Here is a 115343-nt window from a genome sequence, read left to right on the forward strand (position 1 = left end):
AGAGCTTGTTGGCAGGGTTAATTTGTTTGGTGTTGTGCGAGGGTTATTAAATAAAGCTGAGCTTGGTTATCGCATTGCCGAAGAGCATAACGGAAAAGGCTATGGAACAAAAGCAGTAGAATTAGCAATCCATGAAGCCTTTAATACCTTTAAATTTCATCGCTTGGATGCATCCACTTCACCGGAAAATATCGGCTCACAAATTGTCCTCATCAAAAATAAATTTCAATTTACAGGAAGAACACCTCAATATATAAATGTGAACGGCACGTGGAGTGACAGCATTCATTTTTCGATTATTAATCAAACGTTTAATTAAAGGTTTGTTTATAATAATAGAATGAACGGGAAAATGAACATTACGATGTTGAAAGGGGCTGAGATGTTGGGGAAAGCTGTTAATGACCGCAAATCACAGATAGAATATGTTAAGAATCGTATCAACCTCCTGAAAAATGTCGTCGATACTATGGATGCTGAACATGCAGATGTTGAGGATATGGACCGGTTGTTAAAAATGATGAATGATTTGCAAATTAAACTGAATCGTTTTCGCAAAGATTGGGCGAATGAAGAATAAGCCAGGAAGCTAAATTTCCTGGCTTGCTTAATGATAATCAACATTATATAGCTGTTTATACGCGTTAGCTGCATCGATTTCTGTTGCGAATAACGCATCATCATCTTCAATGGTGTGAAACGTTTCGTGAAGAAATAATGCGGTCTTATTTGCATCATGGGGGTGAGGCACAATCTCTGCTTGCTTAATATTAGCTACAGTGGCGGTATGTGGATTGTGATAAATGACAAACACTTCATCGCCTGCTTTCACTTCTTTTGGGTCAATTGTGTTCATAATGACTAACTCCTTTGCTTCTTTTTTTGAGGGGAGATGGCTGTGCTCGTTTTTATAGTATCCCCGAGAAAGAAGAAAGGATAAGAGTTAAATTATTTTCCCATCGTCATTAAGATTTGCTGATAAGCTTTGGCTTCTTCGCTTTCACCAATTGATTGATAAAGGTTTGTTAGTGATTTTACTGGGGTCGGGTCTGTTGGCTTCAGCTCCATTTCCCACTTGTAGCACTCAATTGCTTTATTAAATTGCTGGAATTCACAATACAGCTCTCCTAACATACTCTGCTGTTCAGGGTCCTCATGGATTTTCACCATATTGGCTATTTTTTGTTGCAGTGATAAGTGAATTTCTGCTTCTTGAAATGGAAGGAGCCATTGCTCGATTTCATGAATGGTCTTTGTTTTGAATAAATACTCTACACAAGCTCGAACCATTTCTTCTAAAGCATCGGGATTATCTTTAAACAATTGAATAATTAAATGATTACATCGTTCGATTTCAATTGTTGATATGTCTATTTCATTCTTTAAAAACAATTTACGTAATCTTTTTTCCTGAGAAGGAGTAATGGATATTTGAGATTGGATAAGCAAGTTAATGGCCGCTTCATTTTTATTTAGGAAGAGATAATGGTCGAACAGACTCTTTTGTAATTCTGGAATGTGTGACTGTTGGTCATATATTGCCTGTAAAATTTCAGTTTGTTCGTCCGTATTTGTATGCTCATGAAGCAGTCTCATAACGGTTGAGAAGGTTTCTGAGGTAGCACTGTTCATCAGTCTATCGATATGAAGAGCTAACAAGTCGATTAATCGATTTTCATTTTTGTAAAGTGAGATTAGACTTTCAAAGGGTTTTGGTTGTTCGCGATGACGAAAAGCATCAATCTCCGCAAATAAAGGGTCCTTCTTAAACAACGTATTTATTCCGTGGCTATAGGTTTCGGCATACTTCTTATATTGCAGGTTCGTGCCAACTTCTGTTCCCCATTTGCTTTTTGGAAAAGCCCATCGATATAGGTTAAGCACTTGATATGCGCGCAATAATTGGCCATCCCGTCTATGGTGGTAAAAGTTTGTTTGAATAAGCTTAGCAATTTTTGCTTTCTTAATATAAGTATCAAAAAACGTAAAGATAAATGCAATTTCTTGTGGGGAATAGTCCTTCTTCAACCTGCTGTGGAGTTGGTTGAATGTACTAAATTTAAACATACGGTGCTGTGAGAGTAGTCGGTCTATAAAGGGATGAGGGGTAGAGAAAACAATCCCAGTTTTAAAAGCCTTTGAGACCGTGGAGCGAATTTTTATAGCATCTGTTTTCTTGCCGGTTAGAAATGTATCTTTATAGAAAAATAAATAATAACTTTCATTTTTATCATTTGTAGCCTCTATTATTTTACATTGGTTGTAAATTGCCAGTCGCGTAGCGGTAAGGTGGACTAGATGTTTCTCATCGTTCACTTGAAAATTAATGGTTTTCATCATCTTCATACCTCCCTTATATCTCCACTATACCATAGGTGCATGCTTCATTTCTTTCGTTGTTCAGATCGAAATTTATAACTTCATCGAAATGTTAAAAAATAGCCCTTCTTCAATTCGCATTCTAAGATTATAATAAAAATATAATTGATAAAAGTTATCATTATCTATCAGCAAATGTTTCGGGGGAATGAAGATGCGTTTATCAGATTTAAAACATGGGGAAAAAGCAAAAATTACCGATTTATCAACAGTAAGTGAATTGGTAAAAAGAAGATTAATGGATTTAGGGATTATGGAAGGTTCAGAGATTTGTCTAAAATGCCGCATGCCTTTTCGCGGTCCATATATGCTTGATAATTGTGGCCAATGTCTGGGGATTCGCCACCAAGAAGCAACGAGTATTTCTGTTGAGCGCGTATGAAGAATATTGCGCTGCTTGGTAACCCGAATACTGGAAAAACTTCGCTCTTTAACAATCTGACAGGCTCATATGAATATGTCGGAAACTGGAGTGGGGTAACGGTTGAGAAGAAGGTCGGGTTATTAAAACATCAACAAGGGCATCTAATTGATCTCCCAGGTATTTATACGTTAAGCCCTTTGTCAAAAGATGAGAGTGTAGTCTCCAACTATTTTATCAATGAAGCATTTGATGGAGTAATTAATATTGTCGATGCTTCCCAACTGGAACGGAACTTGATGCTCACATTGCAGCTGCTAGAGTTTGGAAAGCCGGTGATTATTGGGCTTAATATGGTTGATGTAGCAAATGGCCGGGGTGTGCAGGTTAATGAAACGCAGCTATCAGAAGCATTAGGTGTGCCCGTTATTCCGATTGTCGCACGGACAGGAAAAGGCTGTGATCTGTTAAGTGTGCAAATATCAGCTTTTCATACTCCAAATCAAAGTGAACGTAACGTGTATTACGGCATTGCAATTGAAAAAGGCATTGAAAAGCTTTCAGCACTACTAGCAATGCATGAACAGAAAGGCTTGTCACATCGCTGGCTTGCTTTGCAATATTTTGAAGGAAACAAAACGGTCAAGGAATACTTAGAAAGCCTCATCCCTACTGAAAAATTAGAGCAAACTTATGAGGAAGCAGTAGCAGATAATGAAGAAAACGACTTAGCACAGTCGATTTATCGGACGAGACGTGAATATATTCAAAAGATTCTTCAGCAATCGGTAAAGAAAAGTGAACAAGCCGCGCTCACAACGACAGAACAAATCGATGCAGTTGTTACAAATCGAATATTTGGCATACCGATTTTTCTGTTGTTTATGTTTATTGTTTTTAAATTGACGTTTGACTGGCTTGGCACGCCGCTTTCTGATGGGTTGGATGCTTTCTTTTCAGGTCCGCTTACAAATTGGTTATCTACAGGCTTAAATCAAATCGGTGCATCAGCATTTATTCAAGCATTAATCCTTGAAGGAATTGTTGCAGGTGTTGGGGGAGTGCTTGTTTTTGTACCACAAATTTTTATCTTGTTTTTCTTCATTTCATTTCTTGAAGATTCCGGGTATATGGCTCGAGTCGCCCTTGTGATGGATAAAGTGATGGAGATGGTCGGATTAAATGGTAAGGCATTTATTCCGATGATTATTGGTTTTGGCTGTAATGTGCCAGGCGTGATGGCAGCTCGGACGATTGAACAACCGAAGGAGCGGCTGCTTACTATTCTTCTGACACCATTAATGTCCTGCTCTGCACGTCTTCCGGTCTATGCCTTGTTTGTTGGAGCATTCTTTGCTAGCTACCAATCACTCGTTGTGTTCTCCTTATATGTATTAGGGATTGTCTTAGCATTCGCATTAGCAAAGCTCTTTTCCATGACGTTATTGAAAGGGGAAGCTTCTTTATTTGTTATTGAGCTTCCACCATATCGGATGCCGCAAACAAAAGCGCTATTTCGCAGTACATGGGATAAAGGAAAAGGGTTTATTCGCAAAGCAGGGACGTTTATCTTTGGAGGGTCTGTTGTCATTTGGCTTCTTTCATATGCAGGACCTAGTGGAATAAATGTTGAGATGTCTGATAGCTTTCTCGCTGCAATTGGAGGGCTCTTTACTCCTTTACTGGCCCCGTTAGGCTTTGGTACTTGGCAGGCAGGCGCGGCATTATTAACTGGTTTTCTGGCAAAGGAAGTAGTTGTTTCGACGATGAATATTATTTATCATGTGCCTGACGCTGATACCTTGCAAAGCTTAATGGCAGCCCACTATACACCACTTTCTGCGATTAGCTTTATGGTGTTTATCCTTTTGTACGTTCCATGTGTAGCGACAGTGGCAACGATTCGAAAAGAGACAGGCTCTGCTAAATGGACGTATTTTTCAATTATTTATGCATTAATTCTCGCATATAGCTTAACATTCCTCATTTATCAAATTGGGACATTGCTCGGATTCTAATGGAAAGGAAGAGGTCTTATGCTCGTAAATATTGGAATTGGTACGGTGATTTTCGGTTATGCAGGTTGGTCGCTGTTTCGATATGTGAAGAAGAGTAAGGAAGGAAAATGTGGAGCCTGCGCTCAGAAGAAGACGTGTAAGACAGACTGTGATATTTAAATGAGTATCCCCCACATTACCTTTTTTGGTGATGTGCGGGATTTTTTGTTAGTTATTAGTTTCTTCTTTTTTCTCAGTATTTAAAGGTTCGAAGATTAAGTTTATCGGCATATTACTGCCTGCAGCGGCCATGAACTTAATTTGGACTCGCTCTTTTGCATCTCCTGTTCGGTAAAGGACACCTGCTTCAGCTGGACCTTTTAGCAAGCCGTTTGTCGTTGCATTGACAATCTTTCCATTTACATAGAATGAACCAGCGTAGCTTCCGCCGCGAGGATTAATTGTAATTAACGTATTTGGCTCCACATTCATCAAGTCAACAGTATAGAGCATTCCGTGATTACCAGCATTAAATTCTGTACGGTTTGAGAACGGGTCGTAGCCGCGTTGGAATGTATCAACCTTTCCATCGCCAATAATCATTCGCTGTCTTTCAGTACCGACATTTTCATTTACTGTCACTTGCTTTTCACTGCGGAAAAAGTGACCGCGGTTATGAAGCTCATCACGTTCAGCGATTGGAAGTCTTGAAATCTTTGAATCCGGTGTCTTGCTGTAGGCCGTTGCGACTTCATATTTCACAGGTATATTTGATTCGATATCCGCATAAATCGTTACTGTATCTTTTGGCATTAGTGTCTGCGACGTGTTAACGAGAAGTGATTTCGTTTCGCCTGGTTTTAAGACGATCTTTTTATTCAACGGTCGATCAATATTTTCAAGGTAGCGTTGGACTGCTAATTTGCCAACTTGATAAATGTATTGATATGGTCCCCCTGCACCGTATCTCGAAATCGTAACAGTTGTTGTTCGATTCGACGGATTGTGCACGGTGAAATGCAATTGAATCGGTTTCTTTAAGCCGTTTTGCTTATGAATCGCAAAGCGCTGCTTTCCTGACAGTGTGTATTGATAATGAAGGTATTCTCCTGTAATTTGCTCAGGGCTGTTTACGCGAACGACATTATGGCCGGTTTCTTCTATTTCTCCGCCAATCGTTGGAAGGTCCAGAACAGCACTGCTGTTAATTGGAAACGCATCACCTAAGTATGTAAAGCGTTTATTGAATTCTTCTTCTGTATAAAGTACATCATCAACGACCGTAATGTTTTGATAGTAGGAATCTGTTAAACCTTCAGCATCCCATACTGTTAATTTCACTGTATGTTTGCCTGGTTTGAAGTAAGCACGTTGTTTGTTGTACCACTCTGAATTTGTAATCCCTTTGTCATCACTGCTTAGCTGCTTGTAAGTGATTGGTTCACCGATTTTATAGGTTGTTTTATCTGTTTCAAAGTATGCATGTGGTGCTTCATTCTTCGGTTTTGGCGCTGGCTTGGATGACGGCTTGTCTGTTGGTGATGAATAGTAACTGATTACGACCGCATTTTTGTTTCCATCATATCCGCTATAATCTGCAAAAGCATTTGTAAGAACATCAAGCTGGATGAGTAAGGAGCCTTTAATCCGGATTGTAGATGGCACATCTGTTGCATAGTAGTTTCCGTTTAATAGATAACCGCTTTTTTCTGGTGTTAACCTTAAGGTTGTCTCTCCTCTAGTAACAATAAATTGTTTCTTCACACTGTCATAAGCTAGTGTGGCTCCTAATACGCCAGTCAACGAACGAAGCGAACCATATGATTTTCCGTATTTGACGAGGTGCTTCTCTTGTGAAATCGAATACGAGCTATCATGATAGATTTGCTTTGTGCCTAGTGGGAGTGTAAGTCGGTGTATTTCTTGAGCATAGCCTGTTTGTGTTGGGGCAAGAAACACTGCAGCTCCGATTAGTGCTAAGAATATGCGTTTCATAAAAATATCTCCTTTTCCTAGTTCATGCTGAATAGATGCTGTTATTTTCAAAAATATGTTAAATTAGCTCTGTATAATAGTATACGAGTCTTTAAGTACTTTGCCTATTAAAAAGCAATCTGAAAAATAGTATGAAGGTAATTTTAGGTAATGACAAGTGATTAGGGAAAAAAGAAAACGAATTGAAATAAAAGACACATCTGTGAAAAAGTAAGTCACAGATGTGCTGAGAAGGGAGTTAACGTTGCAGTAATTGCTGAATATCTTTTTCAATTTTGTCAGGCTTTGTAGAGGGAGCGTAACGTTCATATACGCTTCCATCTTTATCAATAAGAAACTTCGTGAAGTTCCATTTGATTTCTGATGTTAAGAAGCCGTTTTGTGCTTCGGTTAGGTGTTTAAAAAGGGGATGTACATCTTTCCCTTTTACCTTAGTTTTTGCGAACATTGGGAAGCTGACTCCATAATTAATTTGACAGAATTCTTGGATTTTATCTTCTTCTGCAAACTCTTGATTCATAAATTGGTCGCTCGGAAATCCGAGAATGACAAATCCTTCATCGTTATACTTCTCATAGAGCTTCTGTAGACCGTCAAATTGAGGCGTGAACCCACACTTACTCGCTGTATTCACAATTAAGACGACATTTCCTTTATATTCATTAAGTGACTTTGTTTCGCCCATAATCGTTTTTGCTTCAAAATCAAATGCTGTGGTCAAGCGAACACCTCCTGAAAGAGTTTCTTCTATTGTAAATAAGAACTGTCCGAAATTCTAATAATAATGCTTTATGTTTAATCAAAATGTATACGAGGTAGCGTATAAATAGATGCGATAGATTATAAAAAAGGAGGCTTTAACTTGAAACCTTATTCTGTAGATAAATTTGCACAGCAGGTATTACACGGTGAAAAGGTTTTTGTTCTAGATGTACGGAAAGAGGAAGATGTAGAGGATTGGAAGATTGAAGGTTCAAGCGTTGAATTCGTAAATATTCCTTTCGAAGAAGTTGAAAATGACGTGAAAGGTGTAAAGGAGAAGCTACCGACTGATAAGAAAATCATTACGGTTTGTTACCGTGGTGTTTCTTCCCAAGAGGCCGCGAAATTACTTCAAGAGGAAGGTCTTCAGGATATTACGTATTTAGAGAATGGTATGGCAGGCTGGAGCGAACATTTAGAGCCTGTGAAAGTAGGGGATCTTTCAGATGGCGGAGAAATCTACCAATTTATTCGACTCGGAAAAGGCTGTCTTTCCTATATGATTGTGTCGGATGGAGAAGCAGCTGTGGTAGATGCGAATCGAATGATTGGAGCATACAAAAAGTTCGCTGAGGAAAAGAATCTTAACATCAAGCATGTGATTGATTCCCACTTACATGCTGACCATATTTCTGGCGGACGTCTGCTTGCAGATGATAATGCTGCCACTTATTGGTTCCCGCCAAAAGATGATGAAGGCATGAAGCTCCCATTTGAGGTATTAATTGAAGATGTAGAGATTGAATTTGGCAATCAAAAGGTGAAGGTTCTTCCGCTTTATTCACCTGGACATACGAAAGGTAGCACGTCATTTATCGTCGATGACGCCTATCTCTTAACTGGAGATATTCTATTTGTAGAGTCAATCGGTCGACCAGACTTGGCAGGAAAAGCTGATGAATGGGTAAACGACTTGTATACAACCCTGCATGAACGTTATACGAGCTTAACAGATCAGTTATATGTATTACCAGGTCACTTCGGAAAAATGAATGAAATAAACAAAGAAAAGCACGTTGGTGCCAAAATGAAGGATATTTATAAACAGAACGAGCAATTAAAAGTAACTGATAAAGATGAATTTCATCATATGGTAACAGACAACCTGCCGCCTCAGCCAAACTCACATCAAGAAATTCGTAAGACAAACCTTGGTAAGCAAAAAGTAGACGAAGAAGAAAAACGAGAAATGGAATTAGGCCCAAATCGTTGTGCAGTAAGCTAATAAAAAATCCCACTACTGATTTAGGTAGTGGGATTTTTTGTGCTTATTTCGAAGCCTTTTGAAGTTTTTGAATCATTTTCAATGAACGACCTGTTCCAATTGCCACAGATTCAAGAGGGCTTGGAGCGATATGTACAGGTACGACAATTTCGTTACTTAACCATTCTTGGACACCATTTAACAATGCTCCACCGCCTGACAAAATAACACCGCGGTCAACGATATCACCGCTTAATTCTGGAGGGCAGTCTTCCAATGTTGTGCGAATGGTTTCTAGAATTGAGAGAAGGGATTCTTTTATCGCTTCTTGAATTTCAAAAGAGCCCAATGTAATTGTTTTAGGAAGACCATCAACTAGGTTTCGTCCCCGAATTTCCATTTCGACTTCCTCATGCTCAATCAGTGCATAACCAATTTCCATTTTGATAAGCTCGGCTGTTCGTTCACCAATCAGCACGTTATATTTCTTACGTACATATTGGGAGATGTTTTCATCTAATTTGTCACCGCCGACGCGAACTGAATGAGCGGATACGACGCCGCCAAAGGAGATAATGGCCACTTCAGTTGTTCCGCCGCCAATATCAACTACAACATTTGCGACAGGTTCATCAACCGGTAAGTCTGCCCCAATCGCTGCTGCGACCGGCTCTTCAATCAAATGAATATTTTTTGCGCCAAAGCTTTTGACAGCATCGTGAATGGCACGGCGTTCGACTGATGTAGAACCGCACGGCGTACAAACTACGACATTTGGTTTACGAATAGATAGACCAAGCCGTTTTCCTGCCTTCTTCATAACTTGTTTCAACATATCTGTGGTGACATCAAAATCTGCAATCACACCGTCTTTCAATGGGCGTACAGCTACAATGTTACTTGGTGTTTTACCAACCATGCTTTTGGCTTCTGTACCAACAGCTAGTACTTGGTTTGTCTTAATATCAATGGCTGCGACAGACGGCTCGTTAAATACAATTCCTTTATTTTTACTATAAACGAGAATGTTTGCGGTACCTAAGTCAATACCGATCTCAGTTGTAGAAAACATATGCGTTCACCCAATCCTTGTAGAGAAGTATAGCTATCTCCTATATTACTTCTATTATTTATAGTTAGTTTATGGGGGTAAAAGGACGACAACAAGGCATTTTGCTAACTAGTAATTATATCCTTTTCAAGTACTGGCAGTTGTTTCAAGATAAGAATGCTAGGGTATTAAATCTATAAAGACAAACCTGTGAAAAGGAGAGTCAAACATGAACAAATATACTTATTATGTATCATTAGGATTAATGAAGGTGCACCCTGAACCGATTGATAGTGGTACAAATTACTTTGAAATTGAAGCGACGAAAGAACAGGCGAGTTTACTTCAGCATTTACTAGATGACTTATATGCAAAAGACCACAGACCAGGTCCTCTAGCAAAAAATCCAATCAAAGAGTCATATGCTGAAGAAGGAAGAAGAGTACAAGAAGAAGGGATGAAAGAGTTCTACACCCGTGTCTATCAATATGGCACGCCGAAGACGAAGGAAGAAATTGAGAGCATGGGTATTGGTGAGGATATGTACTTAAATAAATAATAAAAGCAGGCCTTGAGCCTGCTCAGCTTGTAGAGAAACCCTGTGTTTTTCTACAAGCTTTTTTCATGACTTTTTAAAATAGGATGATTTTTACTCTATAGAAGTGAGGATTTGAAAGAAAAATACTCCCCTTCACCTATCCATTCTGTCTGGATAGGTGAAGGGCAATCTTTTTCATGTTCTGGCAGGCAGCTGTAAGTAATGCCTGCTCTTTTACATTTTCCAATCCCCTCAACCTGCAATAGCGAAGCCCATGCAGTTCTTTTGAATCTGCGAAGCTTCGCTCAACGGTTTCTCTTCTTTTTTGTGTAATCACTTTTCCTTCTTTGGATAAGCGATTTCGTCGGATTTGTTCTTTTCGGTCCTCCCACATGTGTCGGGTGAGAACCTTTTGATGATTTTTAGACCGTGTACAGCTTTCAAGTAATGAACACTCTTCACACTTTTTGGATCGGATTTGTATTCGCGGTACCCTTCTCTTGTAGTGGTGCGATAGGTTAACGTTTCTCCCTGTGGACATACATAAACATTTCGTTCTTCATCAAATTTAAATTTCCACTTTGGCATAAGTCCTTTCGTCGAACTGTACCGACGATGAGCAATGACTCCAAAAATGTTACGGTCAGTTAACCCCTTACAAATCGGCATTGTTAAGTAACCAGCGTCCAGTCCCACACCTTCTAAATCAAAGCCAAACTTTTCAACCTGTAGGTCTAACCGATTCAAATAAGGAACAGAATCGTGAAGGTTGCCTGGAGTGACATGAACATCGGTAATCACATTATATTTCAGGTCAGTCGTTCTATGATCTAAATAAAAGAACCCTTCTGGCTTATTCTCACGGTATAGGTAACCACTCTCAGGATCCGTCTTACTAACGCGGATCGTTTTTGTTTCTTTCACCTCCTCTTTCGGTTTAAGGGGCTTTTTTCCATTCTGGATCCGATCCTCTTCCACAGCTTTGTTAAGTTCATCAATATAATCCCGTGTTTCTTCTTCTACTTCTTCCCGTGTAAATTGGTGTCGGTTGGCATTTGCCTTCAAATGAGTCGAATCCGTAAACAGCACTCGACCACCGACCATACGATGACTCATCGCTTGATGAACGATTTCATCAAAAATGTCTTGAAAAACCGTTGTGCCTTTGAATCGTGTACGCCGATTCCAACTAATCGTTGAATGGTGAGGAACCTTATCATTTAGATGAAGCCCTAAAAACCATCGGTAAGCGACATTTGTCTGAATTTCACGTTCAAGCTGACGTTCGGAACGAATACCATAAAAATAGCCGATAAACATCATTTTGAAAAGAACGAGAGGATCGAGAGAGGGACGCCCATTATCTTCGCAATAATAAGGACGAACTTTTTCAAGGATAAAGGAGAAATCAATATATTTATCAATTTTTCGTAAGAGATGGTCTTCTGGGACTAGCTCTTCAATATGTACAAACTCCATTTCGTATTGTCGGTCTTTATTTGTATGAAACAACCTTATCACCGCCTGTATCTTCATTTACATCTATTATAACAAATTAACGCGGTAATAAGGTAAAAAAACAGGCTGTCGAGACTTTCTCGACAGCCTGAGCAGGCCTTGAGCCTGCTTTTATTATTTTAGGTTAATTAATTTTTCCATGCTGCTGAGTATTTACAATCTGTGTTTCATCACCATGAATAGATAGTTTTAAAGTTGGAGCTAGCGTACCGCCGAAATGATCATATTGGAATTGCTCAGATTGGCTGCCAACATCCTTCAAGCTTACTCCATTTAAGTCAAAGTAATTAATAAAGCTAATCACTTTACCGTTTGGAAGTACAATCCATGAATAAGCTTGGAATGGGTTGTTTTTAGGGTTTGCAATTACAAGGCCACTCTCATTAAGAGGTTTGTAATCACCATCTAAGCGGTCAGATGTGAAACCGTACAGACCATCGACACCTTTTAAACCTGGTGCGAAAGTGAATTTATGGCTGTCAACAAATAAATAGTATTGACCACCTTTATTCACAATGTGTGGACGTTCAAGCTGCTGGTTAACACAATCTGCTTCTAGAAGAGGGGGAAGCATTTCCCAATTGTTCATACTATCATCTTCTGCAACTGCAATCCCAACGTTCCCATTGTATTGTGCAGAACCATCAGGAGCAGTATGGTTTTGGCGATAATCCTCGTCACCTATGTTGTGTGGCTGACATGTTTGTTCACTTGCTTTACCAGGAGAATTCCCTTCAAATAAGATATATTCTTTACCTGTCTTCGGATCTTTGTAGAACCATGGGTCACGGAAAGCGTAGATAATGCCACCTTCAGATTGTTCCATTGTTTGATAATATTTACCTTTTGGCTTAAGGATGATTTTATGTTCACCCCAGTTTTCTAAGTGAACACCACTTTTGTTAACGTTAATTTCACCAGACGCTTTAGCAAGGCGTTGTTCGTATGTTAATTTGTCATCATCTTTACGTCCTGTTGCGGTGTAGAAGAGATGAATCTTCCCGTTATCATCTAGCATTGCTGAACCAGCCCATTGACGAGAACCGAAAGCATCTTCCTTATCAAAAGCAGGTCCACCAAGCTTCCAATCCTTCCCGTTCTTTGAATAATAATAACGGATTTGAGCGATATCATGACGCTTACCAGGTAAGACATCATCAGGTGCTGTCAAAGCAAAAAGAACATAGTTTCCTTTCACTTTGGCTACGGAGCCATCTTCATTGCGTAGAGGCCATGAATCCCATACCCAATGATCAGGATCGATTTGTTCAAAGTCAGGCTTAATGTATGGTGCTGTTGTATCTTTCGTTCGTTCTAACTTCTCAGCTTGCTGACGTGTCCAGGCAGGTGTTTTCTCTTCTGCATTTACGTTTAATGGAAGAGCAAATGAAGAAGCAACAACAACGGCAGCTGCTGTACTTATAATCGTTTTCTTAAGTACACGTAATGATTCCATTCGATTTGTTCACTCCTTTGTTTTATATTCCCCCTCTCGGAAAGAGGGGGATGGTTGGTAGGTTACTTAATACGTGGAGAATTGTATTCTTTTACGATTCTTGTTTTGTCTCCATTAAGTGATAGTTTGAGTGTTGGTGCTAGTGTGCCACCGAATTTCTGCTCGCCAGTTTCATTATCAACATACTTGTTAACGAAGCTTTCAACGTCACCGTTTGGAAGTACTAACCAAGAATATGCTTGTAATGGATCGCTAGCTGGGTTTGCTACGACAAGTCCTGATTCATTCAATGGTTCATAGTCACCGTGAAGAGATTTCGCATTGAAGCCGTATAGGCCGTCTGGTCCGTTAAGTCCAGGGGCGAATGTGAACTTATGGCTGATTGTAAATAAGTAATATTGGTTTCCTTTCACAACAATATGCGGACGCTCAAGCTGTTGGTTCACACAGTCTGCTTCAAGCATTGGATCTTTTAATTTCCAATCAGATAGGCTTCCGTCTTTCTCAGCAATCCCTACATTACCGTTGTATAGAGCTGAACCTTCTGGGACGTCATGATTTTGTCTGAACTGCTTGCTTCCAATGTTTTCTGGCTGACACGTCTGCTCATCAGCTTTTCCTGGAGAGTTCCCTTCAAATAAAATGTATTCTTTACCTGTTTTCGGGTCTTTGAAGAACCAAGGATCACGGAATGAATAGATAATTCCTTTGCCTTGTGATTGTTCGATTGTCTGGTACTTCTCACCATCAGCTGTTAAAATAATCTCATGTGGGCCGTGGTTCGAAATTTCGACGCCATCTTTTGTTGCGTTCATGTCAAAGCTTGTCAGAGCTAGACGTTGTTCCATTGTGACTTCTTCTTCACCTTTCCGGCCAGAAGCGGTGTAGAAGAGATGTACGCGTCCATTTTCATCCATCATTGCAGACCCGGCCCACTGTCTTGAACCAAATGCTTTGTCTGGGTCATAAGCTAAGCCACCAAGCTTCCAATTCTTCCCGTCTTTTGAATAGAAATAACGGATTTTTGCAATGTTATGGCGTTCTGTTGGTGTTACGCCATCTTTTGTTGCTGTAAGAGAGAAAATAACTTTGTAGCCGTTAATGCGGGCAACCTTCCCATCTCTGTCGCGTAGCGGCCATGTGTCCCATACATAAAGGTTAGGCGCGATGTCTTTGATTTCATCTTTCGTAATTTCCGGAGCTGTGTTTGTTTTATCTCGCTGAATCTTCGATGCATCTTCACGAGACCATACAGAAGTTTCCGGATTCACTTCTGCAGTTGCTTGAGGTGCTGCGTATGCAGCAGTACCTAGTAGCATGGATGCGATTGCTACGGATTTAAGTAGCATGCTTCCTCTTTTTGGCATATGCTATTCCTCCTTCTAATTTTTAAGTTACACATTGAGGATTCCCCTTCACTTGCTTGGTAAACTGAAACATTAGGCCCTTTCTCATAGAGAGTAAGACGTCATAAATACTTACTATTATTTCTCACACTATTCCATATAAATCTAATGAACAGGTAACTTTCGAACTATTAGTTTCATAACAGAAATAGTTCCTCCTAGAAAATACAAAAAAAGCAGGCACTTCCTATTTGGAAGTGCCTGCTTGTATAAACAGCTTACTTGCTGTTAGTTTCTAATAGATTTGCTAGAACGTGCTTTTTGTAGCTTTCAATTTTACGAGGGCCGTAAGTGCGAACCCCTTTTTCTTTAAGCTTTTCTACGTACCAGCCTTTGCTTCCTGTATGCATGAACAACACCCTTTCTGAAAAAATTTTATGCTTTGGAAGAGTCGAGCTGTATAAATTCTTTGGATTGCTATCATTCTTACGGTTACACATTCTAACATCTAATAAACGTGTTTGAAAAGGGGTTATAAGAAATTCATTTTATTAATGATAAGAAGGGGCACCGATGCTCATTGATGATTGACAATTTTGAAAATCACCGCTATGATCAAGTCAAATATAGGAAGTCCACTAGGGGCGCCTTCAAGGCTGAGATAAGGAATATTCCTTTGTCCCTTAAAACCTGATCTGGTTAGTACCAGCGTAGGGAAGTGGAGACGGTATATAAGAGCATCTTGTAAGATGTTCTGCCTACAAACCGCTCCAGTTTCGGAGCGGTTTTTCTATTCTCCGAAACTTCTATTCTCCTTCTGCCTCTAGCTGGCTTCCTTCATCATTTCAAGGAGGCTTCATCCATGTTAATTGCTGAACAGATTCATCAACAAACGATTCAAATGGTACACATTGAAGATAGCGGGGTGGTAATCGATGAGTAATGTATCTTGTGCACTTACAATTGCTGGTACAGATCCTAGTGGAGGAGCAGGAATCCAAGCAGACTTGAAAACCTTTCAAGAGCTCGGTGTCTATGGCATGTCCGTTATTACATCAGTTGTAGCTCAAAATACGATGGGGGTTAAAGACGTCATTCATATGCCTGTTTCATTTATTGAAAAGCAGTTAGATGCTGTTCTTGAAGATATTAGGCCTCATGCGATTAAGTCAGGTATGATCGCATCTGTTGATATGATCGAGCTTGTTGCAAAGAAAGTCGCTGATGCAGGTATTCCATATGTTATTGATCCAGTCATGATAGCGAAAAGTGGTGATGCATTAATTGGTGAACAAGCGAGTGATGCACTACGTGAGAAGCTGATTCCGCTTGCTAGCCTTATTACGCCAAACCTCCCTGAAGCAGAAGTAATAACAGGGATGAAGATTTCCACAATAGCTGAAATGGAAGAAGCTGCAAAGATAATTGTGCATGAATATGGAGCGCGGGCAGTTGTTATGAAAGGTGGACATTTAGAAGGCGAAGCAATAGACCTTTTATACGATGGTGAGGACTTTTCAAGCTTCACTTCAAGAAGGTTTCAAACAAAGCATACTCATGGTACAGGTTGTACGTTTTCTGCGGCAATTACTGCAGAACTTGCTAAAGGAGCAGTCATGAAAGATGCTGTTGCAACAGGAAAGACATTTATCACGGCTGCAATTGAACATACATTAGGGATTGGAAAAGGAAATGGACCAACTAATCATTGGGCTTATCATTCAACAAAGGTGGGGAAATAATGAACTCTCAAGCAGTGTTAGAAGCGGTAGAAAATGTTCGCACCAATAATCCATTAATTCATAGCCTTACGAATGTGGTGGTAACGAATTTTACAGCAAATGGCTTACTTGCTTTAGGCGCTTCACCAGTGATGTCGACAGCAAAGGAAGAAGCTGCAGACATGGCTTCAATTGCAAACGGTGTATTAATTAATATGGGAACATTAACGCCAAGCGAAGTCGAAGCAATGGTGCTAGCAGGGCAGGCTGCAAACAAAAAAGGTATTCCGGTTGTATTAGATCCAGTAGGCGTTGGTGCTACACCTTTCCGTTCCGAAACGGTTGAAAAGTTATTAGAGCATATTAACTTCACAGTTGTCCGTGGGAATGCCGGCGAAATTGCAAATGTTATTGGGACTAAGTGGGAAGTAAGAGGTGTTGATTCAACAGGGGATGGAGATGTACACAGCCTAGCTGAAGAAGCTGCAAAGAAGCTTAATACAACCGTTATTATTACAGGCAAGGTGGATGTCATTAGTGATGGGGTAACGACATATGAAGTTCATAACGGTCATGAGTGGCTAACGAAAGTAACAGGTGGAGGTTGCTTGCTTGGTGCAGTCATAAGTGCTTTTCTAGCAACGAATGAAGATACATTTAAAGCATCTGTTGGAGCATTGGTTTATTACGGAGCAGCTGCACAACATGCAGCGGAAATCTCTTCAGGTCCTGGGACATTCCAAACAGCTTTTCTTGATGCGTTATGCAACCTTTCAAATGATAGGCTAGTGGAGCTCGCAGACTTTTCATGCACATCAAGTAAGGAAGCAAACGTATGAAACGAGAGGATTTAAAGCTGTATTTCATCATGGGAAGCAATAATTGCTTTCAAGACCCTGTGCATGTATTAGAAGAAGCAATTCGTGGCGGAATTACATGCTTTCAATTCCGTGAAAAAGGAAAGGGTGCTTATACAGGTACAGAAAAAGAAGAGTTTGCGAAAGTGCTTCAGAAGATTTGCCGTCAAAGCGGAATCCCATTTATCGTAAATGATGATGTAGACTTAGCAGAAAGAATCAATGCTGATGGTGTGCATGTTGGTCAAGATGACAAGCATATCACATATGTGCGGAAACAATTTCAAGGTAAAATTGTTGGGCTGTCTGTACACAATGAGGAAGAAGCACAAGAAGCAGTGGCGCAATCTGTTGATTATATCGGTTTAGGTCCTATCTATACGACATCCTCAAAGGAAGATGCAAAAGCTGCTGTTGGACCAGGGACAGTCCAAAGCTTTCGTAATAAAGCGATCAACATTCCACTAGTTGCAATCGGTGGTATTAATGAAGCAAACGTCATAGAAGTAATGGAAGCTGGAGCAGATGGAGTGTCTGTCATCTCTGCAATCAGCAAGGCTTCATCTCCATTTGAAGCTGCTAATCAATTAAAAATGAAATTAGAACGAGTAAAGCAGTTGCCGCGTTAGGCAACTGCTTTACTCGTCTAATTTTCTATTGTACAGCTGTCATACTTTCAGTTGTTTCCTTGATCGATTGTTTCATAATGCTGATCATCTCTTTTAATTCTTCTTTTGTGCTTGCAAGCGGCGGCATGAAGACGACGATATCGCCCAGTGGTCGTGTCAGCATACCAAGCTCCCGCATTTTTAGTGTTGAACGGTAAGCAGCTCGTTCTTGGAAAGGGAACGGCTCTTTCGTTTCTTTGTCTTTCACAATCTCAATTCCACACATTAAGCCTAATTGACGAACATCACCGACATGGTTCAGTTGTTTCAGTTGTTGCAGCTCATCGGCGATAAATGCGGCTTTCTCTTGTGCTTGCTCAACTAAATTTTCCTTCTCATAAATTTCGAGGTTAGCTAATGCAGCAGCACAGCCAAGCTGGTTACCTGTATAAGAATGGCCGTGGAAAAATGTTTTCATCTCCTCATATTCGCCATAAAATGCTTCATAGACATCTTCAGTTGTCATCGTTGCTGCGATAGGCAGGTATCCACCTGTAATCCCTTTGGCGATTGTCATTAAGTCAGGCTGAACGTCTTCATGTTCAACAGCAAACATTTTTCCGGTACGACCAAAGCCTGTGGCAACTTCGTCAACAATAAGAAGAATATCAAATTCACGACAAAGCTTCTCGACACCTTTTAGATAACCTTTTGGCATAACCTGCATACCGCCGGCACCTTGGATAACCGACTCGACAGTAATACCAGCGATTTCTTCATGGCGTTCTTCGAAAATCTTTCGCAGTTCAGCTAGAGCATCATCACGAATTTGCTCTACATTATTTGATGGGTTGCGATATACAAGCGGGAATGGTGCTTTAATAGATTCGAACATAAGTGAGCCATATACACGGTGATAAAGGTCAACCGCCCCAACACTTATCGCCCCGACTGTATCACCATGATAGCCATTTGAAAGGGCAACAAATTTTGTTTTTTTCTTGAACCCTTTGTTTTGCCAATATTGATAAGCCATCTTAATTGCAATTTCAACAGATTCAGCACCACTGTCAGAATAGAAGGTACGTTGCAGGTTAGTAGGCGTGATTTCAACTAGCTTCTTTGCGAGCTCAATCGCCGGTACATTGGCTGCCCCTAATAGGGTAGAGTGAGCAATTGAATCAAGCTGTTTCTTAATAGCTTCGTCGATTTCTTTTTTTCGGTGGCCGTGAACATTTAACCAAAGTGATGAGTAGCCATCTAAATATTCGTTCCCGTGAATGTCTTTTAATTTAATTCCTTCACCGCTTTCAATAATAAGCGGGTCACGCTCATAGTCAGTCATTTGTGTAAATGGGAGCCAAAGATATTTTTTACTATCATCGAGAAGTGTTTGTGGATTCATACAGTTGTTTCCCCCTTTAAACGATCTAAGTTCATTTCTTTAAAAATACCCTTAAGTGAATGTTCATTTTTGAATGTGTCATCTAGATTATTTAAATGTGGCACCGTTCCGAGCACAGGAACATTTGTAAGACGCTCAATCATCACGGCATTATCGTTTTCAATTGTCGGGTCTTCTTCATGTAGACGATTGAGAAGGATGCCTGCAATTGAGATGTTTGCTTGTTTTAATGCCATCACAGATAGAACGGTGTGATTAATCGTTCCAAGACCAGCTCTTGCAACAAGAATGACAGGTAACTTCAATTCCTTCATGAAATCAAGCATGCAATAGCCTTCTTTGAGCGGGACGATCAGTCCGCCAGCACCTTCCACTAAAACAAGGTCATGTTCAGTTTGTAGCTGTGAAGCATTATGGTGGACCATGCTGATATCAAACCGAATATTTTCTTCTTGTGCAGCAAGGTGTGGTGAACTTGGCTTTTTGAGTAAGTATGTACAAGCTTTTGTTGGTTCTAATGATGGTAAGACGCGTTGGTACATTTGAACGTCAGGTGCTTGCAATTCACCATTTTCGCTGATGGCTCCGCTTTGGATCGGCTTGTATGGAAATACATTAACCCCAGCTCTTTGAAAATAGGCTGTCAGCAAGCTTGTAACGACAGTTTTCCCAACATCTGTATCAGTACCTGTAATGAAATAACCAGCCATTGTTAACCTCTCTCCTTCTATGTAAACCACATTTACAAATAAGTTAACATATGAGAGAATGTGAAGCAATAAATGTTAATGTTTTTAGTAAAATAGTTGACAATGCAGGGGGGAGAATAATGAAAACGAGGAATATGGTGTTGTGTGCGCTGTTTGCTGCTCTGATGGCAGTAGGGGCAAATGTTTCGCCATTTCTAACAATTGGCGGTGTACCAATTACACTACAGCTTATGTTCGCTATTTTAGCCGGAGGTATTCTGGGAAGTAGACTTGGGGCTTTGTCAATGTCAGCTTATATGTTTATGGGTCTAGTCGGTGCCCCAGTATTTGCTCAATTTAAAGGGGGACCTGCACATGTATTAAGTCCCACCTTTGGATTTATTGTTTCTTTTATTGTAATTGCTTATTTTACTGGTAAATTGGTAGGGGACAAATCAAATGCATCAAAGCTGTCATACATAGGAGTTGGTTTTCTAAGCCTTTTCTTTAACTATATCATTGGCACAAACTTCATGTACTTCGCGTTGAAATTTTGGGCAGAAGCACCTGATGGCTTTCATTATGGAATGGCATGGATATGGATGGCTGCTTATTTACCCTTAGACATTGTTGTGACGACTGTGTCACTCACACTTCTTCCCAAGTTGAAAGCAGCGTTACGCACCTCCTATTCACCACAGCAGACTGTTAATTAAACGTTTGATTAAAAAATGAGAAGCCAGCAGTATTTCTGCCAGCTTCTCATTTTGTATCTAAGCCTGTGAAGGAAACTTATGCTTGAACATTCACGACTGTACGTCCTCTTACTTTGGATTTTAGAATGTTTGCTAATACTTCTGGAAGCTTTTCAAGTGTCACTTCTTGCGCGATTTGCTCATTAAGAAGGTCGCGGTTTAAATTATTGGCTGCTTGCTCCCAGATTTGCTTGCGAAGCTCTATTGGGCAATAAACAGAGTCAACACCAAGAACGTTCACTCCACGAAGAATGAAAGGGAAGACCGATGCAGGTACTTTTCCTCCGCCAGTTAAACCGCTGACAGCAACTGAACCACCATATTTCGTTTGGCTGAGAAGTGCTGCAAGGGTGTCACCGCCAACAGGGTCGACTGCACCAGCCCAGCGTTGCTTCCCAAGTGGTGGAATTTTCTCAGGTGTAACATCTTCGCGTGAAAGAATTTCTTTAGCGCCGAGTTGTTTTAAATAATCATGCTCACTTTCTTTTCCTGTGCTTGCCCATACCTCATATCCTTTATTCGCAAGCATCATAACTGCCATGCTGCCAACGCCGCCTGTTGCTCCAGCGACAAGAACAGGACCGTCTTCAGGCTTTAGTCCTTTTTGTTCGAGGTGATGGACAGAAAGAGCTGCTGTAAAACCAGCCGTTCCAATGGCCATTGCTTCTTTCAAGCTTAAGCTGTTCGGAAGAGGTACCACCCAATCACCAGGTACACGTGCGTATTCACTGTAGCCCCCATAATGAGCAACACCGAGCTCATAGCTTGTAACGATAACTTCATCGCCTTCTTTATACCGGTCATCATTTGAAGCAGTAACAGTACCAGCAAGGTCGATGCCTGGGACGAAAGGATAGGAGTTTACAATTTTCCCATTCGGAATGCTTGCAAGACCATCTTTATAATTAACACTAGAATAAGCGACTTTTATTGTCACATCACCTTCAGGTAAGTCATCTAACGTTAAATTTTCAATGTTTACTGTAAAGTCTTCCTCTGTTTTGTTTACGACGAGTGCGCGAAATGAATCTGTCATGTAATCGTCCTCCTTATGTATTATCAGAATATTTCTATTACTAATCATAACGAAATTATACTGACCGGTCAAAATAAAAATATTTTTTGTTATAATAATGGAAGATGAGGTGAGATAAAATGAAACGAAATCCCGAAGAACGGAAGAGGCAAATTTTAAAGGCTGCTTTCCGAGCAGTTGCAGATAAAGGCTTTGGAAATGTAACGCTCCAAATGATTGCAGATTACGCTGGAGTAAGCAAAGGAGTACCGAATTATTATTTTGAGAATAAAGAGGATGTGCTCGCTCATTTGCTAGAATGGATGACAGAAAAAATCTATGAAAAAGAAAGCGCCAATATTGGAAAAGTAGCTACGGCTGAAGCAAAATTGACTGCTTATTTAGATACGGTGTTTGCAAGTCCAGAGGAGAACCGGCAGTTTTATCGGGTCTATCTTGATTTTTTAGCCCATGCCAAAACAAATGAACGCTACCGCCAAATTAATGAACAGTTCTACCGCAATTGCTGGAGGCTAGGTGAGGGCATTATCCAGCAAGGTATAAAAGAAAACATCTTCGAGGTAGAGGATATAAGTGATGCAGCGGCTGCCATTCGTGCAATGATTGATGGCTGCCTCATTCAATGGCTGATGCTTAATAAAGATGAGCTTCACTTGACGTATAAACACATCTGCTACAGTAATTTAATTACGTATTTGCAAGGAACGCGCTCTTGTGAAAAAACCAGCTAGGCGCAATGCCTAACTGGTTCTGTACTGTTATTTTCTTTTTAATAGCTCTTTACCTGCAATCCCTGGATCAGTCATTTCATAAGGATGAAGGATAGTATCGAGTTCCTCTGTAGTTAGGACATCTTTTTCTACACAAAGTTCTCGTACAGATTTCCCTGTGGCTATTGCTTCCTTCGCGATAGCGGCAGCTGTTTCATAGCCAACATGAGGGTTGATTGCTGTAATAATACCAACACTATTATCTACATAATGCTTCATTCTTTCTTCATTTGCGGTAATGCCATCTAGGCAATGTTTGCGGAATACATTAAATGTGTTTGTCATGATTTTTATCGATTGCAGTAAGTTGAACACAAGTACTGGCTCCATGACATTTAATTCAAATTGACCAGCTTCTGATGCAAGGCAGATCGTATGGTCGTTTCCGATCACTTGGAAGGCACATTGATTTAATACTTCTGCCATGACAGGGTTTACTTTACCAGGCATGATTGACGAACCAGGCTGGCGGGCAGGCAGTGAAATTTCACCTAAGCCACAGCGAGGGCCGGATGCCATCATTCGCAGATCATTTGCCACTTTAGACATGTTCATCATACATACTTTTAAGGCTGCAGATACATCAAGATAGCAGTCAGTATTTTGTGTTGCATCAACGAGATGATCGGCTTTTACAATTGGGTACCCGCTATTTTCACTTAAGTGTTGCACAACTTTGTCAATATATTCAGGGTCTGCATTTAGGCCTGTACCAACAGCTGTTGCTCCCATATTCACTTCATAGACATGCTGACGGGAGTTGCTTACCCGTTCAATATCACGACGCAACACACGCGCATATGCTTCAAATTCTTGACCTAATCGAATTGGTACAGCATCTTGCAGGTGAGTACGCCCCATTTTTAGCAGGTGGTCAAATTCTTCTGCTTTGCGATGGAATGAACGATGTAAATCTTCCATTTCATGTAGAAGTCCATCCAACATAATGAGTACCGCAATATGGATACCTGTTGGAAAGGCGTCGTTTGTTGATTGGGCCATATTTACATGTGAGTTCGGACTAATCACTTTATAGCTTCCTTTAGGTTCCCCGAGCAGCTCAAGAGCCCGATTCGCGATAACTTCATTGGTATTCATATTAATTGAGGTACCTGCCCCGCCTTGAATTGGATCAACGATAAACTGGTCACTCCATTTTCCATCGATCACTTCATCTGCAGCATCTATAATAGCTTGTCCAATCCGTTTATCTAATTGGCCTATTTCCATATTAGCCAGTGCAGCTGATTTCTTAACGATTGCCATCCCGCGAATCAAGCTTCTTTCAATCCGGTAACCTGTAATAGGGAAGTTTTCGACTGCACGTAATGTTTGGACACCATAATAAGCTTCACTCGGAACTTGCTTTTCTCCTAAAAAATCTTTTTCAATACGGATTGATTTCTTTTCTGTCATAGACATTCATCTCCTAACAATCAATTAAAATAAAAAGCTAACAAGTAATAGGCCGATTGAAACAGCTCCAATTGTTGAAACAAGTCCTGGAATCATGAAGCTGTGGTTCAATACATACTTTCCAATTCGGGTCGTGCCTGTGCGGTCAAAGTTAATGGCAGCAACAACTGTCCCGTAGTTTGGAATAAAGAAATAACCGTTTACCGCAGGGAACATTGCGATTAGCATGGCTGGTGAAATACCTAGTGCAACACCTAACGGCATAAGTGCTCGAACGGTCGCTGCCTGACTATATAAAAGAATAGATAGAATAAATAATGCAAAGGCAAATAACCAAGGGGCTGCTGTGACCATATCTTTTATGGAGCCTTGAATATATTCCATATTTCCGCTGAAGAATGTATCCCCCATCCAAGCGATCCCGAAGATTGCGACAACTGCCGTCGCCCCAGCTTTAAATACACTTCCGCTGACCACTTCTTCGGCATTTGGTTTGCATAAAATAAGGATAAGGGCAGAAATAGTGAGCATGACAATTTCAATTGTATGCGGCATGCTTAGCGTAATAATTTCCCCTTCAACAGTCCATGAAGGGCGTAGTGATTGGATAGAGCCTAACAGTACAACTAGGAATGCCCCGAATAAAAAGAGAATAACAGAAAGCTTTGATGCTTTCGTTGCGATATATTCCTTTTTTTCCTTTTTGATAGGTTCAAGCCCTTCTTCAAGACGTTGTAAATAAATAGGATCATTTTCAAGCTCTTTCCCCATTTTACTAGAGATGAAAGCTCCGATCATGCATGCGATAAAGGTAGAAGGGATACAGATCATTAGAATGTCCAGTAAACCTATATCGAAGTCAGCTAATAATGCGACCATTGCAACAGTAGCGGCAGAGATTGGGCTAGCTGTAATGGCTTGTTGTGAGGCAATGACGGCGATTGACATTGGGCGTTCGGGTCTTACCTTTGACTCCCGGGCTACCTCAGCAATAACAGGTAAAACAGAGTAAGCAACATGCCCTGTACCTGCGCAGAAGGTAAATAAATATGTAATCATGGGTGCAACAAAGGTAATTCGTTTTGGATTTTTACGTAGTCCTTTTTCAGCTAAATGAACTAAATAATCCATTCCGCCCGCTGCTTGAAGAGAGCCGGCTGCTGTAATTACAGCTACAATCATAAGCATAACATCAATTGGTGGAGCTGTTGGTTGTAGTTGGAAAATAAAGACGAGGATCGCCATTCCGACCCCGCCCATAACCCCAAGGCCAACTCCTCCTAATCTTGCACCTATAAAAATACAAGCTAGTAAAATCAAGAATTGAACCCAAAACATGTAAAACACCTCCAGCTGAATGTGAAAATAACTTACTCTACCTCTTACCTAAATAGTTCCAAATAAAACCACGAAAATGTATTATAGTAAATTTTTTCTGAAAATAAATTATACTACTAATATTTTTATTTAAGAGAGAAAGAATGAATTACTGTAGAAATATATATAATTAATTTGGTTTTCAACTGATAAATTAATATATTGAAAAATATAACGGTAAAAGCAAATGATTTTTTGTTTGAGGATTTTTTGAAGACGGGTAATAAAATAAGGGGTACAAATTTCGACATTTTTACCTAGGCAAAACTATTGACCAACTTGTTTATACAAGTTAAAATAAATTCATAGCTTGTATATACAAGAAAATACATTCTGAGATGTAACCGTTTTAACAAAGGCAAAATAGAGGATCTAGCTTTTATTTCAAAAATTTTTTAGCTCTTATGAAAACGAATACATCTAAGCAGGAGGGAAAGTCATGAGTGTGAATAAGGAGTCTGTCCAACAAATTCTTGACGCCATTGGCGGAAAAGAAAATATCTCAGCAGCTACTCACTGTGTCACTCGTCTACGCTTTGCGCTTAAGGATGAAAGTAAGGTTGATAAAGAAAAGCTTGATAACATTGAAATGGTGAAAGGCGCTTTCTCCAGTAATGGTCAATTTCAAGTTATTATTGGTCAAGGCTTGGTAGACAAGGTATATAAAGAACTCGTCACGATGGCGGGAATTGAAGAAGCAACGAAGGAAGATGTGAAGGACCAAACTTCTCAGAAGATGAATCCTTTACAGCGTGCTGTGAAAACGTTAGCAGACATTTTTATCCCAATTCTGCCTGCCATTGTTACAGCCGGTTTGCTTATGGGTCTTAATAATATCTTGACTGGTACAGGTATTTTTTACGATGAGAAAGCACTAATTGATGTTTATACGCAATGGGCAGACCTAGCAAACATGATTAACCTAATTGCAAATACAGCATTCGTGTTCTTGCCTGGTTTGATTGGTTGGTCAGCGGTTAAGAGATTTGGTGGAAACCCATTATTAGGGATTGTTCTCGGCTTAATGCTTGTCCACCCAGATTTAACGAATGCGTGGAACTATGGGAATGCAAGTGCAAGTGGTGACTTGAAAGTATGGAACTTATTTGGATTAGAAGTTGAAAAGATTGGTTATCAAGGTCAAGTTCTTCCGGTATTAGTAGCATCTTATATTTTAGCTAAAATGGAAATTTATTTGAAAAAACTTATACCAGATGCATTTCAGCTACTGATAGTGGCACCTATCGCATTACTTGTCACAGGCTTCTTATCTTTCATTGCGATTGGTCCAGTGACATTTGCAATCGGTAATTTACTTACAGACGGCTTGATTAGTGTATTTGATACATTTGCAGCATTAGGTGGACTTATCTATGGTGGCTTCTATGCGCTGTTAGTTGTAACAGGTATGCACCATACATTCCTAGCTGTCGACTTACAATTAGTATCAAGCGCAGGTGGAACATTCTTATGGCCAATGCTTGCGCTATCTAATATCGCGCAAGGTTCTGCAGCTCTAGCAATGATGTTCCTGACAAAAGACGAGAAGCTTAAAGGTCTTTCATTAACATCTGCTATCTCTGCTTATCTCGGTATTACAGAACCTGCGATGTTTGGTGTGAATATTCGCTTTAAATATCCATTTATTGCAGCGATGATTTCTTCTGCAATTGCAGGGGTAATTGTATCAGTTAACGGTGTGAAAGCAGCATCAGTAGGTGTTGGTGGGGTACCGGGGATCTTCTCTATCTTCCCGCAATTCTGGGGAATCTTCTTGTTAGCGATGGCGATTGTTCTCGTATTACCATTCGCTTTAACATATGGCTATGCAAAATTGAAAAAGTAATAGAAGCATACAGCAACTAGCAACCAGTCATGGGGTTAGTTGCTGTCTTCGCTTCATTGTATAATTCTTAATTTTATCTAGGTGGTGACAGCATGACACAGCCATGGTGGAAAAAGTCAGTCGTGTATCAAATTTATCCAAAAAGTTTCAATGATACACAAGGAAATGGAACAGGTGATATTCAAGGGATTATTGAAAAATTAGATTATCTAAAGGAACTTGGTGTTGATGTTATTTGGCTAACACCGATTTATAAATCACCACAGCGTGATAATGGATATGATATTAGCGACTATTTTGACATCCATGAAGAGTACGGCACGATGGAAGATGTCGATAGGCTGTTAGATGAGGCTCATAAGCGTGGTATTAAGCTTATTATGGATATCGTTGTCAATCACACGTCAACTGAGCATGAATGGTTTAAAGAATCAAGAAAGTCGAAGGATAATCCTTATCGGGAGTTTTATATTTGGAAAGACCCAGTAGATGGGGATGTGCCAAATAATTGGCAGTCAAAGTTCGGAGGTTCAGCTTGGAAGTACGATGAGAACACAGGTCAATATTATTTACACTTGTTTGATGTCACGCAAGCTGATTTGAATTGGGAAAATGAAGAGGTCCGTCGAAAAGTCTATGACATGATGGACTTCTGGTTTAAGAAAGGGGTAGACGGTTTTCGTTTGGATGTGATTAACCTCATTTCGAAAGACCAAAGCTTCCCAAATGATGATGGAACTGTTGCTCCTGGTGACGGTAGAAAGTTCTATACAGATGGTCCGCGTGCCCACGAATTTATGCATGAAATGAACGAAGAAGTATTTTCAAAGTATAATTCGATGACAGTAGGAGAAATGTCTTCCACAACGGTTGAAGACTGTATAAAATACACGCATCCTGACCGTAAAGAGCTAGATATGACATTTAACTTTCATCATTTGAAAGTCGACTATCCGAATGGAGAAAAATGGACAGTTGCTGACTTTGACTTCCTTTCCTTGAAGCAGATTTTGTCAAAATGGCAAGTGGAAATGCATAAGGGCGGCGGCTGGAACGCATTATTCTGGTGTAACCATGACCAGCCTCGTGTTGTGACTCGTTACGGCGATGATACAATTTATCATAGAGAGTCTGCAAAGATGTTAGCAACGACTATCCACTTTATGCAAGGAACACCGTATATTTACCAAGGTGAAGAAATCGGCATGACAAATCCGAAGTTTGAAACAATTGATGATTACCGTGATGTTGAATCCTTAAACATTTATAATATCTTGCAAGAAGAAGGAAAGTCCAAAGAGGAGATTATTGAAATCTTAAAGCAGAAATCCCGAGATAATTCCCGTACTCCTGTACAGTGGGATGACAGTGCGAACGCTGGTTTTACACCTGGAACACCTTGGATTCCAGTTGCTTCGAATTATAAAGAGATTAACGTTCAGCAAGCGTTACAGGATACTGACTCTGTATTCTATCATTACAAAAAGCTTATTGATTTGCGTAAACATTTAGATATTATGACAGATGGCGATTACCAGCTGCTGCTTGAGGAGCATCCGCGGATCTTTGCTTATACACGTAATACAGAGAAGGAAACATTGCTTGTTATTAACAATTTTTATGGTGAGGAAACAACGTTTGAGTTACCTGAAAATGTAGATATGTCAAAGTATGACAGTCGATTGATTATAAGTAATTATGAAGATTCGTCAGAGGAATATCATCGAATTCTATTGCGCCCATATGAGTCGCTCGTATATCATCTAAAGAAGAAATAATAGAAACGGTGATCCTAATGAAAAATAAATATCTTGGCATTTATCAAGACCTTGCTGAAAAGATTGAACAAGGCACATATAAGCCAAATGAAAAATTACCTTCTGAGAATGAGCTTGTTGAAGAATATAATGTATCACGGGAAACGATTCGCAAGGCTCTTAACATTCTTGCTCAAAATGGTTATATTCAAAAAATTCGCGGTAAAGGCTCAGTTGTATTAGAAATAGGGAAGTTTGATTTTCCGATTACTGGTCTTGTCAGCTTTAAAGAAATTGCCAATAAAATTGGTAAGGAATCAAGTACCACGGTTCATGAACTTTCTATCGTGGAACCTGACCAATACCTTATGAATCAGCTTCAAGTGAAAGAGAGTGCAGAGATTTGGAAGGTTGTGCGCGTTCGAAAAATTGATAAAGAGCGTATTATTCTAGATAAAGACTATTTCAATAAGAAGTATGTCCCGACTCTAACGAAGCAAGTGTGTGAAGATTCGATTTATGAATACTTAGAAGGTACACTAGGTATTCAAATAAGTTTTGCAAAAAAAGAATTTTTTGTTGAAAAAGCAACAGAGGAAGATCGAGAGCTATTGGATTTAAAGGAATTCGATTCAGTTGTAGTAGTGAAAAATTATGTTTATCTAAATGATGCGAGTTTAATGGAATATACGGAATCAAGGCATCGTCCAGATAAGTTTCGGTTCGTCGATTTTGCAAGACGCCAACATGGGCTACAATAATGACCATAAAGAAGACTCCAGTGAACAATCTGGAGTCTTTTTGTATGAGAAAAAAGAAAAAGACAAAATATTTAATAATTATTTCAAATATTTCGCTTTTTTTCGAGAGGATATGAAAAAAATATATTGTATAATATAGGAAAACAGAAGGAGTTTTAGGGATGTTTTATGAGCATATACAACCTCAAAAGTTAAAAACATTTTTAATGAACCCAACTCATGAAACGTTGGAAAGTCTACTCCTATTTAACACTGGGGGAAACGGATTTTCTTGATTTCAAGATGAAATGGATTGATTTAACGAAGCTTGCAAAGCATACATTAGCAATAGCAAATTCTGGCGGAGGCTGTATCTTAATGGGGGGTAGGCCAGAAAGAAGATGGCACAGTTCTTCTCGATGGCATGAGTGATGAGGATTTCCTGGATAAAGCCGATGTCGATAATAAGCTCGAAAATTATTTGCCAAAGTATTTGAAATACCGTACTGAGGACTTTATTTTCAATGAATACGCAGCTGAACCTATCCGCAATAAAAAGTTCCAAGTATTAATTATTGAATATGATCCAAAGTATGTACCTTATACCTCGATTATTAGCAGAGGAGAGCTTCGTTATGGGGCTATTTATGTTCGTCAAGGCACAAAGACACTTGAAGCGACACATGAAAAGCTTGTTGAGATGATTTTAAGGAAGGTTCAATCTGGTGGTTCTTTCTCCACAGAATTAAGTCTTCAAGAACATTTGATGCAATTGAGGCATCTATACTACGAGAAAAATAGGCAATTTGATGAGGAATATGAGCAATTTATTGAGCAGGTGATTATCAAAAAACAAAAGCGTATCGAAGAGGTTTTAGACCTCCATTCCGCAGCGAGCGAAAGCGAATGAATGTTTTATTATTGTTAAGATATGTCTGGACAACTATTTTGAAGAAATTGGATTCGATATAATTATGGAAGTTAAATTGAAGTGAGCTTTGGCTTGGGGGAGCCTGCTTAACAAATAAAAAGATGGGGGTATGTCATTTTGTTATTTAGAAAGCTTCATTCTAAACCAACTTCATTAGTACCAATTCAGGAAAGTGATATACAAGCTACTGAAAGGTTAAATCAAAAGCTAAAATATTTGCAACTGACGAAAAAGGATTTACAAAATTTAAGAAAACTAGAGCCAATAATGGAACAATATGCCGAAGAGATTACAAATAGGCACTACGAAATGATTTTGCAGCTTCCAGAATTAAAGAAAATGGTTGATGATCATAGTACAGTTGATCGGTTATCAAAAACATTTGTCAACTACATGAAGTCAATCCCTAAAGTAGAAATCAATATCGAGTATATCCAAGAACGACGAAAAATCGGGCAAGTTCATTGCCGGATTAAAATGCCTCAAGAGTGGTTTATTGGCTCATTTATTCGTGTATACGAATATGTTCTTCCAGCGGTTGCTAGCCGTTTCGCTCGAAATCCCGCTGAACTTTCAGACGTCCTTCTAGCCCTCCATAAAATCTTGACACTTGATGCCCAAATTGCTTTAGCTGCTTATCAAGAAGCACATGATTTTCAAGTTGTTGAAAATGCAAGTAACATCATGGAAGTTATTATCGGAACAGAAAAAGTAAATGCCCTATTGGGGACAGTCGAAGCTGTTAGCTCAACGATTAGTGAGGTTGAAAGTGTTAGTGCTTCTACTGAGGAGTTAAATGCTTCTGTTGAGGAAATCGCCGGAAGCGCAGAAGGAATGCACCAGCGAACAGCTCATGTTATTGATGAAATTAGCTACGGAAAGTCAACAATTCAACAATCATTGGATGGCTTTCAGAAGGTCGCTGGTGAATTTACTCAGACGAAAAGTTATATCAATCATCTTATTGCAGAAGTTGATAACATTTCAACTGTTGTTGGGTTTATTAGAGAGATTGCTGAACAAACGAATTTGCTAGCTCTGAATGCTTCCATTGAAGCCGCGCGTGCGGGTGAGCAAGGAAAAGGGTTTGCTGTAGTAGCGGCTGAAGTAAGAAAATTAGCTGAGCAGACGACGAAATCAGTGAATCAAATTACATCGACGATTAAGCAGATGCAAAACGAGGCTGAGCAAGTTGAGACGATGACGGATGATACAATTCAACAATTGAACGCTCAAGTGGAGAAATCTCAAGAAGCAAGCAGAGCACTTGACCAAATTATTCACAAAGTTGATGAAATCGGATCTTCGACTGGAAATATTGCAGCGATTACAAAACAACAAGCAGCAGCCACAGATGGTATTACGGAAAGTATGAGTACACTGTTTGAGGATACAAAAGCAATTGGAAGGCGTTCTGTCGAAACAGGAGAAGCAGTATTTGAGATTAGCTTAGAATTTAACCAATTGCGTCAGGAAGCCGTTCAGTCAATTACCTTCCTTCGTAACAAAGAGTTAATTCGAATTGTACAAACTGAACATTTATTATGGAAATGGTGGCTATATAATAATATTCTTGGCTATCACACAATGGATGAAAAGGATTTAGTTGATGAGAATAATTGTCGTTTTGGTAAGTGGTATTCAGAGATGAAGAAGAACCCTCAGTTTGCACAGCTACCGTCTTTTAAAGCATTAGATGAACCACATCGCAAGGTCCATCGTTTGGCTGAACAAATTTTCGGTTTAACGAAACAAAATAAAAAAAGGGAAGCGAAAGAGCTCCTTGCTGAGTTAGAAGCCCTTTCCCAAGAAATGGTTGTTTGCCTTCAAACGCTAGCGAAAGATATCAGTAATACAGACTTGGAACTAATGGGGATGGAATTACGCTAGTCGTTAGTATTTTATTTTAAAAGACGAGTAGATTTTTAGTTCATATAATTCAGTGACATCCAGGGAGTCTACTTTTGAGAAGGGGCTTCCTTTTTCAATTTCAGAAAGAAATTCATCCATCTTATTAGCTGGGCCTTCGACATCAATTTCTACACTTTCATCACGTTTGTTCTTCACCCAGCCTTTCATGCTGTATTCAAGGGCTTTTTGTTGTACGTATGCTCGAAACCCAACACCTTGGACATTTCCGTGCACAATTATATGATAACGTTTCATGATCTGTTCGCCTCACTTTCAAAGCTCTCAATTTAACTCTGTGATCATTTTATTTCCTTTCCTTGTTTAGATTAAACTGCTCTCGACCATAATGGGTAAAAAAGGATGAGAGAGGGGAAGGAGAATGAGAGATAAGCAGGGCGTTCCAGGTCATTTTATTAAAGTTGGAAGAGGAGCATATCTATCAAAACATGATCCTCGCTTCTTAGAAAAATATATTCACTATTTCCCTGAAGATGGACAGAAGCTGTATGAGTATGCCAGCCTGCTTTCCTCACAAGGAAAACATAAGCAGGCACAACAGTACTACCGGCGCGCAGCATTGCATGGCTATTTTGGAGGTGTGTCAACCGCTGCTATTACGAAAACTGATCACGAAGAAGAGGAAAAGAAAGATTCCAAGCAAGCATGGGCGTCTGCTCTGTTATGGATAAATGTCCTTTTGCTTGTTATCTTACTGGTGTTTGTCGGGAATGTTCTGCTTACGGAATTAGCAGGCGGAAAACATTCTGTTCTTTCTCTAAAATCTATCGAAGCAGAGGAAACAATTGAAGAAGAACCTGCCGTAATAGGAGAAAAATATCCACTTGCTCTCATTGCAGTAAATCAAGCTATTCAATCATACGCTGACATGAAAGGCTACTACCCAAAGGATTTACAACATTTGAAAGGTTCGTATCCTGATAACTGGGTAAGTATCCTACCTGCCGATGTTTTTTATAATAGAAGAGAGAATGATTATGAGCTGACTTGGCGTGGTGAGGATGTTTCGCATCTTTTACCGTCGCTTCAGCTCACTTTTTATGAAGGCAATAATCAGCTCGTGTTGATGGCTGGAGAAGAAGTAGTTAGGGTCTACCCTGTCGCGTCCGGCCGTGAGCCGTTAACCTTTTCAAGTAGCGCAGTAACTGAACGGGTGGTGAACCCGAATGGCGGGACAGGCGTACTTGGAACCCGGGGGCTGGTACTTCATGATAATTATGCGATTCACGGGACTAATCAGCCTGAACTGATTGGTGAGCGTGTCAGCAAAGGCTGTTTACGTTTATTAAATGAAGACATTGAAGAGCTATATCCATATATTCCAATTGGAACGCCTTTGACTGTAGAGAAAGGGAAATTTATAGGGGAACCTTCCATGCTTAAAGGTCTTCCAGCATTTTCATCGCCTCTTTTAGCTCATGAGCAGACAAATTTAAAGTGGTTCAAATGGCGTCAGTAATATTTTTGCGATAAAATGTGTACGTTGCTATTTTCGTGATTAAAGGAGTATTATAGATGATTATTTTAATTACTGGCGTTGCAGGATTTATCGGTTTTCATACAGCTCAAAAATGTTTAGAACAAGGTTGGACAGTAGTAGGGATTGATAATATGAATGACTATTACAGTCCAACCTTAAAGAAGGATAGACTTGGTCAGCTTCAAAGTGAGAAGTTTGTTTTTTGTAAAGGGGATCTTGTTGATCAAAGCTTTGTACAAGATGTCTTTCAAAAGTATAAACCTGAGAAAGTTCTTCACCTTGCAGCACAGCCAGGGGTACGTTACAGCCTGGTAGAGCCTGAACCTTATGTTCAAAGCAATATTGTCGGTTTCTTTCATATAATTGAAGCGGCAAAACAAGCAGATGTAGATCATTTTATTTATGCATCTTCAAGCTCGGTGTACGGAGCAAATCGAAAGGTACCATTTTCTGAACATGATCATACTGAGCATCCTGTAAACCTCTATGCAGCAAGTAAGAAGGCGAATGAAATGATGGCACATAGCTATAGTCATTTATATGGGTTGCCGACGACTGGTCTGCGTTTTTTTACGGTATACGGGCCATGGGGACGTCCGGATATGGCGCCTTTTATTTTTACCGATGCCATTTTACAAGGGAAAACGTTGCAGGTGTATGGTCACGGGCAAGCGCTTCGTGATTTTACATATATTGACGATATTGTGGACGGGGTCTTCCGCGTGATGGAACGCAAGGCTAAACGGAATGAGGCGTGGAATGGATTAGAGCCTGATCCAGCAACATCTACTGCACCATACGAAATTTTTAATATAGGGAATAGTTCTCCTGTGAAAGTAATTGATTTTATTGAAGCATTAGAAGAAGCGTTAGGAATAGAAGCAAAAAAAGATTTTCAGCCGTTAGATAGAAGCGAAGTACAGGCGACACATGCAGATATGACGAGGTTTGCAGAAAGATTTCACTTTCAGCCACGTATATCGCTAAATGAAGGCGTGAAGAGATTTGTGGAATGGTATAAATGGTATGAAAAAAAGTCCCAATGACAGGGACTTTTTCTAACTGCTCCGAGGCAAAGAGCGCCTCTATGCTTGAAGACTCCAGCAATCGGACAGCCTAACCGCCTTTCTTCGCTTTTCTTATTTCCGTAAATTTGATAGTTCGTCGACGATGGCGTTCATTTCGTTTGTTGAGAAGTTATCTTTTCGTTCTACCATTTCGTAAATGTCTTTCAAGTCTTCGTACTTATCTTCATCAATATCTGATGCTTGAATTGCGCCTGCATTTACCATTCTTAATTTTGTTTTAATCTCATCAAGCATGAATGTAATGTTTTCTTCTGTTTTTTGTGTTAAATCCACTATTGTTCACCCTCTCGAACGAAGATGTATTTATCTTAACATGGGGGGAGGGACATTTAAAGGACAGTAATATTGGTAACAAGTAAAAAAGACAGGAGCTGGATGCTCCTGTCTTTGTAAAATTATGAACCGTATTGACGGCCTTGTTCGCGCTCTTCTTGCATTGCTTTCTTGAAACGTTTTGTTTCGGCTACAACGACACCGGATAAGCCGAGAAGACCGATTAAGTTCGGGAAGGCCATTAAACCATTCATAATGTCAGCGATTCCCCAAACAGCTTCAAGTGTTGAAATAGCACCTACGAATACAGCGAGTACGAAGACAGCACGATAAGCTTTAACTGCTGATTTGCCAAAGAGATATGAGAAGCATTTCTCACCATAATAAGACCAGCCGATGATTGTAGAGAAGGCAAAGAAAATAAGCCCAACTGCTACAATAACAGACCCCGTACTACCTAAGAATTTTTCAAATGTTGCCGAAGTTAAATCAGCGCCTTGTAAGTCACCATCTTTGTACAAACCACCCATAACCAATGTGATACCAGTGATTGAACAAACAACAATCGTATCAAGGAACACTTGTGTCATTGATACAAGTGCTTGGCGGCCAGGATAGTCTGTTTTTGCTGCCGCAGCAGCGATTGGAGCGGAACCAAGACCAGCTTCATTCGAGAACACTCCGCGCGCAACACCCCAGCGTACAACTGTACCGATTGCACCACCGGCAACTGCTTGACCTGAGAATGCGTCACTAAAGATTAAGCTGACTGCACCAGGTACTAAATCAAAGTTTGTAAAAATAACAATAAGACCACCAATAATGTAGAAAACTGCCATAACAGGAACGAAGAATGATGTCACTTTACCAATACTCTTAATACCACCAAGGATAACAAGTGCTGTAAAAGCAGTAAGAATAAGACCAGTTGCCCACCCTGGGATTGAAAAAGTTGACTCAACAACATCTGCTACAGAGTTTGATTGAACCATGTTTCCGATTCCAAAAGCAGCTATTGAACCAAATAATGCAAAAAGAACACCAAGCCACTTTTGTCCTAGACCACGCTCAAGATAATACATCGGTCCACCGGACATTTCTCCATTCTCATCTTGGACACGATATTTTACTGCTAAAATAGCTTCTGCATATTTTGTTGCCATTCCAACTAAAGCAGAAAGCCACATCCACAGAACAGCACCAGGTCCACCAAAGAAAACGGCTGTTGCAACACCAGCAATATTACCTGTACCGATTGTTGCAGCCAACGCTGTCATCAAAGACTCATAATGAGAAATATCGCCTTTGGATTTTTTATCTTGCTGTGGGCTGAACGCAAGCTTTAGTGCATATGGAAGAGTGCTGAATTGAAGGAATGATAATCGAAGTGTGAGATAAATACCAGTTCCTACGAGTAATACTAGTAGCGGCAGCCCCCATACCCAGCCGCTAATCGTGCTGATTAATTCCATAAATGACTCCCCTTTCATAATTTGTTATATTAAAATATTCTGAAAAAAAGTGAATAATGTCAAGTATAATTTATTTTGAAACTTTTGTATGATAAGCGAAAGAAGTGTTGTGCATTAACTTCTTGAAGAACCTTGTTAAGTAAATGAATGTTTGTATAAAATTACAGACCTTTGAGCGAGAAAGCCCGTTGCTTTAGCTGCGGGATGAATCGCTCAATTTTTTTAATAAAAAGTGATGAAATTATACAAACGTATGTTCTTTTTTGGTAAAATAAAGATAGACAGGAGGTGAGAAGAAAATGGAAACCATTTCACTCAGGTTAGAATTGATGAAACCAACTGAAAAGAAGAAAACCATGTACAAAAAGATGACGGAGATCAATACGTTTTTTGCGAACTGGCTGTTGGATTATGAAGCCTTAAAAACTGCTACGTCAAAGCATTTCAAGTTGTTTTCCCAGCAAAAATTCCCTGCTGCAATTGTGAACCAAACCATCCGGGAGGTAAAGTCCAAGAAAAAGAAGCAACATGCAAAGCTGTTTCGGTCTTTTTGGTGTGGGTTTAATAATCAAAACTGCAGGATTGAAAAGGAAAAAGGCCTATATAAAGTCTCGTTCCCAACGCTTGAAAAACGTGTAGGCGTTCCTGTTATTGTGCAAACGTACCAGAAGCATTGGCTCGACCGGTTGTTAAGCGGTGAAGTGAAACAAGGAGCTGCGGAATTGTATGAGAAAAAAGGACGCTGGTTTCTTTCGGTTTCCATTTCCTTCGAACCTCAAAAACCCCAAGTAGAATCTCTTCAAGCTCGCACAATGGGTGTGGATGCCGGGTTGAACTATCTTGCCGTGGCTTCCGTTGGCACAAAGTCGATGTTCTTCAAAGGAAATCAAATGGCTTTTATGCGCAGGCGATTTTCATCCAGAAGACGCGCGTTAGGAAAAAGCAAGAAGCTGTACGCGATCAAAAAGTCAAAAGGAAAAGAATCGCGTTGGATGAAAGATGTAAACCACAAACTGAGCCGTCAGGTCGTGAATTTCGCATTAGAGAACGGTGTTCATCTGATTCGAATGGAGGATTTGACAGGCATTCGGCATCGAGCAAAATCAAAGAAAGAAGCAGGGAGAAATTTGCATTCTTGGACCCATTATCAACTTCAGCAGTTTATCGAATACAAAGCGAAAATGGCAGGGGTTGAGGTTCAATACGTGAACCCTAAAGACACATCGAAAAGGTGTAAATGTGGGGATGTCCATAAAAATAACCGTCATGGTCGTATCTTCAAGTGCAAAAAATGCGGCTATGAAAGTCATGCGGATGTTAATGCGAGTATAAATATTTCGAAAGCAATTAGCGGCTTATCGAAGAAAAAGAAGAAAAAAACATCTGAAACCTAGTGTTGTGGTCACAGCAGCACCGCCTGTTAGGTACATATATCCAAAAGGGATATAGAACGAAGCAGGACGGGGTGATGACACACCCCCTAACTGAAGGCTTGTTCAAAGCAGAAATGAATTGCGAACGCTGAAGCACTTCAGAATCCCACTGCTTCAGCTGTGGGAGTGTCAATATGCTCATACAACTGCAGGCATCACGATAAATGAAAATGCAGATCCAGATGTGAAACATGATATGCTTATGCGTTTTGATGAAATTTATCCGTGGGAGCATCCGAAATATCGCCATGCAGAAGGGAATTCTGCTTCCCATCTAAAAGCAAGCACAGTCGGCAGTTCACAAACCGTTATCTTAAAAGATGGCAGAATGATACTAGGAACTTGGCAAGGGATTTATTTTTGCGAGTTTGATGGGCCGAGAACAAGAAACTTTTATATAAAAATATTAGAAGGATAACAGTAGGATGATTCATTTGTCCTGCTGTTTTTATTCTATGGATATAGGATAAAAATTATAAGTTAATAGCAATATTTTTAGATATTTGGACTATTTGCGCGTATTTTTATGCAATAAAGAGTTAAAGAGACTCAATATCTCTATTTCACGATAAATACTAAAATTATAGCTAAATTTCAAAATTCTAATATTCTGACATTTCTGGCATAATAATAATTAAGATTGAAAAGGGGGCTATAAAAAAATGAGAAACAAAAATTTTTTACTTGGACTAGTTCTTTTGTTTGCGGTCTTTTTGATGGCTGCATGTGGATCGACTAGTTCAAACGAAGGTGCAGAAGCGCCTGCTGAAGAAAATAATGAAGGACAAGCTGAAGAACAAGCATCAGAAGAAAGCAGTGGAGATGCATATACAGTTGCCACTGATACGAGCTTTGTACCATTTGAGTCGCTTAATACGGAAACTGGAGAAATGGAAGGTTTCGATATTGATTTAATTAAAGCACTTGCTGATGAAGCAGGGTATGAAGTAGATATTCAAGCAATGGAGTTTGATGGTGTTATTGCTGGGATGCAAGCAGCTCGCTTTGATATCGGTATTGCTGGGATCACAATCACAGAAGAGCGTGCGGAAACAATTGATTTCTCTGATCCATACTATGATGCAGGGTTGATGATTGCAGTACAAGAAAGTAACAACGAAATTAAATCAGAAGCTGACTTAGCTGGTAAGCGTGTTGCAACACGTGCTGGTACAACTTCTGAAAACTATTTGAAAGAAAATCATCCAGATGCTGAAATTGTTCCTTTCCCTGGAATTGTTGAAGCATACATGGAGTTAATCTCTGGACGTGTTGATGCAGTAATGTATGACATGCCGAACGTAAAGTACTATGCGAACACAGAAGCAAAAGGCAAACTTAAAACAGTTGGCGATCTATTACAAGGTGAACAATATGGAATCGCGTTCCCGAAAGGATCTGAGCTTGTAGAACCAACAAATGAAGCAATGAAAGTATTAATTGAAAATGGTACTTATGATGATATTTATGAAAAATGGTTCGGTGAGCGTCCTCACGGAACAGAAGGTTAATCATCACTTAATAGGTTCATTGATTGAGCGCAGCAAGGATAAGCTCTTGTTGCGCTTTCTTTCCGAAAAAATATTATTTGTATTACTGCTAACACATTCGTAGTAATAGACCTTGCAAGGAGAGATAAAATGGAAGCATTGTTGGATTCGCACTATATAAAAGTACTGCCGTTTCTTTGGAAAGGGCTAGGTTATACATTCTTCATTACAATTGCCGGTTTGCTTATCGGATTTGTACTCGGTGCAATTACAGGTATTGGGCGTTTGTCGCAAAGTAAATTTGTATACGGATTAGCATCAGTCTATGTAGAAGTTGTCCGTGGTACGCCGTTACTTGCACAAATTCTCTTTATTTACTTCGGTTTACCTGGTGTTATGGGTATTACAATTGATAAAGTTACCGCATCGATTATTGCGATTGCAATTAATGCTGGTGCGTATATTGCAGAAATTGTCCGTGGCGCTGTTTACTCAATTGACAAAGGGCAAATGGAGGCAGGTCGCTCCATCGGGTTAACAAAATCACAAACGATGCGTTATATTATTTGGCCTCAGGCATTTAAGCGTATGATTCCTCCACTTGGAAACCAATTCGTAATTAGTCTGAAAGACACCTCTTTATTCTCTGTTATTGCTGTTGGAGAAATGCTTTTCCAAGCACGGCAATATTACAATTCGAACTTTTCACCTTTCCAAGCACTAGCTATGGTTTGTTTGATGTATTTGATTATTACAATACCGACAGCACTGATTCTTCGCAGGGTGGAAAGGAGACTTGATGTATAATGATTAAGGTGAATGACTTACACAAATCTTTTGGAGATGTCAAAGTATTAAAAGGAATTTCGACTGAAATAGGTGAATCAGAGGTTGTCTGTGTAATCGGCCCTTCTGGTTCAGGTAAAAGTACATTCCTTCGTTGTTTGAATATGCTTGAAGAAATTACAGCTGGTGAAGTTGTTATTAATGGTGAATCACTTACTGATCCCAATGTAGATATTAATAAGCTTCGTGCCCATGTCGGCATGGTGTTCCAGCATTTTAACCTCTTTCCTCATATGACTGTTCTACAAAATATATCACTCGGTCCAATGAAAGTACTGGGTAAAAGTAAAAATGAAGCTGAGGATAAAGCGATGCAATTGCTTAAGAAGGTTGGACTAAGCGATAAAGCAAAGGTTTATCCAGATAGCCTTTCTGGGGGACAGAAGCAGCGTGTGGCAATTGCTCGCTCACTTGCAATGGACCCAACTGTTATGCTGTTTGATGAGCCGACATCTGCTTTGGATCCAGAGTTAGTCGGAGATGTACTTGAAGTAATGAAAGACCTCGCCAAAGAAGGGATGACGATGGTCGTTGTAACCCATGAAATGGGCTTTGCGAAGGAAGTAGGAAAGCGTGTTCTATTTATGGATGAAGGGATTGTGATGGAGGATGGACCTCCTGAGCAAATTTTCGACAACCCACAAAATCCACGTACGCAATCATTCTTAAGTAAAGTTTTATAATTGAAGCAATGAAAAAGTTTGGCTGTTATTGGCCAAGCTTTTTTCGTGGGATAATATAGCTCTGAGATAAAGTTTCTTCTTTATTTTGAATTGTTTATAATAATAGACAGATAGCAAAGGGTTAGCATGATTTGTACATAATTGGGTATATACATATTAAAGGAGTGGCATGGATGGTTCGTGTTTTATTTGTTTGTTTAGGAAATATTTGTCGTTCGCCTATGGCTGAGGCTGTTTTTCGCCATAAAGTGAATGAAGCAGGGCTTGGGGAAAAGATTGAAGTTGATTCTGCAGGTACAGGCGATTGGCATGTTGGGAATCCACCGCATGAAGGGACACAGCAAATTCTCACAAAAGAGAAAATTAGCTTTAAAGGAATGACAGCAAGGCAAGTGCAGTCACTGGACTTTGAAGACTTTGATTATATAATCGCAATGGATGAGCAGAATATTCAAGATTTACATCAGATCAAAAGAGGCAATCCAACAAGCTTTGTTGATCGTTTACTTTCCTTCGTTTCTAATCATGAAGAGGAAGATGTCCCAGATCCATATTTTACAGGGAACTTTGAGCATGTCTTTCAGCTTGTAGAAGAAGGGTGCGAGCAATTGTTACAGTTCATTCGGGAACGAGAACAATTATAAAATAAAAAAAGAATATGAGGAGGCCGTTCAGATGGAGGAGAAACGTAATAAAATGTGGCAGGGCGTGTTTATTGGAGCAATTGTAGGTGCTGCGGTGACAATGTTCGATCGCGATACGAGAGAAAATACGATGAACTGCTTTAAGAAGAATTGTTCATCAACCTGGGATGTGCTGAAGAACCCGGCAGAGACAGCAGAAAAGGTGTCTCAAGGGGCATCAAAGTTTCAGCAACGTGCAAAGGTTGTTGCAGATGACACTGTGTTTATCTTACAAAAGCTAAGGGAAATTGTAGAAACAGCTCCAGAAGTAGTCGATGCGGCGAAAAAGACGAAGACACATGTGAAACAGCTTCAAGAAGACGTAAAGAAAGAGGTAACTGAAGAACGGGGTGAATAGATGGTACAATCGCGCCGATTATCGCCAAAAACTTTTATGAAAGAATTGGTCTACCGCTTTCAACATGATGAAGTGGCAGGCTTGGCAGCACAATTGGCATATTTTTTTCTTCTTTCGTTATTTCCATTTCTCATTTTCTTAGTTACGCTCTTTGGTTATCTGCCTTTACAAGCCGAAGATTTTCTTAATGTGATAAGGCAGTATGCCCCGGGCGAAACGATGGAATTAATTGAGTCTACGCTTGGAAATGTATTAGATGATCAACGGACTGGGTTATTATCTTTCGGTATTATCGCAACGATTTGGTCTGCTTCTAATGGTATTAATGCGATTATGAGGGCCTTTAATCGTGCGTATGATATTGATGAAGAACGTTCATTCATTATTACTCGTATGATTGCCATTGTTTTAACCCTTGCGATGATCTTTGTCATTATTGTTTCGTTATTACTACCAGTTTTCGGGAAGGCAATTGGTTTATTTGTCTTTTCGCATTTCGGTTTATCAACGACTTTCCTGACGATATGGAATGCGTTGCGGTTTATTTTAAGTTTTGTGATTATGGTCGTTGTGTTTGCTGCTCTATACTATATTGCGCCAAGTCGTAAGCTCAGTATCACTGAAGTATGGTTTGGGGCACTGTTTGCCACGATCGGATGGCAGCTTGTTTCACTTGGTTTTTCTTATTATGTGGATAGCTTCGGTAATTACTCGGCGACATATGGAAGTCTCGGGGGTATCATCGTGTTAATGATCTGGTTCTACCTGTCAGCTATTATCATTATTCTTGGCGGTGAAATCAATGCTATCTTACGGTTTCTCAAAACTGCTAATTGAGAAAGATAAGAATCTGAATAGCAAACTTTCCTCTGCATAAGCTAAGTGCGAGCGGGGGCTTGCACAGGCAAACAACAGGGAGGAAATACAATGAGTAACAATAAACGCAACCATAATAACAAAAACAATAACAAACAAACGAGTGACAGCAAGCATAAAACAAGCAGCAGTGCGAATAAGAAAAATAACTTTCACTAAAAAAAAGCTTTCTGCCCAAAAATTGGGTAGAAAGCTTTTTTCATCAGCGTAACAAGCGTAAACCATTTAAGATGACTAAGATTGTACTTCCTTCATGGCCAATCACACCATAAGGTAAGTCAATTAATTGTAAGAAGTTTGAGGCAATTAACAGCATAATCACCGTGATTGAAAATACAATATTTTGTTTTACAATGCGATTCATTTTTCTAGAAAGTCGAATTGTTTCTGCAATTTTGGATAAATCATTTTTCATTAGAATGATATCTGCTGTTTCCAGGGCGACGTCTGTGCCTTCACCCATTGCGATTCCAACAGTGGCTGTGGCGAGAGCAGGGGCATCATTTATACCATCTCCAACCATTCCAACGTTGTCATAGGCAATCTGGATTTGTTTCAAATGATGAACTTTTTCTTCTGGCAAACATTCTGCAACATAGCGTACGACACCTGTTTCTTCTGCAATAGCATGAGCGGTTTTTTCGTTGTCGCCTGTCAGCATAATGGTTTCCACACCAAGTGCATTTAGTTGAGCAAGAGCTTCCTTTGTTTCTTGGCGTACTGTATCTTTTAAAGCGATAATGCCGGCAATGCCGTGCTCATCTTTTGCATAGACTACTGTTTTCCCTTGAGCAGCTAGCTGAAGACTGATGCCTTCTTGGAATGCACCAGCAGCTTGGGTTCCGACGAAATCTCGTTTTCCAATCTTCCAATCCTTTTGCTCGAATGTTCCTTTGATTCCCCAGCCTGAGACGTCTTCTACATTTTCTGGCTTCGTAATGTTAACTTGCTCACTTTTTGCATAGTTGACAATTGACTGAGCAAGCGGATGATTCGAGTGACTTTCAATGGAAGCGACAGCACGTAGGAAGGACTGCCGTTCTAAGTCTTTTCGAAAATGAATATCTGTTACTTCTGGTTTTCCGCGAGTAAGCGTACCTGTTTTATCAAATGCGATGGCTTGAAGGTGGGCCAAACGCTCTAAGTGAACACCGCCTTTAAAAAGAATCCCGTGACGGGCACCATTTGAAATAGCTGATAATGTCGCAGGCATAATCGATGCGACGAGAGCACAAGGAGAAGCAACTACAAGTAAAATCATTGCCCGATAAAATGTTTCATTCCAGCTCCATCCAAACAAGAAGTGTGGAAGAAACAGCATAAGGCCAACAACGATAAGAACGATTTTGACATAGCGCCCTTCAAAACGTTCGATGAACTGCTGTGAAGGTGACTTCTCACTCTGTGCAGATTGCACGAGCGTAATAATTTTCTGGAACAGTGTTTCGTTTGATGGTTTTGTCACTTCTACTGTAATTGCACCGTTAATATTGACAGTTCCGGCGAATACTTCAGCATCTCTCTCTTTCGTCACAGGGATTGACTCACCTGTGATGGCTGCTTCATTAATTGTACTTGTACCGCTGACAATTTTGCCGTCTGCTGGAACAAGTTCTCCTGGCTTAATTAAAATTTGGTCATGAACTGCTAACTGTGAGACATGAACAACTTCTTCTTGACCATTTCGAATTCGTACAGCTTCTTCTGGTTGCATCTCCATTAGAGAAGAGATTTCACGTTGACTTTTGTTCATTGTATACGTTTCTAACGCGCCGCTTAAAGAGAAGATAAAAATCAATATCGCCCCTTCAAGCCAGTGGCCAATGATTGCAGAACCAATTGCGGCAAAAATCATTAGCATCTCTACATTCAATTCTCGCTCTTCAATTGTTGCTTCTATTCCTTCTTTTGCTTTGGCAAAGCCGCCAATTATAAAGGACGAGACGAAAATGACCGCTGATAACAACTGCATATCTGTTTTCGATAAGAGCCAACCTGTTAAGATTAAGATTCCACTAAGAATTGCTGCGATAAGTTCCCCATGTTCTTTTAATTTTTCCCAAGCTGCAGGTGGGGTTTCATTCTCAGACAGTTGAGAACGTTCCTTTAATGCTTGACTTTGTGCACCCATTTCTTTTCCTCCTGATTGTTAATTGATAATTGTAATCAACATCAATACCCTTATAAAACGACGAAAGCTGCCAAAGGTATGGCAGCAAATTATAATCATTATTATTTAATTTTAATAGTTATTATTATATATTCATCTTATCACAAGATGTGTAAGAATAGAATAAAGTTTTCTTGAACTTTTCTAATTATAGCTCAAGCTGTTTTATTTTTGAAATTTGAAAGGATGGCGTATAGTTGGGATTGTGTGAGGGAGAGGAGGAAATAGTTTTGGACGCGAAGCGGTTTTTCACACATCCATTGGGCATAATTGTTGCAGCAGGCGGTGCGACATTTTTATGGGGAAGCGCATTTCCGTTTGTCAAACTTAGCTATCAAATGTTAACGATTGAATCAGCTGAGACTGGAGAACAAATCTTGTTTGCTGGTTATCGGTTCTTTCTTGCTTCATTACTTATGCTCTTATTCTTATTACTTTCAAAGCGAAAAGTTGCTTTAGAACGTGACACAATTGCGCCTTTACTTAAAATCGGTTTGTTTCAAACGTTCTTTCAATACATATTCTTTTATATTGGTTTAAGTTTTAGTACAGGTATTCAAGGCTCCATTATTGCAGGGACGACTTCTTTCTTTCAAATTCTATTTGCCCATTTCATGTATCAAGATGATGCAATAAATCGACGGAAAGTCATTGGGTTAATGATCGGGTTTACAGGAGTGGTACTTGTAAACTTAACTCGTGGTTCGTTGGAGCTTCAATTTGGAATCGGTGAAATGTTATTAATGTGTGCAATGATTGTGGCGGCCTTTGGGAACATTCTCGCGCGAAATGCTTCGATGAACATGAATGTTGTCTATATGACAGCATTTCAGATGTTGTTTGGTTCGCTCGGCTTGCTGGCTGCCGGAATGACAGCAGTCGGCCCATTGCCATTTCAATTTGATTTTGTGAGTAGCTTGACGTTAATTTATCTTGCCGTTCTTTCTGCTGGCGGCTTCTTGTTGTGGAACAACGTAATGAAATATAACCAAGTTGGAAAGGTATCCATGTACTTATTCTTAATACCTGTATTTGGTGTGTTTCTTTCAGCTGTCCTATTAAAGGAAACGTTGCACATCTTCGTCTTACTTGGGTTAGTGTGTGTTGCAACAGGTATTGTAATTGTTAATCGAAAATAAAAAAATTCCCGCCATACGCTGGCGGGACCATATACATACTAACGAGGGTGGATTTAAAAATAGGACAGAAAATGTTAAGTTAACAACTATTCAGCGATTTCTTCACAATGGAAGTATGTCTGGTTGTAAATGTGTTCAATTTCATCATCAGTCATATAAATTAGGTTGTCGTGTTCCATTTCTCTCATTTTGTTAATAAAATCAATCATGTTTCGGCGTTCTTGACGGCTCATTTTATCGTTCCCCTTTCAATCTGTTTTATTACAGTATCGATTTGTTATTTGTATTATATAACAGGGGTAAAACAAAAATCAACCATAAAATTAAGAAAATTATAAAAAATAATAAAATGAGAAAAAGGCCCAGAAAGGAAGGGCCTAAGAGAAGTTTGATTGTATATTCATTTCTGATTTTGAGCTTTTCGAAAAGACAGTCGTAAGCCAGAGCCCAAGAAGCATTACAGCAATAATATAAAAGAAGCTTACCCCTTCAAACCATTCAATAGCAAGCCCTCCAATGAATGGACCTATAATACTTCCGAGACTAAAGAAGATGCCGCATAGAATATTACCTGCAGGAAGAAGGTTGTTTGGCAATAGGTCTGTCATATAGCTAACCCCAAGTGAAAAGATTGAACCGACAAGCATACCTGCTGTTATAAAACAGATGAATAAGCCTACAATTGAACTTTCTAAGAAGCTCGCTAAGCCAAAAGTCAGCATGCCGCCAAATAAAATTACATTTACTACTTTCTGTCGTCCGTATTGATCACTTAGTGTGCCAAGTGGTATTTGCAAAATAAGACTTCCAGCTGCAAAAGCAGGGAGCAACAGTGACAAGTGTTCGACTTGAATGCCAATTCGAAGGGCATAGACAGGGAAGTTTCCATGTAGTGTTGCTTCAAGGAATCCGTAGCCAAATGGCAGGAGAAAAGCGACCCAAGCAATCTTCCATGCTTCGAAAAAACGTTTAAACGATCCGAAGAACGACGTGTGTTCGTCATCTTGTTCAGGAAATTCATTGCGTAAGCTCCAAAGCGAAAACCAAACGATTAAGCTCATTCCGCCAGATAAGATGAACGGCAAAGCTTCGTTAATTGTTACAAGGTTAGTCATCAAAGGACCAACGGCAAATCCGAGACTAAAGAACAATCCATAAACTGCGATGTTTCTGCCACGTTTATGAATGGGAGAGAAGGCTGTAATCCATGTTTGGGTACCAAAATGAAGCATATGGTCGCCAATTCCAATTATTAATCTTAAGACAAACCAAAACCATATCGCGTCCCAAAGCGGGAAGAGAAATAATGAAGCAATGACAAGCATGCCTCCACTAAGGATCATTGGTTTAAAGCCAAAGCGTCGTAATGGTTTTTCCATGAATGGTGATGCGATTAATACGCCGATATATAAGCTTGTAGCGTGCAAGCCGTTTACAGAAGAAGAAATGCCATTCTGCTCAAAGATGACCGCAATGAGCGGAAGGAGCATTCCTTGTGAGAAGCCGGATAAAGCAACTGTGCATACTAAGAACCAAAAGCGTAGGTTAAATGTTTTTTGCATAGGTATCCCTCTGTTTCAGCGAGTCTGTGTATCCTTTCTAGATGTTACTAGGGATTTCAAATTGATACAAGCTGTATGTTTTGCACATTTCTGTTTAAGCCGATAGAATTTGTAGTAAGTACATATGCTAAAGAAAAATATGACGGGAGTGTTGAATGTGGAACTAGATTTTCATTTAAAAGGTGAAGGGTTTCGCGGTGAATTATCGTATGGTGAAATTGATATTTCAGGACAAGATGAGCATGGATTCCGCCCAGGACAGTTAATGGTATCGTCGATTGCGGTATGTTCTGCAAGTGTACTGAATAAAGTGCTGCAGAAGAAGCGTCTTGATGTGCAGGGCTTGAACGTAAATGCAAAGGTTGAACGTAATCCAGCTGAAGCGAACCGCATTGAAAAGATTCATCTTCATTACGTGCTAAAAGGAACAGATTTAGTAGAAGACACCGTACAAAAGGGTGTTGACCTTGCAAGAAAAAATTGCCCAATGGTTCAATCTGTTAAAGGAAGCATCGACATCACTGAATCGTTTGAAATCATTCATCTAAGCATGTAAGCAGCAAGCTCCGTCGTTTAAGACGGAGCTTTTCTAATGGAAATGTGCTAGAAAAAGTGATTGAATAAGATTTTGGGGAAGAGTTTTAGAGTAAGGGAATGAACATCTCTATCGTTTACATACCTATAAATTATGTTGTTCAGAAAGGAGGAGGGGTGTGAGAAGCAACACTCGTTTTGATTTTACTGAAGGAAGTATTTTAAGCAAAATGCTTCTATTTTCAGGACCGATTTTTATGACGAATATTTTGCAAACATCCTATCAATTTATTGATAGCATTTGGGTTGGTAATTTGATCGGTTCTAATGCATTAGGAGCAATCTCTGTTTCTGCCACAGTTATCTTTACAATTTTATCTTTTATTATTGGGATAAATAGTGCATCATTGACGATTTTATCACAGCAGCAAGGGCGTAATGATGAACAGGGGCTTAAGGAATCACTTAATGCATTTATTGTTGTGTTAACGCTCTTGTCCATGACAGCAGGTGTAGTAGGTATCATTTTAAGTGGTCCTATATTGAAATTACTCGGCACACCTACAGACATCTATCCGCTTGCTCGTTCTTATTTGCAAATCAATTTTTTAGGGATCGTGTTTTTGTTTGGTTATAATTTTATCGGCACGGTGCTAAGAGGGATTGGCGATAGTAAAACACCGATACGCTTTGTCTTTATTGCAGTGGTGTTGAACACAGTGCTTGATCCGATCTTTATTTCATTATTTGATTTAGGAATTGTCGGAGCGGCACTTGCGACAATTGTTTCCCAAGGAGCTGCTTTCTTGTATGGAGTAATTTATTCGCTTAAAACAGATAAGATTCCATTTACGAAGCCACATATTCCAGCGAAAAAATACGTAAAAGCAATCTTTAAGCTCGGTATTCCATCAGGCTTTCAAATGATGGCCATTTCAGGCGGAATGATGGCGATTATGAGTGTGGTTACCCGCTTTGGGGAAGACGCTGTAGCTGGGTTTGGTGCGGCACAGCGGATTGACAGCTTGATTGTCTTACCTGCGATGACGCTTGGTTCTGCTGTCAATAGTATAGCAGGACAGAATATCGGAGCTAACCATTGGAACAGGGTGCAAGAGACAGCGCGGGTTGGTATTAAGTTCATTCTGCTTGTTATGTTTTCTGTTAGTACATTTGTGTTCTTTGCAGGTGAGTACTTAATTAAACTATTCACTACAGATAAAGAAACAATTGAGTTTGGCACGATGTATATGCGTACAATTGCTTATTTCTATCCGTTTCTCGGTATTAATTTCGTTTTAAATGGTGTAGTAAGAGCGTCAGGCGCAATGGTTCAAATCCTCGTTTTGAATATCATTTCATTTTGGGTGCTTCGTTTCCCATTGGCAAGCATTGTATCATCGTGGATGGGAGAAAAAGGTATCGCAGTTGGCATGGGGTTAAGCTTAGTCGTCAGCAGTTTCATTTCCTATTTGTATTACAGATATGGCAAATGGAGCGATATTAAAATTTTTGAAAATGAATAGAAGTGAGGATGTATATGCGAGAATGGATTGTACGCTTTTGCGTGTATTTAATTGGACTCATCATTTTATCTTTTAGTATTAGTTTAACCATTAAAGCAGGGCTCGGTGCAGGCGCTTGGGATGCATTAAATGTGGGTTTATCAAAGACAATCGGTCTAACTGTCGGCGTTTGGGTATTCATTATCGGGTTCTTCCTGATTTTGTTGAATGCGTGGCTGATGCGAATGAAACCGATGTTTTTCGCTGTTTTCACCATCGTGTTACTTGGTTCATTTATTGATTTTTGGCTATTACAGGTTTTTCATGACTGGAAGCCTGAGGAGTTTGTAGTTCGGATTGGCGTCTTTTTATTTGCTATTTTGTTTCTTGGTTTTGGTGTAGCGGTGTATTTACAGGCAGACTTTCCGATTAATCCAATTGATAATTTAATGGTGGCGATTAGTGAACGGTTCGGGGTTACGTTCATGACGGCAAAAACAATTGGTGAGATTTCAGCACTGATTCTTGCGTTTATATTCGGAGGGCCGGTCGGCATTGGAACTGTCGTGATTACATTCTTAATTGGACCAATTATTCATTTATTTGAACCTAAGGTGAAGCCTGTTATTCATCGGTTGCGCTTTGCGAATTAAGAACTACCTTAAATTGGACTCTTTAGAAAAAGGATAAACGACAAAACTTTCGCAAAACTAAGGATAAGTGATTTGTAAGGAGGAGTAACAGTGAAACGCATGCAAATTTTCTTATCCATATTTGTTTTGTTTGTAAGTCTTGCTGTTGGAAGCTCGTATACTGGTGCTGCTGAGAAGGAAAAGGAGAATAAAGATGCCATTCCGAATTCGGTAATGGATATCTCTAAAGAAAATACGTATCCGAATCCGACACAGGATTTGCCTTATCTTCAGCCAAGTGAGCTTTCGAAGGAACTGTTAGAAACAACCGATGTTCCTGTTGAGAATCCTGACCTCATTAAGTTGATGAATGAATCAGCGATCTCGACAACACCGCTTGCGATTGGGTATAAGGCGACGATTTACCTTGGACACTGGCCGCTTAGCTACGAGTCTGGTGAGACGAATACGAACTGGGAGTACAAGCAGGCAAATGTCAATAAGTACGATAACCGTGAGGGAACCACCCCTTATAAAATCCATTATAAACAAGAAGCAGAAATGAACATTCAAGGTGGGCTCACTATGAAAGTGCCTAACTCTGAGGATGTGAAGAAGATGATGCTTCTTAAGGCAATGGAGAAAACAAACTTACCGCTAGCGTTTAACACGATGGTTGGACAAGGGACGAAAAAAGACCAAGTATACAATATTATGCCGAAGAAACTTGGCTATCTGTATGCCTACGCACCAGCGGTTAATGAAAAAGGTAAAATTACCTATGGAGAAGTATATTTGGAATTACGCGGCAGTAAGAAACAGCTTGTGATAAAGAATGTAACGCGTCAAGGAATTGGTGCTTGGATTCCTGTTCAAGACCGCTTATCGTTTAAATTCTATACAACAGATCTTCCGAAATAAAAGAAACGGCTGCAAATGAATGCAGCCGTTTTACTGTTATAGAAGGGCTTTGCGTGTCGAGAAGTCAGTTTCAGGATAGTAGACGTTCTTAACTAGAATGTTTGGACCAAGACATTTCGCTTCAGAACAATGGCAAAGCAGCTGTTGCGCTGGTTTTGTTTGCAACCAATGTTGAAAGGCATCTTTCAAGTTTGTGTCTTGGATGTTTCCAAAGGATGGTACATCACCGAAGTCGGTTACGATAATGTCGCCGTTAAAAATATTAATATTCAAGCGGCTTCTTCCGTCCGGGTCATTTCGTACTGTCACATTTTCCTCGTTAAACAAACGTTTAATTAATGCTTGGTCGTCGGTACTTTCATTGCATGGATAGACTGGCAATGTTCCAAATAACATCCACAATGAAGGGTCACGAATATCTAGCAAGTGGTGAATCGCTTCTCGGATTTCTTTAAGAGACAGCACTGGCAGATTGCTTGCGAAATCGACTGGATACATCGGGTGAACCTCATGACGAGCACACCCCATCTCAATGATTTCACGGTGAATCTTTTCTAAGTATGGAAAAGTGCGTTGATTTAACATCGTTTCTGCTGAAACAAAGACCCCTTCCTTTGAAAGAAGTTTGCTGTTTTCAATCATCCGCTCATACATTGCTTCGCATTGCTTAAGTGTTGGGCTTCGGTCCATTTTTGCAAACCCGTATTTCTGAAAATCTTCAATGGTTCCCCAGTTATGTGAAATATGTAAAACATCTAAATAAGGGATAATCTGTTCATAACGGTTATAATCCAATGTTAAGTTAGAATTGATTTGGGTGCGAACTCCTCGCTCATGTGCGTATTTTAATAATGGAACCACATATTCTTTCACAGATTTAAGTGAAAGCATCGGCTCACCGCCAGTAATACTTAACGCACGAAGCTCAGGGACTTCATCAAGTCGTTTTAGCAATAAATCAAGTGGAAGTGCATCAGGGTCTTTTGTTTGTAATGTATAGCCAACTGCGCAGTGATCACAACGCATATTACACAGTGTCGTTGTAGTGAATTCGATATTTGATAACGTTAATTGGCCGTGCTCATCGATGTCGTGATAAGCTTCCCAAGGATCATTCTCCGGGGTAATAAAGGGTGATGGAAATTCTTTCATATTGAAGCTCCTTTATATTGAGTCTAATTCCAATCTATACCCAAGTAAGGCGATCCCGCAACTTGAATTTTCATTTTGGAAAATTGTTTGCGTTTTCAAATGGTCTTTCTAAATATTGCGACAAAGCGTATAATGGAGAGGAGTGTTTTACATAAGTTTGATGGATAACATCGATACACTTCCGGGGCCTTGAGTGAATTCGTACAGAAACATTTTTATCAAAGGCTGTGTTAAAGAATAATGTTGTATTGTTGTTGATTGGAGCGGAAGGTGCCGACTCCTGTGGGGGGAGCAGACAGGTGAGACCCCGCAGGAGTATTTACGACGAGGAGGCTCACCGCCTGCCCCGCGGAAAGCGTGCACCTGCAGCGGAAATCAACAGCTCCTTTTAACAGAGCCATTTGAAAAGGGAGAGGGGAATTAAGTATGGAAAAGTTACAAGAAAGTATGTATCAGTTGATCGTAGAAACATCAACAAAATTGCCGAAAGATGTACGTCGTGCAATTGCTAAGGCAAAGTTAAATGAAACGGCAGGCACACGTTCTGCAATGTCATTAGACACTATTACAAATAACATCTTGATGGCTGAAGAGAATATTTCGCCAATTTGCCAAGACACAGGCTTACCAACATTTAAGATAAAAACACCTGTAGGCGTAAATCAGCTAAAAATTAAAGCTGCGATTGAAGCGGCAATGGAGCAAGCGACAGCAGATGGAAAGCTTCGTCCGAACTCTGTTGATTCAATTACAGGTTCAAATAGCGGTAATAACTTAGGACCAGGCACACCTGTAATTAAGTTTGAGCAATGGGAAGAAGATTATATCGATGCTCGTCTTATCTTAAAAGGTGGCGGCTGTGAAAACAAAAATATCCAATATAGCTTACCAGCTGAGCTTGAAGGACTCGGACGTGCGGGCCGTGACTTAGATGGTATCCGTAAGTGTATTATGCACTCTGTGTATCAAGCACAAGGACAAGGCTGTAGCGCCGGCTTCATCGGAGTGGGGATCGGTGGCGACCGTACATCAGGCTATGACTTAGCGAAGCAACAGCTGTTCCGCAATGTGGATGATGTGAATCCGAATGAAGACTTACGTAAGCTTGAAGATTATGTGATGAACAATGCTAATACACTTGGAATTGGTACAATGGGCTTTGGTGGCGAAACAACACTTCTAGGCTGTAAGGTCGGAGTGATGAACCGTATTCCAGCATCTTTCTACGTATCTGTTGCTTACAACTGTTGGGCATTCCGTCGCCAAGGCGTTCAGGTTAGCCCTGAAACAGGTGAAATTAAAGCATGGGAATACCAAGATGGTGATGATGTAGATTTCGCAAAAGAAGCTCAAAAAGAAACAGCTGCAGCAGCTGAATCAGATGAATCACGTGAGGTTGTTCTTCAAGCACCAATTACAGAAGAACAAATCCGCGAGCTGAAAGTCGGTGATGTTGTTCGCATTAACGGTGCACTTCACACAGGCCGCGACGCGATTCATAAGCATTTAATGGATAACGACGCTCCAATTGATTTGAACGGACAAGTTATTTACCACTGTGGTCCTGTTATGCTCAAGGACGAAGAAGGGGATTGGCATGTGAAAGCCGCAGGCCCGACAACAAGTATTCGTGAAGAGCCTTACCAAGGGGATATCATGAAGAAATTCGGTATTCGCGCTGTAATTGGAAAAGGCGGCATGGGACCGAAAACATTGAAAGCTCTTCAAGAGCACGGTGGTGTCTACTTGAATGCAATTGGTGGCGCAGCACAATACTATGCTGAATGTATCCAAGGCGTTGAAGGGGTAGACTTAATGGAATTCGGTATTCCAGAAGCAATGTGGCACTTACAAGTAAAAGACTTCAAAGCTGTTGTCACAATGGACTCTCACGGAAACAGCCTACACCAAGATGTAGAGAAAACATCACTAGAAAAGCTTGAAAACTTCAAAGAGCCAGTGTTTAGCTAAAAAAATAAAAACGTCTGCTATTCAAAGTACGGGTCTTAAGCATCTGTGGAAGGTAAGCGTTTGTTACTGAAAAGCCTTTGGGACATCTCTCCCAAGGGCTTTTTTGGTAATATGATTCGCATAGCATTTTTTAGCTGAATCGTTGCAAACTAACCTTAAAAGCATAAAAAGGGGTTCGTGAGCAATGACTAAAAAAATCTTATTGTTTTCATTAACTGTTCTCATGCTCGTAAGCTTCACGTTGCCAAATAGCGCTTTTGCTTATGACAATACGCGTTATAATTGGGGTTTTAAGAAAAGTGTTGATGAGCAAGGTGCGTCAGCTGGAGCAAAGTTTGATAAGATGCTTGAGAAATATGGAAGCTTCTATCTTGCAGATCCATCAAAAAAAGAAATTTATCTTACCTTTGATAATGGATATGAAAATGGTTATACCGAAAGAGTGCTGAATGTACTGAAGGAAAAGAAAGTGCCGGCAACTTTTTTCATCACGGGTCATTATGTGAAGGACCAGCCTGAGCTTGTAAAGCGAATGGTTGCAGAAGGCCATATTGTTGGTAATCATTCGTGGCATCACCCTGACTTAACAACTGTCTCAGAAGCAAAGTTAACTGAAGAGCTCCGTTCTGTTGAAGAAGCGGTCGCAAAGTTAACACCTCAGAAAGTAATGACATACCTTCGAGCACCACGCGGCGTTTTCAGTGAACGTACCTTAGGGCTTTCAGAAAAGCTTGGCTATGTGAATGTCTTCTGGTCACTTGCATTTGTAGACTGGAAGACAGACCAGCAAAAAGGCTGGAAATATGCGTACGACAGTATTATGAGACAGATTCACCCAGGAGCGGTTATGCTTCTTCATAGTGTATCAAGTGATAATGCGGAAGCACTTCCGAAAGTGATTGATGATTTACGTGCAAAAGGCTATGAATTTAAGTCACTTGACGATTACATGCTTCGAAAAGTTTTCCCAGAGCCGTTGCGTAGCTTTTGATTCTTTCCAACGTGTATTATAATGAGATTAGAATGGCAGTCATTTGACTGCCAAATTTCATTTATTGGAGTCATTAATCATGAGCAAAAAACAAGTTATGCTAGAAAAAGGACAGGAATTTCCTTTAACGATAAAACGCCTCGGCATCAATGGTGAAGGTGTCGGTTTCTTCAAAAAGCAAGTCGTCTTTGTGCCTGGTGCACTTCCAGATGAAGTTATTGTCGCACGTGCAGAGAAAGTACAGCCAAAGTTCGTACAAGCCAGCATCAAAAAGATCCGCAAACCATCGCCACACCGAACGAAAGCGCCGTGCCCAATTTACGACAAATGCGGCGGCTGTCAACTGCAGCACCTATCATATGAACAACAGCTAAAAGAAAAGCGTGATATTGTTATCCAAGCATTTGAACGTCATACGAGATTACCAATTGAAAAGCTCGATATTCGAAGCACAATTGGAATGGAAGAACCGTGGAACTATCGGAACAAAAGTCAACTGCAAGCTGTAAAAGAAAAAGGAAAAGTACTCGCAGGCTTATACCAAATGGATTCACATCAAGTGGTCGACCTATCAGAATGCATGGTTCAGCACACAGAAGTAAACAAAGTAACCCAAGTCGTTAAAACGATTCTTAATGACTTAAATATTTCGATCTATAACGAACGCAAACGAACAGGAGTCATTCGCACAATTGTCGTTCGGACCGCTTTTGAAACAAAAGAGACACAGCTTGTCCTTGTCACAGCGACCGAAAAAATTCCGCGCAAGGAGCTGCTAATCGAAGAAATTCAAAAGCGCTTACCAGAGATCACGTCTATTATGCAAAACGTAAATGCCCAGAAAACATCCTTAATCTTCGGAAACAAAACAAGCAACCTTGCTGGAAAAGAAGTCATCCAAGAAACACTCGGTGACCTATCATTTGAACTGTCAGCGAGAGCATTCTTTCAATTGAATCCGATCCAAACAGTGAAATTATATGACGAAGTTAAGCAAGCAGCAGAGCTTACAGGCAAAGAAAAAGTCGTTGATGCATACTGCGGTGTCGGAACAATCGGCCTTTGGCTCGCTGAAGACGCCTCTGAACTAAGAGGAATGGACACCATTGCTGAATCAATCGAAGATGCCCAAAAAAATGCTCAAAACCATGGCTTCAGCCACGCTAAATACTATACCGGCAAAGCAGAAGACCTTATGCCAAAGTGGACAAAAGAAGGCTGGCGCCCTGACGTTGTCATCGTCGACCCGCCACGCACAGGCTGTGACAACAAGCTACTCAACACATTTTTGAAAGTAAAGCCGAAACGAATTGTCTACGTGTCCTGTAATCCATCAACCTTGGCAAAAGATATCCAAACATTGAGCGGGAATTATAAAGTGAACTATATCCAGCCTGTTGATATGTTTCCACATACGGCTCATGTCGAAAATATCGCGGTGTTGGAGAGGAAATAAATAAAGGGAAAGAAGCTTACCAGCGGGTGTTGGTGAGCTTTTTTATTGGAGTGGTTGTCGAGCAAACAACAAAAGCCCTCTTTCAAGGGGCTTTTGTATAGGGCACCTCACAGATTTTCCATCAATCGCTTCGCAATCTTGGCATAATCATCACGGTCAATTCCAGGGGCGAATTGTTCAGGGAGATCGTCTAGATTTGGAATAGGTGCTCCTTTCGGTGTTCCCTCTTTCACAATGAGCTGATCACCGCTTTCTGGGTTAGTTCCTTTCCATATTTGTTTAATATCTAAGTAATCTCCGACATCATTCCACGTATATAACACGTTTGCTAAGCCTTGTTCTTCGAATTTTCGTGCATGGTCAAATTTTGAATTTGATAAGTCTGGTATTGGGACCATTTTCTTTACGTCCACACCTGTGGCAATCTCTAATGCTTTCGCGTAGGCCAAGACATGTGTGCCACCGCGAACGAGTAAGTAGCCGATCATTTCACGAGCTGTCTCATTTTCTGTCATCTCGTACACTCTCATTTTATGTGTGCGGGCACCGACCTCTAAGAAGAAATTATGAAGTAAATCTAACACTAAGTTTCCACTGTTAAACACATTGTCCCCAGTCCAAGCGCGTCCCATTGAATCTCCTGCTAAAGCAGTTTGGGCAGTAGCGATAAATTGATACGTATTTCGGCTATCTTTTCCTTCGCGTAGAGGCGTCACATCTGGGTCGCCAGTGTAAAATGTATTTCCTCTTGATAATAAATTAATAGCATTGCTCACAAGCTCTACGTGGCCAAATTCCTCGGCAGTAATACTTGCGACTAAGTCATAGAATGGTTTTAGCTTATCCTTCCGTCGGAAGTTAAATGATTGGAACATATAATTATTGAGCGTTGACATTTCGCCAAACTTTCCACCTAACAGCTCTTGAACAACTGCGGCTGCATTTGGGTCGCCGTGTTCTGGGATTGGCAGGTCAATTAACAAGCGGTTTTCACGCTTAAACATCGTATCCCTCCTTATCCTTTTGGAATAACCCAAACGATTTGTTGAATGCGAATGTAGAAAGGAGAGCCGCCCGACTCGACGACAATATGTTCTGGCATTACTGTTTTCAGCTTTCCAGTAACAGTGCCGCGTGTTGTCTGAACGACGACTTTACCGCCCTTTACGCCTTGAAGTGTTTGATACACATAAGGATCAATATTGCTCACGAAAGAAGGTGTTTGTGGGTTCATGTTATTTCGCTCCTTTGTTGGAAACTCAAACATTCTAAATATATGAACCTCATTGGCATGTTATACATTTAATAGGGCGTTTGGTGGTGAACGAGTCCAATGTTATAATGAACTGAATGAAATATCACTGAAACTTGGAGGAAGTATGCTGACATTTGAAGAAAAACTAACGATTATAGATTCTTTTCCTGAATTAGACCGCAAAGATGTTTCGCTTGGTCGGGTTAACTTTCATTTTGAAGGAAGCGGATTTGATAAGAAAAATGTAGTCTATCACTTACATCCGAATGGAAATGGATTTGTGTATACAGAATTTCTTGAAGGATATGAAACAGATCATAAAGGTATGACAAACATCCGTAATTTTTCTGAAGAGGAGCTTCGGAAAGTAATCAAAGAATCCATTCAGTCACTTGTTCCAATGCCGGAAGAAGAAGCTGAGTGTATAGAGGAAGAATGGGTGAATGCAGAAAATCAATCGTTGATATTAATCAATGAAGACGAGATGTGGAATGTGTATGCCGGTGTCAATTTGGATGGCACGTTTCCATCTTATAATGAAGCAGCACAATATCTTGATGAAGAAGGCTTTCGTCGTAAATAAGAAATAAAGTGGGAAGATTGATTTTTCCTTATGGTGGGGGAATCAATCTTTTTTAATGAATAAAATGAGGTTATGACATGGATAAAAAATGTTTTACAGACTATCAATTAAGTGAAGAGATCGTTCGTGCTTTGAATGGTTTGCGTTATAAGACCCCGACAGAAGTACAGGCTTCAGTTATACCGATGGCGTTAGAAGAGAAAGACCTTGTCGTGAGGTCCCAAACTGGAAGCGGGAAGACAGCGGCTTTCGGTATTCCGATTTGTGAAATGGTGAAGTGGGAGGAAAATAAACCTCAAGCATTAATTCTTACACCAACACGAGAGCTTGCAGCGCAGGTGAAAACGGATATAACGAATATAGGAAGATTCAAACGCATTAAAGCAACAGCTGTATTTGGGAAACAGCCTTTTACTAGGCAGAAAACAGAATTGAAACAAAAAACACATGTCGTTGTCGGTACGCCTGGGCGGGTGCTTGACCATATTGAAAAAGGTACACTGGCGTTAGAGCAGCTAAAATACCTTGTGATTGATGAAGCGGATGAGATGCTGAATATGGGGTTCATTGATCAAGTGGAAGCAATTATTGAAAAGCTACCACATCAACGGGTAAATTACCTTTTCTCTGCTACATTACCAGAGGATGTGAAATCCCTTTGCCATAAATATTTGAATGCACCAGTTAAGCTCGAAATTAAAGCAGCTGGGCTTACAACTGATAAGATTGAGCATGAGCTTATTGAAGTGAAGGAAGAAGAGAAACTTTCATTTCTAAACGATGTGTTAACAGTTGAAAATCCAGACAGCTGCATCATTTTCTGCCGAACACAAGAAAAGGTAAACGAGCTATTAGATCAACTTGATGAGCTTGCCTATTCTGTGGATAAATTGCACGGTGGAATGGTACAGGAGGACCGGTTTGAGGTGATGGATGATTTCAAGAAAGGCGAATTCCGCTATCTCGTAGCAACAGATGTAGCAGCGAGAGGGATTGATGTAGAAGGTATTACACACGTAATCAATTATGACTTACCGCTTGAAAAGGAAAGTTATGTGCATCGAACAGGCAGAACCGGCCGAGCAGGCAAAGCAGGAAAAGCAATTTCATTTCTAACACCTTATGAAGAGAAGTTTTTAATTGAGATTGAGGATTATATTGGCTTTAACATACCAAAGATAGAGCCGCCTTCAAAAGAAGATGTGATGAGCAAGGAAGCTGAATTTGAAAGAAAAACAAATAGCAAGCCTATGATGAAAGAAGACCGTAGCACACAGCTGAATCAAGATATTATGAAGCTTTACTTTAACGGTGGGAAGAGGAAGAAAATTAGGGCAGTAGACTTTGTGGGTACAATTGCAAAAATCGACGGTGTATCAGCAGAGGATATTGGCATCATTACCATCCTTGATAAGCTTTCGTATGTGGAGATATTAAACGGTAAAGGTCCGTTAGTTTTAAAAGTAATGAAAAATACCACGATAAAAGGAAAGCAGTTAAAAGTGCACGAGGCCAGAAGTTAGGGGATTTAGAAGCTTGCCGACAGTTGTTGGTGAGCTTTTGTATTTTCGTCAATTCTTATTTACATGTTTCTGATAAAGGGTAAGATAGTAATCGAGTTCACGACTATACTGAATTGTTTCTTCGTTTTGTAAGCCTTTTTCCATTCCGATTTGAATTAACTCTTTTCTTCTGCCTGAAATGTATTCCTCCAAATCCTCCATTGTCATCACAAGCTCATTGTCTTTCATGGTCTTCCCTCCATTCAATCTTTTTAAAAATCATACCTAATCTTGTATTTATTTGTAAATACTTTTGACAATATAAGACAAGATGAGCGCACATTCATAGGTGTTCGAAGCAGGTAAGCAAACTATTAAGAGAAAAACCCCTCATTATTCGAAAAAATGAACGAATAAGAGGGGAGTTTTTGTTAGACTGTTGGGTAAACAGCAGAGTATGTTTTATAGCCCCCATCTAAGTTAACGGCATTTCGGTTGTGCTGTAAGAGGATACGTGATGCTAGGTATCCGCGCAAACCGACTTGGCAGTATACATAAATGGATTTGTCTGCTGGAAATTCTTCAATACGATTACGAATTTCGTCTAATGGGATATTAATTGCATTTGGAATATGACCTGCTTCAAATTCTTTAGGGTCACGTACGTCTACAATTAATCCACTTCCGTCTTCAACAATTTGATGGAGCTCGTGCCATTGAATATTGCTTGTAGCACCATCAAGAAGATTAGAAGCTGCATATCCTGCCATATTTACAGGGTCTTTAGCTGAAGAATATGGTGGAGCGTATGCAAGCTCTAAGTCAGGTAAGTCAAACACAGTAAGATTCCCTTTAATTGCCACAGCAATGACATCAATTCGTTTATCTACACCATCCATGCCGACAGCTTGTGCACCAAGGATTTTCCCATCTTCAGGTGAGAAAATTAATTTTAACGAGATTGGAGAAGCACCAGGGTAGTAACCTGCATGAGAACCTGGATGAACATGAACGACTTGATAAGGTATACCTAGACGTTTTAATGTCTTTTCATTGTTACCGGTTGCTGCTGCTGTTAAATCAAATACTTTCACAATTGAAGTGCCGAGTGTTCCGTTGTAACGGACATCTTTGCCATTTATATAGTCTGCAACCAGCCTTCCTTGTCTGTTTGCTGGCCATGCAAGCGGGATTTGGACAGGCTGTCCGTTAATATAATCCGTTACTTCAATCGCATCACCAATTGCAAAAATGTTCGGATCAGATGTTTGCATCCGTTCATTTACTTGAATGCCACCGCGAGTACCAAGGTTTAAATCTGCTTGTTTTGCTAATTTATTTTCAGGTTGAACACCGATAGACAGCATAATCATATCTGTGTCAAGTTTCATGCCGCTGCTTAATTGAACTATTTTCCCTTTGTCTGCAAATTCTTGAACACCATCTTCGAAGATAAGGTTGATTCCTTTCTCTTTAACATGGTTATGCAGGATAGATGCCATTTCGAAATCAATTGGTCCCATAAGCTGATTAGCCATTTCAACGATCGTTACGTCAATTCCCTGCTCTGCCAAGTTTTCTGCCATTTCAACACCAATAAAGCCACCGCCAATCACAACAGCTCGTTTCGGTTTTTCCGAATCTACAAAGCTCTTAATACGGTCAGTATCAGGGATATTTCTTAGCGTAAATAAATGCTCTGCTTCTTCAATGCCCTTAATTGGGGGCTTAATAGGTGAAGCACCCGGTGATAAAATTAATGTATCGTAATTTTCTTCATATGATTGATTAGTATTTAAATCGTGAATAGTCACGGTTTTTTGGTTACGATTAATCGTTGTTACTTCACTTTTTACACGAATATCAAGATTAAATCGTTCTGTCATACGTTCGACAGTTTGGACAAGCAGCTTGCCGCGTTCTTCAATTACACCACCGATATAGTATGGAAGGCCACAGTTAGCGAATGAAATATATTCTCCTCTTTCGATTAGTACAATTTCAGCCTCTTCATCTAAACGGCGTAAACGGGTTGCAGCAGTTGCTCCGCCAGCAACTCCTCCGACAATAACGATTTTTCTAGACATAAATATTCACCTCTTAAAAGGATAAAGTTGGTACTATCCCAATATACCATAGGGGGTTTGTGGTTTCTATGTTTTTTCAGGAAAAATTGTGGAATATTTGTGAATAGGGGAAGATGGATCATTCGAAAAGCAACATTTATTTCGATACAATTAGAAGACGAAGCAAAGATATTAAAAATTAGAGGTGACAATAGATGGTTCAATGCATTGCATTAGATATGGACGGAACATTAGTAAATAGCAATTTAATTATTCATGAAGAAAATGCGAAAGCAATTGAATATGCACGAAACAGAGGAATAGAGGTCGTTGTTGCGACTGGAAGATCATATCCTGAAGCGAAAGATGTCCTGTACAACGCAGGAATTCATTGCCCGATCATTTGTGTGAATGGCTCTGAAATTAGAGATTCAGAAGGCCGTATTATTGAAAAGGTTGGGCTAGAACGTGATACATTCCAAAAAATTCGGACCAGACTTGAAGGAAGTGAATTATATTACGAAGTATATACCGATCAAGGAACATTCACGAATGACTACGAAAAAGCATTAGCCGTTATGATCGATGTATATTTAAGTGCTGGAGATACGAAGGATTATGAGCAACTGCTTCAAGGTGCAAAAGCAAGATTTGAACATGGACTTATTACACATGTGGAGCATTATGATGAATTATTACAGAAAGAGGATTTAACAATTTATAAAGTATTAGCGTTCTCTTTCGACCAGGAGAAACTGAAGCGGGCAAAAGAAGAAGTGATGTTCATTAACGGGCTAGCCGTTAGTGCTTCTGCAAAAGAAAACATTGAAATTACTAGTAAGCATGCTCAAAAAGGAATTGCCCTCGAAAAATTCACAGCAGCAAGAGGTCTGTCATTGAAAGAAACAATGGCAGTTGGTGACAATTATAATGATGTTTCCATGCTTGAAGCTGTTGGGCACTCGGTCGCGATGGGAAACGCGCCAGATGATATTAAAGAACTTTGTGATATGGTAACGACAAAGAATGATGAGCATGGCGTTGCACAAGCCATTCATCACGTATTGAAAAATCAAAAAGAGAAGCGAGGGATTTAATTTTCCACGCTTCTCTTGTAATGATAGATATAAATCTTCGTCCGCTGCCAATCGTGTAATTCGATTGTTTCAGTTGGAGTCCAGCCAGGAATGGTGAAGAAATGACTGATGATGATACACCCAGGTTTAAGCTGTTGCTGAAACTGAGCTTTCAGCTTTTCCATTCCGCGTCTATGAATGTAGCAGATAATGTAATCTGTATCGCTTAAATCTGCTTGATACATATTTTTGTAGGAAAAATGAATGTGCTTGCGGGCGAGAGCATTTCGTCCCTTGCAATAAAGATAAGGAATAAGTGCATTCTCAATTCCTATAACGGAAGCGGAAGGGAATATGCGTGCTATCGGGAAAACTAAATTGCCCCAGCCACTGCCAAGATCGTAGATAGTCTTGTGAGTCGTGTTTTGTCTTTTTAAGTAATTTATAATGGCCGAAACTGCTGTTGCAGAGCTTGGGGTTGGTGTAATCCCGTTACGCATCGCATCAATGACAATTGAAATTGTGATCATTAAACAAAAAATAAGCACTGCTAATTGAAAAAACATAAGATTGCTCCCTGCAAGAAAAATCCCATGTCAGAGAGAAGATGACATGGGTTTTTTAGAGATGTCCAGCTACGGCGGCTAGGGGCTCGAGGTCATAAGTCAGCCTGTTGCGGGGACGTAAAGCGGTCCTCTCCACATTCTGCCTTATGCTTGTCGCCCCTGGGCAAGCCGCCTCCGCTTTCGACGCACAGGACGTGCTAGTGCAGGCGTTGTCACAGGACGTGACGCTCTTAGCCAGCGTTCCTTTGATCCAGCTGCGGCGGGCAGAAACTTGTGTTGCTTCACCTTCCCGCTCCGAGGCAAAGAGCGCCTCTATGCGTGAAGGCTCCAGCAAACAAGGTTTCTAAGCGGCCCGCCTCCGCTTTTCTATTAATATTCTTTGGCTAGTTGTAGTAGGTCATCTGAGATTTGGTGGAGGTTTTTGATTGCTGTTGTCATTTCTTGAATTGAAGCTGCTTGTGATTGAATTGTATCAGAGTTTGAATAGATTTGCTTTAAAATCATATCGATTGAGGCTTTCATTTCTTTTAAGGAATCTTCAATTTTGCCTACTGCTTCGTTACTGTTTGATGAAAGCTTTCGAACTTCATTTGCAACTACTGCGAAGCCTTTTCCTGCTTCTCCAGCTCGAGCAGCTTCGATTTCTGCATTTAAGCCGAGGAGATGTGTCTGGCTGGAAATATTTTTGATAATGTTTGTTATGTTTGTTGTTTCATCGGCTTTTTCTTCTGTTTCTTTTGCTGAATCAATGATGGATTCTTGGGCTTCAGAAGAGCTGTGAGCCATTTTTGATAATTCAGAAACACTTGCAGAGATTTCTTGTAGAGATGCCCCAAGGGTTTCTGCCATCTCAGCGATTTTTTCTTGCTTGTCTAATCCCCGTGCAGTGCCAAAAGCACCAATAACATTTTTGTTTTCATCAAAAAGAGGAACTGTTACTGCACGGAAAGGTGATTCAAATAATTCTTTGGATACATATTTATGTAGGGTACGCTTTGCTTTAATGGCATCATACAGACCGTCGCCTTCAATTAGTTTCTGCCCTTTTGAAGCAGTGTCTATTGTTTTGCCAGGTCGATAGTATACGATTTTTTCAGTGTCAGCAATGGCGATCATACAGTCGTCATTTTTGAATAGTTCTTCAAATATAGGTGCGATTTCTAACATTCTTTGAAGCTGATTGGACACTAATATCCCTCGCTTTCAAATTTTAAATTTATTTACTATTTTATTCTTTTTAGTAAAAAATAGCTATAAGCAATAGTGAAATTTAGAAGGGTTTAATGTTATCAACAGAAAAACAGGGTTAAAAATACTACAAAATCAAGTTTTTTAACAGGTTATCAACATTATCCACAGGAATAGGAGTGTTTATCCACAAAGCTACCTGTTAACAATGAAGGTTGATGTTATCATGTTTTAAACAGTTATCCACGTAATCCACAGGTTGTGCACAAGTTTTACCCACAATAGGAAAAAATATGTTTGACGAAAATGTGAAAACAATTGCTTATTTTGTCGAATGGCAGTATAGTAAAGGTGAACCAAGAAAGTGAAAACTTTCACAAAGTTCAAAGGTCAAATAATAAGGAGAGGTCGACAATGACTATCAAAATAAAACGACAAGGCAGACCGATTCTCATTCAAAGGTATCCACGATCGAAATAAATCTTTTCATTTACTACATCTTGTGAAGTGTTGAACAAACTAATGAGGAGATGAGAACCATGAAATGGTTACAAGGTGAAAAGATGGCGGTTGTTTGGACGATTTTACGGGTTTGGTTAGGTATTCAATGGGTTGAAGCAGGCTGGCATAAAGTTGTAGGTGGATTTGATGCAGGTGGCTTCTTGAAAGGTGCAATTGGTAAAGCAGCAGGCGACCATCCAGCAGTACAAGGCTGGTATGCAGCGTTCCTGGAAAATGTAGCTCTTCCTAATGTTCAGTTATTCAACATTCTTATTCCTTGGGGAGAATTACTTGCTGGTGTTGGACTTATTCTTGGAGTAGCAACGATTCCTGCACTTATTGGAGTAGCTTTGATGAACTTGAACTTTATGCTTGCAGGTACAACAAGCACAAACCCTGTTTTATATACAGTAGCAATTATCCTTATGGCAGCTGGACCAGCAGCATACTATTACGGTTTTGATAGATTCTTAATCCCATTTACAAAAGACCATATTGGCAAACATAAACCACACGATAAAGGACACCATGCACACGCACATTAAGGGAAGTAAAAAAGGGATGCCCACAACTTGTGAGCATCCCTTTTATTTTTTGAAGTGTAGATTATCGATTTAAATAGCCGCCGGCACGGTCAGCTGATTTAAATTCCTTGGAATAGAGAACTTCTTGTGTTTTCGATAATGAGCGCTTTCGTTCACGATCGCTTCTACTTTTGCTTTTCATCGTTATCCCTCACTTTGCTAAGGTTTTGTAACATTCTTTCCTTAGTTGGCGGGGAATATACTGATGATCATTAAGCTTCCATTGCTTCAGTGAATGGTTCAACTGGCATTTCGCGTCGTGTATGAAGGGTATATAAGTCCTTGTGAATACAAAGAAGATGATATTTGAATTCACCTTGGTTAATTTGTTCAAATACATTTGGGTAAAGCTCATCGGCAATTGACACATAAGGCAGTTTTTTTGCAGCATGAAAAGACCGGTCATTTGTTGTACGGATTTTCATGAAAATGGTTTCAATTTCGTTTTCGAAGAATAATTCATTGAAGAACGTGTCTTTTGCAGGTTTATTATAGCCTTTTCCATGAAAAGGTTTTCCGATCCATGTGCCTAGAAAGCCTGCATTGTCTTCAATATCAAACAAGTTAATTGTTCCGATTGGGTTCCCCCATTCGTCAAGAATCGTTCTAGAGATTAATTCACCTTGGTCTTCGGCTTCGATCATTTGCTTTGTCAAAAATAGAAATTCTTCATAAGAAGAAGCTTTATGACGTACAAAAGGGAAGACTTCAGGGTGCACCATCAATTCAAAAAGTTGCTCACATTCTACTAAGTCACGTTTTTTAAGCATGCCATTTTCCCTCCATGTTCATTGAGGGCGCAGTCCACACGGGTAGTGCCACCCTCGAATTTTTCATATCAAATTACGGTATAAAAAATTCGGGGTGGGAATCGAACCCACTAGGACCAGCTGACATAACTGGTGGCGCACCATTTGCCTTCCCTTACTTCTATAGCAGTATATAATTTTCAAAAATAAATAGCAGAGCAAAATAAATTTACATGAATTTCAGCCATTTGTAAATCACTTTTTTATAAAATTATTCTAGAAATTTTTTACTGTTGATAAAGGTCTACAAGAGCTGGATAAAGTGTCTCAAATTCAAACTTATAACCATGGCGCAAAGCCTTGTCAGGAAGCACCTTTTGTCCTTCTAATACAAGCTCACTCATTTCGCCGAGTACAGTTTTTAGAGCGAAGGAAGGAGCAGGTAGCCAATGTGGTCTGTGGAGAACTTCTGCCAATATTTTGCCAAACTCATTCATGGGGTGAGGGTTCGGTGCTGTGACGTTAAGTGGACCATTAAGTTCCGGCTGATGAAGGGCAAAGTCAATCATACGGACAACATCATTAATATGAACCCATGACATCCATTGTTGTCCGGTACCAAGCTTGCCGCCTGCGAATAATTGATAAGGTAAGGCAATTCGGGGCAGGGCACCTTCATCCTTATCTAAGATAATTCCAAAGCGGGCGTAGACGACCCGAACACCAAATTCCTGTGCTTTCGCTGCTTCTTCTTCCCATAGTCTTGTCGTCTCAGCGAGAAAGCCAGATCCGGCTGGGTCGCCTTCTGTAAATGTTTGATCAAGGGAGTTACCGTAATATCCTACAGCTGAAGCGTTTATTAATACGCTTGGCTTCATTGCTTTCACAATTTCTAATACAGCGCGAGTAGCCTGGATTCTGCTTTCTTTAATTTCTTTCTTAGTTTGTTCAGTCCAGCGATTGTTGATTGATTTTCCAGCAAGGTTAATGACTGCATCTAATGTAGGAATTGTAGCAGTTGGATTGGCGTCTTTACTTAACCAGCCAACATATTTTATGCATTCGGTGTTCTTGTGTGATTGTGGGTTTCGGGTAAGAATATATAGTGTATGGCCTTGTTTCTCTAAGTGTGATGTTAAGTAGCTTCCAACAAAACCTGTTCCGCCTGTAATAGCAATATGCATCGCGCACTCACTCCAACTTTTTTTAAGTTAACTATACAATGAAAAATACAAAGGGAAAAATTTGAATGTAGTATTTTAATACCCGAAAGTTAATCACTTTAACCAGTTGGATGTGTTACTTATAATGTATGCAAAGGTGGGGGGAATTAGTTAATGAAAATTACAAAGATTACTGCTCAAAAAAAGAATGAAAATCGGCTTAATCTATTTATTGATGATGGGTCTGGTGAAAGGTATGGATTCAGTCTTGATATGGACGTCTTTGCAAAGTATCAATTGAAAAAAGGAATGGAAATTGACGAAGTTGTCATACAAGAGCTACTTCATGAAGACCAAATAAAAAAAGCCTTCAGCCTTGCCCTAAATTACTTGTCTTATCGCATGCGCTCCACAAAGGAAATCAAAGAATACTTAGCAGGGAAAGAAATTGATGAAGGTGTCATAGAATCAGTTATTGAACGTCTTAATACTTATAAATATATCAATGATCTAGAGTTTGCAAAGGCGTTCGTGCGCACAAAGAAGCGGGCGACTGTTAAAGGCCCAATGCTTCTTCAACGTGAGCTACAAGAAAAAGGGATAACAGGAAGAAATGCAGACGCTGGTTTGGCAGAATATTCGTTTGGAGAGCAGGTTGATGTTGCTACACAATTTGCAAAGAAGAAGCAAAAACAATATAAGAAAGAGTCTGCAGTTCAAGCAGAACAAAAAATAAAGCAAGCACTTATGCAAAAAGGCTTCTCATTTGATGTCATTAATGAAGCCGTCTCTGAGCTTCAGTTAAATGGGGAAAGTGCTGAATGGGAGGCTTTGAGGCATCAAGCTGAGAAAGCAGAACGTAAATATCGCAAATATGAGGGCAGAGAGTTTGATCTTAAGGTAAAACAGTACCTTTACCGTCGAGGTTTTTCGATGGAACAAATTAATAAATGGCTGAATCATCGTTTCGAATAAAAGTATCAATTGTCCTCCCCGGGTACAGAAATCAAAACATGAAGGCTTTATACCAAATAACATAAGATTGTTAATTTTAGCACTTCTTTATAGCCATTGAAGGGTTTGTTTTTTTCTTGTATGCTTTTAAGGGTTTAAAATCTTGCTGTTAAAGGGAAATATTTCTTCTGTGAAATCGCTTTAGTACCAAATTTTATTAAAGAGAGTGATTGATATGAGCTTCTTAGAGTTATTGACGAGCTCCATGCCGATTCTTGCTGTATTTGTTTTTTTGGTTATTTTACGTCTTCCGGCAACTAAAGCCATGCCGTTAAGCTTAATTGTTAGTGCGGTACTCGCTTTTCTTGTCTGGAAAGTGCCTTTTATTCAAATTGCAGCAGCTTCACTTGAAGGTGTTGTTGTAGCAGGAACAATCTTATGGATTGTTTTTGGTGCAATTCTTTTATTGAATACCTTGAAGATGAGCGGAGCAATGGATTCGATCCGTAACGGCTTCTTAGGGATTACGCCCGACCGGAGGGTGCAGTTAATTATTATTGCTTGGCTATTTGGTTCGTTTATTGAAGGTGCAGCAGGGTTTGGAACACCAGCTGCGATTGGGGCGCCATTACTTGTTGCACTTGGTTTTCCTCCATTGGCAGCGGTTGTGCTAACGTTGATTGCAGACAGTAGCCCTGTTTCTTTCGGAGCGGTTGGAACACCAATTATTGTTGGAGTTGATCAAGGCCTACGTCAGGGAGCATCAATTGCTCCACAAGTAGAAAGTGTGTTAGGAAAAGACGGTATGCCAGATTATTTGCAAGCGGTAGCGGTTCAGGCTATGCAGATAGATCTGATCATCGGAACATTTATCCCCTTAATCTTGGTAACGATGTTAACTCGTTTCTTTGGTGAAAATCGTTCATGGACAGAAGGGTTGAAAGTTTGGAAATTCGCTATTTTTGCAGGGCTTAGCTTTACTTTACCAGCAATGCTTGTAGCAGGTTTTCTAGGTCCAGAGTTTCCTTCAATTATCGGAGGACTTGTTGGTTTGTCAGTGGTTGTGCCTGCAGCGAAACGCGGCTTTCTTCTTCCGAAAGAAACGTGGGATTTCAAGCAGGTTCAAGATGAGGTTTCTATTAAGAAGGAAGATGTTGCTGGAAAACAGCTTTCACTTAAGCGTGCTTGGGTTCCGTACATTTTAGTAGCCATTTTCTTAGTATTAACTCGTTTGAATGTTCTACCGTTAAAAGCAATGCTTCGTGATGTGAAGATAACGTGGACTGAAATACTTGGGACCAACATTTCAACAGCATTTGAACCGTTGTATTTACCGGGGACGGTGTTTGTTGTGGTCGTTATTATGACTATCTTTATTCATAAAATGAATGCCGCAGAAGTGAAAGAAGCATTTGGCACCTCTTTAAAAACACTAGTAGGGAGTGCGATTGCATTAGGTACAGCAGTTCCAATGGTTCGTATCTTTATTAATTCAGGTATAAATAGTGCAGATTTGTTAAGTATGCCAATGGAGCTCGCAATTCTAGTATCTGAGCTTGTTGGGGATAAGTGGTCATTTGTAGCGCCATTTATCGGTTCACTTGGTTCTTTCATTTCTGGAAGTGCGACATTTAGTAATATGATGTTCTCACTGTTCCAATTTAGTGTAGCAGATCAGATTCAAGCTTCACCAGAAGTTATTCTTGCTCTTCAAGTCCTTGGGGCAAACGCAGGAAATATGGTATGTGTACTTAACGTTGTAGCAGCAGCCTCTGTTGTTGGCCTGCTAGGGAAAGAAGGAAATATTATTCGCTTTACAATAGGGCCGATGATTTACTACGCATTATCTGCAGGAATTATTGGTTCCATCATTTTAGCGTTTATGTAGTAGATGCATATTAAGCCGTATCAGTTGATTGTTTAGCTGAGCGGCTTTTTGTTGTTTATATGGCATTTCTTTTCTATACTGAAATGAGAAGATTTCAAGCTAGGGGGTTAAGGTGATGGAAAGACGATTTAGTGAAATGTCCAAACACGAATTAAACCAAGAAATAGGCAGGTTACATGAAAAAGCCCGTAAAGCTGAACAACTCGGTATTGTGAATGAGTTTGCTGTGTATGAGCGAAAAATTGCCATGGCGAAAGCATATTTACTTAATCCTGATGATTTCAAGCCAGGTGAAGTGTATGAAATTGAGCAGGACCCTGGTTCAAAGTTCAAAATTAATTATATGAATGGCATCTTTGCCTGGGGCTATCGAGTTGGTGACAAAGAACAAGAAGAAGCAATTCCAATTTCTTTATTAAAGAAACCAGAGAAAGAGTAATCATTTCTCTGGTTCTTCGTATGTCAGCCACGGTAGGCTAGTGGGCTAAGAGCGTTTACGTGTTTGTACTTCAAGAATAAGGTTGTGCTGCCCTTTTTGCGTTTCACCATTCACTTGTTGAAAGGCATGCTTTGGGTTGGCACGTGGTGATTGGAAAGGGTTGGCATATATGTTTTCGAAATATTTTTTGCGGTTTTGGCTGTAATTTTCGTTCACAATAAGCCCTCCTTAAGGTTGGTGTTAACCTTGCTCACCGAATTCTTGGTTCGAACGGCGCATTCTTTGTTGAGGATTTGTGTTTATTGTACCGTTTGCACGTTTTGAAGCATATTCCGCTTTCGCCCGTGGTTCGCCATTTAACGAAATTCGTGGAGGAAAGCCTTGCTCTTTGTTTCGCATCTGTTTCGCCCCTTTCATAACGTGTCCAAACTGCTTGTCAACTTGAACACTTACTTATAATATGAAGGTGCATCAGTGAAACTATACGTTGTATATCGCGTGAGTTATTACCAAGGAGTGAATTGCAAGATGGAAGAGATTTATGAGCAATTAACAGAAGAATTGTTACATGTGAACAGATCATTATCATATGAAAAAGCCCGAACATGGGTAGAAATTCTCTGGGAAGACTTTGAAAGCACTCGTGCAAAGGGTGGTTGGAAATATAAAGGACAAGAAATGACTGAACGAATTGTTCGTCAATGGATTGTAAACTATGGACCACGGTTACATGAATTTGTCGCAACAAATCCGAAATATAAGCATTTACTAGACGATAATGGTCTAATCCATTGAAAAAAATCAGCTTCCACATAAACGGAAGCTGATTTTTTGTGTGGAGGCTCCAGCAATCAGCCGCCAAACAGCCCACCTCCGCTTTTCTTATGCATCGGGGGCTATTTGGAGTTTTTTCATTAGTTTTTCTTCGCTGAAGATCCAGCCGGTGTAGGAGCTGACGATGTTAAGGTCTTGGTCGAGCTGGACGACTGCGACGAATGGGTAATAGCCTTTGCTTCGGTAGCGTAAGTCAATGAAACGAACCTCATAATGGTCATTGTATTCGTCTACTTCCCAGCGGTAGACAGGTGAAAATGAAAGGAATGCGGATAGATTATCGTCTTTTTTCGCTTCGTGAATTAGTGGGATATTTGGAACTGGAACTTTGTCGTAAATATCAAGGACTCGGATATCGTCTTTAACTGCTTTTGCTACATAAAATGCATCTGGACTTTCGATTGCTAAATGCCAATAATTAAACCTTACTGTAGGCGAGGTGATCACTCTTGTTGCATCAGGTATTCTTTGCTTGACTGCTTTTACCACACGATGCTTTGCATACCAGCGAAGAAGGTAATAGCCAAACAATATGAGATAAATCACAATAAATGTATAGCCTGGGTGTCCGCCAAACCGCCAAATAATAAAACCTGCAATGTGAATAAAGAAAATGAACGGATCAAACGTATTGATAATCCCAAGAGCTACCCACCTGTGCGAAAAAGGTCGAATAGCCTGAGTTCCATAAGCGTTGAAAATGTCGACGAAAACATGCAGGAATACAGCAAGGAATGTCCAAATCCATAGGTGCAAAAGGTTTACATCTGGTGAGACTGCATAAATAGCTCCAGTGATTAATAACGGCCACAGCAGAACTGCAGGAATTGAATGTGTAACGCCTCTATGGTTGCGAATATACTTCGCGTTATTTTTTAATTTTAATACGGTATCGAAATCTGGTGCCTGTTGACCAATCATTGTCCCGAGCATAATGCTATTTAATGTTTCGGGATGTGAGGCTGCGATAGGGTCTAATGTCGCTAATCCTCCTAAGGCAGCTCCGATAACAAGATGAGTTCCTGTATCCATTCATTCAAGCCTCCTTAAATGGACTTGAAGTCGTTTAGTTTTATTTTACCATATGACTACGAGCTTAATTAAATATTTTGCAAAGCCATTTCATTATCCTTATTAATTAGGAGGAAACAGTATGAGCAAATCCTTAATGGTTTTTATTGAATATGATGTCAGAAAAGAAGCGGTTTTTCAATATAAAAGGGTTATGCAAGAGATTTTCGAAAAAGCTAACGAGCTTGATGCAAGAAAAATCGATTGGTATTCGGATGAAAGTGAACAAAATCGTTATCACGAAGTATACGAAGTGCCTACACATTCCCACTACTATGCTTTTAGACGTTTTCGGACAATGAAAAACCACCCAGTATTTGGTGAATTGTTTTCTTGCTTGAATAATGAAAAAGAAGGGGTTGATTGTTGGGCAGTTCAAAGCCGTGTTCGATCATCGGTTATGTTATGATGAATAGGTAATCGATAACTGCAACATGGAGGAAGCAAAGTGACCGAGAAGACAACAGAACAGTGGATTCGTGACTTTCACATTAAGCAATTTCAAAATGATTTAATTGATTGGTTTCAAGCAGAGCAACGTGATTTGCCATGGCGTCATAACCAAACTCCCTATAAAGTTTGGATTTCAGAAGTCATGCTTCAGCAAACACGTGTTGATACAGTGATTCCGTATTTTAAAAACTTTCTCGAGCTTTTTCCAACAATCGAAGCGCTGGCAGAAGCTGAAGAGGAAAAAGTTCTAAAAGCATGGGAAGGGCTTGGCTATTACTCCCGTGCCCGTAATCTTCATACAGCTGTGAAAGAGGTAAATGAAAAATATAATGGCGATGTTCCGAATGATCCGAAAGCGTTCGGTGAGCTAAAAGGTGTTGGTCCGTATACAAAAGGTGCTGTCTTAAGCATTGCATATGGAAATCCTCAACCGGCAGTAGATGGAAATGTGATGCGTGTACTTTCCAGGGTGTTTTCAGTGTGGGAGGATATTGCGAAGCCAAAAACGCGAAAGCAATTTGAAGAACTTGTGCGTAAAATTATTGCCTCAGAGAATGCATCTGATTTTAATCAAGGTTTAATGGAGCTTGGTGCTTTAATTTGTACTCCGAAATCCCCCTCATGTTTATTATGCCCAGTCCAATCCCATTGCCGAGCTTTTCATGAAGGGGTAGAAGACCAGCTTCCTGTTAAGAGTCGAAAGAAGCCCCCAAAACCGTTGGTTATGACCGCTGTCATTTTACGAAATGAAGAAGGGAAGGTTTTGGTTCGTCGACGTCCATCTAAAGGTTTACTTGCAAACCTTTGGGAATTTCCTAATCATGAAATGAAGTCCGGTAAATTGACACAAGAAAAACAATTAAAGGATTATATAAAAGATGAATATGGAATTGATGTTGAATTACAACAACATGTTCTTAACATTAAGCATGTCTTTTCACATATAGTCTGGAATATAGCTGTGTATGAAGCCGAGACAACAGAGGTAGTAGAGGAAGCGGATGGCTTAATGTTTGTACAACCTGAAGAACTAAGGGACTATCCATTCCCTGTATCACATCAAAAAATAATTGATTATATTTTAAAATGACTAAAAAACCGGACAGTATTTGTCCGGCTTTTTTAGTCATAGGTGACACGTGTTCCGTTTGTCCATGTTGCTTCATGTCGCTTTAATCCACCACGGGCTTCGATTTCTTCAATAATTTCTCGATGAATTGTAGAACCCTCCATATTTAAGTAAGGCATAATTTGCTGCAGTGCATGGTGGAAATATTCCAGTTCGCTATCCTTCCAGTCTTTCTTTGATATCATTGATAATTCGGTCATATCTCTGCCGACATACATTTTCTCAACCCTCCTAATTACCGTCATTATTTGTATTTTGTTCGAAAGCAGATGCTCCTATCCAAATGGTAAAATTATGTATTTTGATATTGTTGGATAAGAACGTGAATGCGGGGTTACATTATAGACGCGGAGGTGATAATCATGGCTCAAAACAATCAACAACAGCCAAACCAAACGACTTCTGGTACAAACGTGCAGCATGTTAAACAACAAAACGCTCAATCTGCACAAGCTCAACAACAAGCTGCTCAACAACAGCAACAGCAGCAATATGGTATGAGCACTCAAACTGACGTACAACACGTTAAACAACAAAACGCTCAATCTGAGCAACGTAAGCGACAAGCTTCTACACAAGCTCAGAACCAACAACAATAACACATAAAAACGCGCCTTTTCTAATTATAGAAAGGCGCGTTTTTCAATTTATTCTATGCTGCAAGGGAATTTTGTTGTTTTTCAATCCAAGGCTTCAATTTCATATAGAGAGGCATAAATAATGCCATAATTGCAATTCCTTTAATGACGTTAAATGGCATAATCCCTGCTGTAACAGCTGCAAATTTAACTTCTGCACTCATCGCTTCATATCCTAAGAACCAAGTGTAAGCAGGTAACAGTAGGTAGTAATTTAATACGCCCATTAAAACCGTCATGCTTGCTGTTCCGACTAAACATCCACCGATAAGTGAGCGTTTCGTCTTCAGTTGGTGATAGATGAAGCTGACTGGAACAATGAACAGAACGCCTGAAATAAAGTTGGCTACTTCACCGACAGGAACACCACTTCCATATGCCATGTAGTAAAGTAAATTCTTTAAGCCTTCAACAATAATGCCTGCAAGTGGGCTGAAAATAATTGCTGCAATTAGTGCAGGAATCTCGCTAAAGTCGAGCTTCAAATATGGTGGAAGCCCTGGAATCGGAAAGTTGAGAAGCATCAAAACAAACGAAAGGCTTCCCAGTAATGAAAGTGATACAAGCTTACGTGTAGACATACGGTTAGTACTCATTCTACATACCCCTTTTTTCTCCAGATATTTATCGGTTCCATCCGGTAGAATGAGCAGGCGCTCAACATGTGTACAAATAAAAAACCTTAGCCTATAAGGGACTAAGGGATTATGAATGTACGACAAACTAAAGGGTCTAAAGAACCCTACTGTGAACGCCGCCATCTTCTCCCATCCAGACTATACTGTCGGTCCCGGATTCTCACCAGGTCCACCGCCTGCAAGCTATGCAGTCGGGTCACGGACTTTGAAACAATTGTTTCATCACCGCCGGTCGGGATTTTCACCCTGCCCCGAAGATGGATCGATATGTGATTATGCTTTAATTATACATGACTTATGTAGGAAAACAAGGATTTCGCTTAAAAAATGGAAATTGAGAGAGGTCAGTATTAAAAAAATAGACGAATCTACTGAGATTATGCAGTTTTGTTTTAAAAAGTACATGGAACCGTTATAATAATAAGAAAATGGAATTGGCACGCCTTTGTAGGTATAGGAAGGGAGATATTGATGAATGTCCCTAATTCGGGAAAGACAATCGAGATTCAAAGCTATAAGCATAGCGGTTCACTTCACCGCGTCTGGAAGGAAACAACCATACTAAAAGGTACTTCACAAATTGCAATAGGAGGGAACGATAAGACAGAAGTAAAGGAATCGGACGGAAGAAGTTGGATTACGCGTGAGCCGGCGATTTGCTATTTTCACGCGGAATGTTGGTTTAATGTAATTGGCATGCTGAGGCAGGATGGTATTTATTATTACTGCAATTTAAGCTCACCTTTTACATGGGATGAAGGTATGTTAAAGTATATTGATTATGATTTGGATGTGAAGGTTTTTCCGGATATGACATACATCATCTTAGATGAAGATGAATATGCTCTTCATAAAGAAGAAATGGATTATCCAGAAGCAATTGATGAGATCCTTCAACGAAACATGCAAACATTGATTCACTGGATTCATCAACGGAAAGGGCCTTTTGCGCCCGGGTTTGTTGATGACTGGTATGAATATTTTTTAACATTTCGAAGTTAAGATAAAGCCTGTAGCCTACAGGTTTTATTTTCTTTTAGAGAGAAGAAAGGCAGGTGATGACTTCTGAGCAGTACAAAGCGATATATGCAGTTTGTGCGGCCTTATCGCAAACAAATTATTGTAACTGTGTTTATTGGTTTAATTAAGTTTGGGATCCCGCTTTTAATGCCGTTAATTTTGAAATATGTAGTGGATGATATTATTAACGGTTCAGGGCTGACGTTTGATGAAAAAATGAACAAGCTATATGTCATTATGGGCGGCGCGTTTGTCGTCTTTTTAATTGTACGTCCTCCTGTTGAATACTTTCGACAATACTATGCTCAGTGGACAGGAAATAAAATTCTCTATGATATAAGAGAACAACTCTTCGACCATATTCAAAAGCTGAGTTTGAAATATTATGCCAACACGAAGGTCGGAGAAATTATTTCGCGAGTGATTCATGATGTCGAACAGACGAAATCCTTCGTTATTACTGGTTTGATGAATATTTGGCTTGATACTGCGACAATTTTTATTGCCATTGCCATTATGATGACACTTGATGTGAAATTAACGATTGCATCGATTATTTTGTTTCCTCTTTACGGATTTTCAGTTAAGTATTTTTATGGGAAGCTTCGGGCACTCACTCGTAGACGATCTCAATCATTAGCACAAGTGCAAGGTCACTTGCATGAACGTGTGCAAGGTGTGCCGGTTACGAGAAGCTTTGCGTTGGAGGAATATGAGCAAAGGCAATTTACAAAGCAAAACCGCAACTTCCTTGATAGAGCGCTGGAGCATACGAGCTGGAATGCGAAAACATTCGCAGTCGTCAATACAATTACGGATATTGCCCCATTAATCGTTATTGCATTTGCGGCGTATGAGGTGTTGCAGGGGGTCACTGTCTGTCGGGTCAATGCTAGCTTTTGTGACGTATATGGATCGTCTCTATAATCCATTACGTCGTCTTGTGAATTCATCGACAACATTAACCCAGGCGATCGCTTCGATGGATCGTGTGTTTGAATTTATGGATGAAAAATACGACATTGTCGACAAAGCAGATGCAAAAGAATTAAAGGATGTACAAGGACATTTTAACTTCAACCATGTGTCTTTCAAATATAACGACAATGAATCTCCTGTGCTGCATGACCTGAACTTGCAGGTTGAACAAGGAGAAACAATTGCTTTCGTCGGGATGAGTGGCGGAGGAAAGTCAACGCTTATTAGTCTGATTCCTCGCTTTTATGATGTAACAGACGGAAGGATTTTGCTGGATGGGACAGATATTCGTGATTACAAAGCACGTTCCCTTCGAGATAAGATAGGCATGGTATTGCAGGACAATATTTTATTTAGTGAATCTGTAAAAATGAATATCTTAATGGGAAATCCGGAAGCGACAGATGAAGAGGTTGTGCAAGCAGCGAAAGCGGCAAATGCACATGACTTCATCATGAATCTTCCCGAAGGCTACGATACAAAGGTTGGTGAGCGGGGGGTTAAGCTTTCAGGTGGTCAGAAACAGCGTGTTGCAATTGCACGTGTCTTTTTGAAGAATCCTCCTGTTCTTATTTTGGATGAAGCGACTTCTGCTCTTGACTTAGAAAGTGAACACCTGATTCAAGAAGCGCTTGAACACCTTGCGAAAGAACGAACGACATTTGTTGTGGCGCATCGTCTGGCTACAATTACCCACGCAGATCGCATTGTTCTTATGCAGGATGGTCAAATAAAAGAAGTTGGAACACATGAAGAGCTAATGCTGAAACGTGGCGGCTATTACGATTTATTCCGTGTACAACAGTTAGAAGATCCAGTAGGAAAATAAATGCAGAACACCCGAGTATTTAGGGTGTTTTTTTATTATTTTATAAAAGTAAAATAATTGAAAAATATGTACAATTAATATTTTGTTTACTACTTTTAAGTGCTAAAGAGCTATCTGGAACATTCGTTTTTTCGTGTTAATCGAGAGAAAATTATGTTGAAAAAGAATTTTCTTAAAATTTTATATTGTAAAACATTTTTGTTAATGGCATAATAAAAAAAGATTACAAAAAACGACATAAATTATCCATTGACAACTGGTTGGTTGATAGGTTGAGAGGATGAGAGTTTGTGAGTGAAAGTCCAGTTTTAGATGTAAAAGGGTTACGTACTACATTTTTTACAGATGATGGAGAAGTCCCAGCCGTTGATGAGGTCGATTTTCACATCAACAAAGGTGAAATACTTGGAATTGTAGGAGAATCTGGGTGTGGGAAGAGTGTAACTTCCTTATCCGTAATGGGCCTTGTACCTAGCCCGCCTGGGAAGATTGTAGGCGGAGAGATTTTATTTAAAGGCGAGGATTTAACGAAGGCGACGGAAAAAAGAATGCGTCAAATTCGTGGTAATGATATAGCGATGATTTTCCAAGAGCCGATGACGTCATTGAATCCGGTGTTCACCATTGGGGATCAATTAGTTGAGGCAATTCGTTTACATAATAAGTGGAACAAGAAGAAGGCACGTGAACGAGCAATTGAAATGCTAAAGTTAGTAGGCCTGCCACGTGTAGAAGCCCTAATTGATGAATATCCGCATCAGCTTTCAGGGGGGGATGCGCCAGCGTGTCATGATTGCCATGGCGATGGTTTGTGACCCGAAAGTGTTGATTGCAGATGAGCCGACAACTGCCTTGGATGTAACCATTCAAGCACAAATCCTAGATTTAATGAAACGTTTAAATAATGATTTGAACACAGCGATTATGATGATTACCCATGACCTTGGAGTTGTAGCAGAGGTATGTCAACGTATCGTCGTGATGTATTCAGGTAAAGTTGTGGAAGAGGCTGACGTGAATACAATCTTTAAGGATCCGAAGCATCCATATACGGTTGGGTTGATAAAATCTGTGCCAGATATGAGAGCGAAAACGGAGCGTCTCTATTCCATTCCCGGAAATGTCCCGAAGCCGGGATCCATTAAGAAAGGTTGCCGCTTTGCTGCACGTTGTCAGCATGCGTTTGACCGTTGTTATGAGGAAACGCCTGACCTATATACAGTCAGTGATGGACATCGAGTTCGTTGTTTCCTGCATGAGGAACAGCAGGAAGGTGTGAGTTCATGAGTGAAGTATTATTGAAAGTTGATAATCTTAAGAAGCATTTTCCGATTACAGGTGGCGTCCTTCAACGTCAAATAGGACAAGTTAAAGCTGTTGACGGGCTTTCTTTCACCGTTAATAAGGGAGAAACACTTGGGATAGTTGGAGAGTCAGGCTGTGGAAAGTCAACAACAGGACGCTTGTTGCTTCGGTTGCTTGAGCCAACTGAAGGTTCTATTTCCTTTGATAATCAAGAAATAACAGACCTTTCGTCTTCCGAAATGCGCAAGATGAGACGTGAAATGCAAATGGTCTTCCAAGATCCGTTTGCATCGCTTAATCCGCGTCACACAGTTGAACGCATTTTAGAAGAACCGCTTATCGTTCACGGCATGGGAAATGCGAAGGAACGAAAGAAAAAGGTACGTGAGTTATTAGAAGTAGTTGGATTGAGCAGTTATCATGCAAAGCGTTACCCGCACCAATTTAGTGGTGGTCAGCGTCAACGTGTTGGAATTGCTCGCGCATTAATGACACGTCCAAAATTAATTATCGCAGATGAGCCTGTGTCAGCACTTGATGTGTCGATCCAGTCACAGGTGTTGAATTTGCTAGAGGATTTACAGAAGGAATTTAACCTTACATATATTTTCATCGCCCATGATTTAGGGGTAGTGAGACATATTAGTGACAGGGTGGCTGTTATGTACCTTGGTAGAATGGTAGAGTTGGCCGACAGTGAAGATTTGTACAGTAAGCCGATGCATCCATATACACAAGCATTATTATCAGCTGTACCAATTCCTGACCCTGAGTATCAACAAGAAAGAGAGTATTTAACTGGCGATATTCCGAGTCCAGCGAATCCGCCGCAAGGGTGTGCATTCCATACCCGTTGCAGCCAATGCATGGATATTTGTAAAACAGAACGACCGGAATTTCGAGAACTTGAAGATGGGCACTATGTTGCTTGTCACCTTTATAACGATGAAGGCGGCAAATAACATAAGCATAAATACCTAATATTTAGGAGGGGAAGTATGAAGAAAAGGGGTTTATTGATTTCGTTTGTCATGATGCTACTTCTTTCAGTAGCACTTGTCGGCTGTTCCTCGAAAGAATCTGGAGGAGAAAGCCAAGAACCTGCTGAAAACAAAGATAACGAAGAAGCATCAGGTGGAGAAAAAGTACTTGTTTTTGGTCGTGGTGGCGACTCGGTTGGACTTGATCCAATTACAGTAACTGATGGTGAGTCTTTCAAGGTTACAAAACAAATTTTTGACACACTGATTGATTATGGTGAGCAGGATACAACTATTCAGCCTGGTCTAGCAACTGAATGGAAGGTTTCTGAAGATGGTCTTAAGTATACGCTTACACTACGTGAAGGCGTTAAATTCCATGACGGCACTGATTTCAATGCAGATGCTGTTGTTGCAAACTTCGAACGCTGGATGAATGGTTCAGCTGAAAAGTTCCCGTACTATGTTTCAATGTTTGGTGGCTTCAAAGGTGACGAAGGTCATGTTATTCAAGATGTGAAAGCAGTTGATCCAACAACAGTTGAATTCACATTGAAGCGCCCACAAGCACCATTCTTGAAAAACCTTGCAATGGTTCCATTTGGAATTGCAAGCCCAACTGCATTTGAAAAAGATGGCGATAAGTTTACTGAAAATCCAGTAGGTACTGGGCCATTCAAGTTTGTTGAGTGGAAACGTAATGACCGTATTATTGTTGAAAAGAATGAAGAATATTGGATGGATGGATATCCAAAGCTTGACCGTGTAATCTATCAAGCAATCCCAGATAACTCAGCACGTCTTAATGCACTTGTAACAGGCGAAGTAGACATTGTTGATGGACTAAATCCTAGTGACAATGAAACAATTAAGTCAAATGAAGACCTACAAGAGTTCCTTCGTCCTTCAATGAACGTTGGGTACCTAGGTCTTACAATGAAAGATCCGAATTCACCGTTAGCGAACAAGAAAGTTCGTCAAGCATTGAACCACGCTGTTGATAAGCAAGGTATCATTGATGCATTCTATTCAGGTCTTGCTGAACCAGCGAAAAACCCAATGCCACCTTCAATCCAAGGGTATAACGATGAAATCGAGCCATATGAGTATGACTTAGATAAAGCCAAGAGCCTTCTTGCTGAAGCAGGCTATCCTGATGGCTTCAAGATGGAGCTATGGGCAATGCCAGTTCCACGTCCATATATGCCAGACGGACGTAAAACTGCAGAAGTTATGCAAGCAAGCTTTGCACAAATTGGTGTAGAAGCTGAAATCGTATCTTACGAGTGGGCAACATACCTAGAAAAAGCTCGTAATGGTGAAGCTGATGCATTCTTACTTGGTTGGACAGGTGACAATGGTGATGCTGATAACTTCTTATACGCATTACTTGATAAAGATGCTATTGGAAGCAACAACTATTCATACTACAGCAGTGACGAATTACATGATGTATTAATTGAAGCACAATCTAATCCTGACCCTGAAAAGCGTAAAGAATTGTATAAGAAAGCTCAAGAGATTATCCATGAGGACGCTCCTTGGGTACCGATTGTACATTCAACACCTTTACTAGCAGGTAAGTCAAATGTAGAAGGTTTTGTTCCACATCCAACAGGAACAGACAAGTTAACGAAGGTTGACTTAAAATAATTTTGATATTTTGAAAAGTGGGGGAGTGCTGCACTCCCCTTTACTATGAAAATTATAAGCAGAAACAGAGGTGTTTCAGCATGTTTGCATATACAATTCGAAGGCTTCTTATGCTTATCCCCGTACTTATTGGGATGTCCTTAATTGTTTTCTTCCTTATCCGTGCCATCCCGGGCGACCCTGCACAGGTGATTCTTGGGCAACAGGCTACAAAAGAAGCAGTTGCGGCCTTGAATCAGAAGCTCGGCCTCGATCAACCATGGTATATCCAATATGTCGAATATGTAAAAGGACTTTTAACTGGAAATCTAGGAGATTCCATCCGAACGAACTCACCAATTAGTGAGGAAATTTGGCCGTATCTAGCAGCAACAATTGAGCTTTCCATTATTGCGATGGCAATAGCTATTTTTGTTGGTGTGAATGCAGGTATTATTAGTGCTTGGTTCCAGAACTCATGGTTTGACTATGGGGCAATGGTATTTGCATTAGTAGGTGTTTCAATGCCAATTTTCTGGCTTGGTCTAATGGAGCAATGGATCTTTGCAATTGAGCTTGACTGGCTACCATCGACAGGACGCGAATCTGTTCGTAACCCAGTCAATGCAGTCACACATTTTTATCTTGTCGATACGCTCATAAATGGGAATGTAGGTCAATTTAAAGAAGTATTTCAGCACTTAATTCTTCCTGGAATTGCGCTTGGTACGATTCCGATGGCAATTATCGCACGTATCACGCGTTCTAGCATGCTTGAAGTAATGCGTTCTGATTATATCCGTACAGCTCGTGCAAAAGGAATGAGCATGTTCTGGGTTGTTTATAAGCACTCTTTGAAAAATGCAGTTATCCCTGTTTTAACAGTTATCGGTCTACAAATGGGCCTTCTTCTTGGTGGAGCCATTTTAACAGAAACAATTTTCGGTTGGCCTGGTATTGGTCGTTACATCTATGATGCAATTGGATATCGTGACTATCCGGTAATTCAGTCAGGTATTCTTATTGTGGCGACGATCTTCGTATTAATTAATCTAGTTGTCGATCTTCTGTATGCAGCAGTCGATCCGCGTATTAAATACAATTAATGATTGTTCTGTGAAAGGGAGGGAGAATAGATGGCTGAGTTAGCTCGAAATGAACAGCCGATTGAAATCGCTGAAGAGGATAAAGTCATTTCTCCTTGGCGTGAAGCCTGGAACAGTTTCAGGAAAAACAAGCTCGCGTTAGTTGGAAGCTTTATCGTTTTATTCTTTATTGTTATCGCAGTAGCCGCTCCAATCCTGGCTCCTGCTGGTGTCAACGACCAAGTGCTTGGAGACCGTTTGCAGGCTCCATCATCAGCTCATTGGCTCGGGACAGATGACTTCGGTCGGGATATCCTATCACGTATTATGTATGGGGCGCGCATCTCTCTATGGGTCGGCTTCTTCGCCGTATTAGGTTCCATTGTAGTAGGGTGTGCGTTAGGAATTATTGCAGGTTATTATGGTAAATGGGTTGATACACTGATTTCACGTGTATTTGATATTATGCTTGCGTTCCCAAGTATTCTATTAGCCATTGCAATCGTTTCAGTGTTAGGACCGTCTCTAAGAAATGCTCTTATCGCGATTGCGGTTATTAACGTGCCGAACTTTGGACGTCTTATCCGTTCGAAGGTGTTAAGTGTAAAGCAAGAAGAATACATTATGTCAGCAAAAGCGATCGGAATGAGTGATTCTCGCATTCTCTTTAATCATATTCTGCCGAATAGCATGGCGCCAATTATTGTACAAGGAACACTTGCGATTGCAACTGCAATCATTGAGTGTGCTGCACTTGGGTTCTTAGGTTTAGGTGCACAGCCACCAGCAGCTGAGTGGGGGAAAATGCTTGCTGACTCGAAACAATATTTAACAGATGCACCATGGACAATGGTGTTCCCAGGTCTTGCAATTATGTTAACAGTATTAGGCTTTAACCTAATGGGTGATGGCTTACGAGATGCCTTAGATCCACGTATGAAAAGCTAATAGCAGTATGTTGAATGAGGGGAGATTACCCTCATTTTATTTTGGAAATAGAGAAGCCCTTCACATTTATTGTGAAGGGCTTTTTAGATTGGCGAGCGATTCGCCTCCGCTTTTCTAGATGTCTAGCTGCGAAAGGCAGGCTGCGCGAGTTGCTTTGCTTTTCCACTCCGAGGCAAAAAAGAGCGCCTCTATGTGTAAAGGCTCCAGCAATCGGACAGCCTAACCGCCTTTCTCCGCTTTTCTAGTGTTCTTCAGGTTTGTCTTGTATTTTAACTTCATTCTCTGCTTTATGGTAGGTTTGGAAGCTGTCGATTAATTTATCTAAGTGCTTTAGTTGGTCGTAATAGTCAATAATTCCAGCGACTAATGAGAAGGTTGTAAGCAGTTGTTCATCGCTTTGGTTATTTTCTGTATAGAGCTTCATATATTCGTTGGTTAGTTGTTTCTTGTACTGTGTACTGTCTTCCATTGCTTCGGATGACGCTTGGGAACGAATTTTTCCAGCATATTTGAAAATCATTTGCTCGTGGTAGGCGAGTAATGAATCAAGACCTTCTTTAATAAGATGTTGCATTGGTTCTGATAGCTGATGCCATTCATTTTCATGGCGATGCAATTTTCTTAGTATTTCAAGTGCACGGTTTGTTGTTAAAAGCATTTGACGGAATAGAACAAGCTTCCGTCCTTTTGCGAAGATCTTCTTACGAGAATAAACGCGCTCTTCTTTATACAATAGATATAAGTTATCAAGTTTCATTAAGCCTTCTTTTAACCGAACAAGTTCGTCTTTAATCACCGTGTATTCTGAGGCGTGACGAGAACTAATTCGAATCCATTGGATAATGTCTTTCGTATTATCAAGGATTTTATAATACAGCTTGGTTTCGTACTTCGGTGGGATAAAGATTAAGTTAACGAGAAATGATGCTCCAACCCCCAACATAACAGAGCCAAAGCGGGTTAAGGCAAATTGAATGAATTGGTCACTTGGACTTTCCATAATCGCGATTACGGTTACGAGCGCAATTGGGATCGTTGATTCAATCTTTAATTGCAGGTTGATAGCAATTACAATAATCGCGGTTAACCCAATGATAAGCGGATCACTGCCAATTGTAAGTCCAATAATAATTGCGAAGAACGCTCCAATAATATTTGCTTGAATTTGCTCAAGCATTGTTTGGTATGTGCGATAGATAGATGGCTGAATTGCAAAGACTGCCGCAATTCCAGCAAAGGCAGGGGAAGGGATTCCCAGTAAGACTGCTGCATAAATCGCAAGGGTAATGGCAATGCCCGTCTTTAAAATACGTGCACCAAGTTTCATAAGAGTTGTTTTAATTCCTTTCATTTGTAGAATGTAGATACCATGTTTTTATAAAACTTTATTAATACTAGAAGGTAATATACATTGTTTCTATTAATCAATCAAGTTCTTTTTGCTGAAAAATAAGGCAGCCACCTGAATATACAAGTGGCTGCCTTGATTTAAGTTATTCTGTTGCGATAGATGGATCTGCTTGTTCTTTCTCAGGAATGATTTGGAGGAAGTTATTCTCTAAATCATCAAGCAGGCCTTTCACAATAGCTGCCTCTTCATGTTGATCATATTTTTCCAAAGAAGCAATGTAATTTGTAAGCATTTCGTTTAAGTCATTAATGCCTTGTTTGTTTAATGATTCAATTGTTACTTTTGCGCCTTTTGCAATACGACGTTGAAGAGCTTCTTTTGTTAAGCCCATTTCAGGTTGATGACGAACATAGACGACGCCACCAGTCATACCAGCGCAAGCCCATGGACCGATATCACCAAGTACAACACCGCGGCCGTTTGTCATGTACTCAAAGGCAAAGCCTTTTACATTTGCATTTACACCGATGTTTCCGTGGGCACCGTTTGGAAGCGGCTTTGTAATGCGTCCACCGATAAGGATATCTGCGCCTGATAGACGGATACCTGCACGAGAGTCTGCATTCCCTTGGATGAATAGCGAGCCTTTTTGTGCACCATAGCCGAATCCTTTACCAACAGAGCCGTTGTAGGATTGGCCGTTTTTACCTTTAGCTTTGAAGATAAAGATGCCCCCACCAAAAGCAGTTTTTCCGATTCCGTCTTGGGCGCCGCCGACAACATTAATATCAATGCCTTCTGTGTTATAAGCGCCAAGGCCGTTACCAGGAATTGAACCTTCAAGGTATTTTAATGATAGGCTAGGCAATTTACGGTATGAGCCGTCCAGCTTTCCGCGTACACGGTGGCATGATACACGTCCGCCGAGAACACGCTGTTCGGAAGTAACGCCGACAAACTCACGCGATTTATTTAACTCAGCTACCTCATAGTCTAAATATTCAGCACCTGCTGCTACGGCAACAGCTAGCTCTTTCTCAGCTGTTGTAGCGGCAACTTCTTGTTTTGCAAGTTGCTTCACTTCAAGCGCTTCGATTAAGTTTGATAAATCCATTTGTTCGAAACCGCGCGTTTGCTCTAGCAGGTCTGAGCGACCGACAACCTCTTGTAGATTGTCGTATCCTAGTGAACCTACAAGTGCTTTTAATTCAGTTCCAAAAGCAGTGAATAGGTTCATTAAGCCTTCAACTGATGGAGCGTATTGACGTGGTACGAAGCGACGTAAGCCATGTTCTTTTGCTTGTGCTTCTGATTCGATTTGTGTCGCAATCCCAACGTGACAAGTATCAAGGTGACAGCCGCGGCATGTTGTACAGCCGACTGCAATCATTGATAATGTACCGAAGCCGACACGGTTTGCACCGAGAAGCATAACCTTAAGAACATCAAGCGCACTCTTAAGACCACCGTCAGCCCACAGTTCAACTCGGTCGCGTAAGCCTGCTTCAAGTAGTGCATTATGAGCAGCTTTAACGCCGATTTCAACTGGCAAGCCTACGTTTTGTAGGGCATGAACACGTGCAGCCCCTGTACCGCCGTCGAAACCACTTAAGTTAATCATATCAGCGCCAGCTTTTGCGATACCGACTGCGATTGTACCAATATTCGGTACGATCGGAACTTTGACGATAACTTTTGCTTGGTCATTTGCTGTTTTCAGCTCAGAAATCATTTGCTCAAGGTCTTCAATTGAATAGATATCATGGTTATTTGAAGGTGAAATTAAGTCAGAACCAATTGTTGCATTACGAGCTTCAGCAATTTTTGCTGTAACCTTTGAACCTGGTAAGTGACCACCTTCACCTGGCTTTGCACCTTGACCAATTTTAATTTCTAAAAGGTTAGAAGAGTTTAACAGCTCTGCATTAACACCGAAACGACCAGATGCGATTTGCTGACCGCGTGTTTTCGGGTACTTGCCAAGCATGTCTTTGATTTCGCCACCCTCACCATTCAAGCTGATCATGTTCAGACGCTCAGCAGCTTCAGCATAAGAGCGGAAGGCAGTTTCGTTTTGAGAACCGAAAGACATTGAACTGATAATAAATGGTAAATCATGTTCGTTAACACCGATGTTAACAGTTTCCCCTGTAATTGGATTATCGGATGTTCTTAACCCTGTTAAATGACGAATTGTTGATGGGTTCTTTTCTTCAACTCCACCGATTTTTTCACGGTAAGCATCATATTCACCAGTGCGTGCTGTATCACCAATTGACTTCCAAATACGAGGCAGAACATGGAATGTTTTACCTGCACGTGCTTTTTCATTTGTGAAGTCTTCAGCGCGTTTTTGGCTATCTTCTTTTAAATAGTCAAAGTTATAGCCTACTTCTTTTGAACCTAGGAAGTTTACGATATTAAGAACATCAGAGATTTCTTCATTCAGACCGATTGCAGAGAATAGACGGTCATAACCACGTAACTCATGAATACCGATTGTTGAGATAACTTTTTCTAAACCTTTGTTTAAAGCATTGAATAAGTTATCAACGGGTTCTAGGTTATCTGCTTCGCTAACTGTTGTAAACATAATATAAGGGCTAACTGCATCAGCACCAAGGCCGAATGTAACGATAATATCATGCAATGTGCGAAGAGCACCTGAACGCACGACAAGTGCACAGTCACGACGCTTGTTCTTTGCTACTAAACCTTGGTCGATCGCAGATGTAACTAGGGTTGGATCAAGCCATAGCTCACCATTTTGATGTGCTTTTGCATCATCTAAAACGATGGTAGCAGCACCGTTATCAATTGCTTGCTCTGCTTCATTTACAAGGCGTTTTAGTGCTTCTGCAACGGTTTCATCTTCGCGGAACGTAACAGAGAGCAGATGAACAAGCCCGTCTTGTTGAAGACCTTGGATTAATTGATTATAAGATGGTTGCTCTAATTTCTTTGCAAGTTTGACGCCTGCTTGCCCCTCGATCAAGATAGGGGAGTTTAACTCAAGCACACGATGGGTATTGTCACTTTCAAAGAGTGATGGACGTTTTCCAAGCACCGTACGAGTTGAGAAGTGTTCTGCTTCACGATCTCGGTCAATTGCAGGGTTTGTAACAACGGCAACACTTTCTTTAATGAAGTCAGCAATGTTTCGTCGGCCAGTATCAATCGCTGCAAGTGGAGCGTCATGACCAAGTGAACGAATTGGCTCTGCGCCTTTTTCGGCCATTTGCTCGACAAGCTGAATATGCTCGCGGTCCCAGCCGAACGCTGCATATTGACCGTTATGAACGTTTGAAACTGCCTCTGCCACAATGTTTTCAGAGTAAGAAGGAGGCGTTAGACGCTTACGGCTATCTTTGATGAACAAACGCTCACTCATACGGTTGAAAACTTCTTCTTGATACTCATTATGGTCATACACTTGAATCGTGCCATCTTCTTTCCATTTCAAGCCAACCTTTTCACCTGGAGCGAATGGTTTTGGTTCACCAGTATATTCGCTTGAAGGAAGGATACCAGGTTCAGAAGAAAAGATATAAGATGATTCTGTTTCAAGCTTCCAAACAGGGCGCAAACCAAGTGCGTCCACACTGAAAACAGCTTCGTCTCCGAAGCGAGAAATAATCCCTGCAGGACCTTGTGCAAAATGTCCCCAAGCTTCACGAATATAAGTATATAAATCTTGCAAATGCTTCGGATAAGATTTAATTTCGTTCACGATAGGCGGGAATAAGATATCCAATGCTTCAAATAGAGAATAGCCATCTCGTGAAATGAATGTATTAATCGTACGATCCAAGTCTTGAGAGTCACTACCGCCTTCAGTTAATGGAACATCAAGCATTTCTGCTTCATCACGAAGCTTTGAAATCGTGTTAATTTCCCCGTTATGTCCAAGCACACTAAATGGCTGAACGCGGAAGAAATTAGATAATGTATTTGTTGAATAACGATTATGTCCGAGTGTCATCGTCGAAGCAACCTTTGGGTTTGCAAGGTCTTCATAGAACTTCGGTAAAATGTCACCTGCGCCCATTACTTTATAAACGGCATGGTGATTGCTTAATGACGCAACATGTACAGCTGTATTCTTCTCAATGTCAATTGTTAATTCAAATAATGCTTTCGCTAGTTCATTCTCTTCAACATTCGCTGTAAATGCGACTTGCCAGAAAATAGGCTCTTCCCCTTTTGCAATCGGTCCCAGTGCATCTGAATTTGTAACTTTGTCAGTTTCGAAGATTAACTTAAGGCCGTATTGAACGAAAAGATGTTTCATTTCGTCTTTCATCTTATTTACTTCAGAATCACTTAGCTTGTTAAGGAAGAAGTGCCCAACTGTAAAATCTTTGCGATCCACAAGGGACGCATCTATATCTTCTTTCGCTAGTTTTTCTCTCCAAAGTGCACGTGGAATATCAATGTGAATACCTACACCATCGCCTTCACCATTAATAAAACCTGCACGGTGATTCATCGTCACAAGCGCATTGATACATGTGTCGATATTTTTCTTTGTTGGAACTTGGCGCTTTTCAATGCTTGAAACAATACCACACGAATCGTACTCAACATGTCTAAAATCCTTAAATGATGCTGGACTCCAATCTTTTTTCATCTTATCGGCCGTTAAAACGACCTTCACCTCCTGTTGGATAATTTCTTTATGTTTGAGGAAAAAGCAGATTGCGAATTTTAAGAGAGGATAAAATGTTCAGGAAAACACAATTTTCAGAATTGTATTTTTAATAATAGCATGGAATACAAATAAAAGCAATTATTTATTCATTTTTTTGGATATAGCATTCATTATTTAGAATTTTAGAATAATTTACCTTTCAAGTGGAAACCTTGTCTGAAAACGTTTTCAATAAGAATATAAATGAGAGTAGGTATATTTGCTTTACCTACTCTCATTAGTTTTTGTATATTTATGCATTGTGCATGGATTTAAATACATGGCCAACTGCTTCAATTGTACGCTTAATATCATCCTCTGTATGTGCGGTTGTAAGGAACCAAGCTTCGTATTTAGAAGGTGCTAGGTTGATCCCTTGCTGAAGCATGAGCTTAAAGAATTTAGCAAACATTTCACCATCGGTATTTTGGGCTTGTTCGTAATTTGTAATTTTCTCTTCTGTAAAGTATAGAGTAAGTGCCCCTTTAAGACGGTTTACTGTAATTGGCATGTTGTATGTTTTTGCACTACTTACAATTCCTTCCTCTAATATTGCGCCGAGTCGATCTAATTCTTCATAGACTCCTTCAGCTTGCAATACTTCTAAGCAAGCGATTCCTGCTGCCATTGATGCGGGGTTTCCTGCCATTGTCCCTGCTTGGTAAGCTGGCCCGAGTGGTGAAACTTGTTCCATAATTTCTTTTTTGCCACCATAAGCGCCGATTGGGAGGCCGCCACCAATAATTTTTCCAAGCGCAGTTAAGTCTGGCTCGATGTTAAGTAGATTTTGTGCACCGCCGTACATGAAGCGGAATGCTGTAATCACTTCATCGTAGACGACGAGTGCTCCAGCTTCATGGGTGAGTTCGTTCACTTTTTCTAAGAAGCCTTCTTTCGGTTCAACAATTCCAAAGTTGCCGACAATTGGTTCTACAAGTACAGCTGCTGTTTGGTCGCCCCATTTTTGAATTGCTTCTGCAAATGCCTCTGGGTCATTAAATGGCACTGTAATTACTTCTTGTGCAATGCTTTTTGGAACGCCTGCTGAGTCGGGGTTACCAAGCGTGGAAGGTCCTGAGCCTGCTGCAACGAGAACAAGATCGGAATGACCGTGGTAGCAGCCAGCAAACTTAATGATTTTATCACGGCCTGTAAATGCTCGGGCGACACGGATTGTTGTCATTACTGCTTCAGTACCAGAGTTCACAAAGCGTACTTTATCCATTGCAGGCATCGCTTCTTTTAGCATTTTTGCAAATTTATTTTCAAGTGCAGTAGGTGTTCCGTAAAGTGTGCCATTCTCGGCAGCTTTTGTAATCGCTTTTGTAATATGAGGATGTGCGTGGCCTGTGATAATCGGACCATACGCACTTAAATAATCAATATACTTATTACCGTCTACATCCCAGAAATAAGCCCCTTTTGCACGGTCCATATATACAGGGGCGCCGCCACCGACTGCTTTAAATGAACGAGACGGGCTGTTAACACCGCCGACAATATGATCTAATGCATCTTGGTGTAATTGTTCAGATTTTGTGAAATCCATTTCGCTTCCCTCCAAAAATTAAATCATCAAATGTCAGTTTATCATTTTTCTTCTATTAAAGGGAAATTGGTTAATAGATAGGCTGTGGGTTAAGGGTTATCGTTTTGTGTCTTTATGTAAAATCATGATAAAAGAGCAAAGTGGTTGATTTATCTTCTCAGTTCGTTAGACTATTCCTTATGGTTTTTACGTTTTTGTTGGAGGGTTTACAAATGAAAAACGTTATTGAAGTTGAACAATTAAGGAAGGAATTTGTCTCTTATTCAAGCCGTTCGGGGTTGAAGGGAGCGTTTCGTGATTTATTTACACGTAATTATAAGATTTTATCAGCAGTGAATGATATTTCGTTCAATGTGAAGCAAGGTGAAATGGTTGGGTATATCGGAGAGAATGGGGCTGGAAAATCAACGACAATTAAGATGTTAACCGGAATTCTGCAGCCGACCTCTGGTTCTGTACTTGTTAATGGAATGGACCCGCATAAGGAGCGGGAGAAATTCACCAGAACAATTGGTGTTGTCTTCGGTCAGCGCTCGCAGCTTTGGTGGGATATTGCGGTTCAGGAGTCGTTCCGGCTGCTGAAGAAAGTGTACCGCGTTTCAGATGAAGATTACGCCGAGCATATGGAGCATGTGATTGAATCATTAGATATTGGCCCACTGTTAGATAAGCCTGTCCGGAAACTATCGCTCGGGCAACGGATGCGCTGTGAGCTAGCCGCGGCCTTGATTCACAATCCGCCGCTTTTGTTTTTGGATGAACCAACAATTGGGCTTGATGTCTTAGTGAAGCTAAAGATTCGTCAGTTTCTTAAAGAAATGAATAAAAAGTATAAAACGACGGTCCTGCTGACAACACATGACTTATCTGATATTGAAGCGCTATGTGAACGCGTTGTCATGTTAGATGAAGGTAAAATCATTTACGACGGAAAATTAAATGATTTGCGTTCGAACTGGGGTGAAGGGAAGCAGCTTCAATTTCAATTTACAGAGCAGGTAAGTAAGGAACAATTGAACAAGCTTGCTGAAGAGCTAGAGGTTGTCTGGCAACAAGGTGAACGGGAAAATGTTTGGCTAGCAAACGTTGGTCCTGATGAATCACTTATTTCAGAGTTAATTGGCCGTGTTGTGGCTGCTCATCAAATCAATGACATTAAAATCAACGAAATTTCCACTGAAGAGATAGTGCGAAACATCTATGAAGAAGGTGTCATCCGTGGCTAAGTACATTGAAATGATCCGAATTCGGTTCTTGATGATGCTTGCGTATCGAACGAATTATTACAGCGGGATTTTAATCTATAGTATTAATATTGGAGCGTATTATTTCTTATGGACGGCTATCTATGGCGGGAAAGAGTCAATTGAAGGCTTGTCTGTTATCCAGATGGTTACTTATATTGCTGTGGCTTGGATGGCTCGTGCATTTTACTTCAATAATATTGACCGAGAAATTGCACGCGAAATAAAAGAAGGGAAAGTAGCGGTGGAACTGATTAGACCATACCATTATCTTGGAATGAAAACGATGCAAGGGTTAGGGGAAGGGATCTTCCGCTTATTGTTCTTCTCTTTACCAGGAATGGTGATTGTCTACTTTATCTTTCCACTTGAGTTATCTGCAAGCTTTTCAATTTGGCTCTTCTTTGCTGCGTCACTCGTCTTCAGCTTTGTTATTAATACACAAATTAATTTGCTGACAGGAATTTTAACATTTTTCTTCTTTAATAATGACGGCTTAATCCGGGCGAAGCGTGTGACGATTGACTTGTTCTCAGGTCTAATTCTTCCGATTAGCTTCTATCCAGGCTGGGCGCAAGAGATCATGAAGTTCTTTCCGTTCCAAGCAATCAGCTATATTCCAAGTATGATCTTTACAGAAGGATTTAATGGGAATGAAGTGCTTGATGCAATCGGTTTTCAACTGGTTTGGTCGGTTGTACTGATTATACCGATTTGGCTGCTTTGGAACTTAGCTAAGAAGCGCCTTGTGATTCAGGGGGGATAATGCGTGTTTTACTTATCGATGTTCTTTCAATATATAGGACAGTATATGAAGACGCGGCTCCAATACCGGACTGACATGGTGATTGAGATTTTTTCAGATTTATTGTTTCAGGCGGTAAATTTAGTTTTCATTCTTGTGGTGTTTGGCCATACACAAATGTTAAGTGGCTGGAGTCGTGACGAAATTATCTTTATTTATGGTTTTTTTCTTGTGCCGTTTGCCCTCTTTGGTACATTCTTTAATATCTGGGACTTTAATGAGCGTTATATTGTGCAAGGGGAGATGGATCGGATTTTAACTAGGCCGATTCATAGCTTATTTCAGATTATTTTAGAGCGAATGGAATTGGAATCGTTATTTGGAGTGATAACAGGAATTGTCGTTATGCTCTATGCTGGTGGGAATTTGCATCTTGCGTTCAATTGGTATGATCCGTTTGTGTTTGTGGCAATGGTTATCGGTGGTACGCTCGTGTATGGAGGCATCTTTATTTCACTTGCAAGCATTGGGTTCTGGTCAGATGCTCGGACATCAATCATGCCGATGATGTACAATATCGGAAATTATGGAAGATACCCAGTTGATATATACAACCCTGTTATTCGTTATATTTTAACGTGGATTTTGCCGTTTGCCTTTGTAGGTGTTTATCCGTCAGCTTATTTTCTTGGCCGAACAGAATGGTACAATTATGCATTCTTAACACCTGTTGTTGGGGTTGTATTTTTTACACTATCTGTACTGGTTTGGAACCAAGGTGTGAAGCGGTATCGTGGTGCTGGAAATTAATCGAAGCTTGTGCGTATGTATTGCGTACAAGCTTTTTTGATCCTTTGTCCATATTTGACTAGAAGGTTCATATAATTCAAGTAGGGCAAGGGGGGATGAGCGTTGTATGTCGGTATGATTGTCAGTGTCGTGTTTATTTTAGCGGTCAGCTTGAAGACTTTATGGAAATCTCAAGTTGAGAAGAAGCAGTATCTTACGCTTGAAAATTTGTTATTACTATTCTTTACATACCTAATTGTCCTTATTGGATTTGGTCTTATATATGCTCTACTGGAATTGATGGGGGTACCGGTGTTGATTGATAATCTTGCATCGGAAAATGATTCATTTCTTCATTTGTTAAGTGCAAAAATGTATTTTAGTGCTGTGACGCTGCTTTCTGTAGGATATGGTGATATAACCCCAATTGGAGCGGGGCGTTGGATTGCGATGTTTGAAGCGCTCGTTGGTTATGTATTGCCTGCTGCCTTTGTTGTGCGGACTGTTATCGAGATTGAAAAACATGAATAGGGTGGGATGAAGAGAGAGAAACTGCTAATACTATTCATATCGCTTGTCTCTTATGTAGAAATTCGATACGCTAAAGAAGATGAAAACGGAAACATGCTAGAAATGGAGGAATGAATAATGGCAGTAGAACCAGGTCAGAAGGCACCAGACTTTACAATGCCGGCAAGTAACGGTGAAGATGTTTCTCTTTCAGACTTTAAAGGGAAAAATGTTGTGCTTTATTTTTATCCAAAAGATATGACACCAGGATGTACAACGCAAGCTTGCGATTTTCGTGATAAGCATGAAAGCTTCGGAGAATTAGATGCGGTTATTCTTGGGGTGAGTCCAGACCCGATTGATCGTCATCATAAGTTTATTGAAAAGCATGACTTGCCATTTCTGCTTCTTGCTGATGAAGACCATAAGCTTGCTGAAGAATATGGTGTATGGCAGCTTAAGAAGAACTTCGGTAAGGAATATATGGGGATTGTCCGTTCGACATTCATTATTGATAAAGAAGGAAATCTTGTGAAAGAATGGCGTAAGGTGCGTGTGAAAGGGCACGTAGAAGAAGCCTTGGAATACATAAAAGAAAACATGTCCTAAGTGATGCGCCTTTGCCTTATGATAAGGGCAAAGGCCTTTTTCTTAGAATGTTTTTTTGGAACGGGCGAGTGTCTATACGTTTTGAGGAGAGGCTGCGTATAGTAAAGTAATACCTCCTCAAGCAAACAGCACACTTGAATTGACGGGCTGGGTTTACTCAGCCCATTTTTTTATTATAGATAACAAGAGAGGAGAAACACAATTGAAGGCATTAGCATCCTTTGATCCGAAAGAGTCATTAAAGAATCAAGTTATTGAGGAATTTCCGTCTATCGAGTTTACCTTTAAGCAAAACATGGGGGAAGCTAAGCATCTTCTTCCGGAAGCTGACATATTGGTTACATATGGAGAGGATTTGGACGAGTCCCTTATTCGCTCTGCTCATAACTTAAAGTGGATAATGGTCGTTTCTGCTGGTATGGAAAAGATGCCATTTGAAGCGATTGATGAACAAGGCATCCTCGTGACGAATGCAAAAGGTATTCACGCGATTCCGATGGCAGAGTATACAATCGGAATGATGCTGCAAACAGCACGCAGAGCGAAGGAATTATATGAGCTTGAGAAAAAGAGTGAATGGAATCGAAAAATCAAGATGGTTGAACTTGCAGGGAAAACAGTCAGCATACTTGGAGCGGGAGCAATTGGGACAGAGATCGCCCGCTTATGTAAAGCATTCCGAATGAAAACAAAAGGAATGAATACATCTGGAAGAGATGTAGAAAATGTGGACGAGGTCTTTTCTGTAGAACAGCTGTCTGAAGTCGTTAAGGAAGCTGATTTCATTGTTTCCGTTTTGCCAAGTACAGAAAAAACAAAGCGTTTATTAGAAGAGAAACATTTTAAAGTAATGAAAGAGGAAGCGGTCTTCATTAATATAGGGCGAGGAGATGTAGTAGATGAGAATCTCCTTATTAAAATGCTGCAGGAAAAACAACTTTCCCACGCTGTATTAGATGTATTCGAACAGGAGCCGCTTCCGAAGCATCATTCTTTCTGGAATATGGAAGAAGTGACGGTGACCCCGCATTTATCAGGCATCTCAAAGATGTATTTGCCGCGTTCGTTCGAAATCTTCGAACATAACTTGAAGGTTTTCGTATCGGGAGAAGGGGAATACGTGAATAAAATCGACGTGAAGAGAGGCTATTGATCGGAGAAAACAATAACTATTATTGACAAACGTTTGAATAGCAGGGTACACTAATTATAAACATTATAAATTAAGAATGTCTTTTGAAAGAGAGGTGCATGACGGTGGCAGAGAATCGAATGGAATTAGCAATGCATACGCTTAAAGGTTCCGGCGTGCGTATCACACCGCAGCGTCATGCGATACTAGAATATTTGATTGAATCAATGGCGCATCCAACTGCAGATGAAATCTATAAAGCGCTTGAAGGGAAATTCCCGAATATGAGTGTAGCCACGGTGTATAACAACCTGCGTGTTTTTCGTGAGGTAGGTTTGGTGAAAGAGCTTACTTACGGTGATTCCTCTAGCCGCTTTGATTGTAACACATCAGACCATTATCACGTTATCTGTGAACGGTGTGGAAAGATCGTTGATTTCCACTATCCTGGGCTAGATGAAGTAGAAACATTAGCCGAACAAGTTGCAGGTTTTGATGTCAGCCATCATCGCATGGAGATTTACGGTACGTGCCCATCTTGCAAGGGTAAACAAGAGCATTAATAAAAAACAAGCTGCAGGCCAATGGTATGGTCTACAGCTTGTTTTTTTTATTATAATCTTCGCTGAATTCTTTTCCTTCTAAGTTAGGGTCAAGTGTTAGTGGTTCGTTACAATACATACATAAATCAACTCGCCCTAAGACCTTCGTTACTTTCCCGCAAGAAGGACACTGGACTTGAACGGTTTTTGTTGAAAGCATTCCGATCCAAAAATAAACGCCAGTACTTGCAATAATCGCCAGGAGCCCTAAAATAATAAAGGCAGTCATCAGCCACATATTTTCTTTGAAAAATATCCCAACATACATAACCGCAAACCCAATAAAGATAAGGGAAAGCGCGAATGTACGAATCTTGTTAATTTTGCTTGAGTATTTTAATCCCATATACAAGCAACCTCCTATCCACATCAGTAGTATAGCATAGTGATTTTAGGAGTTTCCATAAAATTTTGCAGTTTAAAAAAAAGGGGATTTGGATTGGGGTGTCGAACAGGTAACTTACTTAATGGCTAATAATCTATTGGATTATAAGGTATATGGAAAGAATGTTAGGAGAGTGGCGGAAATGGAGAGCATCTTACGTCCGATCTATCAAGAAAGGGCGAGCCGGAAGGAAACGTTGGCTGTCTTATTGCTCGAAAAGAACAAGCCTCACAGTTCTTGGACTGATCATTTTGATGCAGTATTGATTATTATTGTTGAAGAAAGTGACAGAGAATGGTTCGCGAAGCATTATGAATATGAAGGTAAGAAAGCAGCGATGCATATCGTTACAGAAAATCAGTTAGTTAATTGGCTTTCAGGAGGCAGAAATCGTAGAGTCATTCATTGGGTACTTAATGGGAAAGTAATCTTTGAACGTAACGAATACATAGAAAACCTTAGAGAAAGTCTTCGTGAATTTCCAGAGGACGTTCGTCAAAAGAAGATTAATACCGAATTTGCGAAATTGGTACGTAGTTATTCAATAGGTAGAGATTTATATGAATCCAAGGAATTCTTCGATGCATATAATCAGATGGTTAGAAGCTTGCATCATCTAGCCCGCCTTGCTGTCATGGAACAAGGCTTCCATCCAGAAGTAACGGTTTGGAATCAAATAAAGCAAATTGAGCCTGAAATCTACAAGCTGTATAAGGAGCTTATTGAAAGTGGAGAACCTTTAGATAAGCGGATAGAGTTGCTTTTGATTGCAAGTGGGTTTGCGATTCGTGCAAGAACAGAAGAAGGCAACCGGCATTTTCTTAAGCTGCTTCGTTCAAAGGAAGAGCCATGGACGTTTGGGGAGCTTATTGAGCATGAAGAACTTCAAGACTATGCGCTCGACTTAGGTGTATTAGTTGAGCATCTTGTAGAGAAAGGTATTGTTGCAGTAGTAAACGAACCGACAAAAGGTAAAGACGTTTACCACCGGACCTATCAATATCGAAAAGACATATAAGCAATTTTAAAGGTCGCCTTAAGGTTATTTTTAAAAAAATAATCAAATAGGGTTGACCTTTATTTTTTACCGTGATATATTATTAAACGTCGCCGCAAGAGAGCGACCAACAAGAAAAAACAAAACAAAAAAGTTCTTGACACTCGATAATGATGATGTTAAGATTTAAAAGTCGCCATAACGAACGGCGAAACAAAATGTTCTTTGAAAACTGAACAAAATGAACATGCTTAACGAGCAAGTTTCAAATTTTTTCGAACTTCCATTTGGAAGCTTATCGGAGAGTTTGATCCTGGCTCAGGACGAACGCTGGCGGCGTGCCTAATACATGCAAGTCGAGCGGATGAAGGGGAGCTTGCTCCCTGGATTCAGCGGCGGACGGGTGAGTAACACGTGGGCAACCTGCCTGTAAGACTGGGATAACTCCGGGAAACCGGGGCTAATACCGGATAATCAAGTGAACCGCATGGTTCGCTTGTAAAAGACGGTTTTGCTGTCACTTACAGATGGGCCCGCGGCGCATTAGTTAGTTGGTGGGGTAACGGCCTACCAAGACGACGATGCGTAGCCGACCTGAGAGGGTGATCGGCCACACTGGGACTGAGACACGGCCCAGACTCCTACGGGAGGCAGCAGTAGGGAATCATCCGCAATGGACGAAAGTCTGACGGTGCAACGCCGCGTGAACGATGAAGGCCTTCGGGTCGTAAAGTTCTGTTGTTAGGGAAGAACAAGTGCCGGAGTAACTGCCGGCACCTTGACGGTACCTAACCAGAAAGCCACGGCTAACTACGTGCCAGCAGCCGCGGTAATACGTAGGTGGCAAGCGTTGTCCGGAATTATTGGGCGTAAAGCGCGCGCAGGCGGTTTCTTAAGTCTGATGTGAAAGCCCGTGGCTCAACCACGGAGGGTCATTGGAAACTGGGGAACTTGAGTGCAGAAGAGGAGAGTGGAATTCCACGTGTAGCGGTGAAATGCGTAGATATGTGGAGGAACACCAGTGGCGAAGGCGACTCTCTGGTCTGTAACTGACGCTGAGGCGCGAAAGCGTGGGGAGCAAACAGGATTAGATACCCTGGTAGTCCACGCCGTAAACGATGAGTGCTAAGTGTTAGGGGGTTTCCGCCCCTTAGTGCTGAAGTTAACGCATTAAGCACTCCGCCTGGGGAGTACGACCGCAAGGTTGAAACTCAAAGGAATTGACGGGGGCCCGCACAAGCGGTGGAGCATGTGGTTTAATTCGAAGCAACGCGAAGAACCTTACCAGGTCTTGACATCCTCTGACCACCCTGGAGACAGGGCTTCCCCTTCGGGGGCAGAGTGACAGGTGGTGCATGGTTGTCGTCAGCTCGTGTCGTGAGATGTTGGGTTAAGTCCCGCAACGAGCGCAACCCTTGTCCTTAGTTGCCAGCATTTAGTTGGGCACTCTAAGGAGACTGCCGGTGACAAACCGGAGGAAGGTGGGGATGACGTCAAATCATCATGCCCCTTATGACCTGGGCTACACACGTGCTACAATGGATGGTACAAAGGGAAGCAAGACCGCGAGGTGGAGCCAATCCCATAAAGCCATTCTCAGTTCGGATTGCAGGCTGCAACTCGCCTGCATGAAGCCGGAATCGCTAGTAATCGCGGATCAGCATGCCGCGGTGAATACGTTCCCGGGCCTTGTACACACCGCCCGTCACACCACGAGAGTTTGTAACACCCGAAGTCGGTGGGGTAACCTTTGGAGCCAGCCGCCGAAGGTGGGACAAATGATTGGGGTGAAGTCGTAACAAGGTAGCCGTATCGGAAGGTGCGGCTGGATCACCTCCTTTCTAAGGATTTTATATGCACCAACGGTGCAAAACGATTAAGCATGTTTCATTTTGTTCAGTTTTGAGAGAGCATTCTCTCAATCAATGTTTGTTCCTTGAAAACTAGATAACCGAAACAGAAGTAAAGATTCCTTTTTAAATTAAACCGATTTAAAGGGTATGTGCAAATGCGTTTTATGTATGATGCTCATCAATGGTTAAGTTAGAAAGGGCGCACGGTGGATGCCTTGGCACTAGGAGCCGATGAAGGACGAGACTAACATCGATATGCTTCGGCGAGCTGTAAGTAAGCGTTGACCCGGAGATTTCCGAATGGGGAAACCCACTGTCCGTAATGGGGCAGTATCATCATCTGAATCCATAGGGTGATGAAGGCAGACCCGGGGAACTGAAACATCTAAGTACCCGGAGGAAGAGAAAGCAAACGCGATTTCCCGAGTAGCGGCGAGCGAAACGGAAACAGCCCAAACCAAGAGGCTTGCCTCTTGGGGTTGTAGGACGTTCCACATGGAGTTACAAAGGAACAGGATAAGTGAAGCGGCCTGGAAAGGCCGGCCACAGAAGGTAACAGCCCTGTAGCTGAAATCCTGTTCTCTCCGGAGCGGATCCTGAGTACGGCGGAACACGTGAAATTCCGTCGGAAGCAGGGAGGACCATCTCCCAAGGCTAAATACTCCCTAGTGACCGATAGTGAACCAGTACCGTGAGGGAAAGGTGAAAAGCACCCCTGACGGGGAGTGAAAAAGATCCTGAAACCGTGTGCCTACAAGTAGTCGGAGCCCATTAACGGGTGACGGCGTGCCTTTTGTAGAATGAACCGGCGAGTTACGATCTCGTGCAAGGTTAAGTCGGAAAGACGGAGCCGCAGCGAAAGCGAGTCTGAATAGGGCGATATAGTACGTGGTCGTAGACCCGAAACCGAGTGATCTACCCATGTCCAGGGTGAAGTTCAGGTAACACTGAATGGAGGCCCGAACCCACGCACGTTGAAAAGTGCGGGGATGAGGTGTGGGTAGGGGTGAAATGCCAATCGAACTCGGAGATAGCTGGTTCTCCCCGAAATAGCTTTAGGGCTAGCCTCAAGGGAAGAGTCTTGGAGGTAGAGCACTGATTGGATGAGGGGCCCCCAACGGGTTACCGAGTTCAGTCAAACTCCGAATGCCAATGACTTATCCTTGGGAGTCAGACTGCGAGTGATAAGGTCCGTAGTCGAGAGGGAAACAGCCCAGACCACCAGCTAAGGTCCCTAAGTATACGTTAAGTGGAAAAGGATGTGGAGTTGCCCAGACAACCAGGATGTTGGCTTAGAAGCAGCCACCATTTAAAGAGTGCGTAATAGCTCACTGGTCGAGTGACTCTGCGCCGAAAATATACCGGGGCTAAACGTATCACCGAAGCTGTGGATGTTCCGCATGGAACATGGTAGGGGAGCGTTCTAAGCGCTTTGAAGCCAGACCGTAAGGACTGGTGGAGTACTTAGAAGTGAGAATGCCGGTATGAGTAGCGAAAAGACAAGTGAGAATCTTGTCCATCGAAAGCCTAAGGTTTCCTGAGGAAGGCTCGTCCGCTCAGGGTTAGTCGGGACCTAAGCCGAGGCCGAAAGGCGTAGGCGATGGCCAACAGGTTGAAATTCCTGTACCACCTCCTCACCATTTGAGCAATGGGGGACGCAGGAAGGTAGGGTGAGCACGCCACTGGATGTGCGTGTCCAAGCCGTTAGGCTGACAACGAGGCAAATCCCGTTGTCATAAGGCTGAGCGGTGATGGCGAGGGAAATTTTAGTACCGAAGTCCCTGATCCTACACTGCCAAGAAAAGCCTCTAGCGAGTGAGAGGTGCCCGTACCGCAAACCGACACAGGTAGGCGAGGAGAGAATCCTAAGATGAGCGGGAAAACTCTGGTTAAGGAACTCGGCAAAATGACCCCGTAACTTCGGGAGAAGGGGTGCTCTTTGGGGTTTATAGCCCCGAAGAGCCGCAGTGAATAGGCCCAAGCGACTGTTTAGCAAAAACACAGGTCTCTGCGAAGCCGCAAGGCGAAGTATAGGGGCTGACACCTGCCCGGTGCTGGAAGGTTAAGAGGAGGGGTTATCCTCACGGAGAAGCTCTGAATCGAAGCCCCAGTAAACGGCGGCCGTAACTATAACGGTCCTAAGGTAGCGAAATTCCTTGTCGGGTAAGTTCCGACCCGCACGAAAGGTGCAACGACTTGGGCACTGTCTCAACCAGAGACCCGGTGAAATTATACTATGCGTGAAGATGCGCATTACCCGCGACAGGACGGAAAGACCCGTGGAGCTTTACTGCAGCCTGATATTGAATTTTGGTACAGCTTGTACAGGATAGGCAGGAGCCTTGGAAGCGTGAGCGCCAGCTTACGTGGAGGCGCTGGTGGGATACTGCCCTTGCTGTATTGAAATTCTAACCCTGAGCCGTTATCCGGCTCGGAGACAGTGTCAGGTAGGCAGTTTGACTGGGGCGGTCGCCTCCCAAAAGGTAACGGAGGCGCCCAAAGGTTCCCTCAGAATGGTTGGAAATCATTCGCAGAGTGTAAAGGCACAAGGGAGCTTGACTGCGAGACCTACAAGTCGAGCAGGGACGAAAGTCGGGCTTAGTGATCCGGTGGTTCCGCATGGAAGGGCCATCGCTCAACGGATAAAAGCTACCCCGGGGATAACAGGCTTATCTCCCCCAAGAGTCCACATCGACGGGGAGGTTTGGCACCTCGATGTCGGCTCATCGCATCCTGGGGCTGTAGTCGGTCCCAAGGGTTGGGCTGTTCGCCCATTAAAGCGGTACGCGAGCTGGGTTCAGAACGTCGTGAGACAGTTCGGTCCCTATCCGTCGTGGGCGCAGGAAATTTGAGAGGAGCTGTCCTTAGTACGAGAGGACCGGGATGGACACACCGCTGGTGTACCAGTTGTTCCGCCAGGAGCATCGCTGGGTAGCTACGTGTGGACGGGATAAGTGCTGAAAGCATCTAAGCATGAAGCCCCCCTCAAGATGAGATTTCCCATAGCGTCAAGCTAGTAAGATCCCTCAGAGATGATGAGGTAGATAGGTTCGGGGTGGAAGCGTGGCGACACGTGCAGCTGACGAATACTAATCGATCGAGGACTTAACCAATTTAATTGGAATGCAAGACAACCAGTGTGCATCACAAACGCACTGCACACTTCTGTTTCACGTGTTATCTAGTTTTGAGGGAATAAATTTTCATTAGAAACATTCTTGCGTTTTTTTGCGAAATGTGTATAATGAAATTTGTCTGTTCTTTATTGAACAATACCTTCATAGTCTGGTGGCAACAGCGAAGAGGTCACACCCGTTCCCATACCGAACACGGAAGTTAAGCTCTTCAGCGTCGATGGTAGTTGGGGTTCTTCCCCTGTGAGAGTAGGACGCCGCCAGGCACATCTAATCATTCCACAGTAGCTCAGTGGTAGAGCTATCGGCTGTTAACCGATCGGTCGCAGGTTCGAATCCTGCCTGTGGAGCCATTTGGAGAGCTGTCCGAGTGGCCGAAGGAGCACGATTGGAAATCGTGTAGGCGGTCAACACCGTCTCGAGGGTTCGAATCCCTCGCTCTCCGCCAGATGAACCTTTTACTAAAACATATTATTGGCCCGTTGGTCAAGTGGTTAAGACACCGCCCTTTCACGGCGGTAACACGGGTTCGAATCCCGTACGGGTCACCACTTACTATATTGGAGGATTAGCTCAGCTGGGAGAGCACCTGCCTTACAAGCAGGGGGTCGGCAGTTCGATCCTGTCATCCTCCACCATATTCTTTAATTTATATCGTCGCGGAGTGGAGCACGTCCGAATGAACATCGGAGTATTCACTTCAGCAAACCGATTGAGCCACAACTTGAATAACCTGTCTGAAAACGGGATGGTTCTCATGTAAGGCTCAGGTTACTGAATAAAATACTTTATATTGTCGCGGGGTGGAGCAGTCTGGTAGCTCGTTGGGCTCATAACCCAAAGGTCGTAGGTTCAAATCCTGCCCCCGCAACCAAATTATTTTTACTTACTACGTTGAAACAACTTCCATGTTAGTAAAAGATGGTAGTGCAATCGTGCAACCAAATTAATTTCATTAACTATGTCGAAATACTTCCTAGCTAATGAAAAATAGTAGTGCAATCGTGCAACCAAAATACTTTTACTTACTACGTCGAAACAACTTCCATGTTAGTAAAAGATGGTAGTGCAAATGTGCAACCAAAATACTTTTACTCAGTTTTTATTCACATTTCAATTGAGTAAAACATATTAATATCTTATAAAGGTCTCGTAGTTCAGTTGGTTAGAATGCCTGCCTGTCACGCAGGAGGTCGCGGGTTCGAGTCCCGTCGAGACCGCCATTTATACATAAAGGCTCGATAGCTCAGTCGGTAGAGCAGAGGACTGAAAATCCTCGTGTCGGCGGTTCGATTCCGTCTCGAGCCACCATTTTATGCCGGTCTAGCTCAATTGGTAGAGCAACTGACTTGTAATCAGTAGGTTGGGGGTTCAAGTCCTCTGGCCGGCACCATTGGTATGGAGGGGTAGCGAAGTGGCTAAACGCGGCGGACTGTAAATCCGCTCCCTCAGGGTTCGGCGGTTCGAATCCGTCCCCCTCCACCATTTTACATAGGGGCATAGTTAAACGGTATAACTACGGTCTCCAAAACCGTCATTGTGGGTTCGATTCCTACTGCCCCTGCCAATTAATATGGCGACTGTGGCGAAGTGGTTAACGCACCGGATTGTGGCTCCGGCACTCGTGGGTTCGATTCCCATCAGTCGCCCCATTAATATTGGGCTATAGCCAAGCGGTAAGGCAACGGACTTTGACTCCGTCATGCGCTGGTTCGAATCCAGCTAGCCCAGCCATATGCGGAAGTAGTTCAGTGGTAGAACACCACCTTGCCAAGGTGGGGGTCGCGGGTTCGAATCCCGTCTTCCGCTCCAAATTAAGGCGGCATAGCCAAGTGGTAAGGCAGAGGTCTGCAAAACCTTTATCCCCGGTTCAAATCCGGGTGCCGCCTCCATCATTCTAGCCGGGGTGGTGGAATTGGCAGACACACAGGACTTAAAATCCTGCGGTAGGTGACTACCGTGCCGGTTCGAGTCCGGCCCTCGGCACCATTCTTATATTATCACGCCGGTGTGGCGGAATTGGCAGACGCGCACGACTCAAAATCGTGTTCCTTCGGGAGTGTCGGTTCGACCCCGACCACCGGTACTTAAAATAAGATCGGTAAAGATGATTCTTTCTTAAAAGAATCATCTTTTTTGTTATACAAGCATATAAAAGGCATGAGAAGATTTTTCTTCTGCATGCCTAACTGCTTTTATGATGATGTTTCTTCGAAGCTGAGTAATTTTGTTACGTCTTTGATTTCAAGAGCGCTAGCGATTAATTCAATATGTTCCTTATTAATAGTGCTGCGCTGATTGTTGCAAATCTCGCTAATCGTTGCTGGGCGAAGACGCTTATTTTCGCCGAACTTTTGCTCAATCAAGTCATTGAGTTCTTTTTGCTTCATTTTTCTTTCTTTTAGTACTTTATCAAGATTGATACGAATTTTCAATTCCATTTTGTTCAAATAAACCTCCAATGTCATTATCTGCGTTGTCAGCAAGAAAATTATATCGTGTCATCCATAGGAAAACAATCATATTATTGGTATGGGAAATATATCCTTGTAATAGGGATATAGGGGTTGTATTAATATGATAGCGGTGTTATAATGCTAAGCATCAGTTGAAAATTCTTTGCGGGTGTAGTTTAGTGGTAAAACCTCAGCCTTCCAAGCTGATGTCGTGGGTTCGATTCCCATCACCCGCTCCAATAAAAATGTGACCAACGCAGTGTTTCGTTATTTTAATGAAGCATTGCGTTTTTTATTTCATAAATTGCAATGGAGGGAGAACTTTGAACAATTTAAAGAAAAAATTGCAGAAAATTGACGGAAGAGGATACAAAGCATATAAGGAAATTCAAGGGTGCTATCAATTTTCGACATTTACGCTGGCAATCGATCATGTTCAAGGCGATCCATTTGCAAGTCCTTCAAAAATAAGAATTATTGTACAACGGGCCAAAACAAATCTCGAGAATGCGCTAACAGATAATCGACGTCGCACTCTTTCTTGTGAGGATGTATTTGCAAGAGCTGTTAGCAAAGCGATTCATAAGAAGACGTCAGGTGTTAGTGGTTCAGGCAAAAGCGGCTTAGTAACGATTGATACACCAGGTCAGGAAGTTATCGAGCGGACTGCTGTATCGATTGATGACAAGCAAGTAACTCTTTGCTTATCAGTTGGTCTGCCGGCAAGAGGACGGAAGATATTAGGACGTCAGGCAGAACAGCTTTTCTTTGAACTTATTCCTGATATATTGAAATCGTCCGTGTTTGCAGTTCCAGCTAGCGAATTAGAAGACGCAGTGCAGCTTAATGATAAGCAGCACGCGATTCGTGAATATATGAAGGCTCATGATTTGATTGCTTTTGTCGGAAATGGAGCTATTTTGCCTCGTAGCAGTGGTATTAGCAATAAGCCATTACAAACAGGAAAGGTGGTCCCGTTCACCTCTCCTTCATCACTAGAGGTGTCGATACCCGTTCCACATCAGGACGAACCAGTTACAGGGATGGGGATTAAGAAAGGGATTACGTTAATTGTCGGTGGAGGCTATCACGGTAAAAGTACATTGCTTGAAGCAATTGAGCGCGGTGTCTATAACCATGTTAGTGGGGATGGAAGAGAGTTTGTATTAACAGACCCTTCAGCTGTCAAAATTCGTGCTGAGGACGGACGAAAGGTTACAAACGTTAATATCTCGCCATTCATTAAAAATCTACCGCATGGGAAGGACACAGAGCGTTTTACAACAGAGAATGCAAGTGGAAGCACCTCACAGGCCTCAAATATTATTGAAGCGTTAGAAGCAAAGGCAGAGACGTTATTGATTGATGAGGATACAAGCGCGACAAACTTTATGATTCGGGATTCACGAATGCAGGCACTAGTCGCAAAGAATAAAGAGCCGATTACCCCATTTGTCGACAAAGTTCAGCAATTGTATAATCAATATGGTATTTCGTCGATTCTTGTCATGGGCGGATCTGGTGATTACTTTGATGCAGCAGATAAAGTTGTGATGATGGAACAGTACCTGCCGCATGACGTAACAGATGAAGCGAAGAAGATTGCCTCTGATATTGAAAATAATCGTGAAGTTGAAGGCGGCAAATCATTTGGTGAGATAAATGAACGCATTCTCTTAACGGAAAGTCTTGATTCCCGAAAAGGAAAGAAAAATAAAGTAAAAGTTCGCGGCAAAACACAGATTCAATATGGTAAGACAGATATTTTATTACATGATGTTGAGCAGCTTGTTGATGCAAGCCAAACTCGTATGATCGGTGAAATCCTCACCTATGTAGAGCAGAAGAAGCTTCTAAACGGTGGAAAGTCACTTGCACAGCTTCTAGAAGCTGTAGAGAAGCAAATTGATGAACGCGGACTTGCTTCATTTACCCGTTTTCCAGAACAGCACCCAGGCGAGCTTGCACGGCCGCGAATGCAAGAGCTTGCTGCTGCGTTAAATCGGCTGCGAACATTAGCAGTGAAGTCATAAGCTTCACGGGCTCCGTGAAAGGAGTGGCATCTATGACATATGCCCAGTTAAAAGAAGAGTTAATTGCATATAGTAAATCAATCGGTATTGATAAAATTGGGTTTGCGTCTACAGATACGTTTGATACGTTGAAGGAACGTTTGAAACAGCAGCAATCTTTGAACTATCAATCAGGCTTTGAGGAAAGTGATATTGAGAAGCGAACCGAGCCAGTGTTGTTGCTGCCGAAAGCGCAATCCATTATTTCAATTGCATTAGCCTATCCCTCTAAGATGAAAGGTGCACCGAGAAGTACGCGAAAAGAACCGCGTGGGCTATTCTGTCGGGCCTCTTGGGGGAAGGACTATCATCATATTCTGCGTGAAAAGTTAGCGCTGCTTGAACAGTTCCTACAAGAAAAGGTACCTGATGCAGCGTGTAAATCAATGGTAGATACAGGCGAGCTGTCAGACCGGGCTGTTGCTGAGCGTGCAGGTATCGGCTGGAGCGCGAAGAATACATCAATAATAACGCCTGAATTTGGCTCCTATGTGTATTTAGGTGAGATGGTTACGAATATTCCATTTGAACCTGATACGCCGATAGAAGAGGAATGTGGCTCTTGTACGAAGTGTATTGATGCATGCCCAACTGGTGCGATTGTGGAGGGCGGTCAGCTAAATTCACAGCGCTGCATTGCCTTTCTAACGCAAACGAAAGGTTTCCTCGAAGATGAATTCCGTGTTAAGCTCGGGAATCGCATTTATGGCTGCGATACGTGCCAAACAGTGTGCCCGAAGAATAAGGGGAAGGATTTTCACTTACATCAAGAAATGGAGCCAGATCCTGAGACGGTGAAGCCTTTGCTTAAGCCGCTTTTGCAGATTAGCAATCGCGAATTCAAAGAAAGGTTCGGCTCAATCGCAGGCTCGTGGCGTGGCAAGAAGCCAATTCAGCGCAACGCCATTATTGCACTAGCTCATTATAAGGATCAAACAGCGGTCCCGATCTTAGAAAAGTTGTTAAGAGAGGATCCGCGTCCTGTGATTCGTGGAACCGCAGCATGGGCAATCGGCAAGATTGGCTCAGAAACGGCACTTGATATCCTAATAAAGGCTAAAATGGAAGAAAAAGATGGAAAAGTCGCAGAAGAAATCCAAAAAGGGCTGAATATGCTAGCTAATCAGGATTCTTCGGACTCGAACCCAATTACTAAATAAGGTAAAATTAAAAATGGTTGTCCAAATAGTTTTTGTACCTTTAAAGGCATATGTAATTCGTGTTATAATTTGAAAAATATTGTTTAAAAAGAAGGGATAAGGATGACAAAAGAACCCTTATACTATGGTTCAATGGACAGTCCATTTGGTCCGTTGACGATTGCGCGAACGAGTGAGGGTGTCTGCCGAATTATGTTTGGTTCGATTGAGGAAAGCAATTCAACATTGAAGATTTGGATGAAGAAATATTTGCAGAAGGATGAATTGATTTTCGATGAAACAACACTTATCCCAGTATATGAGCAATTGACAGATTACTTTAATGAAGAAAGACAGACATTTGATTTTGAACTAGACATGTATGGAACGCCTTTTCAATTGAAGGTATGGGAGGCTTTGCAAGAAATTCCTTATGGAGAAACGTATTCCTATAAGGATGTCGCGCAAGCCATTCATGCTCCGAAAGCAGTTCGTGCTGTAGGATGTGCTGTGAACAAGAACCCATTGCCAATTGTTATTCCGTGTCATAGGGTTATAGGAAGTAATGGTTCATTGGTCGGTTACAATGGAGGCTTAGATAAGAAAGAGACATTATTAGGAATCGAGCATGCGCTTGAGCATGTGATGTTATAGCAGGGGCAATTGATGCGCCTGTTTTTTTATTTGTTCTCAATGCTTCATCCCTTGCATAAAATTTTTCTATAAAGCTTGTAAGGGGCGGTGGCACGGTGTGAAGTGGCTGGAAATGTTAAAGGAAGGAACGTCTCTTCGTTTTGATTATTTGATTAATAGTCGAAATGAAGAGCTTCTTAATGAAGACGAGCGCATGGTGTACAACCGGAAACAACAGTTGTTTGAGAAAAGGAAAGCGGTTATTGTAAAGTCAAATGCTGAAGCTGTTGTAACGAGGCAAATGAACGTGTCCGGCAGGCATATTGTTCATTATCAATTGCAGGTAGAGCATCTTGTGAAGCAGCAGGATTTTTTTTATGTAGAAGAAGGGATTGAACAGCGGCGAGCGGTCTTTGAGAAAGGAAAGCTGTTGGAAGACCAGCTATTAGTAGTGAAAAGGCCACAGTCAGTTGAGGAGATTTCTTCAGGGAATGCAGAGGAACGGGTGACGTATAAGTATGATCGGCGAGCGGCTGTCCAATATGCAGAAAAATGGTGGAATGGGCGAAACCCAGCTTATCGGACATTTGATGTAGATTGTACAAATTTTATTTCACAGTGCTTACGCGCAGGCGGGGCACCAATGACGGGCTATCCAAATCGCGGAAGAGGCTGGTGGTATAGCGGTAATTCATGGAGCTATAGCTGGGCTGTTGCTCATTCGCTGCGATGGTATTTAAGCGGGGCAAAGCAAGGACTGCAGGCAAAAGAAATGAGCTCTGCGAGAGATTTGGTCCTAGGAGATGTGATTTGTTATGACTTTGAGGGTGACGGGAAATGGGATCATAATACAATTGTTGTCGCTAAGGATGCAAATGATGAACCACTTGTGAACGCCCATACGAATGACAGCCGGATGCGTTATTGGAAATACGAAGATTCAGCCGCATGGACACCGAATATTAAATATAAATACTTCCACATTCTTTCAAGCGAATAAATGGCGTGTGCCCGCTTCTTTTGCCGAAATGAAAAAGGTGCTATAATAAGAAGGCTAAAAAAAGAAAGCAAGATGGAAGAGGTGGGTGCCAATGGGAGTGCATGTTGTACTGTATCAACCTGAAATTCCGGCTAACACGGGAAATATCGCCCGTACATGTGCCGCAACGAATTCAACATTGCATTTAGTTCGCCCGTTGGGGTTTTCAACTGATGACAAAATGCTAAAACGCGCTGGCCTGGATTATTGGCAGTATGTTGATGTGCGTTATTATGATTCATTAGAAGAGCTATTCGAGAAGAACTCCGACGGCGAGTATTTCTATTTGACGAAGTTTGGTGAGCGTTCACATACTTCATATGATTACAGCGATGGAGATAAAGATTATTTCTTTATGTTTGGAAAAGAAACGACAGGCTTGCCTGATGAATTAATCGAAGCGAACAAAGAGCGCTGTCTACGACTGCCGATGACAGAAAACGTTCGCTCGCTAAACCTTTCGAACACAGCTGCAATTTTAATCTATGAAGCGCTTCGTCAACAAAATTATCCCGGACTTATATAAAAAAAAACGACCACTTAGGTCGTTTTTTTTTCGATCATTCCTTATTTTGTTTTGCCTGGCTTGTCATTATATCCAGCTGTGAAGATTGCAGCTAGGTAGCTTACTGTAACAACCATAATTAATGCGAATTTCATGGAATAATCCTCCTTCTGTCAATTGCTCACAATACATCTACGATAATCTTATTATAGCCCAATTTTTCCTTTATGTGAATGTAAAGTATGGACAAATTCTAACAACATTCTGAGTCTACCTATTCGTAACTTTTCCGATTATTCGTTATAATAGTGAAAGAATAGAACTTTTCAGAAAAAAGGAGGATTTTTTCATGTACGTTGTTATGAATGAACTTCACCTTCCAAAGGAAGCAAAAGAACCAATGAAGAAGCGTTTCGGCGCTAGCGCTGACAACATGAAAGAAGTGCCTGGCTGCATCGAATTCATGTTCTTAGACAACGAGAAAGAAGACGGCAAACTAATCGTCTTCACAAAATGGGAATCAAAAGAAGACTACGAAAATTGGGTAAACAGCGAAGCATTCCGCAAAGCCCACTCAGAAGGCGGCAAACAAGGCGGAGGCGGCCAAGGTGGCCAAGGCCAACCAGGCGGCAACGAGCTTCACGCATACGAAGTTGTATATCATACATAAGAGAGAGGAACTGACTGTCATTTGTGGCAGTCAGTTTTTTTGTGGTTTTTTGATTAAATATAGATGAAGCGGTGGAAGGATTATTTTAAAATTTAAGAAAATTTTAAGGGATATTTAAGAGAAATATAAGAACGGCTTGGTATAATCACGCTATATAGTAAGTTAATTATTGTAACTTAGGGGGAGTTAATTATGCATCCGGCCATTGATATTGATTTGAAGTTGAAGCATGGTTTCCGTTCTTTATTTCCAGAGTATGCTAAGCAACTAGAAGGTGCTAAGAGTCAACAAGAAGTTCAAAAGCTACATACTGCGTTTGTTGAGGAAAAAAAGCAGGCATTAGCTGAGGCTTTGGGGAAGGATTTATCAGAACTTAAAGATAGTGACCAGACAGCTCCTATTCCCTTAAAACAAGAGACCTATGAAATTTTGAAAAATGCAACTGGTGATGAAATTAAAAGGCAGTTACATGTATTAATTGATGGGCTTCAACGTCTTAAAGGTATGGAAGATGATGATGCTGGGGTCGTTACTGCTCAAATTTTACTTTCTGGTGCACTTGGGATAGGGGCACTATCAACTTCAACTGTAGTAGCTAAACTAGCTACTGGGGCAGTAGAAGCTATCGCAGCTTTCACTGGGGTTACTGTTGCAACGGTTACTGCAGTTGTCGCTGTTGCATCGCTAGTTATTGTGGCTGTTATAATTCCTATTATTTATTTTATGGAAAAGCCAGCGAATGCAATTGTATTATTAATTAATGAACTAGACAAGCCGTTAGTATTTGCAGGAGATCATAACATACATGGCAAACCTATGTTGATGACAACGCCAATTCCTGAAGGTGTTGTAATCCCAGATGTTGCTACATATCCTGTGGCTGGATTAATTGCAACTGAGAAGAGAGACAATGCTTTAGTAGGCACGCAATATGGGTTTACAATGCAATATGGTAACACAGGTACTAAGTTCTCCTTTGGTGTTGAATGTCCGTTGACGTCAATTTACTCAGATAATAATTGTTATTGTGCAATTGATGAAAGTGCAAAAACAGTAGCTGAAAGAACCACTGATAAGAACAAGCAATTCTGGGAAGCTGAGAAAGACGGATTCAAAGTAAGTATTCGTTGTAATTCAGGCAGTGGATCCATTGCATATTATGTAGCAAGAGCATACAAAGCATAAATACAAAATAACCGATTACCTAAACTGGTAGTCGGTTATTTTTATGATCACATAATTCCTCTGCTCTTTCTTGTTTCGTTCGTGACTGAAGTCAGTTTTTTCATCCTCCCCTTCAATCTTTTTTCAGGCATGTTTCGTTTTGGTCGAGCATAGATTGAGAATAAACCGCTAGCTTGAAAGATGCCAGATGAGGAGGTACTGCATGGATATTTTAAAAAGGATTGAAGAGTACCGTGAGGAAGAAAGAAGTTTGCAATGGGAAGGTACCTTCGCGGAGTATTTAGAAATTCTTAAGGAACGTCCCGAAGTTGCCCAGTCTGCTCATGCACGGGTTTACAATATGATAAAAGATGCGGGTGTTGAAGAGGAAGAAGACAAAGGCAAGAAGTTTAAGTTTTTCAGTAATGATATGTATGGCATCGATGAAGCGGTTGAAAGACTTGTTGAAGAATATTTTCACCCTGCAGCGAAACGATTGGATGTTCGTAAGCGGATTCTGTTGTTAATGGGGCCTGTAAGTGGCGGTAAGTCGACGCTTGTTACGTTGCTGAAGAGAGGGCTTGAACAGTACTCTCGGACAGAGGAAGGCGCTGTTTATGCGATTAAGGGCTGTCCAATGCATGAGGATCCCCTTCACTTGATTCCACCACATTTACGTGAAGCATTTTATCAGGAGTATGGCGTTCGGGTTGAAGGGAATTTGTCTCCGTTGAACTTGATGAGGCTTGAGGAAGAGTATGGGGGAAGAATTGAAGATGTAATGGTTGAGCGTGTCTTCTTATCAGAGGATAAGCGGGTTGGGATTGGAACGTTTAGTCCGTCTGATCCGAAGTCGCAGGAT

107 protein-coding genes, 17 tRNA genes, 3 rRNA genes, 3 pseudogenes and 2 riboswitches (2 of these 132 running past the window's edge) are annotated in these 115343 nt (G+C 40.9%); of the genes and pseudogenes, 90 read left to right on the forward strand and 40 right to left on the reverse strand.

Translation table 11 applies throughout. The annotated features are described in order from the left end of the window. Together LC040_18820 and LC040_18825 are read left to right on the forward strand one after the other, a co-directional pair. A protein-coding gene (locus tag LC040_18820) for a GNAT family protein (GenBank protein ID WLR51189.1) crosses the window boundary here: on the forward strand, positions 1 to 319 show its 3' portion. Its footprint begins 212 nt before the window's first position; 319 of the gene's 531 nt are visible here — the last part of the coding sequence; its start codon lies beyond the left edge, outside the window; its stop codon occupies positions 317 to 319. Positions 320 to 385: 66 nt separating this feature from the next. Beyond that, entirely contained in the window at positions 386 to 580 is a 195-nt protein-coding gene (locus LC040_18825; GenBank protein WLR53345.1) for an SE1561 family protein, read from the forward strand. A gap of 27 nt (positions 581 to 607) precedes the next feature. Here LC040_18825 and LC040_18830 read toward each other — a convergent pair whose 3' ends face one another. Together LC040_18830 and LC040_18835 are read right to left on the reverse strand one after the other, a co-directional pair. Then, positions 608 to 856 carry a transcriptional regulator SplA domain-containing protein gene (locus tag LC040_18830; protein WLR51190.1) on the reverse strand — a complete coding sequence of 83 codons (249 nt, stop codon included), beginning with the start codon at positions 854 to 856 and terminating at the stop codon, positions 608 to 610. Between the two features lie 92 nt (positions 857 to 948). Further along, entirely contained in the window at positions 949 to 2340 is a 1392-nt protein-coding gene (locus LC040_18835; protein WLR51191.1) for a hypothetical protein, read from the reverse strand. A 193-nt stretch (positions 2341 to 2533) separates the two neighbouring features. Here LC040_18835 and LC040_18840 point away from each other — a divergent pair, with 193 nt between their 5' ends. Genes LC040_18840 through LC040_18850 form a run of 3 tightly spaced genes read left to right on the forward strand, consistent with a single transcriptional unit; the run spans position 2534 to position 4917 of the window. Then, the gene (locus LC040_18840; GenBank protein WLR51192.1) at positions 2534 to 2761 is read left to right on the forward strand and encodes a FeoA family protein; all 228 of its coding nucleotides are present in this window, start codon (positions 2534 to 2536) and stop codon (positions 2759 to 2761) included. Further along, complete coding sequence (feoB, locus tag LC040_18845; protein ID WLR51193.1) at positions 2758 to 4758, forward strand: ferrous iron transport protein B; 2001 nt, start codon at positions 2758 to 2760, stop codon at positions 4756 to 4758. The genes LC040_18840 and feoB overlap by 4 nt, the downstream gene beginning before the upstream one ends. Positions 4759 to 4776: 18 nt before the next feature. Further along, positions 4777 to 4917: a FeoB-associated Cys-rich membrane protein gene (locus tag LC040_18850; GenBank protein WLR51194.1), complete on the forward strand. Its 141-nt coding sequence runs from the start codon at positions 4777 to 4779 to the stop codon at positions 4915 to 4917. Between the two features lie 48 nt (positions 4918 to 4965). On the opposite strand, the gene LC040_18855 is transcribed toward LC040_18850, so the two are convergent. Then, positions 4966 to 6732 (reverse strand): stalk domain-containing protein, encoded by a 1767-nt coding sequence (locus LC040_18855; GenBank protein WLR51195.1) that lies wholly within the window; start codon positions 6730 to 6732, stop codon positions 4966 to 4968. 238 nt (positions 6733 to 6970) lie between these two features. Next, positions 6971 to 7453: a glutathione peroxidase gene (locus tag LC040_18860; GenBank protein ID WLR51196.1), complete on the reverse strand. Its 483-nt coding sequence runs from the start codon at positions 7451 to 7453 to the stop codon at positions 6971 to 6973. A gap of 141 nt (positions 7454 to 7594) precedes the next feature. Between LC040_18860 and LC040_18865 the strand changes: the two genes are divergently transcribed. Next, the gene (locus LC040_18865; protein WLR51197.1) at positions 7595 to 8719 is read left to right on the forward strand and encodes an MBL fold metallo-hydrolase; all 1125 of its coding nucleotides are present in this window, start codon (positions 7595 to 7597) and stop codon (positions 8717 to 8719) included. 43 nt (positions 8720 to 8762) lie between these two features. Here the strand turns inward: LC040_18865 and mreBH are convergent, their stop codons facing one another. After that, a complete protein-coding gene (mreBH, locus tag LC040_18870; GenBank protein WLR51198.1) occupies positions 8763 to 9770 on the reverse strand; it encodes a rod-share determining protein MreBH in 1008 nt (335 codons plus the stop codon). Between the two features lie 208 nt (positions 9771 to 9978). Between mreBH and LC040_18875 the strand changes: the two genes are divergently transcribed. Then, positions 9979 to 10308 (forward strand): hypothetical protein, encoded by a 330-nt coding sequence (locus tag LC040_18875; GenBank protein ID WLR51199.1) that lies wholly within the window; start codon positions 9979 to 9981, stop codon positions 10306 to 10308. A gap of 136 nt (positions 10309 to 10444) precedes the next feature. Here LC040_18875 and LC040_18880 read toward each other — a convergent pair. The 4 genes from LC040_18880 to LC040_18895 all read right to left on the reverse strand — a co-directional run bounded on the left by LC040_18880 (position 10445) and on the right by LC040_18895 (position 15017). Continuing rightward, positions 10445 to 11766 (reverse strand): IS1182 family transposase gene (locus LC040_18880; protein ID WLR53346.1). Its coding sequence is split into 2 segments (ribosomal slippage): positions 10445 to 10752 and positions 10752 to 11766, totalling 1323 coding nucleotides; the frame shifts between segments, so codons are not numbered across the junction. A gap of 163 nt (positions 11767 to 11929) precedes the next feature. Further along, the gene (locus LC040_18885) at positions 11930 to 13261 is read right to left on the reverse strand and encodes a glycoside hydrolase family 68 protein (GenBank protein WLR51200.1); all 1332 of its coding nucleotides are present in this window, start codon (positions 13259 to 13261) and stop codon (positions 11930 to 11932) included. A 62-nt stretch (positions 13262 to 13323) separates the two neighbouring features. Continuing rightward, the gene (locus LC040_18890) at positions 13324 to 14628 is read right to left on the reverse strand and encodes a glycoside hydrolase family 68 protein (GenBank protein ID WLR51201.1); all 1305 of its coding nucleotides are present in this window, start codon (positions 14626 to 14628) and stop codon (positions 13324 to 13326) included. Positions 14629 to 14885: 257 nt separating this feature from the next. After that, the gene (locus LC040_18895; protein WLR51202.1) at positions 14886 to 15017 is read right to left on the reverse strand and encodes a DUF2639 domain-containing protein; all 132 of its coding nucleotides are present in this window, start codon (positions 15015 to 15017) and stop codon (positions 14886 to 14888) included. A 220-nt stretch (positions 15018 to 15237) separates the two neighbouring features. Further along, a riboswitch (TPP riboswitch) is annotated at positions 15238 to 15341 on the forward strand. A gap of 201 nt (positions 15342 to 15542) precedes the next feature. Between LC040_18895 and thiD the strand changes: the two genes are divergently transcribed. From thiD to thiE, 3 genes are read left to right on the forward strand one after another with little or no spacing between them, the layout of a single operon-like run. Next, positions 15543 to 16349 (forward strand): bifunctional hydroxymethylpyrimidine kinase/phosphomethylpyrimidine kinase, encoded by an 807-nt coding sequence (thiD, locus tag LC040_18900; GenBank protein WLR51203.1) that lies wholly within the window; start codon positions 15543 to 15545, stop codon positions 16347 to 16349. Continuing rightward, positions 16349 to 17167: a hydroxyethylthiazole kinase gene (gene thiM / locus LC040_18905; protein WLR51204.1), complete on the forward strand. Its 819-nt coding sequence runs from the start codon at positions 16349 to 16351 to the stop codon at positions 17165 to 17167. The genes thiD and thiM overlap by 1 nt, the downstream gene beginning before the upstream one ends. Continuing rightward, positions 17164 to 17814, forward strand: a complete 651-nt coding sequence (gene thiE / locus LC040_18910; protein ID WLR51205.1) for a thiamine phosphate synthase — start codon at positions 17164 to 17166, stop codon at positions 17812 to 17814. The genes thiM and thiE overlap by 4 nt, the downstream gene beginning before the upstream one ends. Positions 17815 to 17839: 25 nt before the next feature. Here thiE and bioA read toward each other — a convergent pair whose 3' ends face one another. Continuing rightward, on the reverse strand, positions 17840 to 19198 hold the full coding sequence (gene bioA, locus LC040_18915; GenBank protein ID WLR51206.1) for an adenosylmethionine--8-amino-7-oxononanoate transaminase: 1359 nt from the start codon (positions 19196 to 19198) through the stop codon (positions 17840 to 17842). Then, the gene (bioD, locus tag LC040_18920; GenBank protein ID WLR51207.1) at positions 19195 to 19908 is read right to left on the reverse strand and encodes a dethiobiotin synthase; all 714 of its coding nucleotides are present in this window, start codon (positions 19906 to 19908) and stop codon (positions 19195 to 19197) included. Before bioD ends, bioA begins: the two co-directional genes overlap by 4 nt. Before the next feature lie 119 nt (positions 19909 to 20027). Here bioD and LC040_18925 point away from each other — a divergent pair, with 119 nt between their 5' ends. After that, a complete protein-coding gene (locus LC040_18925; GenBank protein WLR51208.1) occupies positions 20028 to 20603 on the forward strand; it encodes a biotin transporter BioY in 576 nt (191 codons plus the stop codon). Positions 20604 to 20679: 76 nt separating this feature from the next. On the opposite strand, the gene LC040_18930 is transcribed toward LC040_18925, so the two are convergent. Further along, complete coding sequence (locus LC040_18930) at positions 20680 to 21678, reverse strand: acryloyl-CoA reductase (GenBank protein WLR51209.1); 999 nt, start codon at positions 21676 to 21678, stop codon at positions 20680 to 20682. Positions 21679 to 21797: 119 nt separating this feature from the next. Between LC040_18930 and LC040_18935 the strand changes: the two genes are divergently transcribed. Further along, entirely contained in the window at positions 21798 to 22409 is a 612-nt protein-coding gene (locus tag LC040_18935; protein WLR51210.1) for a TetR/AcrR family transcriptional regulator, read from the forward strand. A 27-nt stretch (positions 22410 to 22436) separates the two neighbouring features. Here the strand turns inward: LC040_18935 and aspA are convergent, their stop codons facing one another. Both aspA and LC040_18945 read right to left on the reverse strand, forming a co-directional pair. Beyond that, the gene (aspA, locus tag LC040_18940; protein ID WLR51211.1) at positions 22437 to 23864 is read right to left on the reverse strand and encodes an aspartate ammonia-lyase; all 1428 of its coding nucleotides are present in this window, start codon (positions 23862 to 23864) and stop codon (positions 22437 to 22439) included. Between the two features lie 24 nt (positions 23865 to 23888). Further along, a complete protein-coding gene (locus LC040_18945) occupies positions 23889 to 25202 on the reverse strand; it encodes an anaerobic C4-dicarboxylate transporter (GenBank protein WLR51212.1) in 1314 nt (437 codons plus the stop codon). Between the two features lie 478 nt (positions 25203 to 25680). Here LC040_18945 and treP point away from each other — a divergent pair, with 478 nt between their 5' ends. The 6 genes from treP to LC040_18975 all read left to right on the forward strand — a co-directional run bounded on the left by treP (position 25681) and on the right by LC040_18975 (position 32405). Beyond that, entirely contained in the window at positions 25681 to 27087 is a 1407-nt protein-coding gene (gene treP / locus LC040_18950; protein WLR51213.1) for a PTS system trehalose-specific EIIBC component, read from the forward strand. 92 nt (positions 27088 to 27179) lie between these two features. Then, positions 27180 to 28865, forward strand: a complete 1686-nt coding sequence (gene treC / locus LC040_18955; GenBank protein WLR51214.1) for an alpha,alpha-phosphotrehalase — start codon at positions 27180 to 27182, stop codon at positions 28863 to 28865. A 17-nt stretch (positions 28866 to 28882) separates the two neighbouring features. After that, on the forward strand, positions 28883 to 29605 hold the full coding sequence (treR, locus tag LC040_18960) for a trehalose operon repressor (protein WLR51215.1): 723 nt from the start codon (positions 28883 to 28885) through the stop codon (positions 29603 to 29605). Positions 29606 to 29824: 219 nt separating this feature from the next. Next, the gene (locus LC040_18965; GenBank protein ID WLR51216.1) at positions 29825 to 30016 is read left to right on the forward strand and encodes a hypothetical protein; all 192 of its coding nucleotides are present in this window, start codon (positions 29825 to 29827) and stop codon (positions 30014 to 30016) included. Next, positions 30009 to 30494 carry a hypothetical protein gene (locus LC040_18970; GenBank protein ID WLR51217.1) on the forward strand — a complete coding sequence of 162 codons (486 nt, stop codon included), beginning with the start codon at positions 30009 to 30011 and terminating at the stop codon, positions 30492 to 30494. The genes LC040_18965 and LC040_18970 overlap by 8 nt, the downstream gene beginning before the upstream one ends. Before the next feature lie 138 nt (positions 30495 to 30632). Next, the gene (locus LC040_18975) at positions 30633 to 32405 is read left to right on the forward strand and encodes a methyl-accepting chemotaxis protein (protein WLR51218.1); all 1773 of its coding nucleotides are present in this window, start codon (positions 30633 to 30635) and stop codon (positions 32403 to 32405) included. A gap of 3 nt (positions 32406 to 32408) precedes the next feature. Here LC040_18975 and LC040_18980 read toward each other — a convergent pair whose 3' ends face one another. Then, positions 32409 to 32681: an acylphosphatase gene (locus LC040_18980; GenBank protein ID WLR51219.1), complete on the reverse strand. Its 273-nt coding sequence runs from the start codon at positions 32679 to 32681 to the stop codon at positions 32409 to 32411. Between the two features lie 124 nt (positions 32682 to 32805). Here LC040_18980 and LC040_18985 point away from each other — a divergent pair, with 124 nt between their 5' ends. Both LC040_18985 and LC040_18990 read left to right on the forward strand, forming a co-directional pair. Beyond that, the gene (locus tag LC040_18985; protein WLR51220.1) at positions 32806 to 33903 is read left to right on the forward strand and encodes a L,D-transpeptidase family protein; all 1098 of its coding nucleotides are present in this window, start codon (positions 32806 to 32808) and stop codon (positions 33901 to 33903) included. Between the two features lie 56 nt (positions 33904 to 33959). Beyond that, positions 33960 to 34970 (forward strand): SDR family NAD(P)-dependent oxidoreductase, encoded by a 1011-nt coding sequence (locus LC040_18990; GenBank protein WLR51221.1) that lies wholly within the window; start codon positions 33960 to 33962, stop codon positions 34968 to 34970. 93 nt (positions 34971 to 35063) lie between these two features. Here the strand turns inward: LC040_18990 and LC040_18995 are convergent, their stop codons facing one another. After that, complete coding sequence (locus LC040_18995; protein ID WLR51222.1) at positions 35064 to 35285, reverse strand: DUF1128 domain-containing protein; 222 nt, start codon at positions 35283 to 35285, stop codon at positions 35064 to 35066. Between the two features lie 122 nt (positions 35286 to 35407). Then, a complete protein-coding gene (locus LC040_19000) occupies positions 35408 to 36757 on the reverse strand; it encodes a sodium:alanine symporter family protein (protein ID WLR51223.1) in 1350 nt (449 codons plus the stop codon). A 299-nt stretch (positions 36758 to 37056) separates the two neighbouring features. On the opposite strand from LC040_19000, the gene LC040_19005 reads away from it, so the two are divergent. From LC040_19005 to LC040_19040, 8 genes and pseudogenes are all read left to right on the forward strand, one after another. Then, the gene (locus LC040_19005; protein ID WLR51224.1) at positions 37057 to 38151 is read left to right on the forward strand and encodes a transposase; all 1095 of its coding nucleotides are present in this window, start codon (positions 37057 to 37059) and stop codon (positions 38149 to 38151) included. Between the two features lie 178 nt (positions 38152 to 38329). Continuing rightward, positions 38330 to 38608, forward strand: a pseudogene (locus LC040_19010) (secondary thiamine-phosphate synthase enzyme YjbQ). A 244-nt stretch (positions 38609 to 38852) separates the two neighbouring features. Then, entirely contained in the window at positions 38853 to 39701 is an 849-nt protein-coding gene (locus LC040_19015) for a glutamine ABC transporter substrate-binding protein (protein WLR51225.1), read from the forward strand. Positions 39702 to 39830: 129 nt separating this feature from the next. Continuing rightward, positions 39831 to 40487 carry an amino acid ABC transporter permease gene (locus LC040_19020; protein WLR51226.1) on the forward strand — a complete coding sequence of 219 codons (657 nt, stop codon included), beginning with the start codon at positions 39831 to 39833 and terminating at the stop codon, positions 40485 to 40487. Next, a complete protein-coding gene (locus LC040_19025; protein ID WLR51227.1) occupies positions 40487 to 41209 on the forward strand; it encodes an amino acid ABC transporter ATP-binding protein in 723 nt (240 codons plus the stop codon). The genes LC040_19020 and LC040_19025 overlap by 1 nt, the downstream gene beginning before the upstream one ends. Positions 41210 to 41382: 173 nt before the next feature. Next, positions 41383 to 41853 carry a low molecular weight protein-tyrosine-phosphatase gene (locus LC040_19030; protein WLR51228.1) on the forward strand — a complete coding sequence of 157 codons (471 nt, stop codon included), beginning with the start codon at positions 41383 to 41385 and terminating at the stop codon, positions 41851 to 41853. Between the two features lie 31 nt (positions 41854 to 41884). Further along, positions 41885 to 42250, forward strand: coding sequence for a hypothetical protein (locus tag LC040_19035; protein ID WLR51229.1), 366 nt, complete (start codon positions 41885 to 41887; stop codon positions 42248 to 42250). Further along, positions 42251 to 43087, forward strand: coding sequence for a YihY/virulence factor BrkB family protein (locus tag LC040_19040; protein WLR51230.1), 837 nt, complete (start codon positions 42251 to 42253; stop codon positions 43085 to 43087). 241 nt (positions 43088 to 43328) lie between these two features. On the opposite strand, the gene LC040_19045 is transcribed toward LC040_19040, so the two are convergent. Then, complete coding sequence (locus LC040_19045) at positions 43329 to 45257, reverse strand: heavy metal translocating P-type ATPase (GenBank protein ID WLR51231.1); 1929 nt, start codon at positions 45255 to 45257, stop codon at positions 43329 to 43331. Between the two features lie 269 nt (positions 45258 to 45526). Between LC040_19045 and LC040_19050 the strand changes: the two genes are divergently transcribed. Continuing rightward, positions 45527 to 46435, forward strand: a complete 909-nt coding sequence (locus LC040_19050; protein WLR51232.1) for a DMT family transporter — start codon at positions 45527 to 45529, stop codon at positions 46433 to 46435. An 86-nt stretch (positions 46436 to 46521) separates the two neighbouring features. Here LC040_19050 and LC040_19055 read toward each other — a convergent pair whose 3' ends face one another. Together LC040_19055 and LC040_19060 are read right to left on the reverse strand one after the other, a co-directional pair. Beyond that, positions 46522 to 46668 (reverse strand): BH0509 family protein, encoded by a 147-nt coding sequence (locus LC040_19055; protein WLR51233.1) that lies wholly within the window; start codon positions 46666 to 46668, stop codon positions 46522 to 46524. A 144-nt stretch (positions 46669 to 46812) separates the two neighbouring features. Next, positions 46813 to 47997: an MFS transporter gene (locus tag LC040_19060; protein ID WLR51234.1), complete on the reverse strand. Its 1185-nt coding sequence runs from the start codon at positions 47995 to 47997 to the stop codon at positions 46813 to 46815. A 157-nt stretch (positions 47998 to 48154) separates the two neighbouring features. Between LC040_19060 and LC040_19065 the strand changes: the two genes are divergently transcribed. The 4 genes from LC040_19065 to LC040_19080 all read left to right on the forward strand — a co-directional run bounded on the left by LC040_19065 (position 48155) and on the right by LC040_19080 (position 51589). Beyond that, the gene (locus LC040_19065; GenBank protein WLR51235.1) at positions 48155 to 48553 is read left to right on the forward strand and encodes an OsmC family protein; all 399 of its coding nucleotides are present in this window, start codon (positions 48155 to 48157) and stop codon (positions 48551 to 48553) included. A gap of 157 nt (positions 48554 to 48710) precedes the next feature. After that, positions 48711 to 50057 carry an MATE family efflux transporter gene (locus tag LC040_19070; protein ID WLR51236.1) on the forward strand — a complete coding sequence of 449 codons (1347 nt, stop codon included), beginning with the start codon at positions 48711 to 48713 and terminating at the stop codon, positions 50055 to 50057. 14 nt (positions 50058 to 50071) lie between these two features. Then, positions 50072 to 50689: a membrane protein gene (locus LC040_19075; protein ID WLR51237.1), complete on the forward strand. Its 618-nt coding sequence runs from the start codon at positions 50072 to 50074 to the stop codon at positions 50687 to 50689. A 99-nt stretch (positions 50690 to 50788) separates the two neighbouring features. Further along, a complete protein-coding gene (locus tag LC040_19080) occupies positions 50789 to 51589 on the forward strand; it encodes a YfkD family protein (protein WLR53347.1) in 801 nt (266 codons plus the stop codon). Positions 51590 to 51625: 36 nt separating this feature from the next. On the opposite strand, the gene yfkAB is transcribed toward LC040_19080, so the two are convergent. Continuing rightward, positions 51626 to 52741, reverse strand: a complete 1116-nt coding sequence (yfkAB, locus tag LC040_19085) for a radical SAM/CxCxxxxC motif protein YfkAB (GenBank protein ID WLR51238.1) — start codon at positions 52739 to 52741, stop codon at positions 51626 to 51628. A 426-nt stretch (positions 52742 to 53167) separates the two neighbouring features. Here yfkAB and LC040_19090 point away from each other — a divergent pair, with 426 nt between their 5' ends. The 3 genes from LC040_19090 (at position 53168) to rlmD (ending at position 57159) form a co-directional block, all read left to right on the forward strand. Further along, positions 53168 to 54712: a fumarate hydratase gene (locus LC040_19090; GenBank protein ID WLR51239.1), complete on the forward strand. Its 1545-nt coding sequence runs from the start codon at positions 53168 to 53170 to the stop codon at positions 54710 to 54712. Between the two features lie 223 nt (positions 54713 to 54935). Further along, positions 54936 to 55703: a delta-lactam-biosynthetic de-N-acetylase gene (gene pdaA / locus LC040_19095; GenBank protein WLR53348.1), complete on the forward strand. Its 768-nt coding sequence runs from the start codon at positions 54936 to 54938 to the stop codon at positions 55701 to 55703. 79 nt (positions 55704 to 55782) lie between these two features. Further along, entirely contained in the window at positions 55783 to 57159 is a 1377-nt protein-coding gene (rlmD, locus tag LC040_19100; protein ID WLR51240.1) for a 23S rRNA (uracil(1939)-C(5))-methyltransferase RlmD, read from the forward strand. A 107-nt stretch (positions 57160 to 57266) separates the two neighbouring features. Here the strand turns inward: rlmD and LC040_19105 are convergent, their stop codons facing one another. Further along, on the reverse strand, positions 57267 to 58163 hold the full coding sequence (locus LC040_19105) for a manganese catalase family protein (protein ID WLR51241.1): 897 nt from the start codon (positions 58161 to 58163) through the stop codon (positions 57267 to 57269). 11 nt (positions 58164 to 58174) lie between these two features. After that, the gene (locus LC040_19110) at positions 58175 to 58393 is read right to left on the reverse strand and encodes a YuzF family protein (GenBank protein ID WLR51242.1); all 219 of its coding nucleotides are present in this window, start codon (positions 58391 to 58393) and stop codon (positions 58175 to 58177) included. 145 nt (positions 58394 to 58538) lie between these two features. Between LC040_19110 and LC040_19115 the strand changes: the two genes are divergently transcribed. Together LC040_19115 and LC040_19120 are read left to right on the forward strand one after the other, a co-directional pair. Next, on the forward strand, positions 58539 to 58997 hold the full coding sequence (locus LC040_19115; GenBank protein WLR51243.1) for a hypothetical protein: 459 nt from the start codon (positions 58539 to 58541) through the stop codon (positions 58995 to 58997). Positions 58998 to 59074: 77 nt separating this feature from the next. Further along, complete coding sequence (locus LC040_19120; protein WLR51244.1) at positions 59075 to 60520, forward strand: DEAD/DEAH box helicase; 1446 nt, start codon at positions 59075 to 59077, stop codon at positions 60518 to 60520. Between the two features lie 48 nt (positions 60521 to 60568). Here the strand turns inward: LC040_19120 and LC040_19125 are convergent, their stop codons facing one another. Both LC040_19125 and cdr read right to left on the reverse strand, forming a co-directional pair. Then, positions 60569 to 60748: an aspartyl-phosphate phosphatase Spo0E family protein gene (locus tag LC040_19125; GenBank protein WLR51245.1), complete on the reverse strand. Its 180-nt coding sequence runs from the start codon at positions 60746 to 60748 to the stop codon at positions 60569 to 60571. Between the two features lie 182 nt (positions 60749 to 60930). After that, positions 60931 to 62586, reverse strand: coding sequence for a CoA-disulfide reductase (gene cdr / locus LC040_19130; protein ID WLR51246.1), 1656 nt, complete (start codon positions 62584 to 62586; stop codon positions 60931 to 60933). 194 nt (positions 62587 to 62780) lie between these two features. Between cdr and LC040_19135 the strand changes: the two genes are divergently transcribed. Beyond that, the gene (locus LC040_19135) at positions 62781 to 63662 is read left to right on the forward strand and encodes a Cof-type HAD-IIB family hydrolase (GenBank protein WLR51247.1); all 882 of its coding nucleotides are present in this window, start codon (positions 62781 to 62783) and stop codon (positions 63660 to 63662) included. Here the strand turns inward: LC040_19135 and LC040_19140 are convergent. Beyond that, complete coding sequence (locus LC040_19140; GenBank protein WLR51248.1) at positions 63659 to 64207, reverse strand: class I SAM-dependent methyltransferase; 549 nt, start codon at positions 64205 to 64207, stop codon at positions 63659 to 63661. The genes LC040_19135 and LC040_19140 overlap by 4 nt on opposite strands. A gap of 369 nt (positions 64208 to 64576) precedes the next feature. Further along, positions 64577 to 65395, reverse strand: a complete 819-nt coding sequence (locus LC040_19145) for a methyl-accepting chemotaxis protein (GenBank protein WLR51249.1) — start codon at positions 65393 to 65395, stop codon at positions 64577 to 64579. Positions 65396 to 65934: 539 nt separating this feature from the next. Here LC040_19145 and LC040_19150 point away from each other — a divergent pair. Beyond that, positions 65935 to 66441, forward strand: coding sequence for a DoxX family protein (locus LC040_19150; GenBank protein ID WLR51250.1), 507 nt, complete (start codon positions 65935 to 65937; stop codon positions 66439 to 66441). A gap of 61 nt (positions 66442 to 66502) precedes the next feature. Here LC040_19150 and LC040_19155 read toward each other — a convergent pair whose 3' ends face one another. The 3 genes from LC040_19155 to LC040_19165 form a co-directional block, all read right to left on the reverse strand. Further along, positions 66503 to 66622: a YfhE family protein gene (locus tag LC040_19155; protein WLR51251.1), complete on the reverse strand. Its 120-nt coding sequence runs from the start codon at positions 66620 to 66622 to the stop codon at positions 66503 to 66505. 70 nt (positions 66623 to 66692) lie between these two features. Next, positions 66693 to 67250, reverse strand: a complete 558-nt coding sequence (locus LC040_19160) for a GNAT family N-acetyltransferase (GenBank protein ID WLR51252.1) — start codon at positions 67248 to 67250, stop codon at positions 66693 to 66695. A gap of 266 nt (positions 67251 to 67516) precedes the next feature. Next, a complete protein-coding gene (locus tag LC040_19165) occupies positions 67517 to 68413 on the reverse strand; it encodes a TIGR01777 family oxidoreductase (GenBank protein ID WLR51253.1) in 897 nt (298 codons plus the stop codon). A gap of 153 nt (positions 68414 to 68566) precedes the next feature. On the opposite strand from LC040_19165, the gene recX reads away from it, so the two are divergent. From recX to LC040_19180, 3 genes are all read left to right on the forward strand, one after another. Beyond that, the gene (gene recX / locus LC040_19170) at positions 68567 to 69367 is read left to right on the forward strand and encodes a recombination regulator RecX (GenBank protein WLR51254.1); all 801 of its coding nucleotides are present in this window, start codon (positions 68567 to 68569) and stop codon (positions 69365 to 69367) included. A gap of 214 nt (positions 69368 to 69581) precedes the next feature. After that, entirely contained in the window at positions 69582 to 71234 is a 1653-nt protein-coding gene (locus tag LC040_19175) for an L-lactate permease (GenBank protein ID WLR51255.1), read from the forward strand. A gap of 115 nt (positions 71235 to 71349) precedes the next feature. Then, positions 71350 to 71673, forward strand: coding sequence for a YfhH family protein (locus tag LC040_19180; protein WLR51256.1), 324 nt, complete (start codon positions 71350 to 71352; stop codon positions 71671 to 71673). Positions 71674 to 71718: 45 nt separating this feature from the next. Here the strand turns inward: LC040_19180 and LC040_19185 are convergent, their stop codons facing one another. Both LC040_19185 and sspK read right to left on the reverse strand, forming a co-directional pair. Beyond that, positions 71719 to 71889 (reverse strand): YpzG family protein, encoded by a 171-nt coding sequence (locus LC040_19185; GenBank protein ID WLR51257.1) that lies wholly within the window; start codon positions 71887 to 71889, stop codon positions 71719 to 71721. 24 nt (positions 71890 to 71913) lie between these two features. After that, positions 71914 to 72072 (reverse strand): small, acid-soluble spore protein K, encoded by a 159-nt coding sequence (sspK, locus tag LC040_19190; protein ID WLR51258.1) that lies wholly within the window; start codon positions 72070 to 72072, stop codon positions 71914 to 71916. A 129-nt stretch (positions 72073 to 72201) separates the two neighbouring features. On the opposite strand from sspK, the gene LC040_19195 reads away from it, so the two are divergent. Then, the gene (locus LC040_19195; protein ID WLR51259.1) at positions 72202 to 72468 is read left to right on the forward strand and encodes a YfhJ family protein; all 267 of its coding nucleotides are present in this window, start codon (positions 72202 to 72204) and stop codon (positions 72466 to 72468) included. Positions 72469 to 72555: 87 nt separating this feature from the next. Here LC040_19195 and LC040_19200 read toward each other — a convergent pair whose 3' ends face one another. Beyond that, on the reverse strand, positions 72556 to 73539 hold the full coding sequence (locus tag LC040_19200) for a metal-dependent hydrolase (protein ID WLR51260.1): 984 nt from the start codon (positions 73537 to 73539) through the stop codon (positions 72556 to 72558). A gap of 121 nt (positions 73540 to 73660) precedes the next feature. Between LC040_19200 and LC040_19205 the strand changes: the two genes are divergently transcribed. Together LC040_19205 and mutY are read left to right on the forward strand one after the other, a co-directional pair. After that, entirely contained in the window at positions 73661 to 73987 is a 327-nt protein-coding gene (locus LC040_19205) for a hypothetical protein (protein WLR51261.1), read from the forward strand. Between the two features lie 39 nt (positions 73988 to 74026). Then, a complete protein-coding gene (gene mutY / locus LC040_19210) occupies positions 74027 to 75121 on the forward strand; it encodes an A/G-specific adenine glycosylase (protein WLR51262.1) in 1095 nt (364 codons plus the stop codon). A gap of 32 nt (positions 75122 to 75153) precedes the next feature. Here the strand turns inward: mutY and LC040_19215 are convergent, their stop codons facing one another. Then, on the reverse strand, positions 75154 to 75378 hold the full coding sequence (locus tag LC040_19215; protein ID WLR51263.1) for a hypothetical protein: 225 nt from the start codon (positions 75376 to 75378) through the stop codon (positions 75154 to 75156). Positions 75379 to 75522: 144 nt separating this feature from the next. Here LC040_19215 and LC040_19220 point away from each other — a divergent pair, with 144 nt between their 5' ends. Beyond that, positions 75523 to 75759, forward strand: a complete 237-nt coding sequence (locus LC040_19220; GenBank protein ID WLR51264.1) for a gamma-type small acid-soluble spore protein — start codon at positions 75523 to 75525, stop codon at positions 75757 to 75759. Between the two features lie 53 nt (positions 75760 to 75812). Here the strand turns inward: LC040_19220 and LC040_19225 are convergent, their stop codons facing one another. Then, a complete protein-coding gene (locus LC040_19225; protein ID WLR53349.1) occupies positions 75813 to 76379 on the reverse strand; it encodes an ECF transporter S component in 567 nt (188 codons plus the stop codon). Between the two features lie 174 nt (positions 76380 to 76553). Continuing rightward, positions 76554 to 76699: riboswitch (FMN riboswitch) on the reverse strand. A 208-nt stretch (positions 76700 to 76907) separates the two neighbouring features. On the opposite strand from LC040_19225, the gene LC040_19230 reads away from it, so the two are divergent. From LC040_19230 to LC040_19260, 7 genes and pseudogenes are all read left to right on the forward strand, one after another. Next, positions 76908 to 77438, forward strand: coding sequence for a DUF402 domain-containing protein (locus LC040_19230; protein ID WLR51265.1), 531 nt, complete (start codon positions 76908 to 76910; stop codon positions 77436 to 77438). Between the two features lie 63 nt (positions 77439 to 77501). Further along, positions 77502 to 79263: pseudogene (locus tag LC040_19235) on the forward strand (ABC transporter ATP-binding protein). A 290-nt stretch (positions 79264 to 79553) separates the two neighbouring features. Continuing rightward, positions 79554 to 80550 (forward strand): annotated as a pseudogene (locus LC040_19240) (ABC transporter ATP-binding protein). Then, positions 80547 to 81530: a dipeptide ABC transporter ATP-binding protein gene (locus LC040_19245; protein ID WLR51266.1), complete on the forward strand. Its 984-nt coding sequence runs from the start codon at positions 80547 to 80549 to the stop codon at positions 81528 to 81530. Before LC040_19240 ends, LC040_19245 begins: the two are co-directional and overlap by 4 nt. Positions 81531 to 81566: 36 nt before the next feature. After that, entirely contained in the window at positions 81567 to 83201 is a 1635-nt protein-coding gene (locus LC040_19250) for an ABC transporter substrate-binding protein (protein WLR51267.1), read from the forward strand. Between the two features lie 80 nt (positions 83202 to 83281). Then, positions 83282 to 84286, forward strand: a complete 1005-nt coding sequence (locus tag LC040_19255) for an ABC transporter permease (protein WLR51268.1) — start codon at positions 83282 to 83284, stop codon at positions 84284 to 84286. 30 nt (positions 84287 to 84316) lie between these two features. Further along, entirely contained in the window at positions 84317 to 85213 is an 897-nt protein-coding gene (locus LC040_19260; protein ID WLR51269.1) for an ABC transporter permease, read from the forward strand. A gap of 241 nt (positions 85214 to 85454) precedes the next feature. On the opposite strand, the gene LC040_19265 is transcribed toward LC040_19260, so the two are convergent. The 3 genes from LC040_19265 to LC040_19275 all read right to left on the reverse strand — a co-directional run bounded on the left by LC040_19265 (position 85455) and on the right by LC040_19275 (position 92803). Beyond that, positions 85455 to 86540: an aromatic acid exporter family protein gene (locus LC040_19265; GenBank protein ID WLR51270.1), complete on the reverse strand. Its 1086-nt coding sequence runs from the start codon at positions 86538 to 86540 to the stop codon at positions 85455 to 85457. Between the two features lie 166 nt (positions 86541 to 86706). Then, positions 86707 to 91194, reverse strand: coding sequence for a glutamate synthase-related protein (locus tag LC040_19270; protein ID WLR51271.1), 4488 nt, complete (start codon positions 91192 to 91194; stop codon positions 86707 to 86709). A 313-nt stretch (positions 91195 to 91507) separates the two neighbouring features. Beyond that, complete coding sequence (locus LC040_19275; protein WLR51272.1) at positions 91508 to 92803, reverse strand: glutamate-1-semialdehyde 2,1-aminomutase; 1296 nt, start codon at positions 92801 to 92803, stop codon at positions 91508 to 91510. 212 nt (positions 92804 to 93015) lie between these two features. On the opposite strand from LC040_19275, the gene LC040_19280 reads away from it, so the two are divergent. The 7 genes from LC040_19280 to perR all read left to right on the forward strand — a co-directional run bounded on the left by LC040_19280 (position 93016) and on the right by perR (position 98395). Then, positions 93016 to 94029, forward strand: a complete 1014-nt coding sequence (locus tag LC040_19280) for an ATP-binding cassette domain-containing protein (GenBank protein ID WLR51273.1) — start codon at positions 93016 to 93018, stop codon at positions 94027 to 94029. Further along, on the forward strand, positions 94022 to 94813 hold the full coding sequence (locus tag LC040_19285) for an ABC-2 family transporter protein (GenBank protein ID WLR51274.1): 792 nt from the start codon (positions 94022 to 94024) through the stop codon (positions 94811 to 94813). Before LC040_19280 ends, LC040_19285 begins: the two co-directional genes overlap by 8 nt. Positions 94814 to 94816: 3 nt before the next feature. Beyond that, positions 94817 to 95602: an ABC-2 family transporter protein gene (locus LC040_19290; GenBank protein ID WLR51275.1), complete on the forward strand. Its 786-nt coding sequence runs from the start codon at positions 94817 to 94819 to the stop codon at positions 95600 to 95602. A 102-nt stretch (positions 95603 to 95704) separates the two neighbouring features. Continuing rightward, entirely contained in the window at positions 95705 to 96112 is a 408-nt protein-coding gene (locus tag LC040_19295; GenBank protein WLR51276.1) for a potassium channel family protein, read from the forward strand. 117 nt (positions 96113 to 96229) lie between these two features. Beyond that, complete coding sequence (gene bcp, locus LC040_19300; GenBank protein ID WLR51277.1) at positions 96230 to 96700, forward strand: thioredoxin-dependent thiol peroxidase; 471 nt, start codon at positions 96230 to 96232, stop codon at positions 96698 to 96700. A gap of 202 nt (positions 96701 to 96902) precedes the next feature. After that, complete coding sequence (locus LC040_19305; protein ID WLR51278.1) at positions 96903 to 97853, forward strand: D-2-hydroxyacid dehydrogenase; 951 nt, start codon at positions 96903 to 96905, stop codon at positions 97851 to 97853. A 104-nt stretch (positions 97854 to 97957) separates the two neighbouring features. Beyond that, positions 97958 to 98395, forward strand: a complete 438-nt coding sequence (perR, locus tag LC040_19310; protein ID WLR51279.1) for a peroxide-responsive transcriptional repressor PerR — start codon at positions 97958 to 97960, stop codon at positions 98393 to 98395. A 31-nt stretch (positions 98396 to 98426) separates the two neighbouring features. Here the strand turns inward: perR and LC040_19315 are convergent, their stop codons facing one another. Then, the gene (locus LC040_19315) at positions 98427 to 98780 is read right to left on the reverse strand and encodes a YgzB family protein (protein ID WLR51280.1); all 354 of its coding nucleotides are present in this window, start codon (positions 98778 to 98780) and stop codon (positions 98427 to 98429) included. A gap of 181 nt (positions 98781 to 98961) precedes the next feature. On the opposite strand from LC040_19315, the gene LC040_19320 reads away from it, so the two are divergent. The 20 genes from LC040_19320 (at position 98962) to LC040_19415 (ending at position 106889) form a co-directional block, all read left to right on the forward strand. Further along, the gene (locus LC040_19320; protein ID WLR51281.1) at positions 98962 to 99837 is read left to right on the forward strand and encodes a nucleotidyltransferase-like protein; all 876 of its coding nucleotides are present in this window, start codon (positions 98962 to 98964) and stop codon (positions 99835 to 99837) included. 274 nt (positions 99838 to 100111) lie between these two features. Next, a 16S ribosomal RNA gene (locus tag LC040_19325) occupies positions 100112 to 101657 on the forward strand. Positions 101658 to 101852: 195 nt separating this feature from the next. After that, positions 101853 to 104782 (forward strand): 23S ribosomal RNA (locus LC040_19330). A 171-nt stretch (positions 104783 to 104953) separates the two neighbouring features. Next, positions 104954 to 105069, forward strand: a 5S ribosomal RNA gene (rrf, locus tag LC040_19335). The 16S, 23S and 5S rRNA genes sit together here with 16 tRNA genes alongside, the layout of an rRNA operon. A gap of 12 nt (positions 105070 to 105081) precedes the next feature. Next, a tRNA-Asn gene (locus LC040_19340) sits at positions 105082 to 105156 on the forward strand. 3 nt (positions 105157 to 105159) lie between these two features. Continuing rightward, positions 105160 to 105251, forward strand: a tRNA-Ser gene (locus LC040_19345). A 28-nt stretch (positions 105252 to 105279) separates the two neighbouring features. Next, positions 105280 to 105354: transfer RNA gene (locus tag LC040_19350), tRNA-Glu, on the forward strand. Positions 105355 to 105365: 11 nt separating this feature from the next. After that, a tRNA-Val gene (locus LC040_19355) sits at positions 105366 to 105441 on the forward strand. 159 nt (positions 105442 to 105600) lie between these two features. Next, positions 105601 to 105677 (forward strand) — tRNA-Met (locus LC040_19360). Between the two features lie 272 nt (positions 105678 to 105949). After that, positions 105950 to 106026: transfer RNA gene (locus LC040_19365), tRNA-Asp, on the forward strand. A gap of 12 nt (positions 106027 to 106038) precedes the next feature. After that, positions 106039 to 106114, forward strand: a tRNA-Phe gene (locus tag LC040_19370). Positions 106115 to 106120: 6 nt separating this feature from the next. Then, positions 106121 to 106196, forward strand: a tRNA-Thr gene (locus LC040_19375). A 7-nt stretch (positions 106197 to 106203) separates the two neighbouring features. Continuing rightward, a tRNA-Tyr gene (locus LC040_19380) sits at positions 106204 to 106288 on the forward strand. A gap of 8 nt (positions 106289 to 106296) precedes the next feature. Then, a tRNA-Trp gene (locus LC040_19385) sits at positions 106297 to 106370 on the forward strand. Between the two features lie 9 nt (positions 106371 to 106379). Beyond that, positions 106380 to 106455: transfer RNA gene (locus tag LC040_19390), tRNA-His, on the forward strand. Between the two features lie 7 nt (positions 106456 to 106462). Next, positions 106463 to 106537: transfer RNA gene (locus tag LC040_19395), tRNA-Gln, on the forward strand. Positions 106538 to 106540: 3 nt separating this feature from the next. After that, positions 106541 to 106615 (forward strand) — tRNA-Gly (locus LC040_19400). A 6-nt stretch (positions 106616 to 106621) separates the two neighbouring features. Then, positions 106622 to 106695, forward strand: a tRNA-Cys gene (locus LC040_19405). Between the two features lie 8 nt (positions 106696 to 106703). Continuing rightward, positions 106704 to 106792, forward strand: a tRNA-Leu gene (locus tag LC040_19410). Positions 106793 to 106807: 15 nt separating this feature from the next. Next, positions 106808 to 106889: transfer RNA gene (locus LC040_19415), tRNA-Leu, on the forward strand. Between the two features lie 109 nt (positions 106890 to 106998). On the opposite strand, the gene LC040_19420 is transcribed toward LC040_19415, so the two are convergent. Continuing rightward, the gene (locus LC040_19420; GenBank protein ID WLR53350.1) at positions 106999 to 107244 is read right to left on the reverse strand and encodes a helix-turn-helix transcriptional regulator; all 246 of its coding nucleotides are present in this window, start codon (positions 107242 to 107244) and stop codon (positions 106999 to 107001) included. Positions 107245 to 107424: 180 nt separating this feature from the next. Here LC040_19420 and LC040_19425 point away from each other — a divergent pair. The 9 genes from LC040_19425 to LC040_19465 form a co-directional block, all read left to right on the forward strand. Next, positions 107425 to 107498 (forward strand) — tRNA-Gly (locus tag LC040_19425). A gap of 84 nt (positions 107499 to 107582) precedes the next feature. Further along, positions 107583 to 109292: an ABC-ATPase domain-containing protein gene (locus tag LC040_19430; protein ID WLR51282.1), complete on the forward strand. Its 1710-nt coding sequence runs from the start codon at positions 107583 to 107585 to the stop codon at positions 109290 to 109292. A 32-nt stretch (positions 109293 to 109324) separates the two neighbouring features. Further along, positions 109325 to 110491 carry a tRNA epoxyqueuosine(34) reductase QueG gene (gene queG / locus LC040_19435; protein WLR51283.1) on the forward strand — a complete coding sequence of 389 codons (1167 nt, stop codon included), beginning with the start codon at positions 109325 to 109327 and terminating at the stop codon, positions 110489 to 110491. A gap of 102 nt (positions 110492 to 110593) precedes the next feature. Beyond that, positions 110594 to 111124 (forward strand): methylated-DNA--[protein]-cysteine S-methyltransferase, encoded by a 531-nt coding sequence (locus tag LC040_19440; GenBank protein WLR51284.1) that lies wholly within the window; start codon positions 110594 to 110596, stop codon positions 111122 to 111124. Between the two features lie 97 nt (positions 111125 to 111221). Then, positions 111222 to 112103, forward strand: coding sequence for an amidase domain-containing protein (locus tag LC040_19445; GenBank protein ID WLR51285.1), 882 nt, complete (start codon positions 111222 to 111224; stop codon positions 112101 to 112103). A gap of 91 nt (positions 112104 to 112194) precedes the next feature. After that, on the forward strand, positions 112195 to 112668 hold the full coding sequence (gene trmL / locus LC040_19450; protein WLR51286.1) for a tRNA (uridine(34)/cytosine(34)/5-carboxymethylaminomethyluridine(34)-2'-O)-methyltransferase TrmL: 474 nt from the start codon (positions 112195 to 112197) through the stop codon (positions 112666 to 112668). A gap of 328 nt (positions 112669 to 112996) precedes the next feature. Then, positions 112997 to 113317 carry an antibiotic biosynthesis monooxygenase family protein gene (locus LC040_19455; protein WLR51287.1) on the forward strand — a complete coding sequence of 107 codons (321 nt, stop codon included), beginning with the start codon at positions 112997 to 112999 and terminating at the stop codon, positions 113315 to 113317. A 192-nt stretch (positions 113318 to 113509) separates the two neighbouring features. After that, a complete protein-coding gene (locus LC040_19460) occupies positions 113510 to 114502 on the forward strand; it encodes a hypothetical protein (GenBank protein ID WLR51288.1) in 993 nt (330 codons plus the stop codon). A 202-nt stretch (positions 114503 to 114704) separates the two neighbouring features. Beyond that, positions 114705 to 115343: the beginning of a PrkA family serine protein kinase gene (locus LC040_19465; GenBank protein WLR51289.1), read on the forward strand. It continues 1260 nt past the right edge of the window; only the first 639 of its 1899 coding nucleotides appear in the window; its start codon is at positions 114705 to 114707; the stop codon falls past the right edge of the window.

It is taken from the genome of Bacillus tianshenii (genome assembly GCA_020524525.2).
Lineage (GTDB): Bacteria > Bacillota > Bacilli > Bacillales > Bacillaceae_N > Bacillus_AV.

Bases quoted from the DNA above. Each gene is read 5' to 3' on its own strand.
- LC040_18830 (WLR51190.1), bottom strand. From the start codon at position 856: ATGAACACAATTGACCCAAAAGAAGTGAAAGCAGGCGATGAAGTGTTT.
- LC040_18835 (WLR51191.1), bottom strand. From the start codon at position 2,340: ATGATGAAAACCATTAATTTTCAAGTGAACGATGAGAAACATCTAGTC.
- LC040_18840 (WLR51192.1), top strand. From the start codon at position 2,534: ATGCGTTTATCAGATTTAAAACATGGGGAAAAAGCAAAAATTACCGAT.
- feoB (WLR51193.1), top strand. From the start codon at position 2,758: ATGAAGAATATTGCGCTGCTTGGTAACCCGAATACTGGAAAAACTTCG.
- LC040_18850 (WLR51194.1), top strand. From the start codon at position 4,777: ATGCTCGTAAATATTGGAATTGGTACGGTGATTTTCGGTTATGCAGGT.
- LC040_18855 (WLR51195.1), bottom strand. From the start codon at position 6,732: ATGAAACGCATATTCTTAGCACTAATCGGAGCTGCAGTGTTTCTTGCC.
- mreBH (WLR51198.1), bottom strand. From the start codon at position 9,770: ATGTTTTCTACAACTGAGATCGGTATTGACTTAGGTACCGCAAACATT.
- LC040_18875 (WLR51199.1), top strand. From the start codon at position 9,979: ATGAACAAATATACTTATTATGTATCATTAGGATTAATGAAGGTGCAC.
- LC040_18885 (WLR51200.1), bottom strand. From the start codon at position 13,261: ATGGAATCATTACGTGTACTTAAGAAAACGATTATAAGTACAGCAGCT.
- LC040_18890 (WLR51201.1), bottom strand. From the start codon at position 14,628: ATGCCAAAAAGAGGAAGCATGCTACTTAAATCCGTAGCAATCGCATCC.
- LC040_18895 (WLR51202.1), bottom strand. From the start codon at position 15,017: ATGCATACAGGAAGCAAAGGCTGGTACGTAGAAAAGCTTAAAGAAAAA.
- thiD (WLR51203.1), top strand. From the start codon at position 15,543: ATGAGTAATGTATCTTGTGCACTTACAATTGCTGGTACAGATCCTAGT.
- thiM (WLR51204.1), top strand. From the start codon at position 16,349: ATGAACTCTCAAGCAGTGTTAGAAGCGGTAGAAAATGTTCGCACCAAT.
- thiE (WLR51205.1), top strand. From the start codon at position 17,164: ATGAAACGAGAGGATTTAAAGCTGTATTTCATCATGGGAAGCAATAAT.
- bioA (WLR51206.1), bottom strand. From the start codon at position 19,198: ATGAATCCACAAACACTTCTCGATGATAGTAAAAAATATCTTTGGCTC.
- bioD (WLR51207.1), bottom strand. From the start codon at position 19,908: ATGGCTGGTTATTTCATTACAGGTACTGATACAGATGTTGGGAAAACT.
- LC040_18925 (WLR51208.1), top strand. From the start codon at position 20,028: ATGAAAACGAGGAATATGGTGTTGTGTGCGCTGTTTGCTGCTCTGATG.
- LC040_18930 (WLR51209.1), bottom strand. From the start codon at position 21,678: ATGACAGATTCATTTCGCGCACTCGTCGTAAACAAAACAGAGGAAGAC.
- LC040_18935 (WLR51210.1), top strand. From the start codon at position 21,798: ATGAAACGAAATCCCGAAGAACGGAAGAGGCAAATTTTAAAGGCTGCT.
- aspA (WLR51211.1), bottom strand. From the start codon at position 23,864: ATGACAGAAAAGAAATCAATCCGTATTGAAAAAGATTTTTTAGGAGAA.
- LC040_18945 (WLR51212.1), bottom strand. From the start codon at position 25,202: ATGTTTTGGGTTCAATTCTTGATTTTACTAGCTTGTATTTTTATAGGT.
- treP (WLR51213.1), top strand. From the start codon at position 25,681: ATGAGTGTGAATAAGGAGTCTGTCCAACAAATTCTTGACGCCATTGGC.
- treC (WLR51214.1), top strand. From the start codon at position 27,180: ATGACACAGCCATGGTGGAAAAAGTCAGTCGTGTATCAAATTTATCCA.
- treR (WLR51215.1), top strand. From the start codon at position 28,883: ATGAAAAATAAATATCTTGGCATTTATCAAGACCTTGCTGAAAAGATT.
- LC040_18965 (WLR51216.1), top strand. From the start codon at position 29,825: ATGAAACGTTGGAAAGTCTACTCCTATTTAACACTGGGGGAAACGGAT.
- LC040_18970 (WLR51217.1), top strand. From the start codon at position 30,009: ATGAGTGATGAGGATTTCCTGGATAAAGCCGATGTCGATAATAAGCTC.
- LC040_18980 (WLR51219.1), bottom strand. From the start codon at position 32,681: ATGAAACGTTATCATATAATTGTGCACGGAAATGTCCAAGGTGTTGGG.
- LC040_18985 (WLR51220.1), top strand. From the start codon at position 32,806: ATGAGAGATAAGCAGGGCGTTCCAGGTCATTTTATTAAAGTTGGAAGA.
- LC040_18990 (WLR51221.1), top strand. From the start codon at position 33,960: ATGATTATTTTAATTACTGGCGTTGCAGGATTTATCGGTTTTCATACA.
- LC040_19000 (WLR51223.1), bottom strand. From the start codon at position 36,757: ATGGAATTAATCAGCACGATTAGCGGCTGGGTATGGGGGCTGCCGCTA.
- LC040_19005 (WLR51224.1), top strand. From the start codon at position 37,057: ATGGAAACCATTTCACTCAGGTTAGAATTGATGAAACCAACTGAAAAG.
- LC040_19015 (WLR51225.1), top strand. From the start codon at position 38,853: ATGAGAAACAAAAATTTTTTACTTGGACTAGTTCTTTTGTTTGCGGTC.
- LC040_19020 (WLR51226.1), top strand. From the start codon at position 39,831: ATGGAAGCATTGTTGGATTCGCACTATATAAAAGTACTGCCGTTTCTT.
- LC040_19025 (WLR51227.1), top strand. From the start codon at position 40,487: ATGATTAAGGTGAATGACTTACACAAATCTTTTGGAGATGTCAAAGTA.
- LC040_19030 (WLR51228.1), top strand. From the start codon at position 41,383: ATGGTTCGTGTTTTATTTGTTTGTTTAGGAAATATTTGTCGTTCGCCT.
- LC040_19035 (WLR51229.1), top strand. From the start codon at position 41,885: ATGGAGGAGAAACGTAATAAAATGTGGCAGGGCGTGTTTATTGGAGCA.
- LC040_19040 (WLR51230.1), top strand. From the start codon at position 42,251: ATGGTACAATCGCGCCGATTATCGCCAAAAACTTTTATGAAAGAATTG.
- LC040_19045 (WLR51231.1), bottom strand. From the start codon at position 45,257: ATGGGTGCACAAAGTCAAGCATTAAAGGAACGTTCTCAACTGTCTGAG.
- LC040_19055 (WLR51233.1), bottom strand. From the start codon at position 46,668: ATGAGCCGTCAAGAACGCCGAAACATGATTGATTTTATTAACAAAATG.
- LC040_19060 (WLR51234.1), bottom strand. From the start codon at position 47,997: ATGCAAAAAACATTTAACCTACGCTTTTGGTTCTTAGTATGCACAGTT.
- LC040_19075 (WLR51237.1), top strand. From the start codon at position 50,072: ATGCGAGAATGGATTGTACGCTTTTGCGTGTATTTAATTGGACTCATC.
- LC040_19080 (WLR53347.1), top strand. From the start codon at position 50,789: ATGCAAATTTTCTTATCCATATTTGTTTTGTTTGTAAGTCTTGCTGTT.
- yfkAB (WLR51238.1), bottom strand. From the start codon at position 52,741: ATGAAAGAATTTCCATCACCCTTTATTACCCCGGAGAATGATCCTTGG.
- LC040_19090 (WLR51239.1), top strand. From the start codon at position 53,168: ATGGAAAAGTTACAAGAAAGTATGTATCAGTTGATCGTAGAAACATCA.
- pdaA (WLR53348.1), top strand. From the start codon at position 54,936: ATGCTCGTAAGCTTCACGTTGCCAAATAGCGCTTTTGCTTATGACAAT.
- rlmD (WLR51240.1), top strand. From the start codon at position 55,783: ATGAGCAAAAAACAAGTTATGCTAGAAAAAGGACAGGAATTTCCTTTA.
- LC040_19105 (WLR51241.1), bottom strand. From the start codon at position 58,163: ATGTTTAAGCGTGAAAACCGCTTGTTAATTGACCTGCCAATCCCAGAA.
- LC040_19110 (WLR51242.1), bottom strand. From the start codon at position 58,393: ATGAACCCACAAACACCTTCTTTCGTGAGCAATATTGATCCTTATGTG.
- LC040_19115 (WLR51243.1), top strand. From the start codon at position 58,539: ATGCTGACATTTGAAGAAAAACTAACGATTATAGATTCTTTTCCTGAA.
- LC040_19120 (WLR51244.1), top strand. From the start codon at position 59,075: ATGGATAAAAAATGTTTTACAGACTATCAATTAAGTGAAGAGATCGTT.
- LC040_19125 (WLR51245.1), bottom strand. From the start codon at position 60,748: ATGAAAGACAATGAGCTTGTGATGACAATGGAGGATTTGGAGGAATAC.
- cdr (WLR51246.1), bottom strand. From the start codon at position 62,586: ATGTCTAGAAAAATCGTTATTGTCGGAGGAGTTGCTGGCGGAGCAACT.
- LC040_19135 (WLR51247.1), top strand. From the start codon at position 62,781: ATGGTTCAATGCATTGCATTAGATATGGACGGAACATTAGTAAATAGC.
- LC040_19140 (WLR51248.1), bottom strand. From the start codon at position 64,207: ATGTTTTTTCAATTAGCAGTGCTTATTTTTTGTTTAATGATCACAATT.
- LC040_19150 (WLR51250.1), top strand. From the start codon at position 65,935: ATGAAATGGTTACAAGGTGAAAAGATGGCGGTTGTTTGGACGATTTTA.
- LC040_19155 (WLR51251.1), bottom strand. From the start codon at position 66,622: ATGAAAAGCAAAAGTAGAAGCGATCGTGAACGAAAGCGCTCATTATCG.
- LC040_19160 (WLR51252.1), bottom strand. From the start codon at position 67,250: ATGCTTAAAAAACGTGACTTAGTAGAATGTGAGCAACTTTTTGAATTG.
- LC040_19165 (WLR51253.1), bottom strand. From the start codon at position 68,413: ATGCATATTGCTATTACAGGCGGAACAGGTTTTGTTGGAAGCTACTTA.
- recX (WLR51254.1), top strand. From the start codon at position 68,567: ATGAAAATTACAAAGATTACTGCTCAAAAAAAGAATGAAAATCGGCTT.
- LC040_19175 (WLR51255.1), top strand. From the start codon at position 69,582: ATGAGCTTCTTAGAGTTATTGACGAGCTCCATGCCGATTCTTGCTGTA.
- LC040_19180 (WLR51256.1), top strand. From the start codon at position 71,350: ATGGAAAGACGATTTAGTGAAATGTCCAAACACGAATTAAACCAAGAA.
- sspK (WLR51258.1), bottom strand. From the start codon at position 72,072: ATGCGAAACAAAGAGCAAGGCTTTCCTCCACGAATTTCGTTAAATGGC.
- LC040_19195 (WLR51259.1), top strand. From the start codon at position 72,202: ATGGAAGAGATTTATGAGCAATTAACAGAAGAATTGTTACATGTGAAC.
- LC040_19200 (WLR51260.1), bottom strand. From the start codon at position 73,539: ATGGATACAGGAACTCATCTTGTTATCGGAGCTGCCTTAGGAGGATTA.
- LC040_19205 (WLR51261.1), top strand. From the start codon at position 73,661: ATGAGCAAATCCTTAATGGTTTTTATTGAATATGATGTCAGAAAAGAA.
- LC040_19215 (WLR51263.1), bottom strand. From the start codon at position 75,378: ATGTATGTCGGCAGAGATATGACCGAATTATCAATGATATCAAAGAAA.
- LC040_19220 (WLR51264.1), top strand. From the start codon at position 75,523: ATGGCTCAAAACAATCAACAACAGCCAAACCAAACGACTTCTGGTACA.
- LC040_19225 (WLR53349.1), bottom strand. From the start codon at position 76,379: ATGTCTACACGTAAGCTTGTATCACTTTCATTACTGGGAAGCCTTTCG.
- LC040_19230 (WLR51265.1), top strand. From the start codon at position 76,908: ATGAATGTCCCTAATTCGGGAAAGACAATCGAGATTCAAAGCTATAAG.
- LC040_19245 (WLR51266.1), top strand. From the start codon at position 80,547: ATGAGTGAAGTATTATTGAAAGTTGATAATCTTAAGAAGCATTTTCCG.
- LC040_19250 (WLR51267.1), top strand. From the start codon at position 81,567: ATGAAGAAAAGGGGTTTATTGATTTCGTTTGTCATGATGCTACTTCTT.
- LC040_19255 (WLR51268.1), top strand. From the start codon at position 83,282: ATGTTTGCATATACAATTCGAAGGCTTCTTATGCTTATCCCCGTACTT.
- LC040_19260 (WLR51269.1), top strand. From the start codon at position 84,317: ATGGCTGAGTTAGCTCGAAATGAACAGCCGATTGAAATCGCTGAAGAG.
- LC040_19265 (WLR51270.1), bottom strand. From the start codon at position 86,540: ATGAAACTTGGTGCACGTATTTTAAAGACGGGCATTGCCATTACCCTT.
- LC040_19270 (WLR51271.1), bottom strand. From the start codon at position 91,194: ATGAAAAAAGATTGGAGTCCAGCATCATTTAAGGATTTTAGACATGTT.
- LC040_19275 (WLR51272.1), bottom strand. From the start codon at position 92,803: ATGGATTTCACAAAATCTGAACAATTACACCAAGATGCATTAGATCAT.
- LC040_19280 (WLR51273.1), top strand. From the start codon at position 93,016: ATGAAAAACGTTATTGAAGTTGAACAATTAAGGAAGGAATTTGTCTCT.
- bcp (WLR51277.1), top strand. From the start codon at position 96,230: ATGGCAGTAGAACCAGGTCAGAAGGCACCAGACTTTACAATGCCGGCA.
- LC040_19315 (WLR51280.1), bottom strand. From the start codon at position 98,780: ATGGGATTAAAATACTCAAGCAAAATTAACAAGATTCGTACATTCGCG.
- LC040_19320 (WLR51281.1), top strand. From the start codon at position 98,962: ATGGAGAGCATCTTACGTCCGATCTATCAAGAAAGGGCGAGCCGGAAG.
- LC040_19420 (WLR53350.1), bottom strand. From the start codon at position 107,244: ATGGAATTGAAAATTCGTATCAATCTTGATAAAGTACTAAAAGAAAGA.
- queG (WLR51283.1), top strand. From the start codon at position 109,325: ATGACATATGCCCAGTTAAAAGAAGAGTTAATTGCATATAGTAAATCA.
- LC040_19440 (WLR51284.1), top strand. From the start codon at position 110,594: ATGACAAAAGAACCCTTATACTATGGTTCAATGGACAGTCCATTTGGT.
- trmL (WLR51286.1), top strand. From the start codon at position 112,195: ATGGGAGTGCATGTTGTACTGTATCAACCTGAAATTCCGGCTAACACG.
- LC040_19455 (WLR51287.1), top strand. From the start codon at position 112,997: ATGTACGTTGTTATGAATGAACTTCACCTTCCAAAGGAAGCAAAAGAA.
- LC040_19460 (WLR51288.1), top strand. From the start codon at position 113,510: ATGCATCCGGCCATTGATATTGATTTGAAGTTGAAGCATGGTTTCCGT.